Origin of the sequence: Actinomadura sp. NEAU-AAG7 (assembly GCF_018603865.1) — a bacterium.
GTDB classification, from domain to species: Bacteria; Actinomycetota; Actinomycetes; order Streptosporangiales; family Streptosporangiaceae; genus Spirillospora; species Spirillospora litoris.
Map to the genome: position 1 here is coordinate 515886 of NZ_JAHFZY010000002.1, position 114258 is coordinate 630143.

The 114258-nt window shown below is 73.3% G+C and carries 97 protein-coding genes, 1 pseudogene and 3 riboswitches (2 of these 101 running past the window's edge); of the genes and pseudogenes, 45 read left to right on the forward strand and 53 right to left on the reverse strand.

The features are described from left to right. The 3 genes in view from sigJ to KLI87_RS11770 are tightly spaced (at most 27 nt apart) and all read right to left on the reverse strand, a layout consistent with a single transcriptional unit that may run on beyond the window. Nucleotides 1-475 carry the 5' portion of an RNA polymerase sigma factor SigJ gene (sigJ, locus tag KLI87_RS11760; RefSeq protein WP_214616974.1) on the reverse strand. It extends 434 nt beyond the left edge of the window, so only the first 475 of its 909 coding nucleotides appear in the window; the start codon lies at nucleotides 473-475; its stop codon lies off the left edge, out of view. 27 nt (nucleotides 476-502) lie between these two features. After that, nucleotides 503-1195 (reverse strand): 3-oxoacid CoA-transferase subunit B, encoded by a 693-nt coding sequence (locus KLI87_RS11765; RefSeq protein ID WP_214616975.1) that lies wholly within the window; start codon nucleotides 1193-1195, stop codon nucleotides 503-505. A gap of 2 nt (nucleotides 1196-1197) precedes the next feature. Continuing rightward, nucleotides 1198-1968: a CoA transferase subunit A gene (locus KLI87_RS11770; protein WP_156217819.1), complete on the reverse strand. Its 771-nt coding sequence runs from the start codon at nucleotides 1966-1968 to the stop codon at nucleotides 1198-1200. Nucleotides 1969-2057: 89 nt separating this feature from the next. On the opposite strand from KLI87_RS11770, the gene KLI87_RS40965 reads away from it, so the two are divergent. Next, complete coding sequence (locus KLI87_RS40965; RefSeq protein WP_214616976.1) at nucleotides 2058-2948, forward strand: LysR family transcriptional regulator; 891 nt, start codon at nucleotides 2058-2060, stop codon at nucleotides 2946-2948. Here the strand turns inward: KLI87_RS40965 and KLI87_RS11780 are convergent. The 3 genes from KLI87_RS11780 to KLI87_RS11790 are packed head-to-tail and all read right to left on the reverse strand — an operon-like array spanning nucleotide 2945 to nucleotide 5740. Next, nucleotides 2945-4006 (reverse strand): maleylacetate reductase, encoded by a 1062-nt coding sequence (locus tag KLI87_RS11780; protein WP_214616977.1) that lies wholly within the window; start codon nucleotides 4004-4006, stop codon nucleotides 2945-2947. The genes KLI87_RS40965 and KLI87_RS11780 overlap by 4 nt on opposite strands. Before the next feature lie 3 nt (nucleotides 4007-4009). Beyond that, nucleotides 4010-4903 (reverse strand): intradiol ring-cleavage dioxygenase, encoded by an 894-nt coding sequence (locus KLI87_RS11785; protein WP_156217816.1) that lies wholly within the window; start codon nucleotides 4901-4903, stop codon nucleotides 4010-4012. Nucleotides 4904-4933: 30 nt separating this feature from the next. Next, on the reverse strand, nucleotides 4934-5740 hold the full coding sequence (locus KLI87_RS11790; RefSeq protein WP_156217815.1) for an IclR family transcriptional regulator C-terminal domain-containing protein: 807 nt from the start codon (nucleotides 5738-5740) through the stop codon (nucleotides 4934-4936). Nucleotides 5741-5966: 226 nt separating this feature from the next. On the opposite strand from KLI87_RS11790, the gene KLI87_RS11795 reads away from it, so the two are divergent. The 3 genes from KLI87_RS11795 to KLI87_RS11805 are packed head-to-tail and all read left to right on the forward strand — an operon-like array spanning nucleotide 5967 to nucleotide 9762. Continuing rightward, nucleotides 5967-7469: an FAD-dependent oxidoreductase gene (locus tag KLI87_RS11795; protein ID WP_214616978.1), complete on the forward strand. Its 1503-nt coding sequence runs from the start codon at nucleotides 5967-5969 to the stop codon at nucleotides 7467-7469. Further along, nucleotides 7466-8797 (forward strand): amidohydrolase family protein, encoded by a 1332-nt coding sequence (locus KLI87_RS11800; protein ID WP_214616979.1) that lies wholly within the window; start codon nucleotides 7466-7468, stop codon nucleotides 8795-8797. Before KLI87_RS11795 ends, KLI87_RS11800 begins: the two co-directional genes overlap by 4 nt. A gap of 32 nt (nucleotides 8798-8829) precedes the next feature. Further along, nucleotides 8830-9762: an alpha/beta hydrolase gene (locus KLI87_RS11805; RefSeq protein WP_214616980.1), complete on the forward strand. Its 933-nt coding sequence runs from the start codon at nucleotides 8830-8832 to the stop codon at nucleotides 9760-9762. Nucleotides 9763-9811: 49 nt separating this feature from the next. Here KLI87_RS11805 and KLI87_RS11810 read toward each other — a convergent pair whose 3' ends face one another. From KLI87_RS11810 to KLI87_RS11825, 4 genes are all read right to left on the reverse strand, one after another. Beyond that, nucleotides 9812-11068: a nitrate/nitrite transporter gene (locus KLI87_RS11810; RefSeq protein WP_214616981.1), complete on the reverse strand. Its 1257-nt coding sequence runs from the start codon at nucleotides 11066-11068 to the stop codon at nucleotides 9812-9814. Between the two features lie 90 nt (nucleotides 11069-11158). Next, nucleotides 11159-12118: an amidohydrolase family protein gene (locus KLI87_RS11815; RefSeq protein WP_214616982.1), complete on the reverse strand. Its 960-nt coding sequence runs from the start codon at nucleotides 12116-12118 to the stop codon at nucleotides 11159-11161. Nucleotides 12119-12136: 18 nt separating this feature from the next. Continuing rightward, nucleotides 12137-12748: a hypothetical protein gene (locus KLI87_RS11820; RefSeq protein ID WP_214616983.1), complete on the reverse strand. Its 612-nt coding sequence runs from the start codon at nucleotides 12746-12748 to the stop codon at nucleotides 12137-12139. Continuing rightward, entirely contained in the window at nucleotides 12745-14037 is a 1293-nt protein-coding gene (locus KLI87_RS11825) for an FAD-dependent monooxygenase (RefSeq protein ID WP_250903745.1), read from the reverse strand. Before KLI87_RS11825 ends, KLI87_RS11820 begins: the two co-directional genes overlap by 4 nt. A gap of 52 nt (nucleotides 14038-14089) precedes the next feature. On the opposite strand from KLI87_RS11825, the gene KLI87_RS11830 reads away from it, so the two are divergent. Continuing rightward, nucleotides 14090-14869: an IclR family transcriptional regulator gene (locus tag KLI87_RS11830; RefSeq protein WP_156217808.1), complete on the forward strand. Its 780-nt coding sequence runs from the start codon at nucleotides 14090-14092 to the stop codon at nucleotides 14867-14869. A 48-nt stretch (nucleotides 14870-14917) separates the two neighbouring features. On the opposite strand, the gene KLI87_RS11835 is transcribed toward KLI87_RS11830, so the two are convergent. Further along, nucleotides 14918-15292 carry a helix-turn-helix domain-containing protein gene (locus tag KLI87_RS11835; protein WP_308165976.1) on the reverse strand — a complete coding sequence of 125 codons (375 nt, stop codon included), beginning with the start codon at nucleotides 15290-15292 and terminating at the stop codon, nucleotides 14918-14920. 98 nt (nucleotides 15293-15390) lie between these two features. Here KLI87_RS11835 and KLI87_RS39965 point away from each other — a divergent pair, with 98 nt between their 5' ends. After that, a complete protein-coding gene (locus KLI87_RS39965) occupies nucleotides 15391-16284 on the forward strand; it encodes an alpha/beta hydrolase (RefSeq protein WP_308165977.1) in 894 nt (297 codons plus the stop codon). Nucleotides 16285-16312: 28 nt separating this feature from the next. Here KLI87_RS39965 and KLI87_RS11840 read toward each other — a convergent pair. From KLI87_RS11840 to KLI87_RS11875, 8 genes and pseudogenes are all read right to left on the reverse strand, one after another. Further along, nucleotides 16313-17320: pseudogene (locus KLI87_RS11840) on the reverse strand (amidohydrolase family protein); the annotation flags it as partial. Further along, complete coding sequence (locus KLI87_RS39970) at nucleotides 17317-18162, reverse strand: ABC transporter permease (RefSeq protein WP_214616985.1); 846 nt, start codon at nucleotides 18160-18162, stop codon at nucleotides 17317-17319. The pseudogene KLI87_RS11840 and the gene KLI87_RS39970, both read right to left, overlap by 4 nt. Before the next feature lies 1 nt (nucleotide 18163). Beyond that, entirely contained in the window at nucleotides 18164-18949 is a 786-nt protein-coding gene (locus KLI87_RS11850; RefSeq protein WP_156217804.1) for an ABC transporter permease, read from the reverse strand. Next, complete coding sequence (locus KLI87_RS11855) at nucleotides 18946-19749, reverse strand: ABC transporter ATP-binding protein (RefSeq protein WP_156217803.1); 804 nt, start codon at nucleotides 19747-19749, stop codon at nucleotides 18946-18948. Before KLI87_RS11855 ends, KLI87_RS11850 begins: the two co-directional genes overlap by 4 nt. 1 nt (nucleotide 19750) lies before the next feature. After that, complete coding sequence (locus tag KLI87_RS11860; RefSeq protein WP_173390820.1) at nucleotides 19751-20839, reverse strand: ABC transporter substrate-binding protein; 1089 nt, start codon at nucleotides 20837-20839, stop codon at nucleotides 19751-19753. Between the two features lie 56 nt (nucleotides 20840-20895). Continuing rightward, a complete protein-coding gene (locus KLI87_RS11865; protein ID WP_156217801.1) occupies nucleotides 20896-21951 on the reverse strand; it encodes an alcohol dehydrogenase catalytic domain-containing protein in 1056 nt (351 codons plus the stop codon). A gap of 19 nt (nucleotides 21952-21970) precedes the next feature. Then, nucleotides 21971-22720, reverse strand: a complete 750-nt coding sequence (locus KLI87_RS11870; protein WP_156217800.1) for an RraA family protein — start codon at nucleotides 22718-22720, stop codon at nucleotides 21971-21973. Beyond that, nucleotides 22717-23622, reverse strand: coding sequence for an amidohydrolase (locus KLI87_RS11875; protein ID WP_214616986.1), 906 nt, complete (start codon nucleotides 23620-23622; stop codon nucleotides 22717-22719). Before KLI87_RS11875 ends, KLI87_RS11870 begins: the two co-directional genes overlap by 4 nt. Before the next feature lie 614 nt (nucleotides 23623-24236). Here KLI87_RS11875 and KLI87_RS11880 point away from each other — a divergent pair. Further along, entirely contained in the window at nucleotides 24237-26072 is a 1836-nt protein-coding gene (locus tag KLI87_RS11880) for an amidohydrolase (RefSeq protein WP_214616987.1), read from the forward strand. Between the two features lie 58 nt (nucleotides 26073-26130). Here the strand turns inward: KLI87_RS11880 and KLI87_RS11885 are convergent, their stop codons facing one another. Next, nucleotides 26131-26472, reverse strand: coding sequence for a HEAT repeat domain-containing protein (locus KLI87_RS11885; RefSeq protein ID WP_214616988.1), 342 nt, complete (start codon nucleotides 26470-26472; stop codon nucleotides 26131-26133). 9 nt (nucleotides 26473-26481) lie between these two features. Further along, on the reverse strand, nucleotides 26482-27375 hold the full coding sequence (locus KLI87_RS11890) for an NAD(P)H-binding protein (RefSeq protein ID WP_214616989.1): 894 nt from the start codon (nucleotides 27373-27375) through the stop codon (nucleotides 26482-26484). 146 nt (nucleotides 27376-27521) lie between these two features. Here KLI87_RS11890 and KLI87_RS11895 point away from each other — a divergent pair, with 146 nt between their 5' ends. Next, nucleotides 27522-28439, forward strand: a complete 918-nt coding sequence (locus KLI87_RS11895; RefSeq protein WP_214616990.1) for a LysR family transcriptional regulator — start codon at nucleotides 27522-27524, stop codon at nucleotides 28437-28439. A gap of 72 nt (nucleotides 28440-28511) precedes the next feature. Here KLI87_RS11895 and KLI87_RS11900 read toward each other — a convergent pair whose 3' ends face one another. From KLI87_RS11900 to KLI87_RS11930, 7 genes are all read right to left on the reverse strand, one after another. After that, complete coding sequence (locus tag KLI87_RS11900; RefSeq protein WP_308165978.1) at nucleotides 28512-29393, reverse strand: glycoside hydrolase family 19 protein; 882 nt, start codon at nucleotides 29391-29393, stop codon at nucleotides 28512-28514. 195 nt (nucleotides 29394-29588) lie between these two features. After that, the gene (locus KLI87_RS11905; protein WP_156217795.1) at nucleotides 29589-30242 is read right to left on the reverse strand and encodes a PIG-L deacetylase family protein; all 654 of its coding nucleotides are present in this window, start codon (nucleotides 30240-30242) and stop codon (nucleotides 29589-29591) included. Beyond that, nucleotides 30239-32092, reverse strand: coding sequence for a hypothetical protein (locus tag KLI87_RS11910; RefSeq protein WP_214616991.1), 1854 nt, complete (start codon nucleotides 32090-32092; stop codon nucleotides 30239-30241). Before KLI87_RS11910 ends, KLI87_RS11905 begins: the two co-directional genes overlap by 4 nt. Next, a complete protein-coding gene (locus KLI87_RS11915; protein ID WP_214616992.1) occupies nucleotides 32089-32493 on the reverse strand; it encodes a hypothetical protein in 405 nt (134 codons plus the stop codon). Before KLI87_RS11915 ends, KLI87_RS11910 begins: the two co-directional genes overlap by 4 nt. Beyond that, on the reverse strand, nucleotides 32486-32806 hold the full coding sequence (locus KLI87_RS11920; protein WP_156217792.1) for a Rieske (2Fe-2S) protein: 321 nt from the start codon (nucleotides 32804-32806) through the stop codon (nucleotides 32486-32488). The genes KLI87_RS11915 and KLI87_RS11920 overlap by 8 nt, the downstream gene beginning before the upstream one ends. Continuing rightward, nucleotides 32803-33819, reverse strand: coding sequence for a DUF6687 family protein (locus KLI87_RS11925; RefSeq protein ID WP_214616993.1), 1017 nt, complete (start codon nucleotides 33817-33819; stop codon nucleotides 32803-32805). Before KLI87_RS11925 ends, KLI87_RS11920 begins: the two co-directional genes overlap by 4 nt. Nucleotides 33820-33903: 84 nt before the next feature. Beyond that, complete coding sequence (locus tag KLI87_RS11930) at nucleotides 33904-34806, reverse strand: ribokinase (RefSeq protein WP_156217790.1); 903 nt, start codon at nucleotides 34804-34806, stop codon at nucleotides 33904-33906. Between the two features lie 273 nt (nucleotides 34807-35079). Beyond that, a riboswitch (cobalamin riboswitch) is annotated at nucleotides 35080-35299 on the forward strand. A 101-nt stretch (nucleotides 35300-35400) separates the two neighbouring features. On the opposite strand from KLI87_RS11930, the gene metE reads away from it, so the two are divergent. Further along, nucleotides 35401-37656, forward strand: coding sequence for a 5-methyltetrahydropteroyltriglutamate--homocysteine S-methyltransferase (gene metE, locus KLI87_RS11935; protein ID WP_214616994.1), 2256 nt, complete (start codon nucleotides 35401-35403; stop codon nucleotides 37654-37656). On the opposite strand, the gene KLI87_RS11940 is transcribed toward metE, so the two are convergent. Continuing rightward, nucleotides 37646-38554, reverse strand: coding sequence for a LysR family transcriptional regulator (locus tag KLI87_RS11940; protein WP_214616995.1), 909 nt, complete (start codon nucleotides 38552-38554; stop codon nucleotides 37646-37648). The two genes, metE and KLI87_RS11940, sit on opposite strands and share 11 nt — an antisense overlap. Before the next feature lie 92 nt (nucleotides 38555-38646). On the opposite strand from KLI87_RS11940, the gene KLI87_RS11945 reads away from it, so the two are divergent. The 6 genes from KLI87_RS11945 to KLI87_RS11970 are packed head-to-tail and all read left to right on the forward strand — an operon-like array spanning nucleotide 38647 to nucleotide 44663. Further along, nucleotides 38647-39480 (forward strand): inositol monophosphatase family protein, encoded by an 834-nt coding sequence (locus tag KLI87_RS11945; RefSeq protein ID WP_214616996.1) that lies wholly within the window; start codon nucleotides 38647-38649, stop codon nucleotides 39478-39480. 29 nt (nucleotides 39481-39509) lie between these two features. Next, on the forward strand, nucleotides 39510-40478 hold the full coding sequence (locus KLI87_RS11950; RefSeq protein ID WP_214616997.1) for an aldo/keto reductase: 969 nt from the start codon (nucleotides 39510-39512) through the stop codon (nucleotides 40476-40478). 22 nt (nucleotides 40479-40500) lie between these two features. Continuing rightward, nucleotides 40501-41277, forward strand: a complete 777-nt coding sequence (locus tag KLI87_RS11955; RefSeq protein WP_214616998.1) for an ABC transporter ATP-binding protein — start codon at nucleotides 40501-40503, stop codon at nucleotides 41275-41277. Next, nucleotides 41274-42131, forward strand: coding sequence for an ABC transporter permease (locus KLI87_RS11960; protein WP_214616999.1), 858 nt, complete (start codon nucleotides 41274-41276; stop codon nucleotides 42129-42131). Before KLI87_RS11955 ends, KLI87_RS11960 begins: the two co-directional genes overlap by 4 nt. After that, on the forward strand, nucleotides 42128-43204 hold the full coding sequence (locus tag KLI87_RS11965; RefSeq protein WP_214617000.1) for an ABC transporter substrate-binding protein: 1077 nt from the start codon (nucleotides 42128-42130) through the stop codon (nucleotides 43202-43204). Before KLI87_RS11960 ends, KLI87_RS11965 begins: the two co-directional genes overlap by 4 nt. Nucleotides 43205-43250: 46 nt before the next feature. Continuing rightward, on the forward strand, nucleotides 43251-44663 hold the full coding sequence (locus KLI87_RS11970; RefSeq protein ID WP_156217783.1) for an amidase family protein: 1413 nt from the start codon (nucleotides 43251-43253) through the stop codon (nucleotides 44661-44663). A gap of 22 nt (nucleotides 44664-44685) precedes the next feature. Here the strand turns inward: KLI87_RS11970 and KLI87_RS11975 are convergent, their stop codons facing one another. After that, complete coding sequence (locus tag KLI87_RS11975; protein WP_214617001.1) at nucleotides 44686-45540, reverse strand: alpha/beta fold hydrolase; 855 nt, start codon at nucleotides 45538-45540, stop codon at nucleotides 44686-44688. Further along, complete coding sequence (locus tag KLI87_RS11980) at nucleotides 45537-46286, reverse strand: class I SAM-dependent methyltransferase (protein WP_214617002.1); 750 nt, start codon at nucleotides 46284-46286, stop codon at nucleotides 45537-45539. Before KLI87_RS11980 ends, KLI87_RS11975 begins: the two co-directional genes overlap by 4 nt. A 46-nt stretch (nucleotides 46287-46332) precedes the next feature. Here KLI87_RS11980 and KLI87_RS11985 point away from each other — a divergent pair, with 46 nt between their 5' ends. Both KLI87_RS11985 and KLI87_RS11990 read left to right on the forward strand, forming a co-directional pair. After that, on the forward strand, nucleotides 46333-46719 hold the full coding sequence (locus KLI87_RS11985) for a VOC family protein (protein ID WP_156217781.1): 387 nt from the start codon (nucleotides 46333-46335) through the stop codon (nucleotides 46717-46719). An 80-nt stretch (nucleotides 46720-46799) separates the two neighbouring features. Further along, nucleotides 46800-48233, forward strand: a complete 1434-nt coding sequence (locus KLI87_RS11990; protein WP_214617003.1) for a pyridoxal-dependent decarboxylase — start codon at nucleotides 46800-46802, stop codon at nucleotides 48231-48233. Between the two features lie 238 nt (nucleotides 48234-48471). Here the strand turns inward: KLI87_RS11990 and KLI87_RS11995 are convergent, their stop codons facing one another. The 7 genes from KLI87_RS11995 to KLI87_RS12025 all read right to left on the reverse strand — a co-directional run bounded on the left by KLI87_RS11995 (nucleotide 48472) and on the right by KLI87_RS12025 (nucleotide 57541). After that, nucleotides 48472-49242, reverse strand: a complete 771-nt coding sequence (locus tag KLI87_RS11995) for a YggS family pyridoxal phosphate-dependent enzyme (RefSeq protein WP_214617004.1) — start codon at nucleotides 49240-49242, stop codon at nucleotides 48472-48474. A 59-nt stretch (nucleotides 49243-49301) separates the two neighbouring features. Beyond that, nucleotides 49302-50867 carry an FAD-binding oxidoreductase gene (locus tag KLI87_RS12000; RefSeq protein WP_214617005.1) on the reverse strand — a complete coding sequence of 522 codons (1566 nt, stop codon included), beginning with the start codon at nucleotides 50865-50867 and terminating at the stop codon, nucleotides 49302-49304. A gap of 241 nt (nucleotides 50868-51108) precedes the next feature. Next, nucleotides 51109-51618: a lytic polysaccharide monooxygenase auxiliary activity family 9 protein gene (locus KLI87_RS12005; RefSeq protein ID WP_156217777.1), complete on the reverse strand. Its 510-nt coding sequence runs from the start codon at nucleotides 51616-51618 to the stop codon at nucleotides 51109-51111. A gap of 304 nt (nucleotides 51619-51922) precedes the next feature. Next, nucleotides 51923-52174 carry a hypothetical protein gene (locus KLI87_RS12010; RefSeq protein WP_156217776.1) on the reverse strand — a complete coding sequence of 84 codons (252 nt, stop codon included), beginning with the start codon at nucleotides 52172-52174 and terminating at the stop codon, nucleotides 51923-51925. 25 nt (nucleotides 52175-52199) lie between these two features. Continuing rightward, a complete protein-coding gene (locus KLI87_RS12015; RefSeq protein WP_214617006.1) occupies nucleotides 52200-54527 on the reverse strand; it encodes a hypothetical protein in 2328 nt (775 codons plus the stop codon). Nucleotides 54528-54572: 45 nt separating this feature from the next. After that, entirely contained in the window at nucleotides 54573-56192 is a 1620-nt protein-coding gene (locus KLI87_RS12020; protein ID WP_250903747.1) for a peroxidase family protein, read from the reverse strand. A 2-nt stretch (nucleotides 56193-56194) separates the two neighbouring features. Continuing rightward, nucleotides 56195-57541 carry a cytochrome P450 gene (locus KLI87_RS12025; RefSeq protein WP_214617007.1) on the reverse strand — a complete coding sequence of 449 codons (1347 nt, stop codon included), beginning with the start codon at nucleotides 57539-57541 and terminating at the stop codon, nucleotides 56195-56197. A 222-nt stretch (nucleotides 57542-57763) separates the two neighbouring features. Between KLI87_RS12025 and KLI87_RS12030 the strand changes: the two genes are divergently transcribed. Then, nucleotides 57764-58738 (forward strand): acyl-CoA desaturase, encoded by a 975-nt coding sequence (locus tag KLI87_RS12030; protein ID WP_214617008.1) that lies wholly within the window; start codon nucleotides 57764-57766, stop codon nucleotides 58736-58738. Here KLI87_RS12030 and KLI87_RS12035 read toward each other — a convergent pair. From KLI87_RS12035 to KLI87_RS12045, 3 genes are all read right to left on the reverse strand, one after another. Continuing rightward, complete coding sequence (locus KLI87_RS12035) at nucleotides 58722-59828, reverse strand: oxidoreductase (RefSeq protein ID WP_214617009.1); 1107 nt, start codon at nucleotides 59826-59828, stop codon at nucleotides 58722-58724. The two genes, KLI87_RS12030 and KLI87_RS12035, sit on opposite strands and share 17 nt — an antisense overlap. 45 nt (nucleotides 59829-59873) lie before the next feature. Continuing rightward, nucleotides 59874-60662 carry a class I SAM-dependent methyltransferase gene (locus KLI87_RS12040; RefSeq protein WP_156217773.1) on the reverse strand — a complete coding sequence of 263 codons (789 nt, stop codon included), beginning with the start codon at nucleotides 60660-60662 and terminating at the stop codon, nucleotides 59874-59876. A 97-nt stretch (nucleotides 60663-60759) separates the two neighbouring features. Next, a complete protein-coding gene (locus KLI87_RS12045; protein WP_214617010.1) occupies nucleotides 60760-62655 on the reverse strand; it encodes a CocE/NonD family hydrolase in 1896 nt (631 codons plus the stop codon). A gap of 478 nt (nucleotides 62656-63133) precedes the next feature. Here KLI87_RS12045 and KLI87_RS12050 point away from each other — a divergent pair, with 478 nt between their 5' ends. The 8 genes from KLI87_RS12050 (at nucleotide 63134) to KLI87_RS40970 (ending at nucleotide 73906) form a co-directional block, all read left to right on the forward strand. Further along, nucleotides 63134-64783 (forward strand): carboxylesterase/lipase family protein, encoded by a 1650-nt coding sequence (locus KLI87_RS12050; RefSeq protein WP_156217771.1) that lies wholly within the window; start codon nucleotides 63134-63136, stop codon nucleotides 64781-64783. Nucleotides 64784-64968: 185 nt separating this feature from the next. After that, complete coding sequence (locus KLI87_RS12055; protein ID WP_214617011.1) at nucleotides 64969-66153, forward strand: histidine kinase; 1185 nt, start codon at nucleotides 64969-64971, stop codon at nucleotides 66151-66153. After that, nucleotides 66150-66923 (forward strand): LytTR family DNA-binding domain-containing protein, encoded by a 774-nt coding sequence (locus KLI87_RS12060; protein ID WP_156217769.1) that lies wholly within the window; start codon nucleotides 66150-66152, stop codon nucleotides 66921-66923. Before KLI87_RS12055 ends, KLI87_RS12060 begins: the two co-directional genes overlap by 4 nt. Then, the gene (locus KLI87_RS12065; RefSeq protein WP_214617012.1) at nucleotides 66920-67312 is read left to right on the forward strand and encodes a hypothetical protein; all 393 of its coding nucleotides are present in this window, start codon (nucleotides 66920-66922) and stop codon (nucleotides 67310-67312) included. The genes KLI87_RS12060 and KLI87_RS12065 overlap by 4 nt, the downstream gene beginning before the upstream one ends. Next, nucleotides 67309-69081: a cation acetate symporter gene (locus tag KLI87_RS12070; protein WP_214617013.1), complete on the forward strand. Its 1773-nt coding sequence runs from the start codon at nucleotides 67309-67311 to the stop codon at nucleotides 69079-69081. The genes KLI87_RS12065 and KLI87_RS12070 overlap by 4 nt, the downstream gene beginning before the upstream one ends. A gap of 185 nt (nucleotides 69082-69266) precedes the next feature. Beyond that, on the forward strand, nucleotides 69267-69893 hold the full coding sequence (locus KLI87_RS12075; protein ID WP_156217767.1) for an acetate uptake transporter family protein: 627 nt from the start codon (nucleotides 69267-69269) through the stop codon (nucleotides 69891-69893). An 83-nt stretch (nucleotides 69894-69976) separates the two neighbouring features. Further along, nucleotides 69977-71905 carry an acetate--CoA ligase gene (gene acs, locus KLI87_RS12080; RefSeq protein ID WP_214617449.1) on the forward strand — a complete coding sequence of 643 codons (1929 nt, stop codon included), beginning with the start codon at nucleotides 69977-69979 and terminating at the stop codon, nucleotides 71903-71905. Between the two features lie 456 nt (nucleotides 71906-72361). Continuing rightward, nucleotides 72362-73906, forward strand: a complete 1545-nt coding sequence (locus tag KLI87_RS40970) for a cellulose binding domain-containing protein (RefSeq protein ID WP_284734124.1) — start codon at nucleotides 72362-72364, stop codon at nucleotides 73904-73906. A 650-nt stretch (nucleotides 73907-74556) separates the two neighbouring features. Here the strand turns inward: KLI87_RS40970 and KLI87_RS12090 are convergent. After that, nucleotides 74557-75717: a glycosyltransferase 87 family protein gene (locus KLI87_RS12090; RefSeq protein WP_173390819.1), complete on the reverse strand. Its 1161-nt coding sequence runs from the start codon at nucleotides 75715-75717 to the stop codon at nucleotides 74557-74559. A 152-nt stretch (nucleotides 75718-75869) separates the two neighbouring features. Here KLI87_RS12090 and KLI87_RS12095 point away from each other — a divergent pair, with 152 nt between their 5' ends. Both KLI87_RS12095 and KLI87_RS12100 read left to right on the forward strand, forming a co-directional pair. Then, a complete protein-coding gene (locus KLI87_RS12095; protein ID WP_214617014.1) occupies nucleotides 75870-77015 on the forward strand; it encodes a sensor histidine kinase in 1146 nt (381 codons plus the stop codon). Continuing rightward, nucleotides 77012-77668: a response regulator transcription factor gene (locus tag KLI87_RS12100; protein WP_214617015.1), complete on the forward strand. Its 657-nt coding sequence runs from the start codon at nucleotides 77012-77014 to the stop codon at nucleotides 77666-77668. Before KLI87_RS12095 ends, KLI87_RS12100 begins: the two co-directional genes overlap by 4 nt. Here KLI87_RS12100 and KLI87_RS12105 read toward each other — a convergent pair. From KLI87_RS12105 to KLI87_RS12125, 6 genes are all read right to left on the reverse strand, one after another. Beyond that, nucleotides 77641-79071, reverse strand: coding sequence for an MFS transporter (locus KLI87_RS12105; RefSeq protein WP_156217763.1), 1431 nt, complete (start codon nucleotides 79069-79071; stop codon nucleotides 77641-77643). The two genes, KLI87_RS12100 and KLI87_RS12105, sit on opposite strands and share 28 nt — an antisense overlap. Nucleotides 79072-79155: 84 nt before the next feature. Next, a complete protein-coding gene (locus tag KLI87_RS12110) occupies nucleotides 79156-79332 on the reverse strand; it encodes a DUF397 domain-containing protein (RefSeq protein WP_214617016.1) in 177 nt (58 codons plus the stop codon). Between the two features lie 76 nt (nucleotides 79333-79408). Then, entirely contained in the window at nucleotides 79409-79798 is a 390-nt protein-coding gene (locus tag KLI87_RS41865; protein ID WP_374225438.1) for a DUF6597 domain-containing transcriptional factor, read from the reverse strand. 12 nt (nucleotides 79799-79810) lie between these two features. After that, nucleotides 79811-80233, reverse strand: a complete 423-nt coding sequence (locus KLI87_RS12115) for a nitroreductase family deazaflavin-dependent oxidoreductase (protein WP_214617017.1) — start codon at nucleotides 80231-80233, stop codon at nucleotides 79811-79813. A gap of 42 nt (nucleotides 80234-80275) precedes the next feature. Beyond that, nucleotides 80276-81040, reverse strand: coding sequence for an SDR family oxidoreductase (locus KLI87_RS12120; RefSeq protein WP_156217761.1), 765 nt, complete (start codon nucleotides 81038-81040; stop codon nucleotides 80276-80278). Nucleotides 81041-81097: 57 nt separating this feature from the next. Continuing rightward, a complete protein-coding gene (locus KLI87_RS12125; RefSeq protein WP_214617018.1) occupies nucleotides 81098-81853 on the reverse strand; it encodes an SDR family oxidoreductase in 756 nt (251 codons plus the stop codon). Between the two features lie 138 nt (nucleotides 81854-81991). On the opposite strand from KLI87_RS12125, the gene KLI87_RS12130 reads away from it, so the two are divergent. Continuing rightward, entirely contained in the window at nucleotides 81992-82621 is a 630-nt protein-coding gene (locus KLI87_RS12130; protein WP_156217760.1) for a TetR/AcrR family transcriptional regulator, read from the forward strand. A gap of 343 nt (nucleotides 82622-82964) precedes the next feature. Here KLI87_RS12130 and metH read toward each other — a convergent pair whose 3' ends face one another. The 3 genes from metH to KLI87_RS12145 all read right to left on the reverse strand — a co-directional run bounded on the left by metH (nucleotide 82965) and on the right by KLI87_RS12145 (nucleotide 88537). Next, entirely contained in the window at nucleotides 82965-86558 is a 3594-nt protein-coding gene (gene metH, locus KLI87_RS12135; protein ID WP_308165979.1) for a methionine synthase, read from the reverse strand. Nucleotides 86559-86572: 14 nt separating this feature from the next. Beyond that, a riboswitch (S-adenosyl-L-homocysteine riboswitch) is annotated at nucleotides 86573-86675 on the reverse strand. A 39-nt stretch (nucleotides 86676-86714) separates the two neighbouring features. After that, nucleotides 86715-87146, reverse strand: coding sequence for a hypothetical protein (locus tag KLI87_RS12140; RefSeq protein WP_156217757.1), 432 nt, complete (start codon nucleotides 87144-87146; stop codon nucleotides 86715-86717). Between the two features lie 23 nt (nucleotides 87147-87169). After that, the gene (locus KLI87_RS12145; protein WP_214617019.1) at nucleotides 87170-88537 is read right to left on the reverse strand and encodes an FAD-binding oxidoreductase; all 1368 of its coding nucleotides are present in this window, start codon (nucleotides 88535-88537) and stop codon (nucleotides 87170-87172) included. Between the two features lie 173 nt (nucleotides 88538-88710). On the opposite strand from KLI87_RS12145, the gene KLI87_RS12150 reads away from it, so the two are divergent. From KLI87_RS12150 to KLI87_RS12185, 8 genes are all read left to right on the forward strand, one after another. Continuing rightward, the gene (locus KLI87_RS12150; RefSeq protein ID WP_214617020.1) at nucleotides 88711-90624 is read left to right on the forward strand and encodes a serine/threonine-protein kinase; all 1914 of its coding nucleotides are present in this window, start codon (nucleotides 88711-88713) and stop codon (nucleotides 90622-90624) included. Further along, nucleotides 90621-91553 (forward strand): hypothetical protein, encoded by a 933-nt coding sequence (locus KLI87_RS12155; protein ID WP_214617021.1) that lies wholly within the window; start codon nucleotides 90621-90623, stop codon nucleotides 91551-91553. The genes KLI87_RS12150 and KLI87_RS12155 overlap by 4 nt, the downstream gene beginning before the upstream one ends. 131 nt (nucleotides 91554-91684) lie before the next feature. Further along, entirely contained in the window at nucleotides 91685-92182 is a 498-nt protein-coding gene (locus tag KLI87_RS12160; RefSeq protein WP_156217753.1) for a hypothetical protein, read from the forward strand. After that, complete coding sequence (locus tag KLI87_RS12165; RefSeq protein ID WP_214617022.1) at nucleotides 92182-93567, forward strand: hypothetical protein; 1386 nt, start codon at nucleotides 92182-92184, stop codon at nucleotides 93565-93567. The genes KLI87_RS12160 and KLI87_RS12165 overlap by 1 nt, the downstream gene beginning before the upstream one ends. Further along, nucleotides 93564-94904, forward strand: coding sequence for a VWA domain-containing protein (locus KLI87_RS12170; protein WP_214617023.1), 1341 nt, complete (start codon nucleotides 93564-93566; stop codon nucleotides 94902-94904). The genes KLI87_RS12165 and KLI87_RS12170 overlap by 4 nt, the downstream gene beginning before the upstream one ends. Nucleotides 94905-94947: 43 nt before the next feature. Further along, nucleotides 94948-96066 (forward strand): AAA family ATPase, encoded by a 1119-nt coding sequence (locus KLI87_RS12175; protein WP_156217750.1) that lies wholly within the window; start codon nucleotides 94948-94950, stop codon nucleotides 96064-96066. After that, entirely contained in the window at nucleotides 96063-98834 is a 2772-nt protein-coding gene (locus tag KLI87_RS12180; RefSeq protein ID WP_214617024.1) for a DUF5682 family protein, read from the forward strand. Before KLI87_RS12175 ends, KLI87_RS12180 begins: the two co-directional genes overlap by 4 nt. Nucleotides 98835-98911: 77 nt before the next feature. After that, entirely contained in the window at nucleotides 98912-101434 is a 2523-nt protein-coding gene (locus KLI87_RS12185; protein WP_214617025.1) for a PQQ-binding-like beta-propeller repeat protein, read from the forward strand. On the opposite strand, the gene KLI87_RS12190 is transcribed toward KLI87_RS12185, so the two are convergent. Next, on the reverse strand, nucleotides 101409-102200 hold the full coding sequence (locus tag KLI87_RS12190; protein ID WP_214617026.1) for an AfsR/SARP family transcriptional regulator: 792 nt from the start codon (nucleotides 102198-102200) through the stop codon (nucleotides 101409-101411). The two genes, KLI87_RS12185 and KLI87_RS12190, sit on opposite strands and share 26 nt — an antisense overlap. A gap of 451 nt (nucleotides 102201-102651) precedes the next feature. Here KLI87_RS12190 and KLI87_RS12195 point away from each other — a divergent pair, with 451 nt between their 5' ends. From KLI87_RS12195 to KLI87_RS12220, 6 genes are all read left to right on the forward strand, one after another. Then, nucleotides 102652-103179: an ATP-binding protein gene (locus KLI87_RS12195; protein ID WP_173390817.1), complete on the forward strand. Its 528-nt coding sequence runs from the start codon at nucleotides 102652-102654 to the stop codon at nucleotides 103177-103179. Between the two features lie 326 nt (nucleotides 103180-103505). Further along, nucleotides 103506-104552, forward strand: a complete 1047-nt coding sequence (locus tag KLI87_RS12200) for a hypothetical protein (RefSeq protein WP_156217746.1) — start codon at nucleotides 103506-103508, stop codon at nucleotides 104550-104552. 55 nt (nucleotides 104553-104607) lie between these two features. Further along, the gene (locus KLI87_RS12205; RefSeq protein ID WP_173390816.1) at nucleotides 104608-105366 is read left to right on the forward strand and encodes a class I SAM-dependent methyltransferase; all 759 of its coding nucleotides are present in this window, start codon (nucleotides 104608-104610) and stop codon (nucleotides 105364-105366) included. Nucleotides 105367-105403: 37 nt separating this feature from the next. Then, complete coding sequence (locus KLI87_RS12210; protein ID WP_308165980.1) at nucleotides 105404-105985, forward strand: class I SAM-dependent methyltransferase; 582 nt, start codon at nucleotides 105404-105406, stop codon at nucleotides 105983-105985. Nucleotides 105986-106286: 301 nt separating this feature from the next. After that, the gene (locus KLI87_RS12215; protein WP_214617027.1) at nucleotides 106287-107432 is read left to right on the forward strand and encodes an FKBP-type peptidyl-prolyl cis-trans isomerase; all 1146 of its coding nucleotides are present in this window, start codon (nucleotides 106287-106289) and stop codon (nucleotides 107430-107432) included. 350 nt (nucleotides 107433-107782) lie between these two features. Then, a complete protein-coding gene (locus tag KLI87_RS12220; RefSeq protein WP_214617028.1) occupies nucleotides 107783-110473 on the forward strand; it encodes a transglycosylase domain-containing protein in 2691 nt (896 codons plus the stop codon). Between the two features lie 44 nt (nucleotides 110474-110517). Here the strand turns inward: KLI87_RS12220 and KLI87_RS12225 are convergent, their stop codons facing one another. Continuing rightward, the gene (locus tag KLI87_RS12225; protein ID WP_156217742.1) at nucleotides 110518-110889 is read right to left on the reverse strand and encodes a hypothetical protein; all 372 of its coding nucleotides are present in this window, start codon (nucleotides 110887-110889) and stop codon (nucleotides 110518-110520) included. A gap of 50 nt (nucleotides 110890-110939) precedes the next feature. Further along, nucleotides 110940-111056: riboswitch (SAM riboswitch) on the forward strand. Between the two features lie 116 nt (nucleotides 111057-111172). Here KLI87_RS12225 and KLI87_RS12230 point away from each other — a divergent pair. Then, the gene (locus KLI87_RS12230) at nucleotides 111173-112399 is read left to right on the forward strand and encodes an aminotransferase class V-fold PLP-dependent enzyme (protein ID WP_214617029.1); all 1227 of its coding nucleotides are present in this window, start codon (nucleotides 111173-111175) and stop codon (nucleotides 112397-112399) included. Between the two features lie 61 nt (nucleotides 112400-112460). Then, nucleotides 112461-114258 carry the 5' end (the start) of an SseB family protein gene (locus tag KLI87_RS12235; RefSeq protein WP_214617030.1) on the forward strand. The gene runs 2222 nt beyond the window's last position, so the window shows 1798 of its 4020 coding nt (coding positions 1-1798); it begins with the start codon at nucleotides 112461-112463; its stop codon lies off the right edge, out of view.

Sequence of the window (114258 nt, forward strand, 5' to 3'; positions counted from 1 at the left end):
TCTGCCGGGTGTTGGCCTGGGTGAGCCGGAGGATCTCGGCGATCTGCGCGTAGGGGTAGTCGAACGCCTCGCGCAGGACGTAGGCGGCGCGCTCGGTCGGGGTCAGCTTCTCCAGCAGGAGCAGGACGGCGAACTCCAGCGCCTCGGCCCGCTCGGCGCCCACCGCCGGGTCATGGCTGGTGTCGACGGGCTCGGGCAGCCACGGCCCGACATAGGTCTCGCGGCGCGACCGGGCGGACCGCGCGACGTTGATCGCGAGCCGGGTCGTGGTCCGCGCGAGGAAGCCCGCGGGGTCGAGCACGACGGAGCGGTCGGTGCCCTGCCACCGGACCCAGGTCTCCTGGACGACGTCCTCGGCCTCGACCACGCTCCCGAGCACGCGGTAGGCGATGCCGAACAGGTGCGGGCGCAGCGCGGCGAACGCGGCGGCGGCCTCGTCGAGCGCGCCGTCCGGTGATGCCTGCTCGGAGTGCACCCGCCGACCCCCGTGCGTCGTGGGCGCTCAGCCTATCGGGAGCTTGGGCCGTTCCGGGGGGTGCGGGGGGTCGTCCCCCCGCAGGAGACCGGCCCCGGTCAGCGGGGCACCGGTCGCGTCCCGGACGTCCCGGGCGCTCACCCCGGGCGCCGTCTCGACCAGCGCGAACGCGCCGTCGGCCACGTCCAGCACGGCCAGGTCGGTGATCACGCGGGACACGACCGCGCGGCCGGTCAGCGGCATCGCGCAGTCCGCGACGAGCTTGGGCGAGCCGTCCTTCGCGCGGTGCTCCATCAGCGCGAGGACGCGCTTCGCGCCGTGCACGAGGTCCATCGCGCCGCCCATGCCCTTGACCATCCGGCCGGGGATCATCCAGTTGGCGAGGTCGCCGCGCGCGGACACCTGCATCGCGCCGAGCACGGCGACGTCGATGCGCCCGCCCCGGATCATCGCGAAGCTGGTCGGGGAGTCGAAGAACGCCGCGCCGGGCAGCACGGTGACGGTCTCCTTGCCCGCGTTGATCAGGTCGGGGTCGGCCTCGTCGTCGTAGGGGTAGGGGCCGGTGCCGAGGATGCCGTTCTCGGCGTGCAGGACGACGCCGTGCCCGTCCGGGAGGTGGTTGGGAATGAGGGTCGGCAGCCCGATGCCGAGGTTCACGTACTGGCCGTCGCGCAGTTCGGCCGCGGCGCGCGCCGCCATCTGCTCGTGGGTCCACGGCATGGTCATCCTCCTGCGGGGCGGGGGCGGACGGTCCGCTTCTCGATCGACTTCTCGGCCGCCTGGGCCGGGGTGAGCGCGACGACGCGGTCGACGAACACGCCGGGGAGGTGCACCGCGTCGGGGCCGATCTCGCCGGGCTCGACGAGCCGCTCGGTCTCCAGCACGGTGAGCCGCCCGGCCATCGCGGCGGCGGGGTTGAAGTTGCGGGCGGCGGCGTGGAAGACCGCGTTGCCGTGCCGGTCGGCGACCGCCGCGCGGACGAGCGCGACGTCGGTGACGATCCCCTCCTCAAGGACCATCTCCCGGCCGCCGAAGACCCGCACCTCCTTCGGGCGTGAGGTCACGGCGGGCGTCCCGTCCGGGTGGTAGCGCAGCGGCAGGCCGCCGTCGGCGACCACCGTGCCGACCCCGGCGGGGGTGTAGAAGGCGCCGATCCCGGCGCCGCCCGCGCGCAGCCGCTCGGCGAGCGTGCCCTGCGGGGTCAGCTCGACCTCCAGCTCGCCCGCGAGGAACTGGCGGCCGAACTCGCGGTTCTCCCCGATGTAGGACGCGACCACGCGGCTGATCCGTCGCTTCTCCAGCAGCAGGCCGAGGCCCGCGCCGTCCACGCCGCAGTTGTTCGACACGATCGTGAGCCCGTCGGCGCCCTGCTCCAGCAGCGCCTCGATGAGGAAGCGCGGGATGCCCGCGAGGCCGAACCCGCCGACCGCCACGCTCGCGCCGGACGGGACGTCGGCGACGGCCTCCGCCGCGGTCGCGATCACCTTGTCCATGGCCCCGACCCTAGGCCGCTTGATTCATATGTTCCAATATAAATAAGTTAGTCGTGTGATATGCAATCGGTCTTAATCGGGAGGTCCGGATGGAGCTGCGGCGCCTGCGGTACTTCGTGGCCGTCGCGGACGAGGGCCACTTCGGGCGGGCGGCCGAGCGGCTGCACATCGCGCAGCCGCCGCTGTCCCTCCAGATCAAGAAGCTGGAGGGCGAGGTCGGCGTGACGCTGCTCGACCGCTCGACCCGGCGGGTGGCGCTCACCCCGGCGGGTGAGCGGTTCCTCGGGCGCGCGAGGGCGATCCTGGCCTCGGTGGAGGACGCGCGGGCCGAGGCCGTCCGGGTCGCGGCGGGCGAGGTCGGGCGCGTGTCGATCGGCTTCATCGGGACCGCGACCTACGCGATGCTGCCCGCGCTCGCCCGCCGGCTGCGCGCCGAGCTGCCGGGCGTCGAGCTGGACCTCAAGGGCGAGATGCTCACCCCCGACCAGGCCGACGCGCTGCGCGAGGGCAGGCTCGACCTCGCCGTCGTCCGGACGCCGCTCCCGGGCACCGAGCTGGACGTGCGCCCCTTGCGCCGCGAACGGCTGATCGTCGCGCTGCCCGAGGGCCATCCGCTCGCCGACGGAACCGACGTCGATCTGCGGAACCTGCGCGAGGACCACTTCCTGAGCTACCCGTCCCGGCACCGGTCGGTGATCCGCGACGCGGTGCTGGAGGCGTGCCGCCGCGCGGGCTACCGGCCGCGCCTGGTGCAGGAGGTCGCGGAGACCTCGACGCTGCTCGTCTTCGTCGCCGCCGGGCTCGGGGTCGCGCTGGTCCCGGAGTCGGTGCGGTACCTGCCGCTTCCCGGCGTGGTTTTCCGCCCGCTGACCGGCAGCCCCGTGCATGTGGAGTTGGCCGTCGCCACCCGGGACGGCGAGGCGTCGCCGCTGGTCGCGCGCGTGCGGGCCACGCTGCTGGCGATGTACCGGGAGACCTAGGGGGCCTCGCCGCTCCAGGCGGCGCGGAGCAGGCGCGTCACGCCGTCGAGGGTGAGGGGCGCGGGGTTGGCGGGCCGGGCGTCCACGACCTGCGCGGCGATGGGCTCGATGTCGCCCTCCGCCATGCCCAGCTCACGCAGCGAGCGCGGCGCGCCGAGCGAGCCCGCCAGATCGTGGAGGCGGCGCGCGGGGTCCGCGGAGTCCAGCGCCCGCGACAGCGCCTCGACCGCCTCGGGCGCCGAACCCTGGTTGTAGGCGAGCGCGTACGGCAGGACGACCGTGTGGGTCGGCGCGTGCGGGAGGTCGAGCGTCCCGCCGAGCGCGTGGCACACCTTGTGGTGCAGCCCCGTCGTCGTGCCGGCGAGGCACGCTCCGCACAGCCACGACGCGTACAGCGCCCGCGTCCGGGCGTCGAGGTCGGCGCCGTCCGCGGCGACCCCGGGCAGCGCGCCCGCCATCGCCCGCACGCCCTCCACCGCCATCAGCGAGGTCAGCGGCGACCGGTCGGGCGCGTACAGCGCCTCGACCGCGTGCGCGACGGCGTTGAAACCGCTGGTCACCGACACCTCGACCGGCAGGTCGAAGGTCAGGTCCGGGTCGTACAGGACGCTTTTGGGCAGCACCCGCGCGTCGCTGCCGGTCCGCTTGCGGCCGTTCTCGGTGAGGCCCCACCCGGGGGTCATCTCCGAGCCCGAGTATGTCGTCGGGACCGCGACCACCGGCAGGCCGTGCTCCAGCGCGACGGCCTTCCCGAGCCCGATCGCCGACCCGCCGCCGACGGCCACGCAGCAGTCCGCGCCGAGCCGCGCGGCCTCGTCGCGGGCCCGCCGCGCCACCTCCACCGGGACGTGCATGCGCGCCTCGGCGAGCACCCCGGCGGCCCGGTCGCCCAGCGCGTCCGCGACGGCCCGCCCCTCCCCGGGCCGCCTGGGCGAGCAGAGCACGAGGGCGCGGCGGGCCCCCAGCCGGTCGACCTCGTCCGGCAGGGACGCGAGGGAGCCGGAGCCGAACCGCACCCGCATCGGCAGGGCGTCGTAGGAGAAGGACGTCTGGAACATGGGTCAGTCTTCCTGTGCGTGAGCGTCATCGGGGCGGAGGACGACGTCGAAGTTCACCGTCCGGAACGGGTTGGGCAGCCCCGCCCGCGCCGCGCGCTCCGGGTCGTCGACCACGGGGAACTCGCGGACCAGGCTGGGCTTGACCCCGAACACCGCGTCGGAGCCTATGTAGGGCGTGTCCGCGACGAACAGGTGGGTGGTCAGCGTCCGGTATCCGGGCGCCGACACCTCGAAGTGGATGTGCGCCGGACGGTTCGGATGCCGCGCCGTCGCCTCCAGCAGCCTGCCGACCGGGCCGTCCTGCGGGATCGGGTAGTGGCGCGGGACGATCGAGCGGAATCGGAACCGGCCCTCCGCGTCGGCCGTGAACAGGCCGCGCAGGTTCAGCGGGGGCTGGACGTCCGGCTGCTGAACGTCGTAGTAGCCCTCGTCGTTGGCCTGCCACACATCGACGGTGGCACCGGGGACCGGGCGGCCGTCCGCGCCGGTCACGCTCCCGGTGACCAGGCACGGCGTGCCCTTCCCGTCCTCGGCGATGTCGGCGCCCGGCTCGCGCGGCGGCGAGGCGACCATGTGGAAGGGGCCCTCGACCGTGGACTCGGTGAGCCCGCCGCCCGCCCGGTTGTTGATCGTCTCGACCAGCATCGAGACGCCGAGGACGTCGGAGAGCAGGATGAACTCCTGCCGGGTGTCCGTGCACGCCTGCCCGGTCTCGGTGAGGAACCCGACCGCCGCCGCCCACTCCTCCTCGGTCAACCCGACGTCCTTGACGAAGTCGTGCAGATGCCGGACGAGCGAGCCGAGCACGTGCCGCAGCCGCGGATCGGGCGTCGCCTCGAAGCTGGCCGCCACCACCTCCGCCGACCGCCCCTCACTGAACAACTCCGCCGAATCCATGGTCACCTTTCGAGTAGGGCGCGGGCCCGGTCACGTCCGGCGGACGGACCGCTGCGGCGCGGCGTGGATCAGCTCGTAGTCGCGCCCGATCGCACCGGTCGCCCGCAGCAGCAGCGGCAGCAGGTCCTCGACCAGCTCGCGCGGGCCGACCTCGGCGGCCAGCGCCGCGACGTTGACGGCCGCGACCGTCCGGCCGTCGCCGTCGCGCAGGGGCGCGGCGACCGACCGGATGCCGGGCGCCACCTCCCCGTCGGTCGACGCCCAGCCCCGGGCGCGCACCTCCCGCAGCTCGGCCTCGACCTCCGCCACCGGTCTCCGGCGGTGCGCCCGGTGCGGTGACCGGGTCTCGGTGCGCAGCGCCGCCCGCAGGGCGCCGTCGCCCAGGGACGCGAGGAGCACCTTGCCGAGCGCCGTGCTCGCCGCCGGGAGGCGCATGCCCACCTTGATGTTGACCGCGACCACCTTCGGGACCTCGACGCGCGCGACGTAGATGATGTCGGACCCGTCCAGCTCGGCGACGGACGCCGCCTGGTCGGTGCGTTCCACGAGCTCGCGCAGGTGCGGGAGCGCGACCTCCCACAGCCCGGACGAGAGCGTGTAGGCGACGCCGAGCTCCAGGACGCGCGGCGTCAGCACGACCCCCTCGGGCGACGTGCGCGCGTACCCCAGGGTTTCGAGCGTGCGCACGATGCGGCGCGCGGTCGGCCGGGCGAGCCCGGTCGCGGTGGCGATCTCGGTGAGCGACATCGGCACGGGGCGCGAGCCGAAGCATCTGAGGACGTCGAGGCCGCGCGCCAGGGCCTCGACGAAGTCCGGGCCGGCGTCCTCGCGCGGCATGGGGCTCCCTTCCGGCCGGGGTGCGGGCCCGACCGCTGTCCGGTCGGGCGCCCGTATTCGCAACGCCGACTATGCCGCCGACATTCTCGCAGTTCAAGTGCATGAGCATTCAATGAACGACCCGATTGACCGGCGCCGTCCACCGTCCGATGCTGCGGGCACGCGGCGGTGATGACCGCATGCCGGTCGATCAGCCGTACAACGGTCGCTCCAGTGGAGGCAGTACATGTCGAACAGCGCCACGTCCGCCGACGTCGTCGTCATCGGCGGCGGACCCGCGGGCCTGACGGTCGCGGCCGAGGCCGCGCGCGCCGGGGCCCGCGTCATCGTGGTGGAACGCCGCACGGGCGACACCCATTCGCGGGCCGGGGTGATCCAGCCGCGCGTGCTGGAGCTGTTCGACGCCCGCGGGCTGATGGGCCGGTTCCGGGCGGCGGCGCAGCGGTGGCGGCCCGACTTCGAGGTGCCGCGCTACATCTACGCGGGGCTGAGCGGGCTGCGCTACGACCTGCTGGACAGCAGGTTCCCCTACGCGCTGATCCTGCCGCAGACGACCACCGAGCACCTGCTCGCGGAATGGGCCGTGGAGCAGGGCGCCGACCTGCGCCGGGGCGTCGACTACACCGGGCACACCGACACCGGCGACGGCGTCGTGGTCACCGCCCTGGACGCCGACGGCGGCGCCCTCGAACTCACCGCGTCCTACCTGGTGGGGGCCGACGGGGCGCGCAGCCTCGTCCGCGACACGACCGGCATCCCGTTCGAGGGCCGCAAGACGGCGATGACCGCCGTCGCGGTGGACGCGGACCTGCCCTTCCCCTGGGAGGCGTCCATGCGGATGAAGCGCAACGGGCACGGCTGGGTGCTCGCCTATCCCTTCGGCCGGGGGATCACCCGGTTCATCATCGTCGCCGAGCACCGCCGGAACGTCCACAAGACCGAGCCGGTCACGATGGAGGAGGTCCGGGAGTCGCTGCGGCTGATCTTCGGGAGCGACTTCGGGGTGGCCTCGGCGCGCTGGCTGTCGCGCTACGGCGACGCGCACCGCATGGTCCCCGGGTTCCGGCGCGGGCGGGTCCTGCTCGCCGGTGAGGCGACCCGCGTGCACTATCCGGCCAGCGGCATCGGGATGAACTACTGCATCCAGGACGCGTTCAACCTCGGTTGGAAACTCGGCTGGGCCGCGACGGGCCGCGCGTCCGACGCGCTGCTGGACACTTACGACGACGAGCGGCACCCGGTGCTGCGGGCCCTGATGGACGACGTCGCCGCCCAATGCGCCCTGCACTTCGACTTCTCCCCCGCCGGGATGGCGCTGAAGGAGCTGTTCGAGCGGGAGCTGGTGCCGATCCCCGAGGTCAACGCCGTGCTGCGGAACCGGCTGAGCGGTTTCGGCACGTCCTACCACCGCGACGCCGACGCCCACGCTGCCGACGGAACCCGCGTGAGCGACTTCCCGCTCGTCTCCCCCGCGGAGGCGACCTACACCCGCGTCGCCCAGGACTCCGGTTTCGTCCTCGCCGACGTGCCCGGCGCGCCGCGGTCGCTGCCCGCCGGGATCACCGCCGTGACCGCGTCCGCCGCCGACCTCGCGCGGAGCTTCGGCGCGGCGGCGGTGCTGATCCGTCCCGACGCCTACGTGGCGCGGGCCTGGGCCGAGCGGCCCGGCGACGAGGAGGTCGCCGCCGCCTACGGCGCGGCGACGCGACCGGAGCGGGAGCGGGCATGAGCGGGCGCCTCCTCATCGAGAACGGCTGGGTCGTCACCGGCGACCCGGCGCTCGGCACGGTCGCGGGCTGCGACGTCCTGGTCGAGGACGGCCTGATCAGCGCCGTCGGCCCCGGGCTGCGCGGGCGGGCGGAGCCCGAGGTGATCGACGCGGGCGGCATGCTCGTGTTCCCCGGGCTGGTCGACACGCACAAGCACACGTGGCAGTCCGCCGTCCGGCACCGGTGCGCCGAACTCGACCTGCCCGCCTACTTCGGGGAGATGTTCGGACGGCTCGGCCCGCTGTACCGGCCCGAGGACGTCTACGCCGGGAACCTGCTCGGCGCGCTGTCGGCCATCGACGCGGGCACGACCACGCTGATGGACTGGTCCCACGTCCAGAACTCGCCCGAGCACGGCGAGCGGGCCGTCGCGGCGCTGCGCGACAGCGGGATCCGCGCGGTCTTCGGGCACGGCTGGCCGCTCGTGGACCTCCCGGCGTGGATCTCGGGCAGCGACCGCCCGCACACCGGCGACGTCCGGCGGATCCGCCGCGAACTGCTGCCGGACGACGACGGCCTGGTCACCCTGCACCTCGCCGGGCGCGGGCCCGAGCTCTCCACGCTCGCGGCGACCCGCGCCGACCTCGCGATGGCGCGCGACCTCGGCATCCGCGTCTCGATCCACATGGGGTGCGGGCGGGAGTTCGGCGCCATGGCGGCCATCGCGCAGATGGAGCGGGCGGGGCTGCTCGGCCCGGACCTGAACTTCGTGCACTGCGGCGAGTCGTCCGACGACGAGTTCGCGATGATCGCGGACAGCGGCGGGACGGTCGCGCTCGCGCCGCAGCACGAGCAGGCCCTCCCCGGCATCGGCCACACCCCGATCGACCGGGTGCGCGCGTTCGCGATCACGGCCGGGCTGAGCACCGACACCGAGACCGCCGGGGCCGCCGACCTGTTCACGCAGATGCGGGCGGCCCTCGCCGCGCACCGCAACCAGCTCGCCGAGGGCCGCTCGCGGTTCGCCGACCGGGTCGGGCCGTTCACCGTCGCCGAGGTCTTCGCGATGGCGACCCAGGGCGGCGCCGACACGCTCGGGCTCGGCGACCGCGTCGGCAGCCTGACCCCCGGCAAGCGCGCGGACGTCATCCTCGTCCGCGCGGGCGACCCCAACCTGTTCCCCGTCACCGATCCGGTGGCCGCGCTGGTCACCGCCGCGCACCCCGGCAACGTCGACACCGTCCTCGTGGACGGCGTCGTCCGCAAGCGGGCCGGCGCGCTCACCGGCGACCGCTACGACCGCGCCCGGGAGCTGGCGCTGGCCTCCCAGCGCCGCCTCCTCGGCTGACCCTCCCACCCGTTCCGCTCCGAAAGGCCGCCATGTCACTCGACCCCGCCGTCGCAGGGTTCCTGTCCGCGCTGCGCTCCGCCGGCGCGCCGCCCGGCTTCGCCGGCACCCCCGCCGAGATGCGCGAGCGCATGCGCGCCGCGATCGAGGGGAACTGGGACCCCGCGCGGTTCGCCCCCGTGGGGAGCGTCGACGACGTGGTCGTCGCCGGGCTGCGCCTCAAGGTCGTCCGGCCGGTCGCGGACGGGCGAGAGCCCGTCCCGACCGTCCTGTACTTCCACCCCGGCGGCTTCATCACGGGCAGCACCCACCTCATGCAGGACGTCGCGCGGCGCCTCTCGCACGACCTCGGCGCCTGCGTGGTCTCCGTCGGCTACCGGCTCGCGCCGGAGAACCCGTTCCCGGCCGCGGTGCGGGACGCGGCGGCCGCGCTGCGCTGGGTCCACGAGTCGATCGGCGACCTCGGCGGCGATCCCGCGCGGGTCGGTCTCGCCGGGGAGAGCTCGGGCGCCAACCTCGCGGCGGTCACGGCGCTGCGGGCGCGCGGGGAGGGCCTCCCGGTCGCGGGCCAGTTGCTCGCCTCGCCGGTGACGAACCTCGCGGCCCGGTACCCCTCCGTCGACCAGAACGCCGACGGCTACTTCCTGACGCGCGACGACCTGGACGTCATCAGAACCCTCTACCTCGGCGGCGACGAGGCGCTCGCCGCCGACCCGCGGGTGTCCCCGGCCCTGGCACCCGACCTGTCCGGCGCCGCCCCGGCGGTGGTCGGGGTGGCGGGCTTCGACCCGCTCCGCGACGACGGCACCGTGTACGCGGCGCGGCTCCTGGAGGCGGGCGTCCCCACCGCGCTGCGCGTCTACCCGGGCCTCATCCACCCGTTCTTCGGCATGCCGGGCCTGTCCCCCGCCGCCGACGCGGCCGTCTCCGAGCTGACCGGGCTCCTCGGAGACCTGCTCGGCTGACCCGGAACACCGAAGGCCCGCCCCCTGAGGGGGCGGGCCTTCGCGCTGGTCAGGGGAGGACGGCCTCGCCGCCCGCGTCCGGAGCGTCCCGCGCGGCCGCCGCCCCGGCCGCGCGGGGGGCGGTCTCGCGGATCAGCAGGGCCACCGCGGCGAGCACCAGCGGCGCCGCGCCGTACAGCAGCAGGGCGTCCGCGAGGTCGCCGGTCGCGTCGGCGACCGCGCCGCCGATCTGCGGTCCGAGCGCCCCGCCCACCGTCTCGCCCACGGCGATCTGGAGGGCGAACGCCGTGGCCATCAGCTCGCGCGGCACCGACTCGCCGGGCACCACGTAGGTGACGAGCGTCAGCGACCCGCCCGCCACCAGCCCGACGACCAGCGACACCAGGAGCATCGGCACCGAATGGGCGAACACCACGAAGCACACCGGCACGAGCCCACTGGCGATGGCGGCGGCGAACAGCGCCGGTCTGCGTCCGACGCGGTCCGACACGGCCGGGGCGAGGACGCTGCCGAGCGCGATGGCGCAGCCGTAGGCGGTGAGGACGAGCGTCGCGGCGCCCCGGGAGAGCCCCTCGTCGTGGAGGTAGGAGGGCGCGAACGTGCCGAACCCGATGCTGGAGCCGATGCAGACGGTCGAGCCGAGGAGGGTCAGCGGGACGTTGCGGTCGGCGAACAGGCGCCGGAAGTCGCGCGCCCTGACGCGCGGGGCGTCCTCGCCGGACGGGCCGCCCTCGCGCATGAAGACCGCGACGAGGGCCGCGACCGCGAGGCCCGGGACGGCGACCAGCGGGAACGCGAGCCGCCAGCCCCATGCGGCGGCGAGGCCGATCATGATGCCGGGCGCCAGCGCGCTGCCGATGAGCAGCGTCCCGGCGATGACGACGCCCATGTCGCGCCCGCGCCGCTCCGGCGGGGACGACCGGGCGACCGCGCCCTGGATCAAAGGCAGGGCGGGACCCTCGCAGAAGCCGATGAGCGCGCGGAGCAGCAGCATCGTCCCGTAGTTCGGGGCGAGCCCGATCAGCCCGACCGAGCAGGAGAACAGCACCAGGCTCGCGACGATCATCCATTTCGTCCTGCCGCCGAGCCGGTCGGAGACGGCGGAGAAGATGAGGCTGGAGACCGCCCACGCCACCGCCGTGACCGAGACCAGTGCCCCGAGGCGGCTGTTGCTCAGATGCAACTCCTCGCCGATCTGCGGGAAGAGGAAGGTGATGCCGAAGCGGTCGAGGAAGACGATCCCGGCCGCGAAGAACATGATGAGGACGAGGGTGTTCTGCCGATGGGCACGCCTGATGGCGGACATGAAAAGACTCCCCATGGGTTGGACCGGGACATGTGCGGGCGCGCCGAAGAGGGCGCTTCGCGGTGGGGGGAGCTGTGCGGCGCGGCGGTTCTACTCGGCGTCGGCCATGCGCCGTGCCGCGCGGGGGAAGAGGTCGAGCGCCCGGCCGCCGATGGCGGCCGCCTGCTCGGGGGTCAGCGCGCCGCATTCCCTGAGGCTTCTGCGGTTCGTCTCGGCCGTTGACTCAGTCGTGCAGGGCGCGCCCCAGTCGCTGCCGTAGACGATGCGGCCGGCTCCGACCGTCGCCACCGCCGGCAGCAGGGAATGCGGGAACGCCGTCGCCGCGGTGTCGACATAGAGCGAGGACGTCTGCGCTTCGACGTCGTCCGCCGTCACTCCCTGCGGGACCCATGACTCGTTCCCCAGCAGCCCGAGCCGTCCGGTGAGGGCGGGGAAGGCGCCGCCGCAGTGGGCGATCACGAAGGTGATGTTCCGGAAGCGCGCGAACGTCTTGCGGAAGACCATGTCGAACACCGTCCGCGCGGTGTCGAAGGCCACCTCGTAGAGCGGCGCGGGGTGGTCGAGCGTCGGCGGGAGGCGCGCGTCGGGATGGACGAAGACCACCGCCGCCCAGTCGTCGAGCCGCTCCCACAGCGGATCGAGCGACGCGTCGCCCAGATGGACGCCGTTGTAGTGCGTCGTCACCGCGAACCCGTCGGCGTCGAGGGCGTCGCGGGCCCGCGTCGCCTCGTCCGCGGCGGCCGGTGGGTCGTCGGTGGGAAGCGCCGCCAGAAGGCCGAACCTTGACGGGTGGCGCCGCACGAGCGACGCGCCGTAGTCGTTCGACGCGCGGAGCCTCCGCAATTCAGCGGGAATATTGCTGAGCATCTGCATCGCGGTTCCTGACGCGTCCATGTACGCCAGGGTCCGTTCCGGCGACCAATGATGAGGCTCGCGGAAATAGATTCCCTTGGCCAGCATCGCCTGCCAGCCGCGCACGCGCTCGTCCTCTGTGGACGGCGGCGTGAAATGCGCGTGGACGTCGATGTAGCGGCCGTTGAGCGGCGGCATCCCGCCCTCCTTTCGGGCTCAGGCCCTGAACAGGCGCAGACCGTTCTCAATTTCGGCGAGCGGGCTCTGCGCCAGAAGGGGCGCCAGGGCCTCGCGGGCCTCGGCCGGGGACATGAGCGCGGACGGGTCGACCTCGTCGAACCGCCAGCTGCCGGTGTCGTCGTAGATGAACTCGCCCGCCAGCCGCCCGTCGCGGTAGGGCCAGGCGGCGGCGAACCGATGCGAGATCTGATAAGTGCCGTCAGGATCGACGTCCTCGCCCGCGAGCGCGGCGTCGGCGCCTCGGACGACCTGCGCGAAAACGGCCTCGATGAAGATTCCGTAATCGGAGACGGCGACCTGCTCGTCGAGCGCGCCGAACACGTTCACGCCGCTGTCGACGATCTCGCGGTAGAACTCTCGGACCTCCTTCATACCGTCGCACACGTGCGTCCGCCCGCGCTCGGTGAGCCGGTAGAGGGGGTGGTCGACGGTCATCTCGGGGACGAGGATGTCCTCCCAGAAACCCGACACCTCCAGCAGCGCGTGCCTGCGGTAGTTCTTCAGCATGTGCCGGTGCCTCGGGTTCTCGACCACGGCGAGCGCCGCGTCCACCCCCGTGGTGATCTCCCGTACGTCGAAGACCTTCATGGCGTCACTCCTTGGTGGTCCGGGGATTCGGGGTCGTACTCGTAGATCCAGCCGTTGTCGACCAGCGGGTCGGTCGCGGTGAAGGACGCGTCGCGGGCGCGCTGGTCCGGGCCGTCCGGGAGGTGGTTGACCTCCGACCGCGCGTGGCTGACCTCCTGCAACCGGGTCGTGCGGGGCAGGCGCAGCGCCTCGTAGCGCCGCAGTGCCCGAGGCGGGTCGGCGGCGTCCTCGGCGAGGCAGCGCGCCAGGACCGCCGCGTCCTCGACGGCCTGCGCGGCGCCCTGCGCGAAGAACGGGAACATGGGGTGCGCGGCGTCGCCGAGGAGCGTGACCGGCCCCCGGCTCCACGCGGGCAGCGGCGCGCGGTCCAGCAGCGCCCAGCGCCCCGGCGACCGGGCGGCGCGGATGAGGCCGACGAGCCGGGGGTCCCAGCCGTCGAACTCGGCGAGGAACTCCTCGACGGTCGCGCCCGCCGTCCACGACTCCACCGAGTCGCCGCCCGCCGGGGCGAACGCCACGAGGTTCACGAACCGCCCGCCGGAGATCGGGTAGTGCACCAGGTGGTGGCCCGGTCCGATCCAGAGCGTCTGCGCGCGCCGCCGCGCGAACGAGGGTGCGCGCTCGCCCGGCACCAGGGCGCGGAACGCGCACAGGCCGGAGTCGGCGATCTCCCGCGGCCCGGCGACGGCGGCGCGGACCACCGAGTGGACCCCGTCGGCACCCACGACCACGTCCGCCTCGGCGACCGCGCCGTCCGCGAACCGCAGCGCCACGCGCTCGCCCCGGACGTCGAGTGCGACACAGCGCGCGCCCAGTCTGACCGCGCCCGGCGGGACGGCGCGCCCGAGGGCCTCCAGCAGGTCGGCGCGGTGCACCGTGTAGGTGTGCTCGCCGTAGAGGCGCTCGCAGGCCGTCGCGAGGTCCTCGGCGGACAGCACCCTCCCGTCCCGCCAGCGCCGGAACTCCCACCCGACCTCCAGCCGGACGGCGCGCTCCAGCAGCGGCCCGAGGACGCCGAGCCTGCGCAGGAGCCGGGCGGCGTTGGGCGCCACCACGAGCCCGGCGCCGACCTCGCGCAGTTCGGGTGCCTGCTCGTACACCGTGCCGCGGAGACCCGCGCGGCGCAGGAACGCGGCGGCCGCGAGGCCGCCGATCCCGCCGCCGATGATCGCGATCTCCGGTGTCCCGCCGTCCGGCCCGAGCATCTCCTGGACTCCCACGGTCGTCGCCTGCGTGCTGACGACGCCATGCTGCCCCGGCGGCCCCTCCCGGGGCGCGCGGCTGGTCATCCTATGGACACCGTCGGCTATCCTCGCGGGTCAACGAGAGGAGGGCCGCGCCATGCCGCGCACCAGCGAGCCGGGCCGGAGCGTCAGCTCCCGCCTCCTGGAGGTGCTGTTCGCGTTCCGGCCGGGCCAGAGCGTGCTGAGCCTCGCCGACCTGGTCCGCAGGACGGGCCTCCCGCACGCGACCGTCCGCCGCCTGGCCATGGAGCTGACCGACGCCGGCGCGCTGACCCGCCGGCACGACGGCCGCTTCACGATCGGCCTGCGGCTGTGGCAGCTCGGCACGCTGGCACCGCTCACCGAGTCGCTGCGCACGCAGGCCCAGCCGTTCATGGAGGACCTCTACGCCGCGCTGCACCAGCATGTGCAGCTCGCGGTGCTGGAGGGGACCGAGGCCGTGATCATCGAGCGGCTGTCCGCGCCGCAGGCGCCCGAGCTGGTCTCCCAGGTGGGCGGGCGGCTGCCGCTGCACTGCTCGGGGGTCGGCAAGGTCGTCCTCGCGCACGGCGGCGCCGACCTGATCGACCGGGTGCTGTCGGGCCCGCTGCGCAGGTTCACGCCCGAGACCACCGTCGACCCGGGCGCCCTGCGCGCGGAACTGGCCGACTGCCGCCGCACCGGCAACGCGAGCGTGCGCGGCGAGCTGACCCCCGGCGCCGACTCGATCGCGACCCGGATCGTGGACGGCGACGGGCAGGTCGTCGCCGCGCTGTCGGTGGTGGTGCGGGCGGGCTCGGTGAACCCCCGCGCGGTGCTGCCACCGGTGATCGCCAGCGGCCTCGGCATCTCCCGCATGCTCGGCTGGCGCCCCGGAACCAGGATCCGCGACATGTGAACGTTATCCATTGAATGAACAACGCGCGCCGATCGGCGCCGAGCGGGGCTACCCTGCGCCGGACGCGTCGATCTCGGCCATGTGCTCCTCGGCCCAGTCGCGGACGGCGGCCAGCACCTCCTCCAGCGACAGGCCCAGGTCCGTGAGCCGGTAGTGGACGCGCGGCGGCACGGTCGGCTCCACCCGCCGGACGACCAGGCCGTCCCGCGCCAGGTTCCGCAACGTCACCGACAGCATCTTCTGGGAGACGCCGGGCATCCGCCGCTGGAGTTCGGCGAAGCGCAGCTCGCCCGGGGCGGCCGAGGCCAGCACCTTCACCGCCATCGACGTCCACTTCGTGCCGATGCGGTCCAGCAGCCGCCGGGTCGGGCACAGCGGGTCGAAGAGGTCGCCGCGCGCGCCGCTCTTCGGGGAGGGGGTCACCTGGAACTCACCACCTGTCGCGAAAGTGCCTTCTTGGACCTGCGGCACAGGTTACCTATGGTCAGCTTGTCACCATTGGTTACCCCGAAGGGCTCGGCATGGCCTCACTCCCCGCGACGCGGCGGGTCGCCGCCAACGGCATCGAGTTCAACGTGGCGGTGGCGGGGGACGGGCCCGCCGTCCTGCTGCTGCACGGCTTCCCGCACACCTGGCGGCTCTGGACGGAGGTCATCACCGCGCTCGCCGGCCGCCACCGCGTCATCGCCCCGGACATGCGCGGCACCGGCGGCACCGCCAGGGCACCGGACGGGTACGACGCCGCCACCCTCGCCGCCGACGCCGAGGCGCTCCTCGACGCGCTCGGCGAGCCCGCGGCGGCGGTGGCCGGGATCGACGCGGGCGCCCCGCCGGCGTTCCTGCTGGCCATGCGGCGGCCCGAGCGCGTGCGGCGGCTCGTCCTCATGGAGTCGCTGCTCGGCCGGCTGCCCGGCGCCGAGGGCCGCCCCGCGCCCTGGTGGTTCGGCTTCCATTCCGTCCCGGGTCTCGCCGAGACCGTCCTGGCCGGCCATGAGGCCGAGTACGTCGACTGGTTCCTCGACTCCGGCACGCGCGCCCGGGACGTGCCGCGTCCGATCAGGGACGCGTTCGTCTCCGCCTACACCGGCCCGGACGCCCTGCGCTGCGCGTTCTCCTATTACCGCGCGCTGCCCGCGAGCGCCCGCCAGATCCAGGACGCGGCGGACGCGCACCGCCTCACCGTGCCCACGATGGCCGTCGGCGCGCATCCGGTCGGAGACGTCCTCGAACGCCAGTTGCGGCCCCTCGCCGACGACCTCACCGGCCACGTGGTCGAGGACTGCGGCCACATCATCCCGCTGGACCGTCCCGACGTCCTGATCCCGCTGATGAGATCGTTCCTCGCCGGATGGTCGCCACCGGGACCAGCCGCCGGCGGGCCGGGCGGTGCTCGCCCAGGGCGTCGGCGTAGGTGAAGCTCCCCTCCTCCCAGTCCAGGACCGCGATGTCGGCCTCGGCGCCGGGGCGGAGTGCGCCGATCCGTCCCGCCCAGCCGAGCGCGGCGGCCGGGGACGCGGTGGCGGCGCGCACCACGTCGGCGAGCGGCATCCCGAGCGCCAGCCACTTGTTCATGACGGTGAGCAGGCCGGGCGCGAGGGCGGGGAAGGAGCGGCGGCTGAGGTCGCTGCTGATGGTGTCGGGCGGGAAGTCCTGGGCGAGCAGGGCCTCGGCGACGGCGAAGCCGAAGTGGCTCATGCCGTGGCCGCAGTCGAAGAGCACGCCGCGGTCGCGGGCCTCGCGCGCGGCGGGCAGCAGCACGCCGGAATCGTCCAGCAAACCGTTCGGCCGCGGTGTCTGGTAGTGCGTCACCATGTCGCCGGGCGACAGCAGCGGCAGCAGTTCGGAGAGCGGCTCGGCGGTGCCGCCGATGTGGACGTGCAGCGGCGTGCCGGTCTCGGCGGAGACGCGCGCGCCCAACTCCAGCATGGGACGGCACGGCCCGCCGGTGATCGTCGCCGACAGCCGCAGCTTGATCCCGACCACGAGGTCGGGGTGCTCGTGGATCAGCCGCGCCACGCCGCCGGGGTCCACGAGGTCCGGGCGCAGCTCCCCCACCAGCCCGGTCAGCCCGATCCGCGCGAGGTTGAGGTGGCACAGGACGCGGGTGCGCGAGCCGCCCGCGATCCAGCGCCGGAAGCCCGCGAACGTGTCGGTGCCGCTGCTGCCGCCGTCGGCGACGGTCGTGACGCCGCCGCCCGCGCACACCTCGTCCGGCCAGGCGCCGATCGACGTCGCGCCCCAGTAGACGTGCGCGTGCGCGTCCACCAGCCCGGGGCACACGAGCGCGCCCCGCGCGTCCAGCACCCGCGCCGCCGACGCGGGATCGAGGGCGGGCTCCACGGCGGCGATCACACCGCCGCGGACCCCGACGTCGCGGCGCCCGTCCAGGCCCTCGCCCGGGTCGAGCACCCGGCCGCCCCTGACCAGCAGGTCATAGACCGGGCCCGTCATCGGGAGGACTCGAAGAACCTTCGCGTGCCCAGCCGGACGAGCCCGAACAGGATCTTGTTCTGGAGGACGCCGAGCAGCATCAGCACGACCAGCACGGAGAACTCGGCGGCCACGTTGATGGCCTCGCTGTAGGTGAGCAGGAGCTGCCCGAGCCCGCCCGCCGACGGCGCGACGAACTCGCCGACGATCGCGCCGATCAGCGCGAACGCCATGCTGATCTCCAGCCCGGACACGATGCCCGGCACCGCCGAGGGCAGCGAGATCCGGCGGAACCGCTGCCAGCGTCCCGCGTGGAACGCCGTCGCCATCTCCAGCCGCGTCTCCGACACGGTCGACAGCGCCGACAGCGTCGCGATCAGCACGGGGAAGAACGCCAGCATCGCCGCGAAGCTGAACTTCATCGTCAGCCCGAACCCGAGCCACAGCGCGCACACCGGGGCGAGCGCGATCTTGGGGAGGGACTGGAACGCGACGACGTAGGGGTAGAGGATGAACCGCGCCGTCCGGGACTCGGCCATCAGCACGCCGAGCGCGACGCCCGCCCCCGCGCCCAGCGCGAACCCGATGAGCGTGGCCTTCCAGGTCTCCCAGGCGCTCTGCCCGACCTGGTCGAGGAACAGGTCCGAGCTCATGATCTCCCAGACCTCGGTCGGCTTGGGGATCACGACCCCGCTGATCTCGAAGCGGGAGATCACGAGCTGGATCGCCAGCACCCCGGCGAGGCCGACCAGCAGGGGCGGCAGCAGCACGAAGGCGGCCGCTCCAAGCGGCCCGGCCAGCGGTGAGCGCCTCGGTTCGAGATCGCGTCGCGGTCTGACGCGTTCGTCCGGCGCCTCGGTCACCTTATTCATTGGGCATGCGCTCCAGTACGAGACGCCGGGCGAGCCGCACCAGCAGCGCGAGCGCCAGCCCGACCACGACCAGGATCATCAGCACGGCGAACTCCTCGGCCAGCCGGTAGTCGCGCTGGTAGACCTGCAAGATCACGCCGATTCCGGCGTTGGCGCTGATCAGCTCCCCGGCGATCGCGGCCAGGAACGACAGCACCACCGAGATCTCCAGCCCGGAGAAGATCGGCACCACCAGCCCGGGGAAGACGATGCGGAGCCGGATCTGGGACTTGGACGCGCCGAACGCGGTCGCCATCTCGATCCGGCCGCGGTCGGTCTCGGCGACGCCCGCCATCGTGCTCACCAGGACGGGGAACAGCGTCGCCGCCGCGACCAGCCCGATCTTGGACTGCATGCCGAGCCCGAACCAGATCACGAAGATCGGCGCGAGCGCGATCGGCGGCAGCGCCTGGAGGGCGAGCGCGTAGGGGTAGAAGCCCTGCCGGAGGATCCGCGACTCGCCCAGCAGCACCCCGAGCACCACCCCGGCCGCGAAGCCGATCAGCAGCCCGAAGAACGCCTCGCCGAGCGTGACGCGCAGCGCCTTCAGGTAGGCGCCCCACTCGCCGGACGGGCCGAGCGCCTTCAGCACCGCGTCCAGCTTCGGCACCGAGCTGCCGTCGCCCTGCACGTCCGACGGGAGGATCTGCCAGGCCAGCAGCAGCGCGGCGGTGACCGCGACCAGCCCGCCCCAGCGCGCCGCCGCCCCCAGGTTCGCGGCGGGGGCCGGGGCGGTCATCCGCCGACCCTCTGCTCGGAGGCGAACAGCCGGTCGCGGATCCGCCCGCACACCTCGGCGAACTCCGGCGTCGCCATCAGCTCCTTGGTCCGCGCCTTCGGGAAGGGCGGGGTGACGACCTCCACGACGGTGCCCGGACGCTCGGACAGGATGACCACCCGGGTGGACAGCAGCACCGCCTCGTCGATGCCGTGGGTGATGAGGATCGCGGTCTTGCCCGACTCCCGCCAGATGCGGTTCAGGTCGATGTTCATCTGCTCCCTGGTCAGCGCGTCCAGGGAGCCGAACGGCTCGTCGAGCAGCAGCAGCCGGGGGTCGTCGGCGAGGGCCCGGCAGATCGCGACGCGCTGCCGCATACCGCCCGACAGCTCCTTCGGACGGCGGGACTCGAAGCCCGCGAGCCCGGCCCGCTCCAGCAGCCCGGTCACCCGCTCGCGGGCCTCGGCGGTGACCTTGCCGTGCAGCTCGACCGGGAACAGGCAGTTGGACATCACGTCCCGCCACGGCAGCAGCGTGGCGTCCTGGAGCGCGATGCCGATGTCGCGGCGCGGCCCGGTGACCGGCTCGCCCCAGACGCGCACGGCGCCCTCGGCGGGGCGCAGCAGGCCCGCGATCATCTTCAGGATCGTGCTCTTGCCGCAGCCGCTCGGCCCGACGATGCTCACGAACTCGCCGGGCTCGACGGTCAGGTCGACGCCCTTGACCGCCTCGACCCCGTGTACGGCCCGCCGGCCGCGGCCCCGGCCCGCGAACACGTGCCGCAGGCCGGCGAGCTCGACGGCGTGCCCTGTCGTCGCCATCTCAGCCTCCGAACTCGTAGGTCTTGGCCGCGTTCGTGATCTGCTGGGCGTCGAAAGCGTTGAACGCCGGCACGAACTGGTTCGTGACGATCTGGTCGGCCTTGAAAGCGCTCGGCGTGAGTTTCGTGGTGACCGAGAAGTCGCTCCACGCCTTCACGCCGTCCTCGGGGAAGGATCCCCAGTTCTTGTGGCCGGACGGGTCGCCGCTCGTGAGATAGGTGGTGCGCAGCGCGAGGATGCGCTTGTTGTCGGCGATCTTCTTCTTCTCGGGGACGCCGGGGACGTTCGTCTTCGGATAGATCTTGTACATCATCTTGATGGCGGCCTCGGGGTTGGCGGTGGCGAAGACGTTCGCCTTGGCCATCGCCCGCCCGAATCCCTCGATCACCTTCGGGTTGGCCTGCATGAACGACTGCTTCGCGGAGAACCCGGTGGAGAACAGCCGCTTCCCCAGCGGGGAGTTGAAGTAGCGGAGTTTCGCGCCGAGGTTCTCCATCGCCGCGTACTGCGAGTCGAACAGCATCAGCGCGTCGATGCGCTTGCTCTGCATCGCGTGGTAGGCGGCGGCCTCCAGCCCGACCGACACGAACTGCACGTCCTTGTCGGGGTCGAGGCCCTGCTCCCGCAGCAGCGCCTTGGCCAGCGGGATCGTGCCGCTGCCGAGGCTCTGCGCGCCGATCTTCTTGCCCTTGAAGTCCTGCCAGCCCCGGATCGGGCCGGCGTCCTCGACGGCGAAGCTCGCCACCTGCGACCGCGCCCAGTTGAAGAACATCCGCTGGTCGGACCTGTTCGTCACCGCGTCGGGGATGAGCGACTGCGGCACCGGCGCGGCGATGTCCAACTGCCCGGCGGCGACGGCCTGGATCGCCTGGGTCGAACCGGGCGTGAACGTCGTCTCGACCTTCAGGCCCTCCTCCTTGAAATAGCCGAGATAGCGGGCCACGGGAATGGCGGCGAAACTGGAGTTCATCGCCTTGATGGCGAGCGCGACCTTCACGGTGCGCAGGTTCTCGCCCTTCTCCTTGGAACCCGAGTCGCCGCCGCCGCAGCCGGCCGCCACGAGCGCGGCGGCGACCAGCGGAAGCGCCACGCGAAACGCAAGAGAGCCCGACCTACGACGTCTCATCGTCGTCTTCCTTCCACAGTTCAGGCCGCGGTGTCGGGGACCAGGAGAATCCGCCCGGTGGCCGAGCCGCTCTCCAGGATCTCGTGGGCCCGCGCCGCCTCCGACATCGGCAGCGTGTCGGTCACCACCGGGGTCACCAGGCCCCGTTCGATGAGCGTCAGCACGTCTTCGAGCTGCCGCCGCGTGGTGCTGGCGGCGGAGTGGATCGTGATGTCGCGGCCGCGCCAGCCGACGAGGTCGACCTCCACCGGCGGCGGCACCTTCTGCACCTCGCCGACCAGCACGAGCCGGCCGTGCAGCGCCACGGTCTTGATGCTCGACAGGAACGAGGCGGCGCCGACGTTCTCCAGGACGATGTCGCAGCCCCGGCCGGCGGTGGCCTCCATGACGTCCTTGCTGTAGTCGGCGCCCCGCTCGACCAGCAGGATCTCGTCCGCGCCCGCCTGCCGGACCGCCTCGACCTTCTCCGGCGAGGTCGTCTGCGCGACGACCCGCGCGCCGGAGGCCTTGGCGAGCTGGATCGCGTGCAGCCCCACGCCGCCGCCCGCGCCGGTGACCAGCACGGTCTCGCCGATCTCCAGGTGCGCGACGTCGCGCAGCGCGTTGAGCTGGGTGCCGATGGCGCAGGACGCGATCGCGACGTGCGGGGAGGTGATGCCCGGCGGCACCTTCACCAGGCTGCCGTCCGACACCGCGACCAGCTCGGCGTAGCCGCCGTTCAGCCCGATGTCGCCGAGGAACACCTTGCGCGGGCAGCGGGTCTCGCGGCCCGTCCGGCACTCGCGGCACTTGCCGCACACGCGCTGCCGCTGGTTGGCGACGACCCGGTCGCCGACCGCGAAGTCCACGACGGCGGCGCCGATCTCGACGACCTCGCCGACGACCTCGTGCCCGGGGATGATCGGGAAGCCGGTGCCCTGCGCACGGTCGCCCCGGCGGACGAGCACCTCGTGCATGCACGCGCCGCACGCCTCGACCTTCACCACGCACTCGTCGGGCGCGGGCCTGGGCGGCTCCATGTCCGTCCACGTCATGACGCTGGGCGGTCCGGTCTCCCTGGCGACGATGGCCTTCATGCGCGCTCCGTTCCTCTCGTCATCTCTCGTCGGCTCGGTCCCACGCGGCGTCGACGAAGCGACCGCCGTCGGCGGGGAAGTTCTGGCTCCAGTCGCGCACCGCGAACAGCGAGGCGCCCGCGCGCACGCGCGGGGTCAAGGTCGTGGCCTCGCGCAGGTCGCGGGCGGCGGCGGCCTCGGCGACGCGGGCGGCGTCCTCCAGCGGGACGACCGCGACGCCGTCGCCGTCGGCCACGACCAGGTCGCCGGGCCGGACGTAGGCGCCGCCGCACACGACCGGGACGTTGCCCCACCCGGTGCGCGTCTTGCCGGTCGCGGCCGGGGTGACGCCGAGCGCCCACAGCGGGAACCCGACCCGCTCGATGTCGGCGATGTCGCGGGCGTGCCCCTCGATCACCGCGCCCGCGAGCCCCCGCGCGGCGGCGGACTCGCTGACGTTGGCGCCCCACACGGCCGAGTCCACGGGCCCGTGCTGGGACGTCCACACGAGGAAGTCGCCCGGCCCCGCCACCTCCAGCATCGCGTGCAGCGTGAGGTTGCTGCCGGACAGGTCGAGCGCGGTGACCGCGCGGCCGACCGCGCGGGTGCCGGGCGCCAGCGGGCGCACGCCGCGCAGCAGGTTGCGCTGCCCCATCGCCTCGTGCACCGACGCCACGGCCAGGTCGTCGTAGGCGCGCAGGACCTCCTCGCCCGGACGCGGCGCCCGGGTGAACACCGTGCCGCGCGGATGCAGCCTCGTCGGCCCGCCCGTCCGCTCGCCGGAGGTCATTCGCCCTCCGGCGGGAAGCCGAACAGCTCGGCGGGGTTGGCGACGAGGATCCGGTGCCGGGTCTTCTCGTCCGGCGCGATCCGCGCGATCAGGTCGACCAGCACCCCGTCGTCGGGCATCTCGCGGACGTTCGGATGCGGGAAGTCACTCCCCCACAGGCAGCGCTCGGGCGCCTGCGCGGCGAGCAGCGCGGCCAACCCGACCGCGTCGTCGTAGGGCGGGCCCCCTGCCGAGAGCCGGTCGGGCGCGCTGAGCTTGACCCACACGTTCCCGGTGTCGAGCAGCCGCCGCAGCGCGCCCACCTGCGGGCCGTCCAGCCCGGTGCGCAGGTCGACCCGCGCCATGTGGTCGATCACCACGGGCGGGCCGCCGGCGCGGAGCGTGTCGAACAGGTCCACGACCGTGTCGCCCGCGATGTGGAACGCCATGTGCCAGCCGTGCGGGCGGACGAGGCCCGCCACCGCGCGCACCTCGTCCGGCGTCGGGCTCGGCCCGAGGTGCGGCATGAACTGGAGCCGGACGCCGCGCACCCCCGCCTCGTGCAGGCCCGCGACCTCGGCGGAGGTGGAGCTCGCGGTCAGCAGCGCGACGCCCCGGTACCGGTCGGGGTCGCCGCGCAGCGCGTCGAGCAGGGCGGCGTGGTCGGTCCCGTGCGCGGCGGACTGGACGATGAGCGCCCGCTCGACCCCCATCAGGTCGTGCCTGCGGCGCAGGTCCTCCTTGGTGACGTCGGGCGTGTCGTACGCCCGGTCCTCCGGGTAGGGGAAGACGTCGCCGGGCCCGAAGATGTGGCAGTGCGCGTCGCAGCTCAGCGGCGGCAGCGCCAGAACGGGAGCCGTGGGGTTCGGATGCGGCGGGGCGGCGAGCCTCCTGCCGCCCCGCGCCGCCTCATGGGAGGTCATGGGACTCGTTTCAGCCGGACGGATGTCAGGGAAGGAAGGTTCGCCTGTCGCACGTTTGTGCGCCAGTTGAAGCGAGTGTGCATGACCGAGCAGGGGCGGTCAAGGGGGTGCGCCCGCCCCGGACGCGAAAGCGCCGCCCCCACCTCGCATGGTGCGCGCGTTTGATGACGATGACAACACCCAGTCGTGAACCGTCTGACCGGCACCTTTTCAAGCCACTCGAACCGGACGACCCCGAGGGCATTTCCCCAGCTCGATCCGCCCTCACGGCGACATGGCCGATCGGGCACCCACCGGCCGCCGTGAAGGAGGGCCGGAAGTCAACTGTTGACTTCATCAACAGCAGTAAGGAGACTGTGCTCACCCGCCGCGATCATCCGCCCAGGGAGGTCCCGGACATGCCGCCCTCGACACCCCCACCGGTCTCCCCCGCGCCGCCGCGCGCGGGCGGGTCGCGCCCCCGCGCCTGACCCCACCGGCTTCTACCGGCCCTACCCCGTCGGCCCACCCCCCACCGGCTCATCCCACGGCTCGGCCCCTCTCCGCCGAGACCGCCCCACCCCCTACGGGAGCGCTCTGAGGTCATCGACCCCTGCCCTAAGGAGAAGCCCGACATGACCCCTGGAATCGACCGCCGCCAGGTCCTGCACGGAGCCGCGGCCGTGGCCGCCGGAACGGCCGCCGTAGGAGTGCTGCCCGCCGGGACCGCGCACGCGGACGGCGAGCGGAGCGGCGACGCCGACCTCGTCATCCACAACGGGAAGGTGCTCGTGCTCGACGAGCACCTCCGCGAGGCCGAGGCGGTCGCCATCCGGGACGGGCGGATCCTCGCCGTCGGGCGGGCCCGGGACATGCGCCGCCACACCGGCCGCCGGACGCGGCTGCTCGACGCGGGCGGCGGCACGGTCCTGCCGGGGATCAACGACTCGCACCTGCACCTGGGCTCGCACGGGCTGAGCGTCCCGCCGTTCAACGTCGACGTGGACACGAGGACGATCGAGGAACTGGTCGCCGCCATCCGCGCCGCCGCGGGCGCGGCGTCCACGCCGGACTCGTGGATCCGCGGGCGAGGCTGGCAGGAGCTCGTGCTGCCCCGCACCCCGGTCGCCGCCGACATCGACCCGGTCTCGGGCGGCCATCCGGTGATCCTCAACGACTTCTCGGGGCACGCGACCTCGGTGAACACCGCCGTCCTGCGCAAGGCGGGCATCACCCGCGACACCGTCCCGCCGCCGGGCGGGGTCATCGACAGGGACGCGAACGGGGAGCCGACGGGCGTCCTGCGGGAGACGGCGCAGGGCCTCGTCCGGAACGTGGTACCGCCGTTCACCCGCGACGAGCGCTCGACGGCCATCGACGCGGCCATCGCCCGGTTGCACTCCAGGGGCGTCACGAGCCTCACCGAGCCGGGCATCGACCTCGACACGCTCGCGCTCTACGCGGAGAAGGCGCGCGCGGGCCGACTGCCGATGCGGATCACCGCGCTGCTCGGCAGCGGCACCGGGCCGCGGACGCTCCGCGACGTCCTCGACCGGTACCGGCCGTCGCGGGACGTCGATCCCCGCGTGCTGCGCGTCGCGGGCGTGAAGATCTTCGCCGACGGCATCCCCCGGTTCCGGACCGCGTGGATGAACAAGCCCTACCTCGACGGCTCCAACGGGCGCCTCACCATCGACGGCGCGACCGCCGGCGAGCAGCTCGCGAACCTGCACGAGATGATCGAGCTGGCCTCGCGCGCGGGCCTCCAGGTCGGCACGCACTCGTGCGGCGACGGGAGCACCGACGCGGTCGTCGCCGGGTACGTCAGATCAACGCGGCACCGCGCCGACCTGCGCCACTACGTGATCCACTGCAACTTCCCGTCGGCCAGGACGCTGCGGACGATGGCGCGCCACGACATCGGCGCGAACCTGAACGCGGAGATCCTCTACCTCCAGGGCCGCGTCCTCGAAACGATCATCGGCCGCGAGCTGACCGAGTACCAGTGGCCCTACCGCAGCGCGATCGGCGCGGGCGTGCATGTCACGTCCGGGTCGGACGCGCCGGTCGTGGAGCCGCACTGGCTGCGCGGGGTGATGACGGCCGCCCTGCGCGAGGGCGCGGACGGCGGCGTCGCGGGGCAGGCCGAGCGGATCACGGTCCCGCAGGGCCTCGCCACCTACACCCGCGAGGCGGCGTGGCAGGACCACGCGGAGCGCTGGAAGGGCACGCTCGAACCGGGCATGGCCGCCGACGTCTGCGTCCTCGGCGGCGACGTCCTTCGGGTCGACCCGCACGACCTCGCCGACCTCCCGGTCACCACGACGCTGCTCGGCGGCCGGGTCGTCTACGAACGGCCCGCCGCGGGCGCGGCGCCCGCCGCGTTCGCGGGCGCCGGGAAGCACGGCCGCGACTGCTCTGACGGCGGGAGGTGCTGCTGCGAACTCTCCAAGGAGATCAGCGGCACCTGACCGCGCATGACGGCCTCCCGGCCGCGCGGGCCGGCAGGCCGGTCATGGGCGGTGGCCGTCAGGAGATCCAGCCGTTCTCGCGCGCCTCGTCGAGCACGCGCTCCGCCTCGCGGGTGTCGAGCATCTCCAGGCCGCGGACGGCCCAGAAGCGCAGCGACTCGTCCATGCTCTCCAACTCGTCGCGGAACACCCGCAGCGCGCTCGGCGAGCGGGCCTCGGCGATCAGCTCCAGCAGCCAGCAGCGCAGGCCGTGGTCGTCGCGCTCGGCCGCGAACTCGGCGATCAGCTCCTCGACATAGGCGTCGGCGTGCTCGCGCAGGAAGTCGAACGCGTCCTCGCTGACCTGGGGGTCACTCTTGCGCATGAGCTGCATGGCCTGATCGAACCGTCGCCGCGACATACCCCGACACTACGGCCGGGCGCCGACACCCTCCACGGCCGGCTTCAGAACCTCCTCGCACCACTGGCGGAAGGTCGTGGGGGTGGACGAGCCGGGCGTGCGCGGCGCGGCGTTGTCGAGGCCCGCGTTCTTGGCCGCCATCATCTCGACCATGCCCTCGGCCATCGCCGCGGACATCCCGTGCGCGAGCAGCCCGGCCCGGAACGTCTCCGCCGGGACCTCCTCGTAGCGGACGGGCCGCCCCAGCACCTCGGACATGATCCGCGCCATGTCGTGCATGGTCAGATCCTCGGGGCCGAGGACGGGAACGTCCGCATTGCCGGTCCAGGTGGTGTCGCGCAGCAGCCCGGCGGCGACGGCGGCGATGTCGCGGGTGGCGCAGGCCGGGACCTTGCGGTCGCCCAGCGCCATTCCGGAGAACACTCCCCGGCCGGCGATCGACTCCGCGTCGCGGAGCAGGTTGTCCATGAACGAGGGCATCGCGAGCGCGCGGTAGGCGACGCCCGTGGAAGCGATGAGGTCGTCCATCGCCAGCGACGCGGACACGAGCCCGGCCTTGCCGGTGACGCCGCGTCCGAGGGCCGACACCCCCACCACGCGCCGGACGCCTCGCGCCACGATCGCCTCGCACGCCGGACGGGTGAAATCCAGATAGGCGGCGGCGAGGCTTTCGGTGCGATAGTCCGGCGGTACGAGCCAGAAGACCGAGTCGGCGCCCGTGAACGCCCGATCGACGACATCGCGGTCGCCGTGCGAGCCCGCCACGACCTCGACGCGGGCGCGGACCCGCGGCGCCAGGCGGGACGGGTCGCGCGCGATCACGCGCACCGGCTCGCCGGCGGAAAGGAGAAGGTCGATGAGCTGCCGCCCGATCTGGCCGGTCGGCGCCGTCACCACGATCACGATTACCTCCGAGGGGTGAAAGGATAATTGCCATTTCGGAACTGCCATCGCATGGAATGGCGATCCCGTGGAAAGGCAAGGCCAGTCAACCCGGCGGCGCGGCCGACCTGAAGGACCGATCCGATCCCGATTGATACCCTGGCGATATGAGTGATCTGGAGGTGCGGCAGCTCCGCTACTTCGTCGCCGTGGCCGAGGAGCTGCACTTCGGGCGCGCGGCCGACCGGCTCGGCATGGCGCAGCCGCCGCTGTCGCGCGCGATCCGGACCCTGGAGCGCCATCTCGACGTGCGGCTGCTGGAGCGCACCACGCGCAGGGTCGAGTTGACCCCCGCCGGGGAGGCGCTGCTCCGCGACGCCCGGACGGCGCTCGACGCGGTCGCGGCGGCCGACCGGCGCGCCCGCAACGCCGGGCGCCCCGCGCCGAGCCTGCGCCTCGCGCTCAAGGCCGACTACGACGCCGGGCTGCTGCCCCTGATCCTCGCCGCGTACCAGCCGCACGAGGCGGCGCTGCCGGTGGAGTTGACGCTGGGCGGGCGCGGCGACCAGGACCCCGCGCTCCGCGACGGCCGCGCGGACGTCGCGATCCTGCCCGCCCCCTTCGACCGGCACGGCCTGGACTCCGAGCCGCTGCTGACCGAGCCCCGCCTGGTCGCGATGGCGGCGGGCGACCCGCTGGCCGCCCGCGCGTCCCTGCGCCTGGCCGACCTCGCGGGCCGGTCGCTCCCCGACGGCACGTTCGCCGACATGGAGGGCCGCCCGTCCGGCCGGGAGGGGGCCGGGATGTCGCCGCCGCGCGGGGCCCGCTCGTGGGACCTGGCGCAGATCTTCAACCTGGTCGAGCTGGGCGACATCATCTGGTTCCTGCCCGTGTCGCTCGCGCGGCGCTACCCCCGGCCGGGCATCGCGTACCGGACGGTCACCGACCTCGCGCCGTCCGAACTCCGCATCGCCTGGCCGCGCGACTGCCGTTCCAGGCCGGTCGCCGCGTTCGTCGACGCCGCCATGACCGTGGCCGCGGCGTCATTCCCGCGCATCGACGGCCGACCCCGGATGACCGGCTGAACGGAGAAGAACAGTTCCCGGTGGCGGACGAGGGGTCCGCCACCGGGAACGGTTAATCCCGTCTGCCTGTGGTCAGCAGTACAGGTTGTCGCCCGGCGGGACGTTGAGGAGCTGGGTGAACTTCTTGTAGGCGTTCACCCTGCTTTCCACCTGGCCTGGATTGCCGCCGTTGCATTCCAGGCCGCCGTTGATGCTGCGGATCGTCTCACCGAAGCCGCGGCCGTTGACCATCGCCTCGTGCGGGGTCATCGTGCCGGGGCCGTCCTGGGTCATCCAGTACCAGAGCGCGGTCTTCCAGGCCACCGCCGCGTCCCGCTCCACCAGGTAGGGGTTGTTCAGCAGGTCGATGCCGAGCGCGTCGCCGGCGGCCTTGTAGTTGAAGTTCCAGCTGAGCTGGATGGGGCCGCGCCCGTAGTAGGCGGCCTGGCCGGCGGGGCAGCCGTAGGGCTGGCTCCTGTCGCAGTAGTGCGGGTAGTTCCCGGTGTTCTGCTCGACGATGTAGACGAGGCCGCCCGTCTCGTGGTTCACATTGGCCAGGAAGGCGGCGGCCTCCTGCTTCTTGACGGTGTCGCTGCCGGTTCCCGCGAACGCGGGATATGCCTTGGCGGCGGTGGTCAGGCCGCTGTAGGTGTAGAAGGAATTGCGGCTCGGGAACATCTGCTCGAACTGCGTCTGGCCGACCACGAAGTCACCGGTCTGCGGGGGTTCCTGCGTTCCGCCGCAGGCGCCCTGGTCGGCCCAGACCAGGTCCTGGCCGGGCGCCTGGTTCTGCGTCCACCATTTGGCCTTCCAGTTGTGTCCGTTGTAGGACACCCCGGCGCCGCCGGTGTAGACGGCCGAGGAGTTCCAGGGGGTCGCGCACTGCGTAGCGGAGGCCGAGGCGAGCTGCGGGGCGGCCAGCTGCATTCCGGCCGCGAGCGAGAGGGCGGCGAGCGGTGCCAGGAATCGGCGCACCTGATCACGTCCTTCGGGGGATTCACGCGGCGGGGCGGTCCGCGTGTGGAGCGAGGGCGGGGGGCGGGGCGCGGAGCGACCTTCTTATAGGAAACTTTACTATCAGATCTTCCGACGTCAACCCTCTGCCCCGTACGTCCGCGTTCGCGGCCGTTCCCGGCCACCGCCCTCCGCCTTTGACCAGGGAAATCGCGATCAGAGGCGGGAATGGGTCGTGCGGAGCACGGAGAACGCCTCGACGAACTCGCCGTGTCCCGACGTCACGCCCCGGTACCGGTTGAGGCCGAGGGCCCCGTCGATCCACTCGTTGTGCGCGAGCTGCGAGGCGTAGGCGGCGAGCGCGCCGGCCTTCCGGTCGCGGACGGCCGTGATGTCGACGAAGACCGACGGGCGCGCGATCGGCGTCCACACCTCGAACTCGTAGACGACGGCGGGCGGCTCCTCCAGCGCGGGCCCGGCCTCCGGCAGGATCGGGTAGGCGGAGATCCAGCGGGCCTCGCGGGCCAGCTCGGCCGCCACGCGGTGCGCCGGGTCGTCCTCGTCCGCGTGCGGCGCGTACACGATGCCGGGACGGAACTCGCGGAACACCGCGACCAGCTCGGTCAGCAGCGCGCGGTCGGCGGTGAGCTGCGTCTCGGGCGCCGACAGCGTGGAGATGCCCGCGACCCCGAGCCGCCGCCCGGCCTCCCGCGCCTCCGCGAGGCTCGCGCCGCCGAGCCCGCTCAGGTGGACGACGTGGACGAGGTCGCCCCGGTCGGCGTGCAGGCTGATCGTCCCGCCGCAGCCGATCGCCTCGTCGTCGCGGTGCGGGCTGACCACCAGCACGCGGGCCTGCACGTCGGGGCTCATCCGGGCACCGTCCTCACGTCCTCGGTCCGATCGTCGTCGCCGGCGGCGCCGCCGTCCGCGCGGTCCGGGCCCCGCTCGGCGAGCGCGGACCAGAACCGGAGCTGGTCGGCGTAGTGGACCAGCTCGGCCACGGCCGCCGCCTCCATCCGCGCGTGGTGCTCCCGCCAGGTGCGACGGAGGGTCTCCCCCGCCCGCTCGGCGAGGGCGTCGCCGTAGGCGCGGATCTCCGCGTGCGGCGACCGGCGCGCCCGGCGGACGTCGGCGCGCAGCTCCGCCCACAGGGCGTGCCCGAGCGCGGCCGGGACGATGCCGCCGCGTCCGGCGCGTCCGGCCACCGCGTCACCGGCGGCGCGCAGCCAGGCCGGGTAGCCGGGGTATCCGGGATCGCCGGGCGCCGCGCCGACCTCGCCGAGCGCCTCCCGGGACGCGTGCAGCAGCGGCCACAGCAGCTCCTCGCGGAAGAGGTAGGACGACAGCTCGCCGCGTCCGGAGTCGGTGACCTCGCCCCGGTCGTGCCACAGGCCCGTCCCGGCGACGCAGCCGGGGACGCCGAGCGCGGCCATCAGGTCGCCGACCGCGATGTCGACCAGCCGCGCCGAGGTCGCCCACATCGTCGGCGGGCCCGGGGTGCGGCGGGCGGGCAGCCCGAGGACCGTTCCGAACGCCGACGTCCAGCGCCGCAGCGACACCGTCGGCGGCGGGTCGGCGAGCAGGCGCCGCATCGGCAGCCCGCCCGACAGCAGGCTCCGCCGAGCGGGCTCCGGGGTGCCGGGGTCGAGCGCGAGGTGGTGGCTCGCGCGCGCCCGGAAGTCGGGATGCCCGCAGGTGTGGAAGTGCACCATCCCCGGGAGCGGATGGCTCGCGGACGAGGCCGGCCCGAGATGGGTGAAGTCGGTGTCCTCGTAGGTGACCGAGTGGGTCTCGTGCGGCCTGGCCTCCAGGGGCGCCGCGTGGGCGAGCCGGTCGATCACGTGCAGGACGTCCACGGGCTGCGGTCTGACCGGCGCGGACGCGCCGTCCATGACGTCGACGAACGGGCGCGGGCCGCCGCCGGGCCGGGCGGGGGTCGTCGGCGCCCAGGGCGTCGCGTCCTGTTCGAGCCAGACGATGTCGCGGCCCGCGAACGCGGCGAAGACCGCGTTCGCGGTGCCGGGCAGCCCCGGGGCGAACGTGCGCTCGGCGCACGCCCGCAGGGCGCCGTGGACGGCCATGCGGCGGCGGAACACCTGTTTCGCCCCGAAGCGGCCGTCCGCGTTCCACTCCCCGAACCGCGTCACCCGGAACCCGGACTCGCGCCGCGCCCGAGCGCAGACGGCGTCCAGTTCGCGCGCCGCGTCCGGGGTGGGCGCGTCGTCGGCGACGACGATCCGCAGGCCGCCGTGGCCGTGGCGCAGCATGACCTCGCAGTGCGCGGCGAGGGCGGCGCGGACGTCGGCGGCCCGTCCCGCCGTGGGCAGGACGATCAGCGGCGGCTCCACGCCGAGCCGGGACCGCTCCCGTGGCGGGCGCCCCGCCAGCAGCGCGTACTCGGCGGGCGAGACACCGCGCGCCGCGCCCGTCCAGCGGAGGCCGACCGGGTGCTCGTCGCGGGCGGTCAGCGTGCCGTCCGGCGCGCGGACGACGCTCAGCCGCGCGGCGAGCCGGACGTTCAGCACGCCCAGCAGGTCGGCGAGCGCCGCCGCGTCCCCGCCGGTCAGCGGGAGCGCGAGGCGCAACCCGAGGAGGAACTCGAACAGCTCCCGGGGGTCGCCGCCGAACGCCGCCGCGAGGCCGCCGCGCGGGCGGACGCCGAGGAGCCCGAGCGCGACGGCCCGGCCCTGCGCGCGGACGTCCCGCCACCGGCCGATCACTCCGGCACCCCGCCGAGCACCGCGACGGGATCGCGGCCGCCGAGGAGGTCGCCCGCGTAGCACTGGAGCTGGACGAGCGGCTCGATCACGGCGACGTCGCCGAGCGCCGGTTCGCCGGGCAGGCCGCCCAGGTCGCGCACGTCGGACGCGGCGGCGCAGCACAGCAGCAGCCGGACGACGCCTCCCGCGTCGGGCCTGGCCGGAGGCGGGGTCAGCAGCGCGCGGTGCACCCGTGTCTCCGCCCCGGGGTCAGCCGACCGCAGGACGCGGACGGCGGCCTCCGCCGCCTCCGCCAGCTCCCACTCGCCGTAGCGGCGGACGAGGTCGAGCCAGGCCGGGGCGCGCTCCGCCGCCGCGCGGTCGGCGAGCCCCGCCACCCGCGCCACCGCCGGGTCAGGCACCGGACGGCCCCTCCGGCCACTCGACGACCAGGTCGTCGCCGTCGAACCGCGCCGGGACGACGTCGAGGTCCGCGCAGGCCGGCCCGTAGACCGCGCGGCCGTCCCCGGCCCGGAAGGTCGAGCGGTGCCAGGAGCAGATCAGCATCCCCTCGACCAGGTAGGCGTCTTCGAGGGGGCCGCCGCGGTGCGGGCACAGCGCGCCGTGGACCACCGGCCGCCCCCCGGCCAGCCGGGCGACGTAGGGCCCGCGCGCGGTGTCCAACCGCACGACGCCCTCCTCGGCCAGCCGTCCGCGCAGCCCCTCCACCCTCATGCGGTCTCCTTGGACGGCGGGGTGCCGGGCGCCTCGTCCAGCCAGCCCGCGTGCGAGCGCCACAGCAGCGACCCGTCCGTGCGGGCGGCGTCGAAGAAGGCGAGGACCACGCGGCGGACCTCGTCCATGCCGAGGCTGCTCGGCGCGGGGACCTCGGCGGGCGAGTACAGCTGGAGCAGCGGCGTCGCGGTGGCCGGTGACTCGCAGAACCAGGTCCCGTCACGTTCCAACATGTTGAGTTCGCGCGCGAGGAGATCGCCCCGGACACGCGGGCCGGGACGCCGCGACCGCAGATCGACGAAGTTCTCGTACCGGAAGCGGAGGCTGTGCCGGCCGTCGGCGCGGAGCCGCAGCACGTGGCCCGCCTCCGTGCGCGCGTGGACGGCGTACTCGTGCAGCGGCTCGGCGGTGTCCTCGAAGACCGCCAGGTCGCCCCGCTCCTCGATCTCGACCGGGGAGCGCATCGAACGTTCCACGTCCTCCCACTCGGCGGCCCAGCCGTCGCGCCAGGCACCGGGGTCGAGCAGGCACTCCTCGGCGACCTCCAGCATCCCGGCGAACAGCGCCGTCGTGGCCTGCCCGACCGACCGGAACTCCGTCGCGGCGCTGATCTCGCGCTCGGCCGCCAGCAGCGCCAGGCACGCGCGCACGGGCTCCTCGCCGGTGTGGACGTCGAAGTCGCCGCACAGCGCCGTCCGTGCGAGCAGGTCGCGGTGCCGGGCCGTGAAGTCGGGGCTGACCAGGCACAGAACGCTCAGGAGCCCGTCCACGTCGTAGTGGTCGCAGGTGACCGCGCTCGCGTCCGCGAGCAGTTCCGCCCGCTCGGCCTCCGGCAGCCCGAGCAGGCGCAGGACGGACTGGGTGCTGACGTCGTCCTTCAGGTGGGCGGGGGTCCGGTTGCCCGGCCAGTGGCTGAGTTCCAGGACGGTGCGCGGGGTGCGGAGCCCGTCGACGAACACGTGCGGCCGGTCGTCGAGACCGGGGCCGAAGGGGACGTAGGGCAGCGCTCTCATCGGTCCCCCTCCGGCGGGCGATGGCGGGGGCCGGGAGCGGCGCCCACGCCACGTGCGCGAACGGCTCCTTCGAGCATATCAAGATCAACTTCGGTCGAGCAGCGCGTCGACGTCGGCGGCGCGCGGAAGCGAGCCCTGCGCGCCGCGCCGCGTCACGGCGAGGGCGCCCGCCGCGCACGCCCGCCGCGCGGCCGCGCGCAGCGGCAGGCCCGCCGCGACCCCCACGGTCAGCGCGGCGCAGAAGGCGTCGCCGGCGCCGACCGCGTCGACCGCCGGCACCGGGAACGCCGCGACCTGGAACGCGCCCTCGGCGTCGGCCCCGGCGGCACCGTCCGCGCCGAGGGTCACGACCACCCGGTCAGGGCCGAGCCGCCGCAGCCCGGCGGCGGTCCCGTCCCCGCCCAGCGCGGCCGCCTCGCCCTCGTTGACGATCAGCAGGTCCACCAGCCGGAGCAGCCGCGCCACCGGCGCGTCCACGACCGCCGGGGCGGGCGCCGCGTTCAGCGCCACGAGCATGCCGTGCCGCCGCGCCTCCTCGGCGGCGGCCTCGCAGGCCGCCACCGGGATCTCCAGTTGCAGGAGCAGCGCGGACCCGCCGCCCGCCACGGCCTGGCGCACGTCGGGGCCGAGCGCCGCGTTGGCGCCGGGCGCGACCGCGATCGCGTTGTCGCCGTCCGGCCTGACCATGATCATGGCGATGCCGGTCGCCGCCCCGGGGGCGACGCCGACGCCGGACGCGTCGACGCCCTCGGCGGCGAGGGCCGCGCGCAGCTCCGCGCCGTGCGCGTCGTCGCCCACCAGCCCGGCCATGCGGACGGCGGCGCCGAGCCGCCGCGCGGCCACCGCCTGGTTCGCGCCCTTCCCGCCGGGCCCGTGGGTCGCCTCGAAGCCCAGCACGGTCTCGCCGCACCCGGGCAGCCGCGGCACGGTGACCGTCAGGTCCATGTTGACGCTGCCCACCACCAGCAGCCGCACCGGCTCAGCCATCCCGTCGATCCTGTGCCCGCCCCCGCCCGAAGTCAACGCCCGCGGATACCCCTTGACGGTCGCCGCCGCCAAGAATGATCATGAAATACCAAGATCAACAACGAAGGGGCACCGCATGCGCAAGACGCGTCTCGCCGTCATGACCGGGATCACCACGGCGCTGATCATCGCCGGAACCGCGACCAACGCGATGGCCACCTGCATCGCCTACTGAGCCGCGGCGCGGCGCAGGAGGGGCGGCCCACGAGCATGAGGGCCGCCCCTCTTCTGGCTACACTCGGGAACGTGGATGGTTCGCTCGTCCCCGCACGGGTGCGAGCGTCGCAAGAGGGAACCCGGTGCGAATCCGGGACTGCCCCGCAGCGGTGAGCGGGAACGACCGCCGTCAACACGCACTGGGCCTCCGGGCCTGGGAAGCGACGGCCAGTAGGGCGCTTCCTCAGGGAAGCGGCGCCCGCGAGTCCGAAGACCTGCCTCCACCCGCGCGCCGCCCGGCGCGCGGTGGTCTGCGGCCTCGCGGGAGGGCCGGCGGCGCGCGCACCTGGCCGTCCCCCCTTCGCGTCTCCGCACTGTGGCTCAGCGAGGGAAGCTGCCATGAACACGACGATCCTCGGATACCCGCGCATCGGTGAGCGGCGCGAGCTGAAGTTCGCCACCGAGGAGCACTGGGCCGGGCGCCTCGACGCCGCCGCCCTGGAGCGCGCCGGCGCCGACCTGCGCGCCCGGACGTGGCGGACGCTGCGCGACGCCGGGCTCGACGCGGTCCCCTCCAACACGTTCTCCTTCTACGACCAGGTGCTCGACACGAGCGTGCTGGTCGACGCCGTCCCGGACCGCTACCGGCACCTGTCCGGCCTCGACCGGTACTTCGCGATGGCGCGCGGCGCGCGGGACCTCCCGGCGCTGGAGATGACCAAGTGGTTCGACACCAACTACCACTTCATCGTCCCCGAGGTGGGGCTCGGCACCCGGTTCCGGCTGGCCGACGGGCCCGCCGCCAAGCCGGTCGCGGAGTACCGGGAGGCCAAAGAACTCGGCATCGAGACACGGCCGGTGCTGGTCGGGCCGCTGAGCTACCTGCTGCTGGCCAAGGCCGCGCCGGACGCGCCGGAGGGGTTCCGCCCGCTCGACCTGCTGGACGACCTGGTCGAGGTCTACGCGGAGCTGCTGGAGCGGCTGTCGGGCGCGGGGGCGGCGTGGGTGCAGCTCGACGAGCCCGCCCTGGTCGCCGACCGGAGCGAGGAGGAGGTCGCCGCGCTGGCCCGCGTCTACGAGCGGCTCGGCGCGCTGCCCAGCCGGCCGCGCCTGCTGGTGGCGACCTACTTCGGGACGGTCGGCGCCGCGTCGCTGCGCGCCCTGGCCGGGTCCCGCGTCGAGGCCGTCGGCCTGGACTTCGTCGCGGGCCCGGAGAACCTGGACGTGCTCGCCTCGGTCGCCGGGCTGCCGCGCAAGACCGTCGTCGCGGGCGTCGTGGACGGCCGCAACGTGTGGCGCGCCGACCGGCGCCGGGCCAAGGCCGTCTGCGCGGCGCTGCTCGGGCTGTGCGACCGGGTCGTGGTGGGCACGTCGTGCTCGCTGCTGCACGTCCCGCTCGACCTGGACGCGGAGGAGGCGCTCGCGCCGGACGTCCGGGAGCGGCTCGCGTTCGCCCGGCAGAAGGTCGGCGAGGTCGTCGCGCTCGGCCGGGCGCTGCGCGAGCACGTCCCGGACGAGAGCGGCGGGCGGGCCCCGGCGGCGGCCGACCCCCGCGTCCGCGAGCGCCTGGACGGGTTCGCGAGCGGACTCGCGGAGGCGCGCCGGGGCGACCGCGCCGCGCGCTTCGCCGCCCAGCGGGACGCGCTCGGCCTGCCCGAGCTGGCGACGACCACGATCGGGTCGTTCCCGCAGACCGCGAGCATCCGCCGGGCCCGCGCCGACCGCCGCGCCGGGCGGCTGTCCGCGGCCGCCTACACCGCGGCGATGCGCGAGGAGATCGCGCACGTCATCGCGTTGCAGGAGGAGCTGGGCCTGGACGTGCTCGTGCACGGCGAGCCCGAGCGCAACGACATGGTGCAGTACTTCGCCGAGCAGCTCGACGGGTACGCCGCGACCGAGCACGGCTGGGTGCAGTCCTACGGGACGCGCTGCGTCCGGCCGCCGATCCTGCACGGCGACGTCGCCCGGCCGCGTCCGATGACGGTGGAGTGGGCCGCCTACGCGCAGTCGCTGACGGACCGGCCGGTGAAGGGCATGCTGACGGGCCCGGTCACGATGCTGGCCTGGTCGTTCGTCCGCGACGACCAGCCGCTCGCCGATACCGCCCGGCAGGTCGCGCTGGCGCTGCGCGACGAGGTCGCCGACCTGGAGGCCGCCGGGATCGGGATCATCCAGGTCGACGAGCCCGCGCTGCGCGAGCTGCTGCCGCCGCGCCGCGCCGACCACGACGCCTACCTGGACTGGGCGGTCGGCGCGTTCCGGCTCGCGACCTCGGGCGTCGCGGACGCCACCCAGATCCACACGCACATGTGCTACGCGGAGTTCGGCGAGATCATCGAGGCGATCGGCGCGCTGGACGCGGACGTGACCAGCGTCGAGGCGGCCCGCTCCCACATGGAGCTGGTCGCCGACCTGCGCGCCGCCGGATACGCGAACGGCATCGGGCCGGGCGTCTACGACATCCACTCGCCGCGCGTCCCGTCGGCCGAGGAGATGGAGGAGAACCTGCGGCGCGCGCTGCGGGTCGTGGAGCCCGGCCGCTTGTGGGTGAACCCCGACTGCGGGCTGAAGACCCGCGCCTACCCGGAGGCGGAGGCGTCGCTGCGGAACCTGGTGGCGGCGGCGCGCCGCGTCCGGGAGGGCATCACCCGCTAGCGCGGTCGTCGAAGGCGAGCGCCTCGCGGATGCGGGCGCGCAGCCACGCGTGCGCCCGGTCGTTGTCGTAGCGCTGGTGCCAGGCCAGGACGATCGGCACCGGCGGCAGGTCGAACGGCAGCGGCCGGGTGCGGAGCCCGAGGACGCGCAGCGTCGGGCGGCACATCCGCTCGGGCACCGCGACGACCAGCTCGCTGCGCGCGACCAGGTACAGCGCCGCCGTGCTCGTCGGCACGGACGCGACGACGCGGCGGCGCAGCCCCCGCTCCTCCAGGACCCGGTCGACGGGGTCGCGGAGCCTGCCCCGCCGCGACACGAGGACGTGGTCGGCCCCCGCGAACCGCGCGGGCGTCAGCTCGCCCTCCCCGGCCGGGTGGCCGGGGCCGAGCACCGCGACGAGCCGGTCGTGCCCGACGGTCACATGGGTGATCTCGGGCGGGTCCGGCTCGGCGGCGCCGATCTCCAGGTCGACCCGCCCGTGCCGCAGGTCGCTGGTGTCGCCGGCCGCCTCGCCGAGCAGCCGGACCGCGACGCCGGGGGCCCGCTCGCGGACGGTGCCGAGCAGGTCGGGCGCGATCGCCGTCATGACCGCGTCGTGCCCGCGCACGGTGAAGACCCGCGAGAGGTTCGCGAGGTCGAGTTCGCGCTCGGGTTCCAGGACGCCGCGCGCCCGCTGGACGAGGTCGTGGACCTCGGCGCGGATCGCCAGCGCGTGCGGTGTCGGGATCATCGTCCGGCCGGTGCGGACGAGGATCTGGTCGCCGGTGACGCGCCTGATCCGGCCGAGCGTGCGGCTCATGGCGGGCGCGGAGAGGTTCAGCCGTTCGGCCGCGGCGGCGACGCTGTTCTCCTCCAGCAGGGCGTCCAGCGCGGTCAGCAGATTCAGATCCAAGTGCACCGGAGTAAATCTAGCCCTACCAAACATGCACTGGTCACAGCCGCGAACCGCTCCTACTGTCGGGCTCACCGACCCGAACGAAGGAGTGGGACATGCGGATCGAACAACAGGCGGCGGCCGGGACCGCCGCGTACGAGGAGGACCGGGCGCTGGTGGCGCAGGTCGCGGCGGCGGTCCAGGCGGCGGGGGCGCACCTGGCCGGGCGCTTCGACACGACCGCCCACCTCGCGGGACGCGAGGAGGTGGTGGCCGGGATCCACGCCAACGACGAGGCGGCGCTGGCGATCCTGCGGCCGGAGCTGACGCGGCTGCGCCCGGGCGCCGGATGGGTCGAGGACGAGTTGGAGGGCGGCCCGCTGCCCGGCGGCGAGTGGTGGGTGACCGACCCGGTCGAGGGCAACGTCAACCACGTCCACGGGATCGCCGACTGGGGCGTCACCGCGACGCTGGTGCGCGACAACGTCCCCGTCCTCACCGCCGTGCACCTGCCGCCGAGCGGCGAGACCTACACCGCCGTCCGGTCGGGCGGCGCGTTCCGCGACGGCGCGCCGCTGCGGCCCTCCCCCAAGCGGCGCCTGGACGGCGCGCTCGTCGGCACCGGCCAGGCCAGGCCGGGCGAGAGCGCCGAGACCTTCGCCCGCATCGGCGCGTCGGTCACGGCGATGCTCGACACCGCGATGGTGGTCCGGGTCTCGGTGCCCGCGACGCTCCAGCTCCTGCACGTCGCGGCCGGGCGGATGGACGCGTTCTGGCAGTTCAGCCAGGTGCGCTCCGGCCTGCTCGCGGGCGCGCTGCTGGTCGCCGAGGCGGGCGGCGTCGTCACCGACACCCGCGGCCGGCCGTGGACCCCGGGCAGCGCCGACTTCCTCGCCGCCGCGCCCGCGCTGCACGCCGCCGCCGTCGAGACGCTCTCGACGATCGACTGAGAACGCCACGGAAGAAAGGAACCAGGATCATGCGCACGCTCCCCCTCGGCACGTCCGGGATCCGGATCAGCGAGTTCGTGTTCGGCGCCGGCTCCATCGGCGGCGTCGGCGCGTCCGCGAGCACCCGCGGGCACGGGCTGACCCCCGAGCAGGGCCTCCAGCGCCTCGACGAGGCATGGGACCTCGGCATCGACACGATCGACACCGCCGACTCCTACGGCGGCGGCGAGAGCGAGAAGACCGTCGGGCGCTGGCTGCACGACCGCCGCCCCGAGGGCGTGGTCGTCTCCACGAAGGTGGGCCTGATCAGCAGGCCGGACGGGTCGCGCGGCGTCGACCTCTCCCGGGGCCACATCGAGAAGCGGCTGGCGCGCAGCATCGAGCGCCTCGGCCGCGTGGACCTGTTCCTGTCCCACGTCCCCGACCCGGTCACGCCGGTCGAGGAGACCGTCGAGGCGTTCAGCCGGGCGCAGGACGAAGGGCGGATCCGCGCCTACGGGGTCAGCAACGTGGACCGCGCGAAGCTGGAGGCCGTCCTGCGGGTCGCGGACGAGCGGGGACTGCACCGGCCCGCCCTGGTCGAGAACAGGCTGAACCTGCTCGACCGCGCGGACGAGGCCGAACTCCTCCCCCTGGTGAGAAGGGAGGGAATCGGATACACGCCGTTCTCCCCGCTGGCGGGCGGCGTGCTCTCCGAGCGCTATCTGGACGGCAACGCCCCCGAGGCCGGAAGCCGGATCGCGGTGGCCGGAGACCTCTACTACAAGGGGTTCCATTCCCCGGAGAACCTGGCGAAGGTCGCCGCGCTCCGCGACATCGCGTGGGAGCGCTCGACCAGCGTCTCGGGGCTCGCGCTGGCCTGGCTCCGCGACCACCCGGCGGTGACGGCGCCGATCGTCGCGCCGCGCACGTTCGCGCAGTGGGACGCGGTCCACGACGCCATGGCGATCCGGCTCGGTGAGGAGGACCACGCCCGTGTCTCCGACATCTTCGGCTGAACCGGCGACTCGGCCGGCGACGGTGGAGAGGGCCGCGGTGCGGCTGCGCGGGGTCGGCAAACGCTTCGAGGGCGGCGTCGAGGCGATGCGGGACCTCGACCTCTCCGTGGCGCCGGGCGAGTTCGTCTCGATCGTCGGGGCGTCCGGCTGCGGGAAGTCGACGCTGCTGCGCGTCATCGCCGGGCTCGTCCCCGGTTCGGAGGGCACCGTCGAGGTCCACGGCGAGCCGGTCACCGGGCCGCGCGAGGACGTCGGGCTGATGTTCCAGCGGCCCGCGCTGCTCCCCTGGAAGACGTCGCTGGAGAACGTGTTACTCCCCATCCGCGTCCGCCGCAGGGTCACCCACGACGACGTCCGTGAGGCGATGCGGCTGCTCACCCTGTTCGATCTTGAAGGTTTCGAGCACGGTTTCCCCTCCCAGCTCTCCGGCGGAATGCGGCAGCGCGTCGCATTGGCGCGGCTGATGATGACCGGGGCCGGCGTCCGCCTCCTGGACGAGCCGTTCGGCGCGGTCGACGAGCTGACCCGGGAGACGCTCAACCTGCACCTGCTGCGGGTCCACGAGCGGACGGCGTCGGCGACGGTGCTGGTCACGCACACGATCTCCGAGGCCGTGCTGATGTCCGACCGGGTCATCGTGATGACGTCCCGGCCGGGGACGGTCGCGGCCGAGGTGCCGATCCCGCTGGAGCGGCCCCGCTCGCCCGAGATGGCCTACTCGCAGCGGTTCCAGGAGCTCGCGCTGACCGTGCGGCGCGCGCTCGGCCCGTCCGGGAGCGAAGGAGGACGGCCGTCATGACCCGGCCGTCCAGGATTCCGGCCCCGGGACTCGGCCGGATCACCGCCCCGACCGCGCTCGGCGCCGCCGTCCTCCTCCTCTGGGATCTCGCGAACACCCGCCACTGGGTCAGCGACCTGATCCTGCCCCGCCCGCTCGACGTCGCGGCCGCGACCCGCGACCTGTTCGCCTCCGGCCTGGTCTGGGGCCACCTCCGGGCCACGCTCTACGAGACGCTGGCCGGGTTCGGCCTGGCCGCCGCGCTCGGCGTCGGCACCGCCCTCGCGGCCGGGACGTCGGCGGTGGTCCGGCGGATGGTCTACCCGTACGCGGTCACGCTCCAGGTGCTCCCGATGCTGTCGGTCGCGCCGATCCTGATCTCCGCGTTCGGCTTCGGCGCCACCGCCAAGATCGTGATCGCCGCGCTGGTCGCCTTCTTCCCGGTCTTCGTGAACACCCTGACCGGGATGCTCGACCCGGACGCCGACGCCGAGGAGCTGTTCCGCTCCCTGCGCGCCGGACGGCGGCGGACCTTCACCGGCCTGCTGCTCCCCACCGCCGCGCCGATGATCTTCGCGGGGCTGCGGATCGGGCTGACGCTGGCGCTCGCGGGCGCGGTCGTCGCCGAGATCGTGTCCGCGCAGGAGGGGCTCGGGTTCCTCGTCCAGCGCTACAGCTCGCAGCTCAACCAGGACGACGCGTTCGCCGTGGTCGCCGTCGTCACCGGGATGGGCCTGCTGCTCTATGGCGCGGTCGGCTGCGCGGACCGCGTGATCGTCTTCTGGCGGCACGCCGGGCGGCTCCCGGCCAGGTCGCGGGCGCGGGAGCGGCGCGTCCGGCGGCGCCTGGCGGCCGCGGACAGGAGCACCTCATGAGGCGCGCATTCACCGCCGCGCTGACGGCGGTCGCGCTGACCGCGTGCGGCGCGGGCACCACCTCCGGCGGCGCGGACGGGACGCTCACGCTCGCCACCCCCGCGCCGAACTCGCTGTTCACCTTCAACGAGGTGCTGGCGGACCGGCTCGGCTTCTTCGCCGACGAGGGCCTGCGCGTCAAGATCGCCCCGGTGGCCGACAGCGTCCCGATCGCGGGCCTGGTCCAGGGGCGCAAGGCCGACATCGGCCTCGTCGCCGCGAGCGACGCGCTGACGGCGGCCCTCAGGACGCCCGACCTGCGCGTCCCCTACGACGAGCGGACGGGCGGCAACGGCTTCCTCGTCGGCCTCGTCGTCCCGGAGCGGAGCGCGGTGCGGACGGTCGCCGACCTCAGGGGCGGGAACATCGGCCTCGCCTCCCCCGACCAGGACCGCGCCTACCTCACCGCCGCGCTGAAGAAGGTGGGCCTGTCGATCGACGACGTCGAGACGACGACGGTCGGGCCGGGCAGCGCGGCGGTGGCGCGGACGCTGGAGTCCGGACGGATCGCGGCCTACGCCGGGACCCTCACCGACTTCTTCGCCTTCGACGACGCGGGGCTCCCGGTTCGGGACATCACCCCCTCCGGCCTCGAAGAACTGCCGGTCGGAGGCTACGTTGTGAGGGCGCGCACACTTGAGAACAGCGACGTGCCGGTGAGGTTCTTCCGTGCCCTGGCCCGGGGGACCTACGCCGGCCTCCAACGCCCGAGGGTCGCCGAGGCCGCCGCGCGGCAGGCGGCGCCCGAGGAGTGGGCCGAACCGGAGAAGGCCCGGGGCCTGCTCGCGGCACTCTCCAGGACCCTCACCCCCTACGACGGCCGTACCTTCGGCGAGATCAGGCCCGCGCGCTGGTCCAACGCCCAGAACCTCCTCCTCGAATCCGACGTGCTCGACGAGCCCGTCGACCTGACCGCCTTCCTCGCGACGAACGTCCTCCAGCAGATCAACACCTTCGACCGCGCCGCGACGCTCGCCAGGGCCGACGCGTGGCTGACCGAGAACACCCCCGCACAGCAAGGGAGCACACCATGACCGACATCGCCGTTCTCGCCCTCACGGTCGCGTCGTAGGGGGCGGGATGGACGAGCTGCACTGGCTGTCGGCGGTCGACGCCGTCCGGCTGCTCCGCGAGGGCGGGTTGGACCTCGCCGAGTACGTGGAGGCGCTGATCGACCGGACGGCCCGGCTGACCCGGCTGAACACCTACGTCACGCACGACCCCGACCGCATCCGGCGGGCGGTCGCGGACGGGCCGCGCGGCGGCCCGCTGTACGGGCTGCCGTTCGCGCTCAAGGACGTCTACGACACCGCCGACCTCCCCACCTCCGCCGCGACCCCGGCGCTGCGCGGCTGGCGCCCCCGCCGCGACGCGCCGCTCGCGCGGCGGCTCCTGGACGCGGGCGGCACGCTGATGGGCAAGCAGACGCTGGGCGAGCTGTCCCTGGACATCACGGGCAACAACCCCGCCTACGGCCCGATCGGCAACCCCTACAACGCCGGGCACATTCCAGGCGGCAGCAGCGGCGGCACCGCCGCCGGGGTCGCGGCGGGGCTGGTCCCGTTCGGGCTCGGCGGCGACACCGGCGGGTCCCTGCGCATCCCGGCCGCGCTGTGCGGGTGCGTGGGGTTCCGCCCCACGCACGGGCGCTACGACGGGCGCGGGATGGTCCCGATCTCCTCGACCCGCGACACGGCGGGCCCGATCGCGCGCTCGGTGGCGGACGTCCGGCTGGTGGACGCGATCTGCGCCCCGTCCGGCGCGGACCCGGACCTCACCGTCGATCTGGCCGGGCTGCGGCTCGGCGTCCCGTCGGTGTTCTTCTACGAGGACCTCGACCCGGACGTCGCCACCGTGACCGAGCAGGCGCTGGGCAAGCTCGCGTCCCAGGGCGCGGTGCTGGTCGAGCAGGACGTGCCGGACCTGGCGCGCCTCAACGAGGCGGTCAGCTTCGCGCTCGTCCTGTACGAGGTGGGCCGCGAGCTGTCGGCGTACCTGTACCAGCACGCGGCGCCGGTGGCGCTGCGCGGGCTCGCGGAGGAGGCGGCCACCGACCACGTCCGCGACCTGCTCGCCTCGGTCCTGGACGAGGACCAGGTCACCGCCGCCGACCACCGGGAGGCGCTCACCGTGCACCGCCCGGCGCTGCGCGCGGCCTACGCCCGGTACTTCGCCGAGCACGAGGTGGACGCGCTGCTCATCCCGACGACGCCGCTGCCCGCGCGGGCGCACCGCCCGCCGGGCGCGGACCGGACGGTCGAGCTGAACGGCCGCGACGTCGACACCTTCCTCACCTACATCCGCAACACCGACCCGGCGAGCAACGCGGGCCTGCCGTGCCTGTCGGTCCCGTCCGGGCTGTCGGGCGACGGCCTGCCGATCGGCCTGGAGCTGGTCGGGCCCGACGCGTCCGACGCCCGGCTGCTGGCCGTCGCCGAGGCGGTCGAGCAGGCGCTGCCCCCGCTGCCGCGCCCCGACCTGGAGCGGACCTGACCCCGGCCCTCTCCGCCGGGGGCTAGGACGCCGCCCCGGCCAGGGAGTGCAGCCACTCCAGGGCCGGGGCGGCGGACCGCAGCACGGAGATGTGCCCGTCGTCCGGCGACAGCCGCGCCGTCGCCGTGGGGCAGCGGCGCGCGAGCCACCGGGCATGCGCGGCGGGCACGATCCGGTCCTGGTCCCCGTGCAGCAGCAGGACGGGCACGGTGATCCCGGACGGGTCGAACCCCCACGGCGCGACGTAGGCGAGGTCGTCGTCGATGAGCCCGCCGGGCCCCTGCGCGACGGCCGGGTCGACGACCTCGTCGAACCAGGACCACTCGGCGGCGAGCGCGACGTGGTCGGCGGGGGTGAACATCTCCGGGTCGAACCCGGCCTCCGCCTCGTGCCGCTCCTTGGCCGCGCGGCCGCGGGCGGCGGCGCGCAGGGACGCCGCGCCACCATCCGCCATGCCCGCGAACCAGTCCAGGCCCGCCGCGTCGTAGGGCGCCAGGGCCGCGACGGCGACCACGCCCAGCACCCGGCCGGCCGGGGACACGCCGCAGGCCAGGGCGTGCGAGCCGCCGCCGGAGTGGCCCACGACCGCGAACCGCCCGATGCCGAGGGCGTCGGCGACGGCGGAGACGTAGAAGGCGGCGGACGCCACGTCCCGCCCCGGGACGGGGGTCGAGCCCCCGTACCCGGGCCGGTCGTAGGACACCCAGCGGAGGCCGAGCCGCTCCGACGCCGCGACCAGCGGGCGCGGCGGCGCGCCGAGGTTCGGTGTGCCGTGCTGCCAGAAGATCGTCAGGGCGTCGGTGGCCTCCGGGGCGGTGTCGTAGACGTGCAGGGTCCGGCAGCCGTCCAGTCTCAGGTCGAACTCGGAGACGTTCACGCCGCCCCGCCGGGGGGCTTCTCCCAGACCGAGACGTGGCGGCGGCTCTCGTGGGTGAAGGGGGCGCGCGTCCAGTCCTCCCAGCGGTCGGCGAGGCGGAGCCCCGCGATGCGCGCCATCAGGTCGAGTTCGGAGGGCCAGACGTAGCGGAAGGGGAAGCTCTGGAAGCGGTGCTCGCCGTCCACGACCTCGACGTAGTTCGAGCTCATCGCCTGCGTGGAGGTGTCGAGGAGGTCGTAGGCCCAGCGGCCCCCGCCCACCTGGAACGGCACGGCGTTCTGGCCGGGCGGGAGCAGCCGCAGGTTCGGGACGCCGACCTCGATCACGAAGCGGCCGCCGGGCTCCAGGTGGGCGGCCGCGTTGCGGAAGCAGTCGACCTGCGCGTCCTGCGTCGTCAGGTTGTTGATCGTGTTGAACACCAGGTAGGCGAGCGTGAACGCGCCCTCGACCCGGGTGGTGGCGATGTCGCCGATCGTCACGCCGACCGCGTCGCCGCCGGGCTTGGCGCGCAGCCGGGCGACCATGGCCCGCGACATGTCGATGCCGTGCACCGGGACGCCGCGCGCGGCCAGCGGCAGCGCGACGCGGCCGGTGCCGACGGCGAACTCCAGCGCCCGGCCGCCGCCCGCCAGCCCGGCCAGCAGGTCGACCGCCGGGTCGAGGGCCTCCGGCGCGAACATGTCCGCCGACGTCTCGTCGTAGGTCGCCGCCACGGGCTCCCCGAAGTAGCCGTCCTCATCATCCATGATCAGGACCGTACCCGCGCCAAGGGCCGCCCCTACACTGCCGTGCATGCTCAGACTCGGATTCCCGGTGGTCGGCGTGACCGACATCCCCCGTGCCGTCGCGTTCTGGACGTCCGCGCTCGACCTGGTCTCGGTGCCCCGGTGGGAGAGCCCGACCTGGCGGACGCTCGCGCACGCCGACGGCTCGGGCCAGGCGCTCGGCCTGATGTACAGCGAGTCGCCCGCCGAGCCGCGCCCCCGCCTGCACCTGGACCTGCTCGTGGACACCACGGCCGAGCAGGAGGCGGAGGTCGAGCGCCTGGTCGGCCTCGGCGCGAGCAGGGTCGACTGGGAGCTGTATCCGCCGAAGCCCGACTTCGTCGTCCTCGCCGACCCCGACGGCAACCTGTTCTGCGTCGTGGACCTGAGCCGCGCGCCGTCCGGCTCGTCCTGATCCGGGGTGGCGCGAATCTGGCGATCTTCGTCCGATTCGCGCCTTGCGCGGGGTCGCGTCCGGCCGCAACGATCCTGGTCATGGACCATTTCCCCACCGGGCGCGCCTCGTTCGCGCCGCCGCCGGACGCGGCGCTGGAGCTGTGGCGGCACGTCACCGAGCTGCTGGAGGACGAGCGCGAGCGCGTCCCTGACCGGTCGGTCACCCCGCCGGTGGACGTGCCGGCCCTGCGGGCGGCCGTCGCGGGCTACGACTTCGGCGCCCCGGTCCGCGCCGAGACGGCGGTCGACGAGGTCGCGGCGCTGCTGCGGACGGGGACCGTGCACACCACCCACCCCGGCTACTTCGGGCTGTTCAACCCGACGCCGACCCACCTCGGCGTGGTCGGCGACGCGCTCACCGCCGCCTTCAACCCGCAGCTCGCCGCCTGGTCGCACGCCCCGGCGGCGGCGGAGATCGAGGCGCACCTGCTGCGCTTCCTCGGCGGCCGGCTCGGCTACCCCGACGGGTCCGTCGCCGGGTCGTTCACCAGCGGCGGCGCGGAGGCGAACCTCACCGCCGTGCTGCTGGCGCTGACCCGGACGTGGCCGGAGTACGGCACCGAGGGGCTGCGGGCGCTGCCCGGCCGTCCCGTGCTGTACGCGTCGGCGGAGAGCCACCTGGCCTGGTTGAAGATCGCGCACGGGACCGGCATCGGGCGCGACGCCGTCCGGCTCGTCCCGACCGGGCCGTCGCTGAAGCTGGACCCGGCGGCGCTCGCCGCCCGGATCGAGGCCGACCGCGCGGCGGGCGACCTGCCGTTCCTGGTCGTCGCCACCGCCGGGACCACCGGCGCCGGGGTGATCGACCCGCTGCCCGAGCTGGCCGACCTGTGCGCCGACCTCGGGCTGCGGTTCCACGTCGACGCGGCCTACGGCGGCGCGGCGGCGCTCTCGGACCGGCTGCGGCCCGCGCTCGCGGGCATCGAGCGCGCCGACTCGATCACGGTGGACGCGCACAAGTGGCTGAGCGTCCCGATGGGCGCGGGGGCGCTGCTGACCACCGACGCCGAGGGGCTCGCGGAGACGTTCCGGGTCACCACGTCCTACATGCCCGCCGACGTCCACGGCACCGTCGACCCCTACACCACGAGCCAGCAGTGGTCGCGCCGCTTCACCGGCCTGAAGCTGTTCCTCAGCCTCGCCGTCGCGGGCCGCGACGGGTACGCCGAGCAGATCGACCACGACGCGGACCTCGCCGACGCGCTCCGCGCCGGGCTGTCGGACGCGGGCTGGGACCTGGTCAACGACACGCCGCTCCCGGTCGTGTGCTTCGCCGACCCCGCGAACCCGGCATGGGAGCACCACGCGGCCCTCGCGCGGACGGTCGTCGAGGGCGGCGGCGCGTGGATCAGCCCGGTGAAGCTCGCCGGACGCGCGGCCCTGCGCGCCTGCGTCATCAGTCACCGCACCACGCCCACCCACATCGACGCCCTGATCCAGACCGTGAACGCGGCCCGAGGCCAGAGCACCTAGCACGACGACCTCGGCCGTCACGCGGGCGCGTCGGCTGACCGGTGGGGGCGACGCCGGAGGCGAGCCCCCACCGGGAAGATCGCGAAGCGATGCCGCGCCCGCCGAGACACGGTCAAGGCACGAGCCGCCAGGCGAGCGCCTTGGGCCGGGGCTTCATGAACACAGCCGCCAGGCGAGTGCCTTGGGCCGGGGCTTCATGAACACAGCCGCCAGGCGAGTGCCTTGGGCCGGGGCTTCATCAACCGGGCCAGTAGCGCTGGTCGGTCGTCGCGCGGGCGCCGAAGATGGCCTGCCCGACGCGCACGACGGTCGCGCCCTCCTCGATGGCGATCTCGTAGTCGCCGGACATGCCCATCGACAGCTCGTCCAGACCGATCCCGTCGGGGGCGTCCTGGCGGGCGCGGTCGCGGATCGTGCGCAGCGTGACGAAGCACTCCCTGACCCGGTCGGTGTCGCCGGTGAGCAGCGCCAGCGTCATCAGGCCCCTGACCCTGAGCGCGCCGTAGCGCGGCAGCTCGGCGAGGAAGCCGGGCACCTCCTCGGGCGGCAGGCCGTACTTGCTGTCCTCGGCGGAGGTGTTGACCTGGACGAACACGTCGAGGCCCCGGCCCTCGGCCTGGAGCCTGCGGTCGAGCGCCTCGGCCACGCGCAGGCTGTCCAGCGCCTGGAACTCCGAGGCGAAGGCGGCGACGAACCGTGCCTTGTTCGTCTGGAGGTGCCCGATGACCGACCACGACACGTCCAGGTCGGCCAGGTTCTCCGCCTTGCGCTTGGCCTCCTGCACCTTGTTCTCGCCGAGCACGTCGCAGCCCGCCCGCACGGCCAGGCGCAGCCGCTCCTCCGGGACGGTCTTGCTCACCGGGAGCAGGCGGACGTCCGCGGCGTCCCGTCCGCCGCGCTCGGCGGCGGCGGCCATCCGCGCCCGGACCGCCGCGACGTTGCGGGCGAAGTCCTCGACCGTCTCGGCACCGGGGTAGCGCGGCGTGTCCCGTGTCGTGTCCTGTTCCATCGCACCTCCTGCCCCCCATCGTCCACCCCCGGCGCGGCGGACGGGGCGGCGGGATGCCCTCAGATCCGGACGGACTGGCGGTGCCGGAACACGTTCCGCGGATCCCAGACCCGCTTCGCGTCCTGGAGGCGTGCGTAGTCGGCGCCGTAGTAGAGCGTCGACCAGGGGACCTCGGAGGTGTTCCACACCGGGTCGCTGAGATCGACTTCGGGGTAGCCGATGTAGCAGCCGTCGGTGGGCGCGCTCGCGTACGGGGCGTTCACGGGGACGCCGCCGGTGTCGCGGTACATGTCGCGGTACAGCTCGCGGATCCAGCGCAGCTGGTCGGCGCCGTTGACGGACGCGGGCCAGTACACCTGGTGCTGGAGCTTGAGGATCGAGTCGCGCTGGGAGACGGCGGTCTCCCCGGCGGCGACCCGGTTGATCGCCGAGCCGTAGGAGTCGATCTGGACCACGGCGTCCCGTGTGATCGCGGGATGCTCCTCCGCCAGCGCCGTCCACAGCGCCTCGACATGCCGTTTCGGCAGCGGCCCGCGCATGTAGGCGGACTTGTGCTTGCCCGCGCGGGTGTTGTCGGTGCCGCCGAAGAGCTTGTCCACCTGGTCCCACGGGAGCGGCGTCGGCGCGTGCAGGCCGACGAGCGCCGGATACTCGCCGTAGGACCGGGTCAGGGCGTGCCGCTCGACGCCGAGATCCCGGCCGACCTCCTTCAGGAACCGGGCCATCAGCTCCTCGGCGTGCGGGAGGCCGGCGTCGAGTTGGGCGATGAGGCCGATCGTGTCCTGGCTCCGGTGGGTCAGCAGCAGGATCCCGAACAGCGCCGCGAACGGGTCGTCCTCCCCGCCGCGGTGCCGGTCGAAGAAGCCGCCGAAGTTCGCGATGATCTGGGCGAAGGACTCGGGCCCGATCGAGTCCCACTTCCAGCCGCCCGCCGTCAGCAGGACGTGGCGCGGCGCGTCCGGGAGGCGCCGGAACCACAGCCGCGTCAGCACGCCGAAGTTGCCGCCGCCCCCGCCGGTGTGCGCCCACCACAGGTCGCCGAGCGCTCCGACGCTGTCGGCGGTCGCGGTGACCAGGCGGACCCTGCCCGTGTCGTCCACGACGGCGACCTCGACCGCGTACAGGTAGTCGACGGTGAGGCCGAACTGCCGCGACAGCAGCCCGAACCCGCCCGCCGGGACGTGGCCGCCGACCCCCACCGTGGCGCACGACCCGCCCGGCAGCACCTTGCCGGTCTTCAGGAACAGCCGTTTGCGCAGGTCGGCGTTGGTGGCCCCGGCCTCGACGCAGATCGCGTCCATCTCCGGGTCGGGGTAGATGCCGTCCATCAGCGACACGTCGATGATCACCCGGACGTCCTCGGAGCACACGAAGTTCTCGTAGCAGTGCCCGCCCGACCGGACGGTGATCCGGTCGCGCACCGCGCCCTCGCCGGATGCGCGGCCCGCCTCGTCGACCGCCTGCTGGAGCGCCTCCTTGGCCTCGTGCGGGCTCGCGACGAGCCGCACGTACTCCGGGTCGGCGTACCAGCGCGGGTTGTAGCCGCGGCGGAGCGCGGGATACCGCAGGTCACCGGGTTCGACCTTGATGCCGCCCGGGTCCTCGCCGCGCTGCCCCACCACCATCGCCCCCTGCCGGTCGCCGGACGGGCGGCGGCCGCGCTCGGGCCGCCCCGGTCACCCGTCCCCTACCGCGAGGGCCACAAAGCCCAACTCAACACTTCCACCACATTTGCCTATCCACGGAGCGGCATAGGCGAAAACGGGCCGGTCTGGTGTGGGGCGCGAACGGCCTGGGGGCCCGTGCGCGCCACTCGAAATCATGGCGTGCACGGGCCCCCGGTCGTCGTCGGGGTTACCGCGCGGGTCAGCCGATCTGCACGTCGATGCAGGCGTAGAAGGCGTTGCCCGTGTCGGCGATGTTCCAGATCGCCAGGACCTTCTGGCGGCCGGAGAAGTTGCCGAGGTTGATGTTGTGGGAGACCGTCTCGGGCGGCTGGGCGTTGTTGCCGCTCACGTTGCCGACGCGCGTGCCACCGATGTAGTACTCCCAGTTGGTGGTGCGGTGGCGGGCGGTGAACTTCCAGGTGAAGGTGGCCGACCGGCCGACGGAGGCGGCCTTCCAGCCCTTGCTGTCGTCGTTCAGCTCGGCGAAGGCGCCGTTGCCGCCGTTGCAGGACCGCTGGCCCTTGGGGCCCTCGACGCTCTGCGGCTCGTACTTGATCGAGCCGCACTGGACGGTGCGCGCGGCGCACTGCGCCTGGCGGCTCGGCGGGGCGTTGACGTAGCCGTGGGCGCTGGCGGTGCCGGGGAGGGCGACGAGGATGGCGGGGGTGAGCGCCACACTTGAGGCGGCGGCGATGAGCCTTTTCTTCATGGGAGCTCCGAATCTCAGGGTATGGCCGCTCGGACGGCCATTGCGGGGGGCTGTTCTCGGCTCGGTGGGCTCAGCGGGGCGGGTGGGGCACGGGCCTCCATGGGGACTCCGGGGCGTGACCAGGCCAAATCTAATAGGAAAGTTTCCTATTCAACCGATTCTCGCTCCGTACCGTTTTGATGTCAATACCGGGTGAATGCCCGGAATCGTTGCGTGGGCGATTCGGGGGACGGTTGTTTCGGCGATGACCTGGGGATCTCTCGCGTGATCCGGCTCGCGGCGGAGGTTTCGGACCGGCGGGCGGTCAGTGCTCCTCGTCGCCGAGCAGGTCGGCGTAGACGTGCAGCCGGGTCGCGACCTCGGCGAGGTCGGCGGAGGCGACCACGCACGCCGTGATGTGGGCGTTCAGCGTGTCGAACAGCCAGGGCGGGGCGGCCGCGTCCGAGCGCAGCCGGGCGGCGAGCGCGTGCAGCCGCGCGGCGCATCCGGTGAGCGCCTCGGCGTCGGCGTCGAGGGCCTCCGCGTGGGCCGCGATCACGCGCTGATGTGCGGGCATCGGTTCTCCCGGGGAATCGGGGCCCTCAGGGGCCTTCGCTGACGTCGGAGGACGCGTCGGGAGCGGCGGCGGAAGCGGACGGATCGGTGGGCGGGTCCGCGGACGGATCGGTGGGCGGGTCTGCGGGCGGGTCCGCGGGCGGGGCGGGGAGCGTGAGCGGGACGGCCGCGCCGCGGCGGCTGCGGCGGGCCGGGGCGACCAGGCAGAGGATCGGGCGGGCGCCGTCCAGCCCGAGGTCGCGCAGGTGCCGGGCGAACGGGTGCTCCGACCGCGCGACGGCGAGCCGGAGCCGGGGGGAGGGGTGCGCGCGCCGCGTCCCGCGCCACTGGAGGCTGGAGCGCACCGGGACGCCGTCGCGGTCGGAGTAGACGACCAGGCTCCGCCCGGCGACCGGGGCTGCCACCGGGAGGCCGGGGCCGAGCGTTCCGGCCAGCGACATGACCGGCTCGCCGCCGGCGACGGCCTCCACCCGCGCGGCCCCCGCGCCCGCCTCCACCCGCACCGTGCCGAGGGACGCCGCGTGCCCGAAGACCTCCTCGGCCACGGCGCGCGACAGCTCGGTGTTCACGAGCACGTCGGTGAAGCGGCTGCCGACGCGGTCGGCGCGCGGCGAGCGCGGGAGCAGGGCGCGCCAGGACGGTAGCCGCGGCGTGCCCCGGCCGCCCGGCGGGGCGACGAGGACGGCGAGCCCGACCTCCGCGTAGGCGCCGAGGCTCGTCCGCCGGTTGTCGGACACGTGGATCGCGACGACCGCGCGGCCCCCCAGGCGCACGGCGGACGCCCGGCCGCCGAGCAGCCCCGCCGCCGCCTGGGCGTCGGCGACGAAGTAGGCGGTGAGCGCGTAGCCGTCGTCGCAGCGGACGGGCAGCTCCACCGGCCCGCTCGCGGTCGCCGCCCGCGTCACGGCCGGGGCCACGGCGACGCCGCGGCGCACGACCTCCGGTACCGGCTCGTCGTCGTAGAGCCGGTAGAGCTGCGAGCGCGTGGCCGGGCCGTGGTAGGGGCGCAGCTTCGCGTCGATGTGCTCGCGCGCCTCGGGCAGGTCGACCGCGAGGTTGGCGGTGTAGTGCTCGACGGCGTGGCAGGCGGGGAACTCGTGGGTGGGGTCGGTGTAGTCGACGACGTACCAGTCGGGGTGCAGGTCGAAGCAGTTCCCGGCGCCCTGGCCGTCCAGGCTGGGGATGATGTCGTGCTGGTTGGCGACGCTGGCGACCCAGGTGCTCTCGGTGGCGGGCCGCTTGAAGTCGACCGGCGAGCCGACCACGACCACGTGGGTGATGGTGTAGCGGGACGCGAAGGCCGGGTCCTGCGCGAGGGTCATCACCGCCGATCCCCCGGCGCTGTGCCCGACCAGCGCGATCTCGGCCCCCTCGGGGATGCCGTAGTCGGCGACGGCCTTGGCCAGCGAGCGGCTGTAGGGCGCGCTGTCGAGCAGCGTGCTGCTGAACGCGCCGAGCAGGTCGCCCGGCGAGTCGTTGTCGGGGTTGCCGGGCCGCATGCCCGGCGCCTGGACGACGTGCCGCTCGACGCCGTCCGGGCCGGTGACGGTCTGGATCAGGACACGTCCGGTGGTGCCGACGACGCCGATGTTGGTGAGGAAGTCCAGCAGCGAGCCCGTCTCGCGCAGCCGCCGCCGCTCGGGCGGGTCGGCCTCGACGCGGCGGGCCGCGCCGCCGCCCACGTCCAGCAGCGCGATCGCCAGGTTGCTCACGCCGCTGACCGGGTCGGCGGTGGCGGCGGCCGAGCCGCTCGCGATCATCCAGGCGGTGTGGTCGTTCAGCGGGTTCTCGTCCAGCAGCGCGCGCAGCGCGAGGATCTCCCCGAACACCGGCGCGATCGCGGTCAGCGCCCGCGCGGCGCCCCGGTCCTTCACCAGCGCGTACAGGGCGCGCGCGGCCTCGATCTCGCGGTCGGCGGCGACGGCCTCGTTCAGCCGCGCCAGCACCGGGTCGGCGGCCAGTTCGGGGTTGTCGAGCGTGACGGCGGCGATCCGCAGCCGCAGCGAGGTCGTCATGACCGAGACGGCGAGGCTGCGCGCGCCGAGCACGCTGCCGAGCTTGGCGCCGACCGTCCCCGCCGGGCCCCCGGCCAGGGCGTAGCCGAGGCCCTTGCGGTTGGTCACCGCGTGCAGCAGGGCCTGCTCGGCGCGCAGCGCGGCGCCGGGCGCCCGGTGCAGGGCGCCCGGGACGGCACCGGCGGTGAGGGCGCCGGTCGCGTGGACGGACACCTCCCGCATGACCCCCGCGATGTCGGCCAGCTCGCGCGCGGCGGCGCGCAGCGTCCGCGCGGTCTCCGGATCGGCGAGCGAGGGGCCGGTCGGGGGAATGTCGTCAGAGGGGTCGTCCGTGGTCACCTGTCCTCCTCACCGATGTCGGGGCCGCGCGTGCCGGAGGGCGCCCTAGAGGGCGCCGCGCCAGGTCATGCTCACGAAACGGGGTCTCGGGTCCTCGGGGATGTTGCGGTGCAGGACGTCCGACACCGTGCGGGTGGCGCCGATGATCCGCATGCCGAGCGAGGTGAACGTGGCGGGGTTCAGCACGCGCGGCGCCAGCAGCGGGTTGGTCAGCGCCTGCGAGAACGCGTCGATCGCGATGATCTTGGTGAGCAGCGGCGGCAGGATCGCCCGCGCCGATCCGGGCTCCTCGGCGAACAGGCCGACGTACAGGTCGATGTCGTCCACCGTGTCGTAGAGGCCGCGGAGCGCGTCGCTCACCCGGGGGTCGCCGGAGATCTGCTCGAACCGCCGCACGCGGGGGAAGCGGCAGTGCGCGCGGTAGTCGTTGTAGGGGGCCAGGTCGAGCGCGCGCGAATGCTCGATCGAGGTCCGGTCGACCTCGCGGAGCGCGGGGTCGGTGTTGAACAGGCCGATGCGCCCGGCGCGCTGCTCGGAGGCGTCCTCGAAGAGGCGCCCGAGGCCCGCCTTGGGGATGAGCGGGCCGCCGAACAGCGTGGCGTGCAGCGGCACCTCGGCGTCGCCGACGACGAGCCTGGACGGGATCAGGCTGTGCCAGCGGTAGACGAGGTTGAACTCCACCGACGCCCAGTTCTGCCGGTGCCACGGCACGCGGGCGAGCGTGGTGCCCAGCCTGGGGTCGAGCAGGAAGCGGAAGTGGTAGGGCGTGATGTGGTTGACGTACTCCTCGACCACGAGCCTGATGACCTGCGCGGTCACGATGTTGCGCGCGGTCTGGAAGAGGCGCTCGTCGTCCCAGCGCGGGTTCTCCTCGGCGAGCAGCCGCGCCACCCGGTTGTGCTCGCGCAGGAACAGCACCGTGAACATCGTGAAGCCGATCTGCACGTTGCCCCGGTCGCCCCCGGTCGCGAACAGGGTGTCGCGCTGCGCGGTGTCGAGCCGGTCGAAGTCGGCCATGCTCAGCGCCCGGAACTCCGGCTTGACGGCGCCCTGCTCGCACAGGTAGGGCGGGAACTCGCCGCCGTCGACGAGCTGGCTCTTCAGCAGGCCCCCGTCGAAGGCGCGGACGGCGCCGGTCGCCTCCTCGTTCAGCCCGTAGAGGGGGTTGACGTCGATCTCGTGGTTGGAGGAGTTGCGGCGGGGGTCGCGCGGCACGTTGACGTCGCCGCGCAGGAACCCGTCGGTGAACCATTGGGCGAAGTAGGCGAACAGCACGGTCGAGCGCGGGCAGGGGATCATCTCGTCCCCGCGTGTGAACAGGTCGGACGCCTGCTCCGGGGTGGGCCTGGCCCCGGCCCGCGACGGCGTCGGCGGGAGGTGGCGGCCCAGGTAGGTCCGGTCGGTGAGCGAGGCCCACGAGGTGTAGTCGGACCTGGTGCTCAGCGGTTCGGGGCGGGCCGGCATCTCGCGGACGGCGCTGTCGATGAGGAAGGCGTTGAGGCGCCGCCGCACCGGGCGGACCGACTCGGCGAGGCTCCACAGCGGGCGCCCGCGGGTGAGCGCCAGGTAGCGCAGCCGGTTGGCCGCACCGTCGGTCGAGATGCTCCGCGCCTTGACGCGGCGTGCTCTCATCGTGCTGAGCGGCGACATCGGGCTGAGCGGCATCCTCACTCCTCTTCCTGGCCGAGGCCGAGCGTGAACCGGTCGGGGAAGACGCCCCTGTCGCGCAGGACCGTCCCCTCCGGGGGCGGGAGCAGCCGCACGCCGGGGCGGCGGAACAGGCGGCGCAGCGTCTCGCAGATCACGGCCGCGCCCGGGTCGGCGCCCAGGCACGCGTGCGGGCCGTGGCCGAAGTGCAGCGAGGTGTGGAGCGGCCGGTCGAGGCGGAAGGCGTCCGGCGCCGGGACGGCGGTCTCGTCGAACATCGCCGAGGCGACCGCGGCCAGCACCAGCGAACCGGCCGGGACCCGCGTCTCGTGCGGGGTGCCGCGCGCCAGCACGTGGTCGCGCTCGCACGTGCGCGCGATGAGCTTGAGGAACGGGTCGAACCGCAGCGCCTCCCACACGTGCCGGTCGAAGGCGGCGGTGCCGTCCTCGGCGGCCGCCTCGGTGACGGCCTCCCGCAGTTCCGGACGCCCGAGGACCTGCTGGACCACGTGCACCATGGAGCCCGACGCGTTCTCCATGAACCCCAGCAGCAGGCCCGCGACGTTGACGAGGAGGCGCTCGTCCTCCAGGGACAGCTCGCGGGGCAGCCGCGTGCGCAGCAGCCGGGACAGGATGTCCTGCGGGGCGCGCGCCGCGTCGGCCGCGACGGCCATCCGGCGCTCGGCGAGCAGGGCGCGCAGGTAGTCCATCATCTCCGCGCCCGCGCTCAGCGACGCCGCGTGGATGCCCGGGTCGCCGGCGAGGTTGGCGGTGACGTCGGTCATCACGGCCCTCGACCAGCGCGACAGCGTCGGCCGGTCGGGGCCGGGGAAGCCGAAGTAGCGCCCGGACACCTCCGCGCAGACGTGCCGGAACAGATCTCCGACGACCTCGACGCGCCCGTGCGGCAGGGCGGCGTCGAGCACCGCGTCGGCGACCTCGGCCACCAGCCCGCGGACCCGCGGCACGTCCTCGGGCGGGAGCATGACCTGCATCAGGCCCTTCTCCCGCCGGTTCAGCGGTGTGCCGTCCCTGGTCAGCATGACCGGGCCGCCGAGCGCGGGGTCGAGGCGCGCCGCGTACCCGGCGACGGTGAACACCTCCCCGCGCGAGAGCACCTCGGTGACGTCGGCGAAGCGCGTCACGATCGTGAACACCGGGGTGGCCAGGACGGGACGGTGCGCGCGCAGCTCGGCGAAGAGGGGCCGCCAGTCGGTGCGCAGCCAGCCCGCCAGGAGCGCGAGGGCGTCGGCGGGGTCCTTCCCGGCGGCGGCCTCGTACCGGTCGAGGTAGCCGCCGGCGCCCGCCCGCCCTGAGGTGTTCAACTGCGCGTCCACCTGCGCGGACGTCTGCTCGGGAGGGTTCATGCGGCGGCCACCTCGGGGGTCGATGGGTGCCGTCGGCCTCGGGGGGCCACGGCAGACCTGCCACGACACGCGCAGCCGGACGAGCACCAAAGGTAGCCAGATTCCACGCACTTCGCCACATAGAGTTAGAGAACAGGTGCGCAAAGTAATGATTTGTTGGCCTTCAGGCCACTGTTGCGGGACTGGCCCGGTGTCGTTCACTGCGGGAAAAGAGGAGGCCTCATGGGTTCGCGACAGCGCTGGACGGAGCCGGAGTCCACCGGCACCGCCGCCGTCTCGCACGTCCGCCGTGACGCCTACCTGATCACGCTGGTCGTGCTGCCGGTGCTGGCCCTGGCGGCGGCCGTCGTCGCGGTCTGGGGGCACGGCGTCGGCCCGGCCGACCTGGTGATCTTCGCGGTCATGTACGCGGTGAGCATCTTCGGCATCAGCGTCGGCTACCACCGGATGCTGACCCACCGCTCGTTCCGGTGCCGCCGTCCCTTATTCCTCGCGCTGGCGCTGGCCGGCGGGCTCGCCCTCGAAGGCCCGGCCTCGCTGTGGGCGGCCGAGCACCGCCGCCACCACAAGTACGCCGACCGCCCCGGCGACCCGCACTCCCCCTGGGCCTACGGCGAGTCGCTGCCGTCGCTGGCGCGGGGCCTGCTGCACGCGCAGGTCGGCTGGTTCTACACCGCGCGGCGGCGCTCCATTCGTAGGCACTGGGTCCCCGACCTGCTGGCCGACCCCGTCGTGCGGCGGATGGACGCCGCCTACCCCGCCGTCGTGCTGCTGTCGTTCGCGCTGCCCGCCCTCGCGGGCGGGCTGGCCACGATGTCGTGGGCCGGGATGTGGTCCGCGCTGTTCTGGGGCGGGCTGGTGCGCTACGCCGTCGTCCACCATGTGACCTGGTCGGTCAACTCCGTCGCGCACAGCTTCGGCGGGCGCGCCTTCGACACCCGCGACCGCTCGACCAACGTCCGCTGGGTCGCGCTGCTGACGTTCGGGGAGGGCTGGCACAACTGGCACCACGCCGAGCCGACGTCCGCGCGGCACGGCGTCCTGAAGGGCCAGTTCGACGCCAGCGCCCTGCTGATCCGCGGCTTCGAGCGCCTCGGCTGGGCGCACGACGTGCGCTGGCCCGACCCCGCCCGGCTGGCCCGGCGGCTGACCGACCACCTGGCCACCGAGCGGGAGGCGCCTAGCGGGCTGCCCTGATCGTGAGCCGCCCGGCGCGGCCCTTCTCGCCCGCGGCCCAGCAGCCGCCGTCGGACGCGCAGTCCACGGTGTCGAAGCTGCCGGTGTCGAACCGCGTCCACGAGCGGCCCGCGTTCAGGGTGCCGTCGCTGCCGGTGGGCCCGACCGCGAGCGCCGCCGGGCCGGTATAGGTCGGCCACACCACGCCCGACCGGTACTCCGCCGGAGGACGCGGCGCCGGGCGCCACGTCCGGCCGCCGTCGCTCGTGGTCGCGGCCGCCGCCGGGGACGGCTCCCCCGGCCGGTAGTCGCCGCCGACCGCGACGCCGTGGCGAGTGTCGCGGAACGCCACCGCGAACACCCCCTGGGACGCGCTGCTCGGCAGCGGCGTGTCGGCGACGGTCCAGGTCAGCCCGCGGTCGCGGGAGTGGAACACCCGCGCCTTGGACGCGCCGCCGGTCGCGAGCCACACGTCCCGGCCGCCGTGGCTCACCAGGCACTGCCCGCTGGCGGCGAACGCGGCCTCGCCCGGGAGCGCGTCGGGCATCCCCTTGTTGGGCAGCACCCGCCAGCTGCGCCCGGCGTCGCTGGTGGAGATGATCCGGAAGCGCCCGTCCACGGGATCGCTGACGGCGAGCCCGTGCCGCGAGTCGAAGAACGTCATGCAGTCGTAGAAGGCGCGCGGCTCGTCGTTGCGGAAGCCGGCCGTCCACGTCCGGCCGCCGTCGGAGGTCTGGTAGACCCGGGACGCGTCGCCCTCGCCGATCGCCAGCACCACGGCCCGCCGCTCGTCGAACGCCTCGACGTCGCGGAACTCCAGGCCCGCCGCGTCCGGCGGCCCGACGCCGCGCCAGGTGCGGCCCGCGTCGGTGGTCCGCAGGACGGTCCCGCCGGTGCCCGCCAGCCAGGCGGTCTTCCGGCTGACCGCCGCGAGCCCGCGGAACCGCGCGCCGGTCCCGGTCGGGGTGACCTGCCACCCGAGACCGGGCCGCGCCACTTTCCGCACGGCGGGCGCGGCCTGCGCGACGGGCGCGGACAGCGGCGTCGCGACCATCACCCCGCACACCCCGGCGAGCGACATCTTCCACGCGAGCGCGAGCATCGGCTTCATGCGACGCAAGCTAACGAATGTCGATCATCCCGTCCAGAGCCCCCGTCACCGGGTCGCGGTGAGCGCGTAGAGGACGGGCAGGTTCCGGCCGTCCACCGGGAAGCGGTGGCGGCCGTCGGGCCCGACCGGGGTGCCCCGGCCGAGGTCCAGCGCCGAGTCGAGGCGCTCGTCCAGCCGGGTGACGCGCAGCCCCGCCGCCGCGGCGGCGGTGACGATCTCGCCGAGCGAGTGCGCGAACTCCACCGACGTGGTCGGCCCGGTCTCGGTCGCGTACGACCCCGACGAGGCGTACTCGTGCGGCCCGTCGAAGGCGTAGGGGAAGTCCAGGACGAGCGGCTCCACGGTCTCCACCATCTGGAGCAGCGGATGGAAGTCGACGAGGACCAGCCGTCCGCCGGGCCGGAGCGTCGCGGCGACCGAGCGCATCCAGGCGTCCACGTCGGCGATCCAGCAGAGGATCCCGTAGGCCGCGTAGGCGAGGTCGAACCGGCCGCGCATCCGCTCGGGCAGGTCGGTGGCGTCCGCCTCGACGAACCGGACGTCCACCCCGCACCGCTCCGCGAGCGCCCGCCCCTTCTCCAGCGCCACCGGCGAGAAGTCGACGCCCGTCACCCGCGCGCCGGAACGTGCCAGCGAGATCGCGTCGAACCCGATATGGCACTGGACGTGCAGCACGTCCAGCCCCTCCACCTCGCCGACGGCCCCGCGCTCCACATCGGTGAGCGAGTCGGCGCCCGCCACCAGCCCGGCCGTGTCGTAGTACGCGTCCTGCCCGTGCGCGGCGGCCCACACGTCCCAATGAGCCCGGTTGACCCCGGAAACACCCTCTCCCATACGGCGACGCTATTCACCCGCCGCGCCCCTCGACAAACCGTTTGCGCACGAGGGCGGGCGCCCCCGGGGGGAAGGGGGGCGCCCGCCTGGTTCCGGGTCAGCCGATGGGGGTCGGCTGGATGGGGAGTTCGATCGAGGAGGGGTGCTCGGCGTCGTGGTAGATCGTCTGGTCCGCGACGCGGGTGTGGCGGTCGGAGCCGAACTCCTTGCCGGTGTTCGGGTTGCGGTCGTACATCGGGAAGTTGCTGCTGGAGATCTCCAGGCGGAGCCTGTGCCCGGCCTTGAAGACGTTGCCGGTCGGCCAGATCTTGATCGTGTACTTGTAGACCTGGCCGGGCTTGATCAGCGAGGGGTGCTCCAGCGAGTCGCGGTAGCGGGCGCGCTGGATGCCGTACTGGATCAGCATCGAGGTGCCGTCCTCGGCGACGTCGGTGAGCTTGGCCGTGAAGTCGGTGTCCTTCGCCGAGGAGGACGCGTAGAGCGTGACCGAGATCGGCCCGGTGACCTCGGTGTCCTTCTCCAGCGCCGGGGTGCTGTAGACGAGGACGTCGGGGCGCTGCTCGATGAGCCGCTGGTCCTGCGGGCCGCCGGGCACCGACTGCTGGAACCGCCCGCCGAAGCTCGGCACCGGGTTGTCGGGGTCGTAGCGGTAGCGGTCGGGCTCGCGGCGGCCGGACGGCGGGGCCGTGCTCAGCGTGCCGTCACCGGTGATCGTGTTCGCGCTTCCCTCGCTGTTCAGGTAGTACTTCGTGTTCACGGTGCCGGGGATCGGCCAGGCGTTCGCGGTGCGCCACTTGTTGGCGCCCATCACGAAGACCTTGACGGCCGGGTCCTTCTCGACGCCGTTCTCGGCGCCCTTGAGCCAGTGGTCGAACCAGCGGAGCTGGAGCGCGTCGACGTCGACGGCGGCGTCGGGGCCGAAGTCGAGCGCGCCCGCCCGGCTGCCGTGGCCGCCGTGGGTCCACGGGCCGAGCATCAGCGTGCTGCCCTGCCGGGCGGCGGGCGAACCGCCCTTGGCGCGCATCCCGGCGAAGTTCTCGGCGGTGCCGTCCAGGAAGATGTCGTACCAGCCGCCGAAGTTGAAGGAGGGGACCGTGACCTGCGGATACCGGGTGCGGATGCTCCAGCGCCGCCAGTAGTCGTCGTTGCTCGGGTGCTTGATCCAGTCGTAGTAGTACGGGGCGACCCGCTCGTCCTTGGGGTACAGCGGCGGGAACTTCTTCAGCGGCAGCGACCAGTACCACTTGCTGAACAGCTGCTGGCCCGCCTTGTTCATCTCGGCGTCCAGCTTCGCGCCGTCGGGGTACTTGCGGACGGAGCTGTTGGCGAGCGAGCTGAGCGGCCACGACTGGGTGAACGACTGGTACATCGCTCCGCCCTCGTACGTCCAGCCGTCGTAGTAGTCCGACGAGGTGAACGCCGGGATGATCGTGACGAGGTGCGGCGGGCGCATCGTCGCGGGCATCCACTGGGTCAGGCCGGGATAGGAGAACCCGTACATCCCGACCTTGCCGTTAGAGTGCGGCAGGCGGGCGGCCCACTCGATCGTGTCGTAGCCGTCGGTGCCCTCGCTGCGGTAGGGGTAGAAGTCGCCGTCCGACTTGTACTGGCCGCGGACGTCCTGCACCACGACGACGTAGCAGGCCGAGGCGTAGCGGGTCGGCCGGTCGTAGAAGATGTCCTCGGCGCGTTCCTTGTTGTAGGGCAGGCGCATCAGGATGACGGGGTGGTCGCCGCCGCCCTTCGGCGTGAACACGTTCGAGCGCAGCACGGTGCCGTCGCGCATCTTCGTGCCGACGTCCTTCTGCTCGGTGAAGTCGCAGTGCGCCGCCGCGCCTGGGGCGGCGGAGGCCGGGGCCCCGGGGACCGCCGCGGTGCCGCCCAGCGCGAGCGCCGCGGTGCCGAGCACCGCCAGCCGGACCCGGCCCCGCCCGACCGGCCTGGACGCGCGGCCCGCGCCGCGCCGCTCTCTGGATTCGCGCCGTCTTCTCATGTCACAGGGTCCCTCCTGCTCGATGCGGTGCAGGCCCGGAGCGTGCCATGATCGGACGGCGCCGCGAAGACGCGGGCGCCGACGCTGCGTCGAGCAGCCGGTTCCGTGCGCCGAGCGCCTCGTCCCCGGCGGGCGAACGGTCCAAAACGTGCGATGGACGGACGTCTTATGGTGCTTTTCCATAATTCGTCCCTCCGGCTCGGGGAGCCCGGCGCCCGCCGGACGAGAGTCAGTGAGCCGCCCGACATGTCGTGACTTGTCGCGAAAAGGCGTTCATCGCGGTGAATCAACCGTTCATCGGGGGCGCCCTGCTCGCGGCCGACCCGGTCTCACCGTTTGCCGAAGGTGACCTTCCGGGGGCTGTCCGGCGCGTCCCGGCCGCCTTATCGTTCGGTTCGCCGATCTAGATCCTTGCACGTCACGCGCTTTCCACTCGGTGACGACGACCGCTCCGTCGTCCATGACAAGGAGCAACCGCATGAGGCCGACGCGTCTCCGAAATCCGGTCACCACGTCAGTGCTGGCCGCCGCCGCGACCTCGGTCGCCCTACTCATGACATCGCTGACCGGCGCGATCCCCGCCGCGTCCGGCACCACGGTCCAGGCGGCCGCGGTCGACTGCGCGGACGGGACGACCGTCCAGACCGACACCGGTGCGGTGTGCGGCGTCGTCAAGGACGGCGTCAGGTCCTGGCTCGGCGTGCCCTACGCGGCGGCGCCGGTCGGGAACCTGCGCTGGGCCGCGCCGCGGAAGAGGCCGGCCTGGAGCTCGACGCTGCCCGCGACCGAGAACGGGCCGACCTGTCCGCAGTCGGCCGCGCTCGGGGCGGGGTCGACCAACGAGGACTGCCTCAACGTCAACGTCCGGGCGCCGGAGAACCCGCGCGGCAAGAAGCTGCCGGTCATGGTGGAGTTCCACGGCGGCGGCTGGCTGCTCGGCAGGCCGGCCGACGGCAGCCACCTCGCCAAGGCGGGCAACCTCATCCAGGTCGGGGTCAACTACCGGCTCGGCATCTTCGGGTTCATGGCGCACGCCTCGCTCGGCGACCACTCCGGCAACTGGGCCATCCAGGACCAGCAGGAGTCGCTGCGCTGGGTGAAGCGCAACATCGCGAGGTTCGGCGGCGACCCGGACAACGTGACCATCTACGGCGCGTCGGCCGGTGGCGCGAGCGTCTGCTCCAACACCGTGTCGCCGACCGCGAAGGGCCTGTTCCAGAAGGGCATCGCGCAGAGCGGCGAGTACAACTCGCTGCGCGGCGGCACCGTCAACACCTCCTGGCAGCCCGGCGACTGCAAGTCGCAGCTGCCGACCGAGAAGCAGGCGCAGCAGGCGGGCGCGCGGTTCTCCAAGGTCCTCGGCTGCGAGGGCGCCGCCGACAAGGCCGCCTGCCTGCGCAAGGTGCCGGTGCAGACGCTGCTGGACAAGTCCGGTGACGGGCTCGGCCCCGACAAGGGGACGATCGCGCCGATCGCCGACGGGAAGACCCTGCCGATGTCGCCCGCCGAGGCGTTCAAGAAGGGCAAGGTCAACGACGTCACGCTGATGCACGGCGTCGACCGCGACGAGACCCAGCTGGAGAACGCCGAGACCCCGGCCGACTACCGGCGCCTCGTCCGGCAGCAGTACGGGCCGCACGCGAGCGCCGTGTTCGACCTGTACCCGCTGGAGCGCTTCCCCGAGCCGTCGGCGTTCATCGCCTACCGGACGATCGTCGCCGACTCCAACTCCGTGTGCCCGGCGCTGCTCAACGACCAGCGGCTCGCCAGGCACCTGACCGTGTTCGCCTACCAGACCGACAACGCCGACGCCCCGCCCGCGTCCTGGCTCGACAAGACCAAGCCGAACGGGTCGTTCCACGTCGGGGAGAACCAGTTCCTCGCGCCCGGCCCCGTCCCGCCGAACCCGAACCAGCAGGCGCTCGGCAACCAGATCACCAACCAGTGGACGGGCTTCGCCCGCACCGGCGACCCGACCGTGCCCGGCGCGCCGTACTGGCCGAAGTTCACCAAGCGCAACCCGAACGTGCTGTCGATGGCGCCCGCCGGGACCAGCGAGCTGACCACCGAGATCGGCAAGCAGCACCACTGCGGGTTCTGGAACGCGCTCACCCCCTTCAACAACTGATCCGGCGGCGGGCGCGGAGCGCGCTCCGACGCTGAGCCGCTCACGCGCTGAGACGCGGGGCTGACCGTGGGGTCCCTGACAGGGGATCCCACGGTTCAGTCGCCCGTTCTTTGACCGAAACTCGCCATTGATATGCCCGAAACGGGCGTGTCATAGTTGCGGCAGTTGCGATCAAGGGCGTGCGGATGCAGACGACACTGGCCACCCTCGCCATCACCGGCGCGATCCTCGCCATCGGGGTCCTGCTGCGGGTGATGACCCGATCGCGCCGCTACCTCGGCGGCCCGGCGGAGCAGGCGACCTACCAGACGCTGCACACGGTCTCGGTCGCGGCGCGCACCCTGCGCGGCGGCCTGGACGCCCAGGGCGCCGGACGCGCCGCGCGGCACCTGCGGGCCCTGCTCGGCTGCCAGGCGGTCGCGGTCACCGACGGCCGCGCCCTGCTCGCCTGGGACGGCACCGGCGAGGCGCACGCGGGCGACGCCGTCCGGCACGCGCGGCACCCCGTCGGCACCGGGCGCAGCGTGGTGCTCAAGGCCGACCAGGTCGCCTGCGAGGACCCCGACTGCCCGCTCGTGCACGCGGTGATCGCGCCGCTGACGGCGGGCGACCACGTCGTCGGGACGCTCGCCGCCTACGACTCGGCCGCCACGGCGGGCCTCGTGCGCGCGGTCGGCGAGACCGCCCGCTGGGTGTCCACGCAGCTCGAACTCGCCGAGCTGGACCGCTCCCGCACCCGCCTCGCGGAGATGGAGGTGCGGGCGCTGCGCGCGCAGATCTCGCCGCACTTCATCTACAACTCGCTGACGACGATCGCCGCGTTCGTCCGCACGCAGCCCGACCGCGCCCGCGAGCTGCTGCTGGAGTTCGCGCACTTCACCCGGTACTCCTTCCGCAACCACGGCGAGTTCACGACGCTCGCCGAGGAGCTGCGCTCGATCGACCGGTACCTGCTGCTGGAGCACGCCCGGTTCGGCGACCGGCTGCGGGTCAGCCTGCGGATCGCGCCGGAGGTGCTGCCGGTCGCGGTGCCGTTCCTGTGCGTCCAGCCGCTGGTGGAGAACGCCGTCCGGCACGGGCTGGAGCGCAAGACCGGGGTCGGGCACGTCACGATCGTGGCCGAGGACGCCGGGCAGGAGTGCCTGCTCAGCGTGGAGGACGACGGCGTCGGCATGGACCCCGAGCACGTCCGGCGGGCGCTGGACGGCGAGCAGCCCGGCGGCGACTCGGTCGGCCTCGTCAACGTCGACGAGCGGCTGCGCCAGGTGTACGGCACCGCGTTCGGCCTGGTCATCGAGACCGGGCCGGGGGCGGGCACGAAGGTGAGCCTGCGGATCCCGAAGTACAAGGCGGGGGTGAGCGTCTCTTGACCAGTCTGGCCGAGGAGAGCGTCGAGGAGGGCCTGCACGTCCTCGTCGTGGACGACGAACTGCCCGCGATCGAGGACCTGGCCTACATGCTGGCCGCCGACGACCGGGTGTGCCGGGTGTCGAGGGCGGCCACGGGCGCCGCCGCGCTGCGCGCCCTGGAGGACGGGGCGGTCGCGGCGCTGTTCCTCGACATCCGGATGCCGGGGCTGTCGGGCCTCGACCTCGCGCGGGTGCTCGCGCACTTCGAGCGCCCGCCGAAGATCGTGTTCGTGACCGCCTACGAGACCCACGCGGTGGACGCCTTCGAGCTGGGCGCCGTGGACTACCTGCTCAAACCGGTCGGCCAGGAGCGGCTCGCCGAGGCCGTGCGCCGCGTCGTGGAGGCCGTCTCGGGACGGACGGCCCGCGAGGTGGCCCCCGAGGACGAGATGATCCCGGTCGAGCTGGTCGGGGTGACCCGGTTCGTCCGGCGGTCGGAGGTGCGCTACGCCGAGGCGCACGGCGACTACGCCCGCCTGCACACGCAGCGGGAGAGCTACCTCGTCCGCACGTCGCTGACCGCGCTGGAGGAGGCGTGGAGCGACGCCGGGTTCGTCCGGGTGCACCGCTCGCACCTGGTCGCGCTCGCCTACATCGACGAGATGTACATCGAGTCGGGACGGTGCGCGGTGCGGGTCGGCGACATGCGGCTGCCGGTCAGCCGCCGCAACACGCGCGCGCTGCGGGACCGGCTCGTCCGGCACGCCCGGCCCGGGGCGCACCGGCCGTGACCGGGCCCGGCGAACCCGGCGGGCCGCCGAGGCGCGTGCGGGTGCAGCGCGGCGGCGGCCGGGCCGCCCGGCTGCGGCCCGGCGCGGGCGGACGGCGCGACCTGCACGAGCAGACCCAGCTCGGCGACCTGATGATCAGGTCGCTGATGCGCGTCCAACTGCACCTGGCGATCCGGGTGTGCGCGCTGTTCGGGGGGCTGCTCGGCGCGCTGCCGCTGGTGTTCGCGTTCGTGCCGCAGGTGCGGGACCTGAACGTCGCGGGGCTGCCGCTGCCCTGGCTGCTGCTCGGCGTGCTGGTCTACCCCGGCCTGGTCGCGGGCGCGGTGCTCTACGTGCGCCAGGCCGAGCGCAACGAGCACGAGTTCGAGGACCTGGTCGACCGTTCGTGAGCTCGCCGTACGCGGTCGTCGCGATCGCGGTCGTCACCGTGGTCACCGTCCTGATCGGCAGCCGCGGCCTGCGCCGGTCGCGGACGACGTCGGACTTCTACGTCGCCTCCCGCACGGTCTCGCCGATCTGGAACGCCTCGGCGATCAGCGGGGAGTACCTGTCGGCGGCCTCCTTCCTCGGCGTCGCGGGGCTGGTCATGGCCTACGGCGCCGACATGCTCTGGTACCCGGTCGGCTACACCGCCGGGTACCTCGTCCTGCTGCTGCTGGTGGCGGCGCCGCTGCGGCGCTCGGGCGCCTACACGCTGCCCGACTTCGCCGAGGCGCGGCTCGGGTCGCCGGTGGTGCGGCGGATGTCGAGCGTGCTGGTGATCGTCGTCGGGTGGCTCTACCTCGTCCCGCAGCTGCGCGGCGCCTCGCTGACCCTGCACGTGATCACCGGCGCGCCGCCGTGGCTGGGCGCGCTGATCATCGTGGTCGTGGTGGTCGCGAGCGTGTCGGTCGGCGGGATGCGCAGCATCACCGCCGTGCAGGCGTTCCAGTACTGCGTGAAGATCACGGCGATCACGATCCCGCTGCTGTTCATCGGGTTCGTCTGGTCGAGCCGGGGCGCGCCGCCGGTGACCGCGCACGACACGCCGGAGTTCGCGGAGGCCACGACCGTGCGGTTCGACACCGCCACGCGCGTCGACGTGCGCGTCCCGGTGACGGTGGCCGCGCGCGGCGTGGTGGACGGGCAGCGCGTCGACGCGCCGCTCCCCCTGGCCGCCGGGCGGCACACGGTCGGCGACGAGACCCGGCTGGGGTTCCCGGCCGGGTCGGCGGCGCCCGTCATGGCCGGCTCGGCGATCGCGGGCAACCACGCGTGGGCGTCGCCGCTCAACGGCGGCGGCGGGCACGGCCACCCGCTGTACGCGACGTATTCGCTGGTCATCGCGACGTTCCTCGGGACGATGGGGCTGCCGCACATCCTGGTCCGCTTCTACACCAACCCCGACGGGCGGGCGGCCCGGCGCACGGCGCTGGCCGTCCTCGCCCTGCTCGGCGGCTTCTACCTGCTGCCCACCGCCTACGGCGCGCTCGGCCGGCTCTACGCGCCCGAGCTGCTGGCGACCGGCGACTCCGACGCGATCGTGCTGCTGCTGCCGGGCCATCTCGTGCCCGGCACGGCCGGGCGGCTGCTCGGCGCGCTGGTCACGGCGGGGGCGTTCGCGGCGTTCCTGTCGACCTCGTCGGGGCTGACGATGTCGGTCGCCGGGGTGCTCGCGCAGGACATGCTGGGCGGACGCTCCGGCGGCCGCATGCGGCGCTTCCACCCGTTCCGGATCGGCACCGTGGTGGCGATCTGCGTCCCGTTCGCGGTCGCGCTGTCGACGGGCGGGGTGCCGATCGCGCGGGCGGTCGGGCTGCCGTTCGCGGTCGCCGCGTCCTCGTTCTGCCCGCTGCTGCTGCTCGGGATCTGGTGGCGCGGGCTGACCTCGGCGGGCGCCGCCGCGGGCCTGGTCGCGGGCGGCGGCCTCGCCACCGCCGCGGTGATCGTCTCGACCCTCGCGCCCGCGCTGGACGGCTGGCCGCGCGAGCTGCTGGCCGAGCCGTCGGCGCTGACCGTCCCGATCGCGTTCCTGGTGATGTTCGTGGTGTCGCGGCTGACCCGGGGACGGCTGCGCCCGGACATCGCCTCGGTGATGGTGCGCATGCACGCGCCCGAGTCGGTGCGCCCTACCGCACCCGACACGGGCGACACGCCGCGGGCGAACCGCTGGTCGTAGCGGATCGGCGAACCGCTGGTCGCCGGGGATCGACCGTTCGCTCGGACGCGGGCGCACGCCATCGCCCGGGTGTCGCCATTGGTCGATCAACCCCGAACTGCTCTATTTCGCCCGAGTTCGCGGGCCTATGTTCGCCTCATCAGCGCTTGTTCGCGTCGCGAGACGCGCGACGGGAGGGAAATCGAATGGCCGATACCGAAGCGGGCAGGCTACCGGTCAGGGCCCCGGAGCGGATCGCCCCGGCAGGGGGGATCGCCGACCCCGGGCCGCTCGGGCTCGCCGCTTTCGCCCTGACGACGTTCGTCCTGAGCTGCGTCAACGCGGGCATCCTCGAAGTGGGCACGAAGAGCGTCGTGCTCGGGCTCGCCCTCTTCTACGGCGGGCTCGCGCAATTCGCCGCCGGAATGTGGGAGTTCCGGAAGGACAACACCTTCGGCGCCCTCGCGTTCACTTCCTATGGCGCCTTCTGGCTCGCCTTCGCGGGAATCCTGTTCTTCTACAAGCCGACCGGGGCGACCGCCGACCAGGCGACCCACGCGGTCGGCGTCTTCCTGCTCGGCTGGACCATCTTCACCGCGTACATGACGATCGCCTCGCTGCGGGTGAGCGGCGCGGTCGCGGCCGTGTTCGTGTTCCTGACCGCGACGTTCGTGTTCCTCACGATCGGCGACCTGACGGTCAACGAGAACATGACCAAGGTCGGCGGCTACCTCGGCCTGCTCACCGCCGTGCTGGCCTGGTACACCTCCTTCGCCACGGTCACGAACTCGACCTGGAAGCGCACGGTCATGCCCACCTGGCCCATCGGCTGACGCCCTGACGGACGAGTGAGAGGAGCGCGACCGTGAGCGAGACACCCCCGGCGCCGCCGTCGAAGGACACCCTGTCCAACCTGATGCACGAGGACCGGCGGTTCCCGCCGCCGTCCGGGCTGGCCGCCGAGGCCAACGTCACCGCCGCCGCCTACGCGGACGCCGCGTCCGACCGGATCGCGTTCTGGGAGGAGCAGGCGCGGCGGCTCGACTGGGGGCGCCCCTGGACGAACGCCCTCGAATGGGAGCCGCCGTTCGCCAGGTGGTTCGAGGGCGGGCTGCTCAACGTGGCGGTCAACGCCGTCGACCGGCACGTGGACGCCGGGCACGGCGACCAGGTCGCCATCCACTGGGAGGGCGAGCCGGGCGACACCCGCACGATCACCTACGCCCAGCTCAAGGACGAGGTCTGCAAGGCCGCGAACGCGCTCGTCGAACTCGGCGTGCGGGCCGGCGACCGGGTGATGATCTACCTCCCGATGATCCCCGAGGCCGTGTTCGCGATGCTGGCCTGCGCCCGGCTCGGCGCCCCGCACTCGGTGGTGTTCGGCGGCTTCTCCGCCGAGGCGTTGCGCAACCGCATCGAGGACGCGCGGGCCCGCGTCCTGATCACGGCCGACGGCGGGTTCCGGCGCGGCAGGCCGAACGCGCTGAAGCCGGCGGCGGACGAGGCGGCGGAGGGCACCGGCATCGAGCGGGTGCTGGTCGTCCGGCGGACGGGTGAGACCGTGCCGTTCACCGAGGGGCGCGACGTGTGGTGGCACGACCTCGTCGACCGGCAGTCCGCGGCGCACACGCCGGAGTACTTCGACGCCGAGCAGCCGCTGTTCATCCTCTACACCTCGGGGACGACGGCCAAGCCGAAGGGCATCCTGCACACCTCGGGCGGCTACCTGACCCAGGCCGCCTACACCCACCACGCCGTGTTCGACCTGAAGCCGGACACCGACGTGTACTGGTGCGCGGCCGACATCGGCTGGGTGACGGGCCACACCTACATCGTGTACGGGCCGCTCGCCAACCGCGCGACCCAGGTGATGTACGAGGGGACGCCCGACACGCCGCACCGGGGCCGGTTCTGGGAGATCATCCAGAAGTACGGGGTCACGCTGCTCTACACGGCGCCGACGGTGATCCGCACGTTCATGAAGTGGGGCGAGGACGTCCCCGCGAAGTACGACCTGTCGTCGCTGCGGCTGCTCGGGTCGGTCGGCGAGCCGATCAACCCCGAGGCGTGGATCTGGTACCGCGACACGATCGGCGGCGGCCGCACGCCGGTCGTGGACACCTGGTGGCAGACCGAGACCGGCGCGATCATGATCAGCCCGCTGCCGGGCGTGACCGCGGCCAAGCCCGGGTCGGCGCAGGTGGCGCTGCCGGGGATCGCGGCGGACGTGGTGGACGGCGACGGCGTCCCGGTGCCGGACGGCGGCGGCGGCTACCTCGTCCTGACCGAGCCGTGGCCGTCGATGCTGCGCGGGATCTGGGGCGACCCGGAGCGCTACGCCGACACCTACTGGTCGCGGTTCGCCGGGCAGGGCTTCTACTTCGCCGGGGACGGCGCCAAGAAGGACGGCGACGGCGACCTGTGGCTGCTCGGCCGCGTGGACGACGTCATGAACGTCTCCGGGCACCGCATCTCCACGACCGAGGTGGAGTCGGCCCTGGTGTCCAACCCGCAGGTGGCCGAGGCGGCGGTGGTCGGCGCGACCGACCCGACGACCGGGCAGGGCATCGTCGCGTTCGTCATCCTGCGCGGCGGGGCCGCCGACAAGGGCCCCGAGCTGGCCGCCGAGCTGCGCGACCACGTGGCGCGCGAGATCGGGCCGATCGCCAAGCCGCGGCAGATCCTCGTCGTCCCGGAACTGCCGAAGACGCGCTCCGGCAAGATCATGCGGCGGCTGCTCCGGGACGTCGCGGAGAACCGGTCGCTGGGCGATGTGACCACGCTTCAGGACTCGTCGGTGATGGACCTCATCTCCGCGAAGCTGCCCACGTCGAAGGAGGACTGACAGGGGAGAACCGATACGGGAGGTCTCGGCGATCACGGGCCTCCGCCTCCGGGCGGGGGCCCGTGTGCCCGTTGCCGTGCACCCGCGCTCGCCGTCTGCTTTCATCCCGTCCGTTCGCCCGTGTCCGTTCCCGTGAAGGGGCATGAACGGCGGTTCTGCGCGTCCCCTGCCAAGGGACGCGCGTATTCGTTGGCAGATGGTGCCGATATTCGTGGTGGGCGGGCTGGTTCGGTCCTTTAGCTGGGGTGGTTGAAAGGCGAAACGGAGGCGCGCGCCGCGAGGGGTTGCCGGTGGGCGACGCGGTGGTTACCGTACATCCGACTGATAGGAAACTTTCCTAATGATTCGAGGTCGGTTGTGGCCCGCTCCCCGCCCGCGTTACTCCGGCATGCCATGTCAACGACTCGGGGTTCGGGGGATTCCTGCGTGTCCGCGTCTCCTACCCGGGAGCGAAAATTGAGAAGACTTCTCCCACTGCTCACCGCGCTCAGCGCACTCGTCATCGCCCTGCTGGTCCCCGTCCCGGCCAACGCCACCGCGTCGGCGACCGCGACGTTCGCCAAGGCCTCCGACTGGGGCTCGGGCTACGAGGGCAAGTACACGATCACCAACACCACCGGCTCCCAGATCTCCGGTTGGAAGGTGGAGTTCGACCTGCCCGCCGGCGCGTCCATCGGCTCCTACTGGGACGCGGTGCTGACCAAGTCCGGGCAGCACGCCACCTTCACCAACCGTGAGTACAACACCACCATCGGCGACGGCGCCAAGGTGACCTTCGGCTTCCTCGTGAACGGCACGGGCACGCCGGAGAACTGCACGCTGAACGGTGCGGGCTGCACCGACACCGGGACCCCCGGCGCTCCCAAGGCACCGAACTCGCCGAGCGTGTCCGAGCGCACCGACACCTCGCTGACGCTGTCGTGGACGGCGCCCGGCGGCGACGTCACCGGCTACCGGGTCTACGAGGGCTCGGACGTCCGCGCCACCACCAGCGGGACCAGCACGACGATCTCCGGCCTGGAGACGTGCTCGTCGCACACCTACGTGATCAAGGCCTACAACGCGGTGGGCGAGTCCCCCGCGAGCCAGGCCGTGTCCGGGACGACCACCGGCTGCACCACCCCCGCCGTCGGCAAGGCCGCCCCGTACCTGTACATGGGCTGGGGCAACCCCCCCGACCCGACCACGGTCATGAAGGCCAGCGGGGTCAAGTGGTTCACGATGGCGTTCATCCTCTCGGGCGGCGGCTGCAACCCGAGCTGGGACGGCCAGCGGCCGCTCACCGGCGGTGTGGACGCCCAGGCGATCGCGAAGATCCGCGCGGCCGGCGGCGACGTGCTGCCGTCCATCGGCGGCTGGTCGGGCAACAAGCTCGGCCCGAACTGCAACTCGCCCGAGGCGCTCGCCGGTGCGTACCAGAAGGTGATCGACGCCTTCAACCTCAAGGCGATCGACATCGACATCGAGAACACCGACGAGTTCGAGAGCGCGGCCGTCCAGGACCGCGTCCTCGGCGCCCTGAAGATCATCAAGCAGAAGAACCCCGGCATCCAGACGATCCTCACGTTCGGCACCTTCACCAGCGGCCCGAACAGCTGGGGCAAGCGGCTCATCGACCAGTCCAAGGCCCTGCAGGCCGACGTGGACGTGTTCACGATCATGCCGTTCGACTTCAACGGCGGCGCCGACATGTACGGCAACACCGTCAGCGCCAGCGAGGGTCTGAAGAACACCCTCAAGTCGGCCTACGGCTGGACGGACGCGCAGGCGTACGGCCACATGGGCATCTCCGGCATGAACGGCATGTCGGACCAGAAGGAGCTGACCTCGACCGCGACCTGGACGAAGATCCGCGACTGGGCGAAGTCCAAGGGCCTGGTCCGGTTCACCTTCTGGTCGGTCAACCGGGACCGTCCGTGCCCCGGCGGCGGCACCTCTGAGACGTGCAGCGGCACCGACCAGCAGCCGTGGGAGTTCAGCAAGATCACGGCTGGCTTCTAGCCCCTCCCCATGGCGCGGCCTGCGCCGAGCCGCCCCCCGGCGCAGGCCGCGCCCTTCTCCCCAAGGCCCGATCGTCCGGCGTTTGAAAATCCGCCGATAATTCAGTTAGGAGGGGCCCGGCCTGGAGTGTTCGCAGGTCGGGTCCCCGATTCCCCGCGCAGGCCCTTCTAGCGCACCGATTCACACCAATCCGGAAATGGAAATTTCCAGCCGCATGGTCAATAGTGCAGAGCACCGGCAGGCGGCGCGTCCCGCTCCCCCCGCATGCGTCGCCCCGCCGGCGACGGCAGGGCCCTGCGGTCGGCACGCTTCCCCGCGGCGTGAAAGGAAGAAGACCCGCACATGAGAAGACCTCGCACATGAGAAGACCCCCACACGACGTCACGGCGTCCCGCTCCCAGGTCTCCCTGGGGATCGGCTCGGGCGCGGCCCGCTGATCCTCCGAGAGACCGGACGCCGCCGAGATCGCCGAGGTCGAGCGGGATCGCAGAGAACGGCGCCACCCCGCCGTCACGCCGGGCGTCCTCCCATCTGAGGCCCCCCGCCGCCGCCGACCACAGAGTCAGCCGCCGCAACGGCCGCTGAACCGGCGATCCCAGGGCGTCCACCCTCTTGCCGGGTGGACGCCCTGGCCTTTTCGTTCCGGAGGGTCAGAGCAGCGCCGGACGCCTCGACTCCGGCTCGGGCAGCGGCTCGGGCGCCGCGGCGCCGGGCTCGTCCCTCAGCCGGAGGGCCATGTGGGCGAGGAAGCACGCACCCGCCACCAGATAGCAGTTCGCGACCATCGTCAGCGGGCCGTGGAAGCCGTATTGCAGGGGGGCTCCGCCGTGGGGCGTCCACCAGAGCGGCGACAGCACGAAGAGCACGTAGCCGCAGCCCGCGATGACCCGGCTGCCATCGCGCAGGAGCACCAGCAGCGCGGGCGCGACCCACACCCAGTGGTGCGCCCAGGAGATCGGCGAGACGAGCAGGCCGGTGACCCCCGTGACGGCGGCGGCGGCCAGCCAGTCGTTCCGCCTCGCCCACGACACCGCGAGCGCCAGGCCGAGGACGGCGACCGTCAGCGGGATCGCCTGGTACCACCCGCCGACGTTGTCGACGCCCTTCATGATCCGCGCGGCGGCGCCGAACGGCGACTGGTTGCTGATGTAGGTGACACCGACCCGGGAGGTGTCGTAGAAGGTGTGCCGCCAGTAGAGGCGCGAGGCGTCCGGCGCGATCGCGAACGCGGCGAGCGAGCAGACCGCGAACGTCACCGACGCGGTCACGGCCGCCTTGATCCGTCCCGTGACCAGCAGCAGGACGACGAAGATGGCCGGTGTGATCTTGATGGCGGCCGCGATCCCGATCCCGATCCCCGCCGGTCGCCGTTGCGACACCCGCCAGATGTCGGCCATGACCAGCGCCATCAGGAACATGTTGACCTGGCCGAGGAAAATGGAATGCCACATCGGCTCCAGGACCATTCCGGCGACGACGGCGATGGCGACCGTCCGGCGCGTCGTCCGGTAACCGGCGAGCCGCATCGAGCTGGCGCAGGCCCACGCGAACGCGGCGACCGACGCCAGTTGCCAGGCGACCCGGGCGATCGTCAGCGGAACGGCCGACAGCGGAATGAACAGCGCGGCCATGAACGGCGTGTTGGTGTACCAGTGGTGGGAGAGCTGCTCCAGGTACAGGCGCGAGCCGCCCTCGATGGCGTGCCCGCCGAGCATGTAGATGCGGAAGTCCAGGGAGTCGTACAGGACGGCGAACACCAGAACCGCCGTGAGCTCCACAGCCAGCACACCGTAGACCCAGTGTTTGCGCACGCGCGCTCCGTCCGCCGTCGAATATCGGATTCGATCAACGGTCCCCGGGCGGACGCGCCGGGGCATCGGGCCACCGGCCACATCGCGGTGGCCTCCGGGCGTACGCCTCAGGGCCAATACCGGGCCGCGAGCCCGCCGGTTACGATCATCCTATGGTCGCCACGCGCACCACTCCCCTGCTCAGGCGGTCGCGCCCCTCCCTCTGGACGATCCTGGCCTGGTGCGGCGCCGCCCTCTATCCCGCCGTCCTGAACCTGGTGGTGGGCTACGGGGCGCCGGGCCTGACCCGCATCGAGATCGTCCCGGCGGCCGCCCTCACGCTCGTGGTCGCGAGCCTCCTGCGCCGCCACCCGCTGCCCGCGGTCACGGTGCTGCTCGTCGCCTGGGGCGCCGCGTGCCTGGTCGCTGGCACCGTGGCCGTCGCGCTCGTGGAGATGCTGACCACCGACCTCGCCGTCGGCTACGTCGCGGCCCACCACCCGCGCCGGACGTCCCTGACCGCCGCCGCCATGGCCTTCTGCACGCAGGTCGCGACCATCGGCCTGTTCCCCGGCACCGACGTCGCGTCCCGGGGCGTCCTCATCCTGGTCGCGCTGGTCGCCGCCTGGACGGTCGGCAACTCGGCCCGCGAGCGCCGCGAGCACGCGCGGGAGCTGTCGGAGCGGGCCACCGCGCAGGCCGTCACCGCCGAGCGGCTGCGCATCGCCCGCGAACTGCACGACATGGTCGCCCACAGCATCGGGATCATCGCGATCCAGGCGGGCGTCGGCAGCCGCGTCATCGACACCCAGCCCGGCGAGGCCCGCAACGCGCTCGACGCCATCGAGGCGACCAGCCGCGAGGCCCTCTCCGGCCTGCGCCGGATGCTCGGCGCCCTCCGCCGCGCCGACGAACCGGGCACCGCGCCGCTCGACCCCGCCCCCGGCCTGGCCGACCTCGACCGCCTCGTCGCCGCCACCGCCGACGCGGGCGTCCGCGTCGACCTCCGCTGGCGGGGCGAGCGGCGGCCGCTGCCCCCGGACATCGACCTGTCCGCGTTCCGCATCATCCAGGAGGCCCTCACCAACGTCGTCCGGCACGCGGGCACGTCCGACTGCGAGGTGCGCGTCGGCTACCTCGACGACGAGCTGTCGGTCGAGATCGTCGACGACGGCATCGGCGTCGCCGACCCCGGCGCCGGATACGGCCTGGTCGGCATGCGGGAGCGGGCGGGCCTGCTGAAGGGCGACCTCACCGCGGGCCCCCGTCCCGGCGGCGGCTTCCGCGTCGCGGCGCGGCTGCCGCTGGAGGCGCGGTGACCGTCCGCGTCGTCCTCGTGGACGACCAGCCCCTCATCCGCGCCGGGCTCCGCGTCCTGCTGGCCGACCACCCCGACCTCAACCTCGCCGGGGAGGGCGAGACGGGCGCCGAGGCCATCGTGCTGGCCCGCGAGCTGCGCCCGGACGTCATCGTGATGGACATCCGCATGCCCGGCCTGGACGGCATCGAGGCGACCCGCCGGATCACCGCCGAACCCCCCGCGCCGCACGTCGTCATGCTCACCACCTTCGACGACGACGAGTACGTCTACGCCTCGCTCCAGGCGGGCGCGAGCGGCTTCCTCGTCAAGGACATGGCGCTGGAGGACATCCTCGGCGCGATCCGCGTCGTCGCCGCCGGCGACGCGCTGATCGCCCCGAGCGTCACCCGCCGCCTGATCGAGCACTTCGCGGCCGGTCCGGCGCCCCGCCGCGCCCCCGCGACAGACCGGCTGGACGCCGTCACCGACCGCGAACGGGAGGTGCTCACCCTCGTGGGCCGCGGCATGTCCAACGCCGAGATCGCCACCGCCCTGTTCATCAGCGCCGCCACCGCGAAGGCCCACGTCGCCCGCCTCCTGACCAAACTGGGCGCCCGCGACCGCGTCCACCTGGTGATCATCGCCTACGAGACCGGGCTCGTGTCCCCCTGAGGCCGGGGCAGGAAGACGACCAGGGCGGTGCCGACCGCGGTGATGGCGGCGGCGACCCAGAACGCCGTCGAGTACCCGGCGGCCAGGTCGTCGCCGGACCTGCTCGCCGCCGTCGCGAGGACGGTGAGGCCGATCGCGCCGCCGATCGTGCGGGAGGTGTTGACGACGCCCGCGACCGCGCCCGCCTCGGAGGCGTCCGCGCCGAACGTGGACGCCTCGACCAGCGGCGTCATCAGCAGACCGAAGCCGAACGCCATCACCAGGCCGGGGCCGAGGATCGCGGTGAGGAAGGTGCCGTCGGCGTCGAGCACGGCGCTCTGCCAGCCGAACCCGGCCGCCGCGAGCAGGCCGCCGATCCCGGCCAGCAGCCGCGCGTCCATGCGGGCCATGAGCGGCGGGGCCAGCTTGGAGCCGATGATGATCCCGGCGGTGTGCGGGAGGAAGGACACACCCGTCCGGACGGCGCTGTAGTGCAGGACGTTCTGCATGTAGAGCGACAGGAAGTACCAGAGCGCGAAGCCGCCCATCATGCTGACCAGCGTGGCGAGGTTGCCGACCGAGACGCTCCGCAGCCGGAACAGCCGCAGTTGGACGAGCGGCTCGCGCACCCGCGCCTCGACCGCGACGAACAGCGCCAGCAGCACCGGGCCCGCGACGAGCGGGACGAGCGAGGCGGCCGACGTCCAGCCGTGGCCCTCGGTCTGCCCGATGCCGAACGCGAGCGCCCCCACCCCGGCGGTGACCAGCACGGCCCCGGGGAGGTCCAGGCGCGGACGCGGCCCCTCGGCGGCCTCGTCGTGCAGCCACAGCAGGGCGATCACGGCGACCACGATGCCGACCGGGACGTTGATGAGCAGCACCCAGCGCCAGTCGAGGTAGTCGGTGAGCAGCCCGCCGACCAGGCCGCCCGTGGCGCCCCCCGCGGTGCCGACGGCCGTCCACATCGCGATCGCCTTCGTCCGCGCGGGCCCGGCCGGGAACGTTCCGGTGATCAGCGACAGCGTCACCGGCGCGATGATCGCGGCGCCCAGCCCCTGGACGGCGCGGGCGGCGATGAGCGTCCAGCCGTCGGTGGCGAGGCCGCCCGCCAGGCTCGCGACGAAGAACAGCCCGACGCCCAGCAGGAACACGAGCTTGCGCCCGAACAGGTCGGCGGCGCGCCCGCCGAGCAGGAGGAACCCGGCGAAGGTCAGGGAGTAGGCGTTGACGACCCATTGCAGCGCGGTCGCGCCGAGGTCGAGCCCCGAGCGCATGTCGGGCAGGGCGACGTTGACGACGGAGATGTCCAGGACGACGAGGAACTGCCCGATGCTCGCGGCGAGCACGGCGGCCCACCCGGGCGTGCCCCCGGCACGGGGTCCAGCCGTCCGGACGGCGGACTCAGGATCTTGGAGTGCGGTCATGCCCCCATGCTGGTTTCCGGCCCCGCACGCGCGCGTCGGCCACCGGTCCCAGCGTCCGGGGTAAATCGTCCTAGGTCCCCTGCCCTACCCCTTGAGCCGCGCCACGAGGACGGCGAACCGCGCGGGCGTCAGCCTGATGTGCCCAGCCTCAGGGTCCTTGGAGTCACGCACCCCGACACCGGAGGAGAGACATCCCAACTCAACGCAGTGCTGGTCGTCCGCCCCGCCGCTGTAGGAACTCTTACGCCACTGGACGGACATGGCTACCTCTCGGGGTGACGCTTGAGGGGGGTTCGCCCCTGAATGTGGACACCGATCTCAGGCAGCGGTAGCCAGGCTACCTGCGATTTAGGGGCGGTGCCGTCCCCGGCTGGAACCGCACACCCACGATCGTGGTGTGCGCCGGAATGACCTCGATCTCCGGACCGGTCAGCGGACCGACCAGCTGAGGACGGCCACCGATCGGAAAGTGGATCTCGACCCCGCCTGTGGGCAGGTGCCGTTGTACGTACGCCGCCTCACCCGTGTGCTGGATCCAGACCGTCCGCACCACCCCCGCCAATTTCGGCAACGGCGGACGCTCAACGTAAGGCTCCACTACGTCATCTTCGCACTGCAGCGCCCGAGCGGCATCGAGGTCAAGGCCGTCCGGCCGTTGACGAGGCCGGCCGCCACCCGACCTCGACGCCGCCCCGTCGTGCCGGACCAAATAGAGACGGCCCGACACGACTCACTGTAGTCAGAATGCGTCGAGTACGACGACTGGGATTTCTCGCGTTGTGCGCCGTTCGAACTCGGCGAAGAGCGGGTTGAGTTCTTTTTGCCTCGACCAGATCCTTTCGCGCTCGGCTCCCTCGGCGACACGGGCGAGGACGTCGATCGTCTGGCTTCCCACTTCGATGGTCACTCTGGGATGGGTGCGAAGGTTGTGGTACCAGTTTGGATGAGCGGGTGCGGCGTCGTTGGAGCCGAACACGGCGAAACTGGTGTCATCGAGCCGCTGGTACGTCATTGGGTTGGTCCGCTGCGCGCCTGTCTTGGCGCCCACATGGTGGAGCAGGAGCAACGGCATCCCTTCGAACATGCCCCCGACTTTGCCGTCCCGTGCTCTGAATTCCTTGATGACCTGGCTGTTCTGGGCGTCCAGTTCGTGCTTGTCCATGTCGATTTCCCCCTGCGGAGTGGGCCGAAGCGTGCTGGGGTTTCAAGCGGCGGAAAGGCCCGCGAACATGCCTCCGTCGACGACGATCTCCGCTCCGGTGATGTAGCCGGCGGAAGGGGAGGCCAGGAAGGCGACCGTGCGGGCCACTTCGTCATCGGACCCGATGCGGCCCAGCGGCACACGGGACGCCATGTCCGCCCGGAAGCCGTCGACCGCTTCCGGGGGCAGTCCTTGCTTGCTCAGGGCGGGGGTGTCTATGGGCCCGGGGCTGATGGTGTTGACCCGGATACCCCGAGGGGCGAGCTCGATCGCCAGCGCCCGTGCCAGCGCCAGCAAGGCACCCTTGGTCGCGCTGTAGACCGACCAGTCGGGAAAGGCGCGCGTGGCGATGCGCGAACTACTGAAAAGCACGCTGCTCTCCGCGCCGAGCATGGGCAGGACACGCTGCAGGGTGAAGAACTGTCCTTTGACGTTGACATCGAAGTGCTCGTCGTAGAACGCCATGTCGACGGCTTCGAGCGGCGCGGATCGCGCCACGGCCGCGTTGAGGAACACCAGGTCCAGTTTTCCGAATCGGTCTTCGACCTCGGCGGCGAGGGTGTGGGCATCGGCGGGGCAGCGGGCGTCGGCGCGCCGGACGATGACACCGTCGCCCAGTGTCTTCTCGGCGGCGGCCAGGGTGTCGGGGTTCTGGCCGGTGACGACCACGGCGAACCCTTCATCGCGCAACACGCGGGCCGTGGCCAGGCCGATACCGGTCGTACCGCCGGTGATGAGCGCGACCGGACGGGATGTTGCTCGGGCCATTTCGCTCTCCTTGGTTTCTTGATCGCCAGATGATGCGGTTGGGCTGCAGGATGGTGTTCAGGCGCTCGCGGCCAGGCCGCCGTCCACTAGAAGGTTCACCCCGGTGATGAAGCCGGCCGCGGGCGAGGCCAGGAAGGCGACCGTGCGGGCCACGTCCTCGTCGGTGCCGATGCGGCCCAGCGGTATCCGGGACGCCATGTCCGTCCGGAATCCGTCGAGCGCACCGGTCGGCAGGCCGAGCTTGCCGAAGGCGGGCGTGTCCACCGGGCCCGGGCCGATGGCGTTGACGCGGATGCCCCGGGGTGCCAGCTCGACCGCCAGGGTGCGGGCCAGGGAGACCAAAGCCCCCTTCGTGGCGCTGTAGACCGACCAGTTGGCCTGGCCGAGTTCCGCCCCCAGCGCACTGTTGAAGATCACCGCGCTACCGCGGCCGAGCAGGGGAAGCACATGCTGGAGCGTGAAGAGCTGTCCTTTGACGTTGACGTCGAAGTGCTCGTCGTAGAACGCCTCGTCGAGGATCTCGATCGGCGCGAACCGGCCGATGCCCGCGTTGAGGAACACCAGGTCCAGTTTGCCGAACCGATCCTTGACCTCGGTGGCGAGGGCGTGGCCGTCCTCGGGGCGGCGGGCATCGGCGCGCCGGACGATGACACCGTCGCCCAGTGTCTTTTCAGCGGCGGCCAGGGTGTCGGGGTTCTGGCCGGTGACGACCACGGCGAACCCTTCATCGCGCAACACACGGGCCGTGGCCAGGCCGATACCGGTCGTACCGCCGGTGATGAGAGCGGTGCGGGGCGAGCTGGCTGTGGTCACGTCGATACTCCATGGTTCGGTTGCCGGTGAGATACCGCCTGTGGCCGGGCAGGGAACAGTCATCCCGCACGGACTGGACGGATCCGTCCACTGTAATCGGACTGGACGGATCCGTCCAGTCCGATTACAGTGGCGACCATGGCTCACGAACCGACCACCGACCGCGGGCGGCGCAGCCGCGACCGGATCGTCGAGGCGGCCGACGCGCTGATCGACGACCAGGGCGTCAGAGGCGCGGGCGTCGACCGGATCATCGCCCGGGCCCGGGTGAGCAAGAGCCAGCTGTACCACTTCTTCTCCGGCAAGGACGACCTGGTCCGTGCCGTGATAGCGGACCGCTTCGAGCGTGTGCTGGACGCGCAGATGTCCATGCTCACCGACCTCGGCAGCTGGGCGGGGATCCGCCGCTGGCTCGACATGTTCGTCACCGAGAACCAGGTGCACGACCTCCCCGGGTGCCCCATCGGCACCCTCGCCGGCGAGCTCGCCGCCCGCGACGAAGCGGCCCGAGCCGACCTCGCCGGCTGTTTCTCGACGTGGGAGCAGTATCTGGTGAAGGGCCTGGAGAGCATGCGAGCACGCGGTCAGCTCGTCCCGGACGCCGACCCCGAGCAACTGGCCACGGTGGTATTCGCCGGTCTCCAAGGCGGGCTGCTTCTCGCCAAGACCCACAAAAACATCGAACCGCTCCGCATCGCCCTCGACGCCGCGTTCGCCCACCTGCGCTCGTTCCGAGCCCAAACCGAGGATCCCCAAGAACACACCTGACGGGCGCGGGTGAACCGCCGACCTTCCGCTTACTACTCACGTTCCGGACGCCCGGCACCCGATGGCCCGCTGATCGAGCCCACCTCACGGGTCTCGAAACGACCGGGGGATCAGCCCTTGATGTGGGCCAGCAGGGCCAGGAAGGCGTCCCGGTCAAGAGTGATACATCCGGCGTTGAGGTGTTTGCTGTCGCGGATGCCGACGCCGAGCCTTGCCCTCAGGACAGGTACAGCACAATCGCATGGTCGGGGAGCGTTTCGTAGCGGGGGCAGCGAATTCGTTCTCGCGCACAAATGATCAGGAGGGCCCGCTAAGCGCGGGCCCTCCTGAGAGAGAGTGAAAGTTATTCCGGGTCGTAGGCGAGGTTGGGGCGGAGCCAGCGTTCGATGTCGGCGAGGGGGGCGCCTCGGCGGGCGGCGTAGTCCTCGGTCTGGTCGCGGCCGATGCGGCCGACGGTGAAGTAGTGCGAGTCGGGGTGGGCGAAGATGAGGCCGCTGACGCTGGCGGCGGGGGTCATCGCGAACGACTCGGTGAGCTTCATGCCGAGGGTGCCCGCGTCCAGCAGGTCGAAGAGCATGCCCTTCTCGCTGTGGTCGGGGCTCGCCGGGTAGCCGAGCGCGGGACGGATGCCCCGGAACCGCTCGGCGTGCAGGTCGGCCAGGTCGGGTTCGGAGCCGGGCTCGAACCAGGCGCGGCGGGCCTCCAGGTGGACGTACTCGGCGAACGCCTCGGCGAGGCGGTCGGCGAGGGCCTTCACCATGATCGCGCGGTAGTCGTCGTTGTTCTCCTCGAAACCGGCCGCGAGGTCGTCGGCGCCCTGGATCGTCACCGCGAAGCCGCCGAGGTGGTCGCCGGACGGGGCGATGTAGTCGGCGAGGCAGCGGTTGGGGCGGCCCGCGGGCTTGGCGGTCTGCTGCCGCAGCATCGGGAACCGCACGCCGTTCTCCAGGACGATGTCGTCGCCCTCGGAGTGGGCGGGCCAGAACCCGTAGGCGCCGTGCGCCTGGAGCGTCCCGGCCTCGATGATCTGGTCCAGGAGCTGGTTGCCGTCGTCGAACAGCTCGCGCGCGACGGGCTGGTCGAGGATCGCCGGGTACTTGCCCTTCAGCTCCCAGGCCAGGAAGAAGAACTGCCAGTCGATCATCTCGCGGAGCGTGGTCAGGCTCGGCCGGACGACGCGGGCGCCGGTGAACGCGGGCACCGGGAGGTCGGCGAAGTCGACCTGCTCGCGGTTGGCGCGGGCCTGCTCGATCGTCAGCATCGGCTGGCGGCGCTTGTTCTCGTGCTCCTCGCGCAGCCGCTGCTGCTCGGCGCGGTTGGTCGTGTCCAGCTCGGCGGCGCGGGCCGGGTCGAGCAGGTTGGACACGACGCCGACGACGCGGGAGGCGTCCAGGACGTGGACGGTCGTCGAGTCGTAGGCGGGCGCGATGCGGACGGCGGTGTGCTGGCGGGACGTGGTCGCGCCGCCGATCAGCAGCGGCAGCCGCAGGCCGCGCCGCTCCATCTCGGTGGCGACCGAGACCATCTCGTCCAGCGACGGGGTGATCAGGCCGGACAGGCCGATGGCGTCGGCGCCCTCGGCGATCGCGGTGTCCAGGATGCGGGCGGCGGGGACCATGACGCCGAGGTCGACGACGTCGTAGTTGTTGCAGCCGAGGACGACGCCGACGATGTTCTTGCCGATGTCGTGGACGTCGCCCTTGACCGTGGCGAGCACGATCTTGCCCTGGCCGCGGCTCTGCTGGTTCTCCTCCTTCTCGGCGTCCATGAAGGGTTCGAGGTAGGCGACCGAGCGCTTCATGACGCGGGCGCTCTTGACGACCTGCGGCAGGAACATCTTGCCGGAGCCGAACAGGTCACCGACGATCTTCATGCCGTCCATCAGCGGGCCCTCGATGACGTCCAGGGGGCGGGGCAGCGTCTGCCGGGCCTCCTCGGTGTCGTCCTCGATGAAGTCGATGATCCCGTGGACGAGCGCGTGCGCGAGCCGCTTCTCGACCGGCGCGTCCCGCCAGGACAGGTCGACCTCGCGCTGCTTGCCCTTGCCGGTGACGTTCTCGGCGAAGGAGACGAGCCGGTCGGTGGCGTCGGGACGGCGGTCGAACAGCACGTCCTCGACGAGTTCGAGCAGGTCGGCGGGGATGTCCTCGTAGACGGCGAGCTGCCCGGCGTTGACGATGCCCATGTCGAGGCCGGCGCGGACGGCGTGCAGCAGGAACGCCGAGTGCATCGCCTCGCGGACGACGTCGTTGCCCCGGAAGGAGAACGAGAGGTTCGAGATGCCGCCGCTGGTGCGGACGCCGGGGCAGCGCTCCTTGATCAGCGGGAGCGCGTCGATGAACGCCTTGGCGTAGCCGTTGTGCTCGGAGATGCCGGTCGCGACGGCGAGGACGTTCGGGTCGAAGATGATGTCCTCGGCGGGGAAGCCCGCCTTCTGGGTGAGCAGGTCGTAGGCGCGGCCGCAGATCTCGACCTTGCGCTCGGTCGTGTCGGCCTGGCCGCGCTCGTCGAAGGCCATGACGACCACGCCCGCGCCGTAGTCGCGGATGCGGCGGGCCTGCTCCAGGAAGACCTCCTCGCCCTCCTTGAGGCTGATCGAGTTGACGACGCCCTTGCCCTGGACGGTCTTCAGCCCGGCCTCCAGCACGCTCCAGCGCGAGCTGTCGACCATGATCGGGATGCGGGCGGCCTCCGGCTCGGTCGCGACGAGGTTGAGGAACGTCGTCATCTCCCGCTCGCTGTCGAGCAGGTCGGCGTCCATGTTGACGTCCAGCAGGTTGGCGCCGCCGCGGACCTGCTCCAGCGCCACCTCCACGGCGGCCTGGTGGTCGCCGGCCTCGATGAGCTTGCGGAACCGCGCGGAGCCGGTCACGTTGGTGCGCTCGCCGATCATGACGAAGCCGGTGTCGGGGCCGATCGCGAACGGCTCCAGGCCGCTGAAGCGGGTGGCCTTCGGCTCGGGCGCCACCGGGCGCGGCGCCGAGTCGGCGACGGCCGCGGCGATCCGCGCGATGTGCTCGGGGCTCGTCCCGCAGCAGCCGCCGACGGCGTTGACCATGCCGGACGCGGCGAACTCGCCGAGCATCCGGCTCATCTCGTCGGGCGTCTGGTCGTAGCCGCCGAACGCGTTGGGCAGCCCGGCGTTGGGGTAGCAGGCGGTGTAGGTGCCCGCGAGCCGGGCCAGCTCGGTCGCGTGCGGGCGCAGCTCCTCGGCGCCGAGCGCGCAGTTCAGGCCGACCAGCAGCGGCTCGGCGTGCTCGACCGAGCGCCAGAACGCCTCGACGGTCTGGCCCGACAGCGTCCGGCCGCTCAGGTCGGTGATCGTCACCGAGATCCACAGCGGCAGCTGCGGGGCCACCTCGCGGGCGGCGGCGATCGCGGCCTTCGCGTTCAGCGTGTCGAAGATCGTCTCGATCAGCAGGACGTCGACGCCGCCCTCGGCGAGCCCGGCGATCTGCTCGGCGTAGGACGCCTTGACCTGGTCGAAGGTGACCGCGCGGTAGGCGGGGTCGTCCACCCGGGGCGACAGCGACAGCGTCACGTTCAGCGGGCCGACGGACCCGGCGACGAACCGCCGCCCCTCGGCCTCGTCGGCCGCCTGGCGGGCGAGCCGCGCGCCGCGCAGGTTCATCTCGCGGGCGTGCGCTTCGAGGCCGTAGTCGGCCTGGGCGATGCTCGTCGCGGTGAAGGTGTTGGTCGTGGTGATGTCGGCGCCCGCCGCGAGGTACTGCCGGTGGACGTCCAGGATCACGTCGGGCCGGGTCAGGTTCAGCAGGTCGGGGTCGCCCGCGACGTCGCGCGGATGGTCGGCGAACCGGTCGCCGCTGTAGTCGGCGGGGGTGAGGCCGGCGCCCTGGAGCATCGTGCCCCACGCGCCGTCGAGGATCGCGATCCTCCGGTCCAGCAGACTCCGGAGCGCGTCATCGTTTTTCTGCACTGGCCACCTCCCGTTTCTGGGAGGCGCCCTTGTTTGCAGAGTGAAGGGTGAGGACGGCGCGGACCGTCCCGAGCCGAGCGTGGCGGGCATGAGCCCGTTGCAGCGCCTCTCGGCCTGTCCCCGAGATTACCGAACGATCCGGCGACCTGAAATCCCTCATGGCCGTTTTGTGTAGACGAGCGTGAGGTCACGCTGCCACTCGGCGCCGTCGGGCGACTTCTCCCAGGCACCCCGGATCGTGGTGCCGTCGGGCGCGACCGTGCCCTCGAAGCGCTGGTGGAAGCCCTGCGCGTCGCGCCACATCCGCCACCGCCCGTTGTCGAATCCCATTCCATAGACGCGGGACACCCCGCGCGAGTCGTAGTGGAACAACGTGTACTCATCGGTCGAATCGTCCCGCCCGATGATCAGCGTCGCGTCGGGGGCGGGATCGGGCGCCTCGGTGTGGAACCGCAGGAACGCGCCGCCCTCGATCCAGGTGATGGTGGCCTTCCCCCGCGCCCCCGGGATCTCCGGGACCTCGACGTCCCATTCCCCCACCAGGACCTCAAGCTGTATCAGAGCCGGATTCGGTGGTAGCCGTGTCATGTCCCGAGACTAACCGCGACCGCTCAAGCCGGCCTGATGTTCTGGTTGAGGTGGAAGAGGTTGCCGGGGTCGTAGCGCGCCTTCACCTCCGCGAGCCGCCGGTGGTTCTCCGCGCCGAACCCCGCCTCGACCCGGCCGCGTCCCTCGTCGCCGATGAAGTTCAGGTAGACGTCCCCGGTCGAGTAGGGCTTCATGGCGGCGCGGACGGCTCGCACCCAGGCGATGGCGCGCTCGTCGTCCGCCGCGTCCTCCCAGAGGGCGATGGGGTGGACGGTCCACGCCGCGTTCCGCCACGGGACGGGGTAGCGCGCCCCGGGATCGGCCAGCGCGCCGCCGCCCGGGATCAGCGTGTGCAGCGACGGCGACGGGACGATCATCCCGGCGGCCCGCGCGCTGTAGGCCGCGACCGCCGCGTCGGGGCAGTCGTGCAGGTGCTCCGCGGACCAGTGGTTCCGCAGCCCGGCGGGCTCGTCCAGCATGCCCTGCATGTCCGCGTAGGGCCTGTCGAGGACGACTCCCCCGGTGTGGCCCAGGCCGAGCATGGGCGCGATCGCCGCGTCGGCGTCCGGACCCGTCCCGGCGTAGGCGAGCAGGGTGGCGAACGCCTGCCTGCCCAGCATCTCCTCCGGGACGAACTCCTCGCGCGGTGGCGTGAGGTAGAGCGCGGTGCCGCCCAGCTCGTCCGGAGCCGTTTCCATGAGGTCGCGGTAAGCCAGGGCGATCTCCTCGCCCGCCTCGGCGGGCCAGAGCAGGAGGGCGAGGGTCACCTCCGGCAGTTCGTGCAACCGGAACGTGAACGAGGTGACCACGCCGAAGTTGCCTCCGCCGCCGTGCAGGGCCCAGAACAGATCCGGGTTGCGGTCCTCACCGGCCTTCACCTTCTCGCCCGCCGCCGTCACCAGCTCGGCTTCGAGGAGGTTGTCGCATGCGAGGCCGTACTTGCGTTCCAGCCATCCCGAGCCGCCGCCCAGCGTGAACCCGCCCACTCCCGTCGTGGAGGCCCTGGACCCGGGCGTCATCAACCCGTACGGCTGGGTGGCGCGATCCATGGCCGACGTGGTCGCGCCGCCGCCGACCCGGACGGTCATCGCCTCCTGGTCGACCTCGACGTCGTCCATCCGGCGCAGATCGATGACGAGGCCGCCGTCGCTGAGCGCGTTGCCCGCGACATCGTGCCCGCCGCAGCGCACGGCGATCTCCGTTCCGTGCGCGCGGGCCATCCGTACGGCGCGCTGGACGTCAGCGTCACTCCGGCATTGCGCGATCACCGCCGGACGCCGGTCGACCATCGCGTTGAAAACGGTTCTGGCGTCGTCGTAGCCGGGGCCGTCCGGCGTCAGGACGTCGCCCTCGAAACCGGTGGGCATCGCGGCGATGTGCGTGGAGGTCATGTCCCTCCCCTTCTCCGCCTGCGGCCTCCGTGTGGGGGCGCGGGCTTTAACGGGCGTGGGAGCGAGGGCTTTTCGGACCTGCCGTCGTTTTCATTCTGCTCCGCCCTGCCCCGCATGAGAAGCGCTAACGTGAAGTAGACCTCCCCATCACCAGGTGTTTAAGGGATCCCGTCATGAATATCGACGGCTACACGGTGCACGAACCCCTCGACCGGGACGGAGAGGGCCCCGTATACCGCGCGACGGACCCCGAAGGCCGCGAGGTGACGCTCCGCCTCCTGCCGCCCGAGATGGACGCGGCGTCGCGGCGGCGGCTGGAGCGGGAACTGCGCGCCGCCGTCCGGATTCCCGGCTTCGTCGTCACTTTCCACACCGTCGATGTGGCGGCGGCGCAGCCGTATATCGCCACCCCGTATCCGTCCGGGCGGACGCTGAGGGAGATGGTCGAGGAGTCAGGCCCGCTCCAGGAGGAGGAGCTGCGGCGGCTGGGCAGAGGATTGGCGTCGGCGCTGGCGGCGCACAGGACGGATGCGCCTCGTCCGAGCGTCGAGCCGTCGAATGTCGTCCTGGCCGGTGGAGTGCCCGCGCTGGTGGACTTCGGCATCACCCGGGCCGTGGCCGGTGATGTCGCATACACAGCGCCCGAACTCCTCCAGGGCGGGCAACCTACGGCCCAGGCGGACACGTACGCCCTGGGTTGCGTCCTCTATTACGCGGCCACCGGACGTCCGCCGTTCCAGGCCGACTCGCCGGCCGGGCTCATCGACGAGATCGACGGCTCGGCGCCCGATCTGAGCCGCGTGCCGGCATGGCTCGCCGTCTTGCTGGAATCGGCGCTGGCCAGAGAACCGTCCGCCCGCCCCACGCCCGCCGCCATGACCGCGAACCTGGAGCCGGCCAAACGCGCCAGGGCCAAGCGGGTCAAAGGCGCCTTCGCGCCGGACCCAGCCACTCCGGGTCCGGAGTGGCTCCCGGCGGTCGCCGCTCACCCGTCGCCCAAGGGGGCGCCGTTCGAGTGGCCCGCCGTCTGGAAGCTCGTCATGGCCGCGCTTTTACTGGCCGTGATACCGGTCGCCTGGGCGCTCAAGGCCGGCCGTGACGCGCTTGTGATCGGGCTCGGCCTGGGCGCGTGGCTTGCGGTGGCCTCGCTCGTCGTGATCCTCATCGTGCAGCTCCGGCGGTGGCGGCGGCTGGCCGCGCGGCGACGGGCCGGGCCGCTGAACGCCGAGGCGGCGCGGCTGATCCGCGGCGGGCACCACAGGTCGGCGGCGGCGGCGCTGCGGCGGATCCTGGAGTCCCTGCCGCCGGACGACCCGCAGGCGGTGATCGCGCGCAACAACCTGGGTGTCGCCCTGCGCGGCCTCGGAGAGGTCGACGCCGCCCACGCCGCCTTGGAGGACGCCGTGCGGCGTTCCTCCCCCGAGGTGCGGGAACGCGTCCAGGCGAACATGGCCGCCCTCCAGTACGAGCGCGGCGTCGGCGGCCCGGAGGCCCTGCGGGTGAGCCTCCCCCTGGTCCGGCGGACGAGTGTCCCCGGGAAACACGGAGCGTCCGGGGTCGTTCGCGGGAATCTGGCCGTGGCACTGCACGGGTCGGGACGGTTCGACGAGGCCGCGGAGGAGGCCCACGAGGCGCTGAACGAGGCCCTCGCGTACTACGGGCCCGACAGTCCTCGGACGCTGGTGCTGCAAGCCAACCTGGGGGCCGTGCTCCGCGACGCCGGGGAACTCAGGACCGCCGAGCGGATGCTGCGGGAGACCTTCGAGCGGTGCCGCGTCGTCCTCGGCGGAGAGAACGCGCGGACGCTGGACGCGCAGTCCGGACTCGCGGCGGTGCTCGCGGATATCGGACGGCGGGACGAGGCCCTCGCGCGTCTGCGGGAGGTCCACGACGTCCGGACCCGCAAGCTCGGCCCCGGCCACCCCGCGACCCTCAAGGCGGTCAACAACCTCGGATTCCTGCATCTGCGGGACGGCGACCGGGAGGCGGCGGCGGCGCTGTTCGAGGACGTCCTAGCCGCCGGAACCTCGTCGGAGGCGATCATCGCGCGGGCGCGTGAAGGGCTCGCCAAGGCGGGGCGGGCATGAGCCGCAGGTTCCGGCCGTACCTCGTCGGCCTCGTCAGCGCCGTCTCGGCCTCCGCGCTCGGTGTCGCGGTCAATGTCGCCACCGACCTCCAGGGCAACCTGCTGGCATGGGTCACGGTCGGCACGATCACCGCTCTGACCGGGACGGTCGGCGGCGTGATCGAGGGGAACCGGGAACTCGCCGAGGAGCGGGAATCCGGAGACCCGCTCGCCGACATCATCCTGTCCATCGAGTGCGAGGTCAGGGCCGACGGGTCGGGGTCGATGAACGTGAAGGTCCACGATCCTGAGGCGGAGCGGCTATTGCCGCATCTACCCGCGCTGGTCCCCTCGCTCGGGGCGTCGCGGGCGCCGAACGGGGTGCTGCCTCGGCCGTTGGCGGTCGCGCTGGTCACGCGGAGCCGCACCACCGGGATCGCGCGGCGGCTGCGGGAGGTGGACGCGCTGTGCTCGGGCCTCGGCGGGCTCGACGTCCGGCTGTGCGTCGCCGACAGTGCCGAGCGGCGGCGGGAGGCCCTCCGGGCGGCGCAGGTCGTGCTGCTGGACGATCACTGTGTCGAAGCCGGGACGCGTCCGCTGGTCGGCGGCCTGGACCTCGCCGGGTTGCGCGGGGGCGGCGGCGACGGGCTGGCCGCGCGGGTGATCGTCCTCGGGTGCCAGGACGGTGCGGCGGCGGCCCACACCGGGGCGCTGCGGCGGAGCCTCGACCGGCCGGTGGCCTTCCTCGGCTGCGACGGGCCGGTGCCGACCGGTCATGCCGCCGTGCTCTATCCGCACGTCCTGTCGCAGTTGGACGGGCTGGCGGGCGGGCGGGCCGGGGAGAGCGAGTTGCAGGCCGCGCTGGAGGCTGCGATCGGTCTCGCCAAGCGGCAGGAGGCGCAGCTCGACTGGGGCCGCTGGAGCACGACCGTCCTCCATCCGGCGGGCTGAGCAGGCAGGACTCGGACTGTCGGACCTTACTGAGAGTGTTCTGGCGGCTGAGGGATTCGGGCCCGTACGGGGTTCGGGTCCCGGTAGCTTTCCGGTTCATGATCGTCCGTTTGGGTGGGGGTCGAGAGTCGATGAACGCGGATACCGCCGCGTGGGAACAGCACAGCGCGGCGCGGGTGGTGCCGCCCGTCGAACCGCGCAAGCTCGCGAAAGTACCGTTCGTCGAGCTGGCGGACGGACGGCTGCAGGGGGTGGTGTCCAGCGGCTCGGACGCCGCCCGCGTGTACGTCTCGTCCATCACGGCGAGCACCTACGGGTTCAGTTGCAGCACCAACAACAACCGGCCGTGCGGCGGGCTGAGCGGGTACTACACCTGCAAGCACCTCCAGGCGCTGGCCGACGAGGCGGTGCGCCAGTACGGGCTCGACCGGGTCGCGCGGTACCTGCGCGTCGAGGTCGGTGAGGGCGAGAACCTCATCGACCGCATGAAGGGCAGACGGGAGCCCGCCCCGGCCGCCGTGGTCTTCAGCCGGTTCCTGCGGCACCTGGCCTACCTGGAGCTGCCCGAGACCGTGGAGCCGCTGCCGGAGATGCACTGGTTCCCGTCCTCGTCGGCGGGGGTGCGCTGATGCTCGGGGTGCAGCTGGCCGCGCTGGTCGGAACACCGGCGGGAGTGGAGGAGGCGCTCGGCCTCGCCGACGGCCTCGACGACGCGCTCGTGCACGGGCTCGGGCGGCTCGGCGAGCAGCGCGCGGCGGCGCTCGCCGCGCTGGCCGGGGCGCTGGAGGGCTCGCCGCTCGGCCGCCCGGTGAGCGAGGCGACCGGGAAGCTGGCGGCCGGCTCGGTCGCCGACGAGCAGATCGCGGCGCTGGCCGGGGCGCGGGCCGCGGTGTTCGGCGCGGTGCACGACGCGCTGCTCGCGCGGCTCGACGCGGCGCTCGGACGCGAACGCGCCGCCTGGGAGGAGCCCGCCGGGACGGGCGGCGGAGACGTCCCGGCGAACCTGCTCAGCGGCTGCCGGTCCTGGTTGAACGAGCTGGCGATCGCGGGCTGGCGGGGCGTCGACCACGACCTGGTCTCGGCGTCCGACCAGACGCTGGAGGCGGTGCTCGCCGAACCCCGGCTGCGGCGCCTCGGCGTGCTGCTGGACGGCCTGGCCGCCGAGCTGCGGGCCTCGTGCCCGGTCGCGACGATGGACCGGCTGCCCGTCCGGCGGTGGGCCGACCTGTGGGCGCGCGGCGTGCTGCTGGCGCAGCCCGGCCTGCCCGGCGGCGGCGCCCCCGAGACCGTGTCGGGGCGGCTGCTCCCCCTGGGCGTGGACGTGCACGAGCACGGGACGGCCGTCCAGATCGAGGTGCACGGCGTCCTGGAGTCGTCCGGAGGCGGCACGCGCCTGGTGCGGACCGGCGTCGCCGCGCCGAAGGTCGACACGATCGTCGGCCCGGCCGTCTGGCAACTGCTCGGCGGGCACCCCGTGCTGATGGCGGCGCTGGCGGAGCGGCGGAGCGTCACCGTCCAGGACCTTCCCCTGAGCGCCGGCCATCTCCGGTGGGACGACGCGAGGGCCACGCTCGCGGAGGCCGCCGACCCGTTCGCGACCGCGCGGCTGATGCTCGCCGGGTCGGTCGCCCCCGCCGTCCCGCCGCTGGAGCGGCACCCGGTCCGGATCTCCGAGCCCGTGCTGGTGGAGGGCCACACCGTGAACGGCACCACCTGGTCGCTGGACGGCCAAGAGATCGAGGTGGACGTCGAGCGGCTCCCCTCCTGCGGGCCGCTGACCCCCGCGCTGGTGGCGGCGTCCACGTCCTGTATCGGGCTCCTGCGCTGGGACGGCGGCCGATGGCGGCTGCAACCGCTCGCCGTCCAGGCGACGGTGAAGAAGAAGCCCGTCGAGGCGCACACCGGCGACTGGGCGCTCGGCCCGACCGATCCGAAGGTGGTGAAGGCGGTGGCGAAGTCCGGCGACGTCGTCACCGTGCTGCGCGAGCGGGCGGGACGGTTGCTGCGCAAATGACCATCGAATTCGAGACCGGGCAGAGCGCGGACGACACGCGGCGGCAGGTGCTCTACTGGCGGCTGCTGGCGCGGGTGTTCGACCCCGAGGAGCAACCGTCCCTGGAGGCCGCGAGCGTCGCGATCGTCGACGACCTCGGCCTGCCCGCCTCCCTCCTCGACCCGGGGGTGTCGGTCGACAACGTCGTCCAGCGCTTCCCGGAGCTGGCCGCCGAGCTGGCCGGCCTGATGCAGCCCCCGCCCGCCGCCGATACAGCCGATACGGCGAGCGAGGCGGACGCTCTGCCAGAGGACTCCGGGGAGCGGGTGCGGCGGGCGGCGCTGGTGTCGAAGCTGCTGCTGAACGTGTTCTGCACCGGGAGCGGCAACGTCAGCGCGCAGCAGCTCGCCGGGTGGCAGCAGGACGCGGGGTGGCTGAAGCAGGCGCTCGGCGAGGAGGGCGCGGGGGCGACCGCGGGCGTGCTCACCGAGGTGGAGGGCGACCTCGTCCGGCGGATGCGGCTGCGGGAGGTGCTGGCCGATCCGAGGCTCGCGAGCAGGCTGACGCCGAGCATGTCGCTCATCGAGCAGCTGCTGCGCGACAAGGCGAACCTGTCGGGGGTGGCGCTGGCCAACGCCAAGGCGCTGATCCGCAGGTTCGTCGACGAGGTCGCGGAGGTGCTGCGGACGCAGGTGCAGCAGACGAGCGCGGGGACGCTCGACCGCTCCGTCCCGCCGAAGCGGGTGTTCCGCAACCTCGACCTCGAACGGACGATCTGGAAGAACCTCACGAACTGGAGCCCCGAGGACGAGCGGCTCTACGTCGACCGGCTGTTCTACCGGCACACCGCGAAGCGGACGACGCCCGCGAAGATGATCGTGGTGGTCGACCAGTCGGGCTCGATGGTCGACTCGATGGTGAACTGCACGATCCTCGCGTCGATCTTCGCGGGGCTGCCGAAGGTCGACGTGCACCTGATCGCCTACGACACGCGGGCGCTCGACCTGACGCCGTGGGTGAGCGACCCGTTCGAGGTGCTGCTGCGCACGAACCTCGGCGGCGGCAACGACGGCCCGGTGGCCATGGAGATGGCGCGGCCGAAGATCTCCGACCCGAGCAACACCGTGATGGTGTGGATCTCCGACTTCTACGAGTTCGACCGGTCGCAGCCGCTGCTGGACGGGATCCAGGCCGTGCACCGCTCGGGGGTGAAGTTCATCCCGGTCGGGTCCGTGAACAGCTCCGGCACCCAGATCGTGAACCCCTGGTTCCGGGAGCGGTTCAGGAACCTCGGGACGCCCGTCATCTCCGGGCACATCCGCAAGCTCGTGGCCGAGCTGAAGAACTTCCTCGCCTGACGCGTCCCCCGGACGACGTTCCACTGATCTTTTAGGAGACATCATGACCGATGGCATGCTGCGCGCCCCGGCCGAGGTGAAGTACGCCGAGGAGCTGGACTGGCTGGAGTCGATCGACGACTCCCCCAAGCCGTTCTCGTGGCGGCTGAGCCCGCGGATGGTGCGGCTGTTCGTGCTCGGCTCCGAGCGCGCCGACGGCCTGGACCGCGAGGTCAAGCAGAAGTGGTTCGGCGACCGCAGCTTCGTCGAGCGCGCGATCGTGACGCTGGCCTCCGACCGCGGGCTGCTGCTGATCGGCGACCCGGGGACGGGCAAGAGCTGGCTCGCCGAGCTGCTGTCGGCGGCGGTCTCGCGGAACTCGACGCTGGTCGTGCAGGGCACGGCGGGCACCACCGAGGACCACATCAAGTACTCGTGGAACGTGTCCATGGTGATCGCCAAGGGGCAGTCCCGGGAGTCGATGATCCCCTCGCCGATCATGACGGCGATGGAGGCGGGGGTGATCGGCCGGTTCGAGGAGCTGACCCGCTCGACCAGCGACGTCCAGGACGCGCTGATCTCCATCCTGTCGGAGAAGTACGTGTCGATCCCCGAGTTGGACGACGACAACATCGTGTTCGCCAAGCCCGGCTTCTCGATCATCGCGACGGCCAACAGCCGGGACCGGGGCGTCAACGACCTGTCCTCGGCGCTGAAGCGGCGGTTCAACTTCGTCCGGATCCCGGTGGTGACGAACAAGCGCAGCGAGGCCGAGATCGTCCGGTTCCGGACCGAGGAGCTGCTGCGCCGCCACCAGATCGAGCTGGAGCTGCCGCCGACGCTGCTGGACGTCCTGCTCCAGAGCTTCGCCGACCTGCGCGCGGCGGCCGCGTCGGCGACCAGCGACGACGAGAAGCTGGAGTCGGCGCTGTCGACCGCCGAGCAGATCGGCGTGCTGGAGGACGCGATCCTGCACAGCCGGTTCTTCGGGGACGCGACGCTGCGGCCGGAGACGCTGGGCGGTTCGCTGGTCGGGTCGCTGGCCCGGCGCAGCCCGGAGGACCTCGCGATCCTGAACAAGTTCTGGCACGGCGTCGTCGAGCCGCGCAGCAAGAAGGACAAGGGCGGCCCCTGGGAGGGCTTCCTTGAGGGCGGCCGCCAGGCGATCTCGACGCTGTCGTGAGCACCTTCGAGGCGCTGCGGGAGCAGCTGGAGGAGGCCGCGCGCGCGTTCGGCGCGCGGGACGCGGTGGCCGGGATCCTGTCGGGCATGGTCGACGACGTCGGCCGGGCGCTCGGCGAGGAGCCGGAGATCTTCCCGGTGTGCCACCACTCGCCCGCGTCGGCGCTGGCGATGGCGCGGCGGCTGCGCGACAAGCGGCCGTCGGTGATCTACCTGGAGCTGTGCGAGGACCTCGCGCCGCTGCTGGAGGAGCTGCGCAACTGCCGGCTGCCGGTGGCGCTCCAGGCGTTCGCGAGCGAGCTGGACGGCTTCCCGGCGGCGTGGGCGCCGCTGAGCGTGATCGCGCCGATCACCGAGGCGTCGGCGGAGTACCAGGCGATCGCCTACGCGCTGGACACGCCGGGCGTCGAGGTCGTCCTGGTCGACCGGTCGACGGACCACGTGTTCCAGTGGGAGCCCCGCGAGGAGCCGTCCGCCGAGCGGAAGGAGCCCGAGGAGGGCGAGGGCGAGGACGACGCGGCGCTGCACGGCGACGCGGTCGGCATCGAGATCGGCGACCTGCGTCCCGGCTTCGCCGAGCTGGAGGAGCACCTGCTGCACCACGGGAAGGTGCGGCACTGGTCGGAATGGTGGGACCAGTACGTCGAGCAGCCGCTGGCGGGCGCCGACTACGCCACCTACCGGCAGGTGATGGTGCTGATCGGCAGCCTGTTCCGGCGGCTGCGCCCCGAGCGGCCGGGCCGGGACCGCCGCGACGAGGACCGCGAGCGCTACATGTGGACGCGGATGCGCGAGCACCTCGCGGCCACCGGCGCCGACCCGTCCGAGTGCCTGTACGTGTGCGGCGCGTTCCACGCGGCGAGCCGGGTGGAGCAGTTCGGGCTGTCCGCGGACGCCGAGCCCTACGAGATCACGCCGCGGACCGGGACGCGCTGGAGCTACGGGCTCATCCCCTCCAGCCACTCGGCGATCGAGGCGCAGTTCGGGCTCGCGCCCGGGTCGGTGTCGATCGCGGCGGCGACGTTCGCGAAGGCGCTGAAGCGCGGCGGCGTGACGCCGTTCCGGCTGGAGGGCCAGAAGGGCGCCGCGAAGCGGAAGGCCCCCAAGCCGTCCAGGGCCCCCGCGGCCGAGCCCGCGACCGACCGGCTGTCGGGGTATCTGGCGAGCCCGCCCGTCCTGGACGGCCTGGACGAGTCGGAGCTGCTCGGCTGGTGCGTCGACATCGTCCGGCTGGCGCGGCGCAACGGGTACCTGTCGAGCACGGCGGACGCGATCGCGGTGTTCGAGACCTCGATCCTGCTGGCGGGGATGCGCGGGCGGGCGCGGCCGACGCCCTACGACTTCCAGGACGCGGCGGTCACCTGCATCGAGAAGGACTCCGTGCCCGGCCGCCGGGACGTGCGGCGGCTGTGCGAGATCCTGCTCGGCGGCGACCGGGTCGGCTCGGTCGGCTATGAGTCGCTGCCGCCGCTGGCGCGCGACGTCCTGGACCGGCTGGAGCCGCTCGGCCTCGACCTGACCAAGCGCACGATCCAGCGGGCGCTGCTCGACCTGGACGCCGACCCGGCGCTGGCGTCGTGCTCGCGGCTGCTGTGGATCCTGCGGCGGCTGCTGCCGGACGACGCGGTCCGTCCGATCATGGGGTCGCGCGAGCTGGGCGAGCGGTCGATCCAGGAGAGCTGGGACCTCGCGATCGGCCGCAACCAGCGCTCGATCGTGGAGCTGGGCTACGAGGGCGTCACCGTCGAGCAGGTGCTGGAGCAGCGGCTGCGGCGCGCGGTGTGGGATCCGAAGGCGACCGCCGCGATCGCGCTGGAGGCGGTGGAGGACGCCACGCTCTACCTGGGCGGGCGCCGGTTCGCCGACGAGCTCGGGGCGCGCGCGGTGGAGCTGCTCGCGGCCGAGCGGACGGTGGACGACGCGCCGGAGGTGCTGCGGCGCGTCCGGCGGCTGCTCGCCTACTACCGCGCGAGCGAGCCGGAGCTTCCGGCGTGGTGCGAGGCGTTCGTGACCGAGGGCTACGCGCACTACTGCACGCTGCTGCCGACCGCGTTCACCGACGAGGACACCGGTGTCCGGCAGGTCGGGGCGATGCTCGGGTTCCTGTTCGGGATGGAGAGCCTGGCGCTGTCGCTCGGCTGCGACCACGCCCAGCTCGAACTGGCGGTCCGGCAGTCGCATCCGGAGGCGCCCGCGAAGGTCGCGCTGCTGTGGGCGGCGCGGTCGCAGCTCGGCATGGCCTCGCTCGCGGAGCTGCGGGAGCGGTGCGACGAGCTGCTCGCCAACCCGCTGGTGATCCCGTCGTTCCCGCTGTACATGAGCGGGTTCGTGCAGGCGCTCGTGCCGTTCCCCGCACTGGCGGCGCTCGTCGTCGAGGTGATGTCGAAGGCGTTCGCGCGGCTGCCCGACGCGGTGCTGCTGCCGTGGCTGCCGGGCCTGATCACGACGCTGCGCGAGCACGCGCGCGAGCTGGTGCCGGTGCTCGTCCGCGAGGCGGGCCGCACGTTCCCGGCGACGCTCGGGGCGGTGGACGCGTGGGCGCCGCCGTGGGAGGCGTCCGCCCCGGGGGCGGGCGCGGAAGTCGCCGCGCCGGCCGGAGGGCCGGTGTCGGAGCTGCTGGCCGCGCGTCCGGACACCTGCGACGCCGTCGCCGCGCTGCTCGGCTACCCGGGCGGCTGGACGGAGACCGCGTCCGCTAGCGGTGCGGCGGGGGCGCTGCTCGTCCGGCATCCCGAAACCTCGGCCGCGGTCGCGGTGCTGCTCGGGTAACGGCCGCCCCAACCCGGTTCCCATCCCGTTCCAACGGGTTCGTGCCAGAATCCCGGGAGATCGGGAGGGAACCGGGGATGAGCCGAGGGCGGTTGCGGGGACGGGCGGGCGCGGTCGGCGCGGTCGCGGCGGCCCTGCTGCTGCTCACGGTGATCGTCGTGGTGAGGTCGCGGGGGGACGGCCCTGCCACGGCGGCACTTCCGAGGGGGGAGGCGCATCCCCGGTCCCTCGCGTTCGGACGGAACCCCCTGTGGGACGAGCGGACGCTCGGGATGACGGACGTCGACGGGGCCGAACTGCGCGGGGGCGCGGCCGTCGTCACCGGGCGGTCGGCCTCGGCGGGACGGCTGGTGGTGGCCGACGCCCGGACCGGGACGATCCGCTGGTCGGCCGACGGCGGCGACCCGCTCCTCGGCGGGGACGGCGCGCTCGCCTACGACGGGCCGCCGGACGCCGAGGGCGTGCGGGGCCTGTCCGGCGGGCCCGTGCTCGTCGACGCGGACACCTCGCCCGGGGGCTGGTCGGTGATCGTCCAGTACGCGAAGGGCGCCGACGGCGAGGAGCGCGGGGTGGCCGCGCTGTCAGGCGAGGACGGGCGCGTCCTGTGGAAGCAGGCCCTGTTCCGCGGCGCCGACGACGACCGCGAGCAGGAGACCAGGTTGCTCGCCGCCGACGGGCGCGTCGTCCTGGCCGGTGTGCGCTCAGCCGGGCGGCTCCGCCTGCGGACGGTCGCGTTCGACGCGGCGGCGGGACGCAGGCTCTGGGAGCACCAGGACGGCTGGGCGTTCCGGATCGACGGCGGCACCGTGCTCGGCGAGAGCGCCGAGGGCGAGCCGTGGCGGCCGAGGGAGGTGCGGGACGGCGCCGCCGTCTTCGGCCTCGACCTGATGACGGGGCGCAAGCGCTGGGACCTCGCGGGCGCCTTCGAGGGCGCGCACGTCCAGGCGGCGGCCGGCGGCACCGCCGCGGTGACCGTGCGGGAGCGGATCGCGGGCGGGCCGTCCACGCGGTTCCGGACGATGGCGCTCGACTCGGCGACCGGACGCGTCCAGGTCGCCTCGCTGGAGGCGGAGGAGGCCGCCGGCACCCCCGGCCCCGTCCTCGGCTGCGTGGACGACCGCCGGACGTTGATCGCCTGCGCCGCCTACTCGGGGCGGCTGGTGACGATCCGTCCGGGGGGCCGCCCGTTCACCGCGAAGAAGCCGCTGTTCAAGGGCGCGTCGTCGGTCGAGCCGGACCTGGTGTGGCGCGACCGCGTGCTCGCGAGCCGCGCGCTCGACGGGAACCGCCGCGCGGGCGCCGTCGCCGACCGCGCCGCGAACGGCCTCGGCGCGACGCCGCCCGGACGGCCCGCCGCGCTCTCCGACCGCTTCGCCGCGCTCCTCGTCAGGCGCGGGCTCTACGACGGGCTCGCGGTGTACGGCGCGTCCGAGACCGGCAAGCCGGAGGAGCCCGCCCCGGTGCCCTCCTCACAGAAGCCGCTGCGCGTCGAGGCGCGCCCGCTCTGGACCGCGAAGGCGGACACGATCCGCGGCGTGTCGAGCGCGGTGCTGGACGGCGACGCCGTCCTGATCTCCGGCACCGGCCCCGGCGGCTCCGACGACCGCCGCCACGTCGTCGCGGACGCGCGGACCGGCGAGACCCGCTGGACGAGGCGCGCCGGCGACTCCCTCGGCGGCGGCGACCGCGTCGCCTCGCTCGGCCTCCCCCGCCTCGCGCACGTGGGCGGCGAGACGTTGAGCCTCGTCAAATACGAGGGGCAGGGCTCGCAGGGGATCGCGGCGCTGTCCCTGCGGGACGGCCGCGTCCGCTGGAAGAAGGCCGTGGCCGGCGACGGCGTGAACCTCTACGCGGTCGGCGACGCGACGTTCGCCGTCCGGGTGACGGACTACGGCGCGGGCGCCGGGGGCGGCGGCGAGCGCGAGCGGACGGTCGCGTTCGCGACGTCCACGCGGCGCGAGCTGTGGCGGCGGAGCGGGGTCGTGCCCGAACTCGACCCCGCGGGCGACCTCGTGATCGCGGCGCGGCTCGGGAAGGCGGAGAGGTACGGGGTGGAGCCGCACACCGACCTCATCGCCTACGGCGCGTCCGACGGGAGGCAGCGGTGGCGTACCGGCGGCCGCTACCGCGACCCGAGGCTCCAGTTCGCGGGCGGGAGCGCGCTCGTCGTGACGGTGGGCGACGGCGCCGCCGTCCTCGACCGGGCCACCGGGCGCGAGCTGGCGCGGACCGGCGCGCGGCTGGGCGGCTGCGGCGGCACCGGCGCGCTCGTCGTGTGCCGCACCGGGGAGGGCGACGTGGGCGGGGCGGGCGAGCACGCCGTCACCATCGAGATCGGCGACGGCACCGCCCGGATCAACGACCTGCCCCGGACCGCCGGGCTCACCGCGTTCCGCGCGCTCGGGCCGTGGCTCACCGCGACCCGTCCGGCGGCGCCCGGCGGCGGGAGGCCGGCCTTCCCGCTTCTGGACGCGGCGGGCCGCACGCTCGCCGAGGACCTGCCCGGCGCCCCGCTCGCGCTCGGCGGCGGCCTCGCCGTCCTGACCACGCCCGGCCCGGACGGCGCGGCGGCGCTCAGCGTGTACCGGGTGCGGGGCTGAGCGCCAGACCGTGGCCGAGCCCGTGGCCGAGGTTGAGGGCGGGATGGTGGCTGAGGATCGCGCGCTCCAGCGCCCGCAGCGACGGGCTGACGTCCAGGCCCAGCTCGGCGGCGAACAGCGCGCGCGTCTCCCGGAGCACCTCCAGCGCCTCGGCGGCCCGGCCGAGGCGGTAGAGGGCGAGCATCAGCTGCGCGCGGGGACGCTCGCGGAACGGGTCGTCGACCACGACGCAGCGCAGTTCCCCGACGAGGTCGGCGTGGCGTCCGAGGGCGAGGTCGGCGTCGATCCGGGCCTCGGTCGCGGCGAGCCGGAGCTCGCCGAGCCGCACCGCCTCCCGCCGGACGGCGGCGAGATGGTCCTGCCCGTCGAAGGGGACGCCGCGCCACAGCGCCGCCGCCTCCCGCAGCAGCGCGGCGCCGCGCTCGTGGTCGCCGGCCGCGAGGGCCCGGCGCCCGGTCCCGGCGAGGTCGGTGAAGCGCGCGGCGTCGAGCTCCCCGTCTTGGACGAGGAGGACATAACCCCCTGACCGGAAGGTAAGGCGTTCCTCACCCAACGCCCGGCGCAGATGGCTGGCGTAGCCGCGCAGCGTCGTGCGCGCCGAGCGCGGCGCCGCCTCGCCCCACAGCCCGTCGACCAGCCGCTCGGTGCCGACCGCCGCGTTCGGCGCGCACAGCAGGAGCGCGAGCAGGTCCCGCAGCTTCGGCGACAGCTCGACCGCCCCGTCCTCGTCCCGCGCCTCCAGCGTCCCCAGCACGCTGAACCTCACGGCCGCTCCCCTCGTCCCGGACCGGCACCGCACCGGCCCGGCATCAGGTCTACGGGGCCGGGGGGTTGTCCGAAACCCCAGCTCAGCGACTCCGGACATCTCCGCGACGTGCGGCGGGGCGGCATGGCGCGGGCACGGCGCGGGCACGGCGCGACATGGGTGCGCCATGGCGCGGCGCCGCGTCCGGGCGACACGGCGGATGGGCGCCACGTCGCGGATCAACGACGTGGAGTGACCCTCAGCAGCGTGGCGCAAGGCCCTTGCACGCGTGCAAGCGTCGGTGACCGGACGGGGGACGGTGCGCCAGGGTGACTGGCATGCGGGGCGGACGCCGGTCGCCCGGCCCGCGAGCGCAAGGCCGATGTCCGACACCCAGCAGGCCATCACACAACAGGCCATTGGACACATGTTCGCTTACAGCCCGACACGGAGACGTGAAGCCGTCGCTGCCATGAACGCACCAGACGCGTGGTCGGGGACGCCGGTCCTGGCACCGGCCCCGGCACCCGCTCCCTCGCTGGAGCTCGCATCCTCGTCCGCCTGGAACAACGGAAAGTCGTTCGGGCGCCTCCTCGGCGAGCTGGACCTCGCCGCGACACCGGCCGCCGTCCGGCTCGGCCGCTCCTACATCCGCGAGCTGGTCGGCCAGTACTTCGGCGCGGACCGCTCCGACCTCGCCGACCTGGAGCTGCTGACCAGCGAGGCCCTCACCAACTCGGTCCTGTACGCGCGGCCGCGCCGGGACGGGACCGTCATGCTGTCGGCCCTGCACATCGACCGGTTCGTCCGGATCGAGGTCACCGACGGCGGCGGCCAGCCCGGCCCCCAGCGCGCCCCCGAGGAACCGCTCCAGAACCACGGGCGGGGCCTCGTTCTGATCCGCGCGCTCTCCGTCGACCACGGCACCCACCGCAACCGCAACGGGACGTCCACGTTCTGGTTCGGCATGGCGGTGCGGGAAGGGTGGCGGTTGCCATGACCCCGCGCGCCGCCGGGACGGGCGTACCCGTCACCGGCGGCGGAACCGGCGGCACCGGGCCTCGTGGGCCGGGCGGCGCCGGGGTGGATCCCGTGGTGGTCGCGCATGGGCGGGCCTTGCCCGCCGCCGACGAGGGGACGTGCGCGGCACCCGGGAGTCCCCACCGCCCCGCGGCGGGCGGCCTCCTCCTGCCGCCGCATCACTCGACACCGGCACCGGACCCGGGACCGGAACACCCGCCGGAGGCATACTCCGCCGAGCCGTTCGGCTTGCCTGGCGCTTCGCTACGATCGGAGTTCCACCAAGTCCAGGCTGTAGGGCGAGTGATGGCACCGGACGGCGCGCCGAAGTCCCTCTCGGAGATCACCAAGGACATGGGCCTCAACATGTCCGACGTCGCGGCCTTCTCCGGGCTGGACGAGAGCACGATATTCCGGCTGTGGGACAACACCGAATGGCTCGACCGGGTCAGCGGCCGGTCCTTGCAGAGCCTCATGTCGTCGGTGCCGGGAATCGCGGAGTACTCGATGGCGCACGCCATCCGGAAACGCCGCGACGTCCTGGTCGCCGACCTGAGCGCCGAGGGCCTCACCGTCGACCTCGACACGTTCGAGTCGTCCACGGTCGCCCAGCAGCACCTGCTGAACGCCCTTGAGGCGGCGCTGCACATCGTGCGCGGCGAGGCGACCCAGAAGGTCTCCTCGTTCATCGCCCGCTTCTGGGGCCGCGAGCAGGACCGCGCCCTGGAGTCGCTCTACTCGGTCGAACCGGGGCACGGGCTCCTCACCGACCCGCAGCCCCTGTTCGAGTCGTCGGTCGAACTGGCGCCGAGGCTGAACCGCAAGACCTACTCCTTCCACTCGATCCTGGCGCTGAACATCCTCACGCACCAGGTCAGCAAGGTGACCGGGACCATGGACGCCGAACTCGGCTTCGAGGTCCCCGGCCGCCAGGCGGCGTTCATGATGCGCGGCGTCGTGATGGGCGCGCTCATCAGCACGGGCGACTTCGACCTCGCCGAGCGGTACCGGCGGCAGCTTGAGGCGATGCCCGTCTACGCGGCGCTGGAGGAATGGTCGTTCCCCACCTATTCGCGGGACGGGCGGCTCAGCTCCGACTTCACGCTGCCCAGTTCCCTTCCGCTGCGCAACACGGCGCGGGAGGTCCTGCGGGAGATCACGACCTACAACGACGCCTATGTGTACTACCTGGCGTCGACCTACATCCCGCTGGCGCTGAAACGCGACCCCACGTTCGGGGGGAAGCTCACCGAGCTGATCCTCGCGCTGGAGCTGCGCTGCGCCGACTGCCGGGACAGACGCATCCGCGGCACCGTCAACCAGCTGGTGCGGCGGCTCAAGGGCATGGCCTGATCCCATGCCGTGGGAAGGGGAACTGGTGGACGACCGGGCGCGAGCGATCGCGGACATGACGCGAAGACGATGGGAGAACAACTCCGCGTACTGGGTGAAGGTCATCCGGGAGGGCCGGGACAGGTACCGCACCGAGCTGACCGACCGCGCCGTCCTGGAGGCGGTCGGCGAGTGCGCCGGGGAGCGGGTCCTGGACGCCGGGTGCGGCGAGGGCTACCTCGCGCGGACGCTGGCCGCCCGCGGCGCGCGGGTCGTCGGCGTCGACGTGTGCCAGGGCCTGATCGACGCGGCGTGGGGGCTGGTCGACGCCGCCGGGAGCCCGCCGTCCGCCGCGCCCGGCGGGTCGCTGTCGTTCACCTGCGCGAGCGTCGACGACATGCCCCTGGCCGACGGCCTGTTCGACCTCGTCGTCTGCAACCACCTGTTCAGCCACCTGCACGACCCGACGGGCGCGATCAAGGAGTTCGGGCGGGTGCTGCGGCCCGGCGGGCGGCTGATCATCCTGACCCTGCACCCCTGCTTCTACGTGAAGGACTCCGAGCTGGGCGCGCTGACCTCCGTGCCCGCCGCCCAGTACTTCGTGACCCGGGGCGTCGACCAGCACTTCGTGGTGGACGGCATGGTCTCCCCTTCGATGATCACATCCTGGCTCCGGCCGCTGGAGTACTACTCTGGAACGCTCCGGGACGCCGGTTTCGTCATCACCGACCTCCGCGAGCCGCACCCGACGGAAGAGCAGCTCGACCACGACCCCTGGTGGCACAAGGGCTTCCCGAGCGCCATGTTCATCCTCCTCACCGCCGAGCGCCGCTGACCGGCGGCCCCGTGCGGCCCCCTTGTAGGGTCGCGGTGTGGGGGACGCGGACCGGGAGCGGTGGAACGCGAAGTACGAGGGCGCCGCGGAACCGGCGGCGGCGCATCCGCTGGCGGAGCGGGCGCTGACCTCGCCGCTGCCGGACGGCCCGGTGCTCGATCTCGCCTCCGGGCCGTCCGGGAGCGCGCTGCTGGCCGCGCGCGGCGGCCGCGACGTCCTCGCCGTGGACATCTCCGGCGTCGCGCTCGCCCGGCTCACCGCCGCGGCCCGCCGGGACGGCCTCTCCGGCCGGATCTCGGTCGAGGAGGCCGACCTGGAGGTGTGGCGGCCCCCGCCGGACGCCTTCGCGCTCGTCCTGTGCACCGGCTACTGGGACCGCGCGCTGTTCGGACCCGCCGCGCGGGCCGTCGCGCCGGGCGGGCTGCTGGCCTGGGAGGCGTTCACCTCGGACGCGCGGCGCGCCCGTCCGTCGCTGCCCGCCGAGTGGTGCCTGGCCGAGGGGGAGCCCGCCGCGCTGCTGCCCGCCGGGTTCACGGTTCTGGACCAGCACGACGTGCCCGGCGGCAAGCGCCGCCTCCTCGCCCGCCGCGCCGACGGGTCAGGGGGTGTCGTTCGATGACCGTGTGTGATATTCCGTAGGCGAAGGACGCCCCGGGGCGCGGACAAGCCCACGTCGCGAGGCGCACGCCCTTGATCGCCACCGCGGGCGCTCATCCGGGGACGTGAGGGAACCGTCCGACGCGAGTATCCTGACGGCTCCGTTCCCCTGCCATGCGCCCTCCCGGACCAGCACCGGCCGTGGTTTTGACCGGTAGATTGCGGGTCGGCCGCCTTTGCTCGGTTTTCACGCTGTGCTTAGACCGGTGGTGGAAGGGTGGCACAGTTCGTGATGTCGTCGAACCCGGAGCGAGTGAGGAAACATGTCCGAGGATGACAAGCCCCGGGGCGAGCCGGCGGTCAAGGCGAAGGCGAAGATCCCGGCAGCCAAGAGCATCCGCAGCCCGGAGTTCACCCCGCACGGCATCAGCGCGGGGCGCGGCAGCGGACCCTCCCGCCCGTCGGGGCTGACCGCGGCGCAGGCCCGCAAGCGGCGGTTCGCGGCGGCCGCCGGCGTCGTCGTCGCGCTGGCCCTGGTCGTCGGCGGCACCGCCTACTGGGTCACCCGCCCCGGCCCCGAGCTGTCGGTGAGCGGCAAGTTCGCGTCCGAGCCGAAGGTGAAGATCCCCAAGAGCCTCGAACCGGCGGACGAGCTCAAGGTGACCACCGCGATCAAGGGCACCGGGCCCGCGATCGCCGACGGCGACAACATGTACGTCAAGTACGTCTTCTACCAGTGGTCGAAGGCGGCCTCCTCCGAAGACTCCAAGGACAAGAGCACCAGCAAGCAGCTCGGCTCGTCCTACCAGCAGCAGCAGGGCCAGCCCGACCGGCCGCTGGTCGTCGGCAAGAGCGGCGTCAAGGGCCTCGACAAGGGCCTGCTCGGGCAGACCGTCGGCAGCCGCGTGATCCTGGAGATCCCGCCGGCGATGGGCTTCGGCGAGCAGGGCACCCAGCTCGGCCTCGGCAAGGACGACTCGGTCGTGTTCGTCGTGGACGTGCAGGCCACGATCCACAAGAACCAAGCCCCGCAGGGCGCGGCGCAGAAGCTCGACGACAAGAAGCTCCCCAAGGTCGAGGACCAGGGCGCGGGCAAGGCCCCGAAGGTCACGATGCCCAAGGAGGACGCGCCGTCCAAGCTCCAGGTCAAGACCCTCGTCCAGGGCACGGGCCCGGCGCTCGCCAAGGGCGACGAGGCGATCGTCAACTACCAGGGGCAGCTCTGGGACGGCGGTAAGGTCTTCGACTCCAGCTTCACCAACGGCCAGCCCGCCAAGTTCCCGATCGGCACCGGCGGCACCGTCCCCGGCTTCGACAAGGGCCTGACCGGCGCGAAGGTCGGCAGCCGCCTGATGCTCGTCCTGCCGCCCGAGGAGGGCTACGGCAAGAAGGGCAACACCCAGGCCGGGATCAAGGGCACCGACACGCTGGTGTTCATCGTCGACATCCTCGCCAAGGTCGTGAAGTAGGCCGCCCGGCGGACCATCCGAGAGCGGCGGGGCACCCGGAAGGGGCCCCGCCGCTCTTTCGGTTCCAGGGCCCCGGCGTTCGGGGCCCCGCGTTCAGGAAGGCTTCAGGGCGGCCTGAGGACGCGTTCACCCCGGTGTCGTCCGGCGTTCTCCCCCGTGCCAGATAGGGCCGGGAACGGCGTTCTCACGGCTTTTGCGACGTCCGTCACGACAACCTCGCGGGCTCACCGGTCGTCCTCCTAATGGAGCGACGGGAACCCGAGCGTGTGCCGCGACCGCCTTGGAACGGAGCCGCCCGACGCATGGACGCCCTCGGGTATCGTCTGTAACGCATTAATCACGGGGGGCTTGTGAGCATCGGCAGAAAGGGTCCTGAGGGCGACGAGCCCGGCGGGCCGGGCGAAATCAATCGTGACGACAGCGCGGCCGCACCGCCGGAAGAGGGCGGCGCCGGCGTGGCGACCACCGCCCGTGACCGGGAGCAGCGCGACGGCGATTCGTCCGGCGGCGACGCGATTTCCGGCGACGACCACATATCTCGAAACGGACACAAGGCGGCCGAAACCCCCGCCGCGGACGAGGGCGGCGTCGAAACCGCCGTCCCAGAAACGCCCCTGGACCACCACAAGTCACCCGACGAACCGGCCGCCGGGCCCGAAGGCGCGACCGGCGAGCCCGAAGCGGCGGACGCCGAGCCGGAGGACGCGGCCGCCGACCCCGAGGACGCGGACGGCGAGCCGTCCGAGGAGTCCGACGAACCCCGCAGGTCCGAGAAGGTGCCCGAGGAGACAGCCGCCATGTCGGAAACGCCCGGACGCGCCGGGCCGCCCGCCCCGGCCGCCGGACGCGCCGGCCCCCCGCCGCCCGCACGCGGCGGCAAGGGAGGAAAGGGCGGCGGCCGCAGGCCCAAGAAGACGCGCAGCCGCAAGGCCCGCTACACGCGGCGGATCCTGTTCACCCTGCTCGGGCTCATCGGGTTCCTCATCGGCGCGTTCGCCGTCGCCTACCTGTTCACGCCCGTGCCCTCGCCGCAGGAGCAGGCCGTCGCGCAGGGCCCGGCGTTCTACTACTCCGACGGCAAGACGATGATCGCCAAGACGGGCGTCAACCGCGACGCCGTCACCCTCGACAAGATCCCGCCGGGCGTGCGGAACGCGGTGATCGCGGCCGAGAACCGCAGCTTCTACGAGGACCCGGGCGTCTCGGTGCAGGGGACGGGGCGCGCGTTCTGGTCCACGGTGACCGGCGAGCAGTTGCAGGGCGGGTCGACGATCACCCAGCAGATGGTCCGCAACTACTACGGCGGCATCGGCAAGGAGCGGTCCGTCACCCGCAAGCTCAAGGAGATCATGGTCTCCCTGAAGGTCGGCCGGGAGAAGTCGAAGAACTGGATCCTGGAGCAGTACCTCAACACCATCTACTTCGGACGCGACGCCTACGGGGTGCAGGCCGCCGCCAAGGCGTACTACAACAAGGACGTCTCCGAGCTGACCCCGGCCGAGGGCGCCTACCTCGCCGCCGCGATCCAGCAGCCGAGCAACTTCTCCGACCCGAGCGGCGCGCGGCGCGCCTACGCCGAGCAGCGCTGGCACGCGGTCGTCGCGAACATGGTCCGGGACGGCGCGGTGACGCCCGCGCAGGCCGCCGCGATGCGCTTCCCCGCGCCGGTCAACCAGAAGATCACCGACATCCTCAAGGGCCAGAAGGGCTACATGGTCAACGTGGCCAAGAAGGAGCTCATCGAGCGCCGCGGCTACAGCGAGGACGAGATCAACCGCTCCGGGCTCAAGATCACCACGACCTTCGACCGGAGGCTGATGGACGCGACCCGCCGCGCGGTGACGGCCAACACCCCCGACGGGATGAGCAAGCGCATCCGCACGGCGGTCGTGTCGGTCGACCCCTCCACCGGGCAGGTGCTGGCGTTCTACGGCGGCCGCGACTACCTCTCGGAGATGGCCAGCAGCGCCTTCTACGACACCGCGCAGGTCGGGTCGGGCTTCAAGCCCATCGCGCTCGCCGCCGCGCTGGAGGACGGCAAGAGCCTGAGCAGCTCCTACGACGGCAGCTCACCGCAGTACTACAACGGCCACCCCATCGAGAACGACAGCGGCGAGAACTTCGGGCAGGTCGACCTCGTCACCGCCACCGAGCACTCGATCAACACCGCCTACGTCAACCTCGGCCAGGACATCGGCACCCGCCGGATCGCCGAGATGGCCGAGAAGATGGGCATCCCCGCCGCGCAGATGTCGCCCGCGCAGCGCGCCGCGCCCTCCTTCCCGCTCGGGGTGGTGTCGCTGCACCCCGTCCAGCAGGCGGGGGTGTACGCGACGTTCGCGGCCGAGGGCGTCCACAAGGCGCCCTACGTGGTCAAGTCGGTGACCGACGACGAGGGCGAGAAGCGCACGTTCACCGAGAAGGGCGACCGGGCGTTCAGCACCCGCACCGCGCGGGACGCGACCTACGCGATGCAGCAGGTCGTCCAGGGCGGCACGGGACGCGCCGCGCAGCTCCCCGACGGCCGCGAGGTCGCGGGCAAGACCGGCACCACCAACGAGGGCCGCGCGATCTGGTTCAACGGGTTCATCCCGCAGATGGCGACGTCGGTCGCGATGTTCCGGGCCGACAACAAGCCGCTCAACATCCCCGGGTACGGCGCGTACGGGGGCCAGCTCCCCGCGCAGATCTGGAACTCCTACATGAGCGACGCGGTCAACATCAAGGGATACGAGCAGAAGGAGTTCGGCTCGCCCTCGGAGACGCCGGGCGGCGGTGACGGCGGCCCGGTCATCCCGACCCCGGGCCTGCCGCAGGTCCCGCGCACCCCCGTCCAGCCCCGCGAGACGCCGACCACCAGGCCCGACACCCCCGAGATCCCGGTTCCGCCCACCCGCCTGCCGACGCACGATCCCGAACCGCCGGGCGGCGGGGACGGCGGCGGCCCCGGAGGGGGCGACGGCGGGGACGGCGGCGGCGGTGGCCCCGGTGGCGGGGACGGCGGCGGAGGCGGTCCGAACCGTCCGGGGTTGAACTCCTGACCCGGAACGGGACCCGGCCCGCACGGCCGGGCCCCGTTCCCGGGTCAGTCGCAGGCCTTGCCGATCTGGGCGGGCGCCTCGGTCATCGCGGCGTTCAGCTGGGACGCGTCGCCGGTGCCGAGGGCCGTGGCCGCCGAACGCAGCCGGTCCGCCTCCGCCTTCAGCGCCTTCTTCAGCGCGGCGTCGTCGGTCTTGCCCGCCAGCCCGTCCAGGCGTCCGGCGAGCTGCCCGGTGGCCTCCCGCCACTGGCCGGGTTCGGCCGCCGACACGCTCCGCACCCGCGTCACGTACTGCTGGAACGCCTGCCTGGTGTCGGCGCACACCTTGCCGGTGTCGCCGCCGCCGCTCAGCACCCCGCACGCGCTCGACGCGCCGAGCAGCACCGCGGCCAGCACCCCACCCACCCGGTACCGCATCGCACCCTCCCCTTTGATCCCCGTAAGGCTCCGCATATACTTCCGCATTAGGTCATGAGCGCCAGCGCCAAGCCCCGGCTCGCTGGCCGGCAACCCTTCGTCCGCGATGGGGTGCCCCGGGTGAAGACCTGGCCGAGCGCGAGAACGCGTCCCGGCAAGCGCGGACCCCACCCTTCGCGGGGTCCCTGACCCCGGAAGGTCTCCTGTGCCCACGCTCACCCCCGCTCCCGTCCGTCCGACGCTCTCTGTGACGCCTCGCTCGGGGGTCGGGGTTCGACCCAATGTGATCGGCGCCGACTCCCTCGTCCCGCTGGACGACGGACGCCGCGTCCCCTACGCCAACCTCGACTACGCCGCGTCCGCCCCCTGCCTGGAGGCGGTGCACGAGGCCGTCACCCGCGCGCTGCCCTACTACAGCAGCGTCCACCGCGGCGCGGGCCACGCGTCCCAGGTGACGACCGAGGCGTACGAGAACGCACGCGAGACGGTCCGCGGGTTCCTCGGCGCGTGGCGCCGCGCCGCCGTCGTGTTCACCCGCAACACCACCGACGCGATGAACCTCCTCGCGCACGCCGTGCCGCCCGGCACGACCGTCGTCACGTTCGAGACCGAGCACCACGCGTCGCTGCTGCCGTGGCGGCGGCCCGTCCGGCTGCCCGCCCCGGCGACGCCCGCCGAGGCCGTCGCGCTCGCCGACCGCGCCCTCGCCGCCGCGCCCACCGGCCCCCGGCTGCTCGTGGTCACCGCCGCGTCCAACGTCACCGGCGAGCTGTGGCCGATCGGCGAACTCGCCCGCGTCGCGCGCGGGCACGGCGCCCGCATCGCCGTGGACGCGGCGCAACTCGTCCCGCACCGCCCCCTCGACATGACCGCGCTCGACCTCGACTACGTCGCGTTCTCCGGCCACAAGCTCTACGCGCCGTTCGGCGCGGGCGTCCTCGCCGGACGCGCCGACTGGCTGCGCGCCGCCGAGCCCTACCTGAAGGGCGGCGGCGCCAGCGCGTCGGTCACCTCCACCGTCCGCTGGGCGTCCTCCGCCGAGCAGCGCCACGAGGCGGGCACCCCCAACGTCCTCGGCGCCATCGCCCTCGCCGCCGCCTGCGAGGCCCTCGCCCCGCACTGGAGCGACCTCGCCGCCCACGAGGAGCGCCTCCTCACCCGGCTGCGCACCGGCCTCGCCGCGATCCCCGGCGTCCGCGAACTCACGCTGTGGGGCGGCGGCCCGCGCGTCGGCATCGTCTCCTTCACCGTGGACGGCCTCGCCGCCCGCGAGGTGTCGCTGGCCCTGTCGGAACGGCACGGCATCGGCGTCCGCGACGGCAAGTTCTGCGCGCACCCGTTCGTCCGGCACCTGCTGTCGGCCGACGGCGCGACGGGTGACGGATCCGCCGTCCGCGCGAGCTTCGGGGTCGGTACGACGACCGGGCACATCGACCGGCTGCTCGCCGCGCTCACCCGTCTGACCAGCGAACTCTCCGACGCGGGCGATTGGTCCTGTTCACCCATGTAGCGTAGGCAGTCGCGCGGCTTCCCGCTGCCGCGGGTCGGGGACAGCAAGACAGAAACAGGGGGTGCCGACCGTGGCCGACGCCTGGCGACCCACGTCGGAGTTGGAGCGCCGACTTCAGGACAGCGTCCGGACCGGGGACCAGGAGGGCTACTTCCGCCTCCTGGCCGACAGTGAACTTCTCGTCCCCGTCCCGCCGGGCGCGGTCGACGACCTGCTGGCGAACACGTCCCACCCGTCCTGGCCCGTCCAGGAGGAGGAGGGCCGCGTCCACGTGCTGGTCTACACCTCGCCCGCGGCGATGCACGCCTGCCTTGGCCAGACCCACCGGCACTTCATGACGCTGCGCTTCCGCGACCTCGCGGAAGCCTGGCCGGACTCCCGCTGGTGGCTCGCGGTGGACGTCCCCGCCGGGCACGGCGCCCCCCTCCCCATCGAGGCCCGCATGCCCGCCTGGTTCATCCGCCAGGTGGCCGAAGGCGACGTCCGCCCACCCCAGGTGGGCCGCCCCGTCCAGCCAGAGCCCGACGCGCACCGCGGTGTCCCCGCACCGGCGCGGCACGCCGCGCAGGAGCGGCCTGGCGCACCGAGCCCGCACGCCGCAGGAGGCGAGCCCGGCGCCCCGGACCAACACCCCGCGCAGGCACCGCACGCGGCGCAGGTCGAGTCGAGCACGCGGGGCGAGCACGCCGCACAGGCGGAACCAGTCGCCCTGGAGCGACCCGCCCCACCGACTCCCCACACCAGGCCTGTCGAGCCTCCCACCACGCAGGCACGAATCGGCGCGCGGGAGGAAGCAGCTCCGCAAGAGAAGCCCGACGCGCACGGCAACGTCCCCGCGCCAGCGCAGCACGCCGCGCAAGCCCCCCCGATAGCGCAGGAGCAACCACCCACGCAGGACGGCCCCAGCACGCCAGGACCGTCCACCCCCCAGGGACAGCTCAACCCCCCGGACCAGCACACCGCGCAGGAGCCGTCCCCCGCGCAGGCACCCCTTACGCAAGCGCCGACCAGCGCGCCGGAGCAGCACACGACGCAAGGCCCGTCCCCCACACAGGGGCAGCCCACCGCGCCGGAACAACGGACCGCACAGGGACAACACACCGCGCAGAGGCCCTCCATCGCGCAGGCAGAGCCCACCGCGCCAGAGCAGCACGCCGCGCAAGAGCCGTCCCCCGCGCAGCGGCCGTCCAGCGCGCCGGAACAGCACACCGCGCAGGGACAACACCTCGCGCAGGGACCATCCACCACGCGGGCACAGCCCACCGCGCCAGAGCAGCCCCCCGCGCCAGAGCAGCAGACCGCGCAAGGGCAACACACCGCGCAAGGGCCGTCCACCACGCGGGCACAGCCCACCGCGCCGGAGCAGCCCCCCACGCCGGAGCAGCCCCCCACGCCGGAGCAGCACGCCGCGCCGGAGCAGCACGCCGCGCAAGAGCCGTCCCCCACGCAGGGGCAACCCGGCGCGCCGGAACAGCACACCGCACAGGGACAACACACCGCGCAAGGACCGTCCCCCGCGCAGCGGCCGTCCAGCGCGCCGGAGCAGCACGCCGCGCAAGGGCCGTCCCCGGCACAGGGGCAGCCCACCGCGCCAGAGCAGCAGACCACGCAAGGGCAACACACCGCGCAGGGGCCGCCCCCCACGCCGGAACAGCACCCCGCGCAAGGGCCGTCCCCCACGCCGGAACAGCACCCCGCGCAAGGGCCGTCCCCCGCGCAGGGGCAACCCGGCGCGCCAGAGCAGCAGACCACGCAAGGGCAACACCTCGCGCAGGGGCCGCCCCCCGCGCAGGGTCAGCACAGCGCGTCGGAACAGCACACCGTGCCGGGACCGTACGCCGTGCAGGGGCCGTCCGCCG

Excerpts from the sequence above, each read along its gene's own strand:
- KLI87_RS11870 (WP_156217800.1), bottom strand. The coding sequence starts at position 22,720 with ATGACCTCCGGCGAGCGGACGGGCGGGCCGACGAGGCTGCATCCGCGC.
- KLI87_RS12120 (WP_156217761.1), bottom strand. The coding sequence starts at position 81,040 with ATGGCCCGAGCAACATCCCGTCCGGTCGCGCTCATCACCGGCGGTACG.
- KLI87_RS11925 (WP_214616993.1), bottom strand. The coding sequence starts at position 33,819 with ATGAGAGCGCTGCCCTACGTCCCCTTCGGCCCCGGTCTCGACGACCGG.
- KLI87_RS12045 (WP_214617010.1), bottom strand. The coding sequence starts at position 62,655 with ATGAGAAGACGGCGCGAATCCAGAGAGCGGCGCGGCGCGGGCCGCGCG.
- KLI87_RS11810 (WP_214616981.1), bottom strand. The coding sequence starts at position 11,068 with ATGTCCGCCATCAGGCGTGCCCATCGGCAGAACACCCTCGTCCTCATC.
- KLI87_RS11770 (WP_156217819.1), bottom strand. The coding sequence starts at position 1,968 with ATGGACAAGGTGATCGCGACCGCGGCGGAGGCCGTCGCCGACGTCCCG.
- KLI87_RS40965 (WP_214616976.1), top strand. The coding sequence starts at position 2,058 with ATGGAGCTGCGGCGCCTGCGGTACTTCGTGGCCGTCGCGGACGAGGGC.
- KLI87_RS11815 (WP_214616982.1), bottom strand. The coding sequence starts at position 12,118 with ATGCCGCCGCTCAACGGCCGCTACATCGACGTCCACGCGCATTTCACG.
- KLI87_RS11965 (WP_214617000.1), top strand. The coding sequence starts at position 42,128 with ATGAGGCGCGCATTCACCGCCGCGCTGACGGCGGTCGCGCTGACCGCG.
- KLI87_RS11855 (WP_156217803.1), bottom strand. The coding sequence starts at position 19,749 with ATGGCGACGACAGGGCACGCCGTCGAGCTCGCCGGCCTGCGGCACGTG.
- KLI87_RS11895 (WP_214616990.1), top strand. The coding sequence starts at position 27,522 with ATGAGTGATCTGGAGGTGCGGCAGCTCCGCTACTTCGTCGCCGTGGCC.
- KLI87_RS12215 (WP_214617027.1), top strand. The coding sequence starts at position 106,287 with ATGTCCGAGGATGACAAGCCCCGGGGCGAGCCGGCGGTCAAGGCGAAG.
- KLI87_RS11960 (WP_214616999.1), top strand. The coding sequence starts at position 41,274 with ATGACCCGGCCGTCCAGGATTCCGGCCCCGGGACTCGGCCGGATCACC.
- KLI87_RS11800 (WP_214616979.1), top strand. The coding sequence starts at position 7,466 with ATGAGCGGGCGCCTCCTCATCGAGAACGGCTGGGTCGTCACCGGCGAC.
- KLI87_RS12025 (WP_214617007.1), bottom strand. The coding sequence starts at position 57,541 with ATGAACCCTCCCGAGCAGACGTCCGCGCAGGTGGACGCGCAGTTGAAC.
- KLI87_RS12040 (WP_156217773.1), bottom strand. The coding sequence starts at position 60,662 with ATGGGAGAGGGTGTTTCCGGGGTCAACCGGGCTCATTGGGACGTGTGG.
- KLI87_RS11790 (WP_156217815.1), bottom strand. The coding sequence starts at position 5,740 with ATGCCGCGCGAGGACGCCGGCCCGGACTTCGTCGAGGCCCTGGCGCGC.
- KLI87_RS12020 (WP_250903747.1), bottom strand. The coding sequence starts at position 56,192 with ATGCCGCTCAGCCCGATGTCGCCGCTCAGCACGATGAGAGCACGCCGC.
- KLI87_RS12095 (WP_214617014.1), top strand. The coding sequence starts at position 75,870 with ATGGTCGCCACGCGCACCACTCCCCTGCTCAGGCGGTCGCGCCCCTCC.
- KLI87_RS11995 (WP_214617004.1), bottom strand. The coding sequence starts at position 49,242 with ATGGAACAGGACACGACACGGGACACGCCGCGCTACCCCGGTGCCGAG.
- KLI87_RS11920 (WP_156217792.1), bottom strand. The coding sequence starts at position 32,806 with ATGAGGGTGGAGGGGCTGCGCGGACGGCTGGCCGAGGAGGGCGTCGTG.
- KLI87_RS12155 (WP_214617021.1), top strand. The coding sequence starts at position 90,621 with ATGAGCCGCAGGTTCCGGCCGTACCTCGTCGGCCTCGTCAGCGCCGTC.
- KLI87_RS11970 (WP_156217783.1), top strand. The coding sequence starts at position 43,251 with ATGGACGAGCTGCACTGGCTGTCGGCGGTCGACGCCGTCCGGCTGCTC.
- KLI87_RS12185 (WP_214617025.1), top strand. The coding sequence starts at position 98,912 with ATGAGCCGAGGGCGGTTGCGGGGACGGGCGGGCGCGGTCGGCGCGGTC.
- KLI87_RS11865 (WP_156217801.1), bottom strand. The coding sequence starts at position 21,951 with ATGAAGGCCATCGTCGCCAGGGAGACCGGACCGCCCAGCGTCATGACG.
- KLI87_RS12105 (WP_156217763.1), bottom strand. The coding sequence starts at position 79,071 with ATGACCGCACTCCAAGATCCTGAGTCCGCCGTCCGGACGGCTGGACCC.
- KLI87_RS12000 (WP_214617005.1), bottom strand. The coding sequence starts at position 50,867 with ATGGTGGTGGGGCAGCGCGGCGAGGACCCGGGCGGCATCAAGGTCGAA.
- KLI87_RS11875 (WP_214616986.1), bottom strand. The coding sequence starts at position 23,622 with ATGACCTCCCATGAGGCGGCGCGGGGCGGCAGGAGGCTCGCCGCCCCG.
- metE (WP_214616994.1), top strand. The coding sequence starts at position 35,401 with ATGAACACGACGATCCTCGGATACCCGCGCATCGGTGAGCGGCGCGAG.
- KLI87_RS12200 (WP_156217746.1), top strand. The coding sequence starts at position 103,506 with ATGGCACCGGACGGCGCGCCGAAGTCCCTCTCGGAGATCACCAAGGAC.
- KLI87_RS11785 (WP_156217816.1), bottom strand. The coding sequence starts at position 4,903 with ATGGATTCGGCGGAGTTGTTCAGTGAGGGGCGGTCGGCGGAGGTGGTG.
- KLI87_RS11950 (WP_214616997.1), top strand. The coding sequence starts at position 39,510 with ATGCGCACGCTCCCCCTCGGCACGTCCGGGATCCGGATCAGCGAGTTC.
- KLI87_RS39965 (WP_308165977.1), top strand. The coding sequence starts at position 15,391 with ATGGCCTCACTCCCCGCGACGCGGCGGGTCGCCGCCAACGGCATCGAG.
- KLI87_RS11990 (WP_214617003.1), top strand. The coding sequence starts at position 46,800 with ATGGACCATTTCCCCACCGGGCGCGCCTCGTTCGCGCCGCCGCCGGAC.
- KLI87_RS12035 (WP_214617009.1), bottom strand. The coding sequence starts at position 59,828 with ATGAAGCCGATGCTCGCGCTCGCGTGGAAGATGTCGCTCGCCGGGGTG.
- KLI87_RS12150 (WP_214617020.1), top strand. The coding sequence starts at position 88,711 with ATGAATATCGACGGCTACACGGTGCACGAACCCCTCGACCGGGACGGA.
- KLI87_RS12225 (WP_156217742.1), bottom strand. The coding sequence starts at position 110,889 with ATGCGGTACCGGGTGGGTGGGGTGCTGGCCGCGGTGCTGCTCGGCGCG.
- KLI87_RS11980 (WP_214617002.1), bottom strand. The coding sequence starts at position 46,286 with ATGGATGATGAGGACGGCTACTTCGGGGAGCCCGTGGCGGCGACCTAC.
- KLI87_RS11905 (WP_156217795.1), bottom strand. The coding sequence starts at position 30,242 with ATGAGCCCCGACGTGCAGGCCCGCGTGCTGGTGGTCAGCCCGCACCGC.
- KLI87_RS12110 (WP_214617016.1), bottom strand. The coding sequence starts at position 79,332 with ATGTCCGTCCAGTGGCGTAAGAGTTCCTACAGCGGCGGGGCGGACGAC.
- KLI87_RS12145 (WP_214617019.1), bottom strand. The coding sequence starts at position 88,537 with ATGACCTCCACGCACATCGCCGCGATGCCCACCGGTTTCGAGGGCGAC.
- KLI87_RS12160 (WP_156217753.1), top strand. The coding sequence starts at position 91,685 with ATGAACGCGGATACCGCCGCGTGGGAACAGCACAGCGCGGCGCGGGTG.
- KLI87_RS11850 (WP_156217804.1), bottom strand. The coding sequence starts at position 18,949 with ATGACCGCCCCGGCCCCCGCCGCGAACCTGGGGGCGGCGGCGCGCTGG.
- KLI87_RS11930 (WP_156217790.1), bottom strand. The coding sequence starts at position 34,806 with ATGGCTGAGCCGGTGCGGCTGCTGGTGGTGGGCAGCGTCAACATGGAC.
- KLI87_RS12055 (WP_214617011.1), top strand. The coding sequence starts at position 64,969 with ATGCAGACGACACTGGCCACCCTCGCCATCACCGGCGCGATCCTCGCC.
- KLI87_RS12130 (WP_156217760.1), top strand. The coding sequence starts at position 81,992 with ATGGCTCACGAACCGACCACCGACCGCGGGCGGCGCAGCCGCGACCGG.
- KLI87_RS11825 (WP_250903745.1), bottom strand. The coding sequence starts at position 14,037 with ATGACCAGCCGCGCGCCCCGGGAGGGGCCGCCGGGGCAGCATGGCGTC.
- KLI87_RS11880 (WP_214616987.1), top strand. The coding sequence starts at position 24,237 with ATGACCCCTGGAATCGACCGCCGCCAGGTCCTGCACGGAGCCGCGGCC.
- KLI87_RS12175 (WP_156217750.1), top strand. The coding sequence starts at position 94,948 with ATGACCGATGGCATGCTGCGCGCCCCGGCCGAGGTGAAGTACGCCGAG.
- KLI87_RS11795 (WP_214616978.1), top strand. The coding sequence starts at position 5,967 with ATGTCGAACAGCGCCACGTCCGCCGACGTCGTCGTCATCGGCGGCGGA.
- KLI87_RS11805 (WP_214616980.1), top strand. The coding sequence starts at position 8,830 with ATGTCACTCGACCCCGCCGTCGCAGGGTTCCTGTCCGCGCTGCGCTCC.
- KLI87_RS11830 (WP_156217808.1), top strand. The coding sequence starts at position 14,090 with ATGCCGCGCACCAGCGAGCCGGGCCGGAGCGTCAGCTCCCGCCTCCTG.
- KLI87_RS11820 (WP_214616983.1), bottom strand. The coding sequence starts at position 12,748 with ATGAAGGTCTTCGACGTACGGGAGATCACCACGGGGGTGGACGCGGCG.
- KLI87_RS11985 (WP_156217781.1), top strand. The coding sequence starts at position 46,333 with ATGCTCAGACTCGGATTCCCGGTGGTCGGCGTGACCGACATCCCCCGT.
- KLI87_RS12005 (WP_156217777.1), bottom strand. The coding sequence starts at position 51,618 with ATGAAGAAAAGGCTCATCGCCGCCGCCTCAAGTGTGGCGCTCACCCCC.
- acs (WP_214617449.1), top strand. The coding sequence starts at position 69,977 with ATGCACGAGGACCGGCGGTTCCCGCCGCCGTCCGGGCTGGCCGCCGAG.
- KLI87_RS12140 (WP_156217757.1), bottom strand. The coding sequence starts at position 87,146 with ATGACACGGCTACCACCGAATCCGGCTCTGATACAGCTTGAGGTCCTG.
- KLI87_RS12195 (WP_173390817.1), top strand. The coding sequence starts at position 102,652 with ATGAACGCACCAGACGCGTGGTCGGGGACGCCGGTCCTGGCACCGGCC.
- KLI87_RS11945 (WP_214616996.1), top strand. The coding sequence starts at position 38,647 with ATGCGGATCGAACAACAGGCGGCGGCCGGGACCGCCGCGTACGAGGAG.
- KLI87_RS12170 (WP_214617023.1), top strand. The coding sequence starts at position 93,564 with ATGACCATCGAATTCGAGACCGGGCAGAGCGCGGACGACACGCGGCGG.
- KLI87_RS12165 (WP_214617022.1), top strand. The coding sequence starts at position 92,182 with ATGCTCGGGGTGCAGCTGGCCGCGCTGGTCGGAACACCGGCGGGAGTG.
- KLI87_RS11885 (WP_214616988.1), bottom strand. The coding sequence starts at position 26,472 with ATGTCGCGGCGACGGTTCGATCAGGCCATGCAGCTCATGCGCAAGAGT.
- KLI87_RS12030 (WP_214617008.1), top strand. The coding sequence starts at position 57,764 with ATGGGTTCGCGACAGCGCTGGACGGAGCCGGAGTCCACCGGCACCGCC.
- KLI87_RS12115 (WP_214617017.1), bottom strand. The coding sequence starts at position 80,233 with ATGGACAAGCACGAACTGGACGCCCAGAACAGCCAGGTCATCAAGGAA.
- KLI87_RS12075 (WP_156217767.1), top strand. The coding sequence starts at position 69,267 with ATGGCCGATACCGAAGCGGGCAGGCTACCGGTCAGGGCCCCGGAGCGG.
- KLI87_RS11780 (WP_214616977.1), bottom strand. The coding sequence starts at position 4,006 with ATGTTCCAGACGTCCTTCTCCTACGACGCCCTGCCGATGCGGGTGCGG.
- KLI87_RS12050 (WP_156217771.1), top strand. The coding sequence starts at position 63,134 with ATGAGGCCGACGCGTCTCCGAAATCCGGTCACCACGTCAGTGCTGGCC.
- KLI87_RS12205 (WP_173390816.1), top strand. The coding sequence starts at position 104,608 with ATGACGCGAAGACGATGGGAGAACAACTCCGCGTACTGGGTGAAGGTC.
- KLI87_RS11765 (WP_214616975.1), bottom strand. The coding sequence starts at position 1,195 with ATGCCGTGGACCCACGAGCAGATGGCGGCGCGCGCCGCGGCCGAACTG.
- KLI87_RS12010 (WP_156217776.1), bottom strand. The coding sequence starts at position 52,174 with ATGCCCGCACATCAGCGCGTGATCGCGGCCCACGCGGAGGCCCTCGAC.